This window comes from Streptomyces sp. DG2A-72 (assembly GCF_030499575.1).
In the GTDB taxonomy this organism is placed as follows: Bacteria; Actinomycetota; Actinomycetes; order Streptomycetales; family Streptomycetaceae; genus Streptomyces.
Genome location: NZ_JASTLC010000001.1, coordinates 6,559,121 through 6,672,677 on the forward strand (window position 1 = coordinate 6,559,121; position 113,557 = coordinate 6,672,677).

108 protein-coding genes and 1 pseudogene (2 of these 109 cut by a window edge) are annotated in these 113,557 nt (G+C 68.9%); 64 read left to right on the plus strand and 45 right to left on the minus strand.

Annotation, left to right across the window (positions count from 1 at the left end):
* Nucleotides 1-532, minus strand: the start of a protein-coding gene (locus QQY66_RS31240; protein WP_301983625.1) for a pyridoxal phosphate-dependent aminotransferase. Its footprint begins 680 nt before the window's first position; the window shows 532 of its 1,212 coding nt (coding positions 1-532); the start codon lies at nt 530-532; the stop codon falls past the left edge of the window.
* A 126-nt stretch (nt 533-658) separates the two neighbouring features.
* On the opposite strand from QQY66_RS31240, the gene QQY66_RS31245 reads away from it, so the two are divergent.
* The 6 genes from QQY66_RS31245 (at nt 659) to QQY66_RS31270 (ending at nt 16,247) form a co-directional block, all read left to right on the plus strand.
* On the plus strand, nt 659-1,309 hold the full coding sequence (locus QQY66_RS31245) for a hypothetical protein (RefSeq protein ID WP_301983626.1): 651 nt from the start codon (nt 659-661) through the stop codon (nt 1,307-1,309).
* 427 nt (nt 1,310-1,736) lie between these two features.
* Nucleotides 1,737-5,840 (plus strand): LamG-like jellyroll fold domain-containing protein, encoded by a 4,104-nt coding sequence (locus QQY66_RS31250; RefSeq protein WP_367667004.1) that lies wholly within the window; start codon nt 1,737-1,739, stop codon nt 5,838-5,840.
* 230 nt (nt 5,841-6,070) lie between these two features.
* Nucleotides 6,071-12,985, plus strand: a complete 6,915-nt coding sequence (locus QQY66_RS31255; protein ID WP_367667005.1) for a polymorphic toxin-type HINT domain-containing protein — start codon at nt 6,071-6,073, stop codon at nt 12,983-12,985.
* On the plus strand, nt 12,982-13,395 hold the full coding sequence (locus QQY66_RS31260; protein ID WP_301983632.1) for a hypothetical protein: 414 nt from the start codon (nt 12,982-12,984) through the stop codon (nt 13,393-13,395). Before QQY66_RS31255 ends, QQY66_RS31260 begins: the two co-directional genes overlap by 4 nt.
* Before the next feature lie 43 nt (nt 13,396-13,438).
* The gene (locus QQY66_RS31265; RefSeq protein ID WP_301983635.1) at nt 13,439-14,056 is read left to right on the plus strand and encodes a polymorphic toxin-type HINT domain-containing protein; all 618 of its coding nucleotides are present in this window, start codon (nt 13,439-13,441) and stop codon (nt 14,054-14,056) included.
* A 946-nt stretch (nt 14,057-15,002) separates the two neighbouring features.
* Entirely contained in the window at nt 15,003-16,247 is a 1,245-nt protein-coding gene (locus QQY66_RS31270; protein ID WP_301983637.1) for an exo-alpha-sialidase, read from the plus strand.
* 68 nt (nt 16,248-16,315) lie between these two features.
* Here the strand turns inward: QQY66_RS31270 and QQY66_RS31275 are convergent, their stop codons facing one another.
* On the minus strand, nt 16,316-16,561 hold the full coding sequence (locus QQY66_RS31275) for a DUF397 domain-containing protein (protein ID WP_301983639.1): 246 nt from the start codon (nt 16,559-16,561) through the stop codon (nt 16,316-16,318).
* Nucleotides 16,562-16,571: 10 nt separating this feature from the next.
* A complete protein-coding gene (locus tag QQY66_RS31280; RefSeq protein ID WP_301983641.1) occupies nt 16,572-17,426 on the minus strand; it encodes a helix-turn-helix transcriptional regulator in 855 nt (284 codons plus the stop codon).
* A 248-nt stretch (nt 17,427-17,674) separates the two neighbouring features.
* Here QQY66_RS31280 and QQY66_RS31285 point away from each other — a divergent pair, with 248 nt between their 5' ends.
* Both QQY66_RS31285 and QQY66_RS31290 read left to right on the plus strand, forming a co-directional pair.
* A complete protein-coding gene (locus tag QQY66_RS31285; RefSeq protein WP_301983643.1) occupies nt 17,675-18,169 on the plus strand; it encodes an ATP-binding protein in 495 nt (164 codons plus the stop codon).
* A 522-nt stretch (nt 18,170-18,691) separates the two neighbouring features.
* Nucleotides 18,692-19,618, plus strand: a complete 927-nt coding sequence (locus QQY66_RS31290; RefSeq protein ID WP_301983645.1) for a serine protease — start codon at nt 18,692-18,694, stop codon at nt 19,616-19,618.
* 29 nt (nt 19,619-19,647) lie between these two features.
* On the opposite strand, the gene QQY66_RS31295 is transcribed toward QQY66_RS31290, so the two are convergent.
* A complete protein-coding gene (locus QQY66_RS31295; protein ID WP_301983646.1) occupies nt 19,648-21,267 on the minus strand; it encodes an amidohydrolase family protein in 1,620 nt (539 codons plus the stop codon).
* 11 nt (nt 21,268-21,278) lie between these two features.
* Complete coding sequence (locus QQY66_RS31300; protein ID WP_301983648.1) at nt 21,279-22,544, minus strand: amino acid deaminase; 1,266 nt, start codon at nt 22,542-22,544, stop codon at nt 21,279-21,281.
* Between the two features lie 136 nt (nt 22,545-22,680).
* On the opposite strand from QQY66_RS31300, the gene QQY66_RS31305 reads away from it, so the two are divergent.
* The 4 genes from QQY66_RS31305 (at nt 22,681) to QQY66_RS31320 (ending at nt 25,746) form a co-directional block, all read left to right on the plus strand.
* Nucleotides 22,681-23,823: a sugar kinase gene (locus tag QQY66_RS31305; protein WP_301983650.1), complete on the plus strand. Its 1,143-nt coding sequence runs from the start codon at nt 22,681-22,683 to the stop codon at nt 23,821-23,823.
* Nucleotides 23,820-24,581 carry an IclR family transcriptional regulator gene (locus QQY66_RS31310; protein ID WP_301983651.1) on the plus strand — a complete coding sequence of 254 codons (762 nt, stop codon included), beginning with the start codon at nt 23,820-23,822 and terminating at the stop codon, nt 24,579-24,581. Before QQY66_RS31305 ends, QQY66_RS31310 begins: the two co-directional genes overlap by 4 nt.
* The gene (locus tag QQY66_RS31315; RefSeq protein ID WP_301983652.1) at nt 24,578-24,988 is read left to right on the plus strand and encodes a RidA family protein; all 411 of its coding nucleotides are present in this window, start codon (nt 24,578-24,580) and stop codon (nt 24,986-24,988) included. Before QQY66_RS31310 ends, QQY66_RS31315 begins: the two co-directional genes overlap by 4 nt.
* A gap of 242 nt (nt 24,989-25,230) precedes the next feature.
* Nucleotides 25,231-25,746, plus strand: a complete 516-nt coding sequence (locus tag QQY66_RS31320; protein WP_301983653.1) for a hypothetical protein — start codon at nt 25,231-25,233, stop codon at nt 25,744-25,746.
* Here QQY66_RS31320 and QQY66_RS31325 read toward each other — a convergent pair.
* Entirely contained in the window at nt 25,743-27,098 is a 1,356-nt protein-coding gene (locus QQY66_RS31325; RefSeq protein WP_301983655.1) for a M14 family metallopeptidase, read from the minus strand. The two genes, QQY66_RS31320 and QQY66_RS31325, sit on opposite strands and share 4 nt — an antisense overlap.
* Nucleotides 27,099-27,502: 404 nt before the next feature.
* Here QQY66_RS31325 and QQY66_RS31330 point away from each other — a divergent pair, with 404 nt between their 5' ends.
* The 5 genes from QQY66_RS31330 (at nt 27,503) to QQY66_RS31350 (ending at nt 33,300) form a co-directional block, all read left to right on the plus strand.
* The gene (locus tag QQY66_RS31330) at nt 27,503-29,908 is read left to right on the plus strand and encodes a LuxR C-terminal-related transcriptional regulator (RefSeq protein WP_301983656.1); all 2,406 of its coding nucleotides are present in this window, start codon (nt 27,503-27,505) and stop codon (nt 29,906-29,908) included.
* A 40-nt stretch (nt 29,909-29,948) separates the two neighbouring features.
* A complete protein-coding gene (locus tag QQY66_RS31335) occupies nt 29,949-30,857 on the plus strand; it encodes an MEDS domain-containing protein (protein WP_301983657.1) in 909 nt (302 codons plus the stop codon).
* A gap of 76 nt (nt 30,858-30,933) precedes the next feature.
* A complete protein-coding gene (locus QQY66_RS31340) occupies nt 30,934-31,419 on the plus strand; it encodes an ATP-binding protein (RefSeq protein WP_301983658.1) in 486 nt (161 codons plus the stop codon).
* 93 nt (nt 31,420-31,512) lie between these two features.
* Entirely contained in the window at nt 31,513-32,823 is a 1,311-nt protein-coding gene (locus tag QQY66_RS31345; RefSeq protein ID WP_301983659.1) for an Nramp family divalent metal transporter, read from the plus strand.
* Nucleotides 32,824-32,850: 27 nt separating this feature from the next.
* On the plus strand, nt 32,851-33,300 hold the full coding sequence (locus tag QQY66_RS31350; protein WP_301983660.1) for a hypothetical protein: 450 nt from the start codon (nt 32,851-32,853) through the stop codon (nt 33,298-33,300).
* Here QQY66_RS31350 and QQY66_RS31355 read toward each other — a convergent pair.
* The 3 genes from QQY66_RS31355 to QQY66_RS31365 form a co-directional block, all read right to left on the minus strand.
* Complete coding sequence (locus QQY66_RS31355) at nt 33,282-34,520, minus strand: hypothetical protein (protein WP_301983661.1); 1,239 nt, start codon at nt 34,518-34,520, stop codon at nt 33,282-33,284. The genes QQY66_RS31350 and QQY66_RS31355 overlap by 19 nt on opposite strands.
* A 47-nt stretch (nt 34,521-34,567) precedes the next feature.
* Nucleotides 34,568-35,086, minus strand: a complete 519-nt coding sequence (locus tag QQY66_RS31360; protein WP_301983663.1) for a SigE family RNA polymerase sigma factor — start codon at nt 35,084-35,086, stop codon at nt 34,568-34,570.
* An 82-nt stretch (nt 35,087-35,168) separates the two neighbouring features.
* Nucleotides 35,169-35,306: a hypothetical protein gene (locus tag QQY66_RS31365; RefSeq protein ID WP_301987786.1), complete on the minus strand. Its 138-nt coding sequence runs from the start codon at nt 35,304-35,306 to the stop codon at nt 35,169-35,171.
* A gap of 234 nt (nt 35,307-35,540) precedes the next feature.
* Between QQY66_RS31365 and QQY66_RS31370 the strand changes: the two genes are divergently transcribed.
* From QQY66_RS31370 to QQY66_RS31450, 17 genes are all read left to right on the plus strand, one after another.
* Nucleotides 35,541-36,443: a hypothetical protein gene (locus QQY66_RS31370; protein WP_301983664.1), complete on the plus strand. Its 903-nt coding sequence runs from the start codon at nt 35,541-35,543 to the stop codon at nt 36,441-36,443.
* 54 nt (nt 36,444-36,497) lie between these two features.
* Nucleotides 36,498-37,205 (plus strand): Flp pilus assembly protein CpaB, encoded by a 708-nt coding sequence (gene cpaB / locus QQY66_RS31375; protein WP_301983665.1) that lies wholly within the window; start codon nt 36,498-36,500, stop codon nt 37,203-37,205.
* A 9-nt stretch (nt 37,206-37,214) separates the two neighbouring features.
* Nucleotides 37,215-38,468, plus strand: a complete 1,254-nt coding sequence (locus QQY66_RS31380; RefSeq protein WP_301983666.1) for an AAA family ATPase — start codon at nt 37,215-37,217, stop codon at nt 38,466-38,468.
* Between the two features lie 5 nt (nt 38,469-38,473).
* Nucleotides 38,474-38,848 carry a TadE/TadG family type IV pilus assembly protein gene (locus tag QQY66_RS31385; protein ID WP_301983667.1) on the plus strand — a complete coding sequence of 125 codons (375 nt, stop codon included), beginning with the start codon at nt 38,474-38,476 and terminating at the stop codon, nt 38,846-38,848.
* A gap of 1 nt (nt 38,849) precedes the next feature.
* Nucleotides 38,850-39,215, plus strand: coding sequence for a TadE/TadG family type IV pilus assembly protein (locus tag QQY66_RS31390; protein WP_301983668.1), 366 nt, complete (start codon nt 38,850-38,852; stop codon nt 39,213-39,215).
* A 12-nt stretch (nt 39,216-39,227) separates the two neighbouring features.
* Nucleotides 39,228-40,565, plus strand: coding sequence for a CpaF family protein (locus QQY66_RS31395; RefSeq protein WP_301983669.1), 1,338 nt, complete (start codon nt 39,228-39,230; stop codon nt 40,563-40,565).
* 10 nt (nt 40,566-40,575) lie between these two features.
* On the plus strand, nt 40,576-41,517 hold the full coding sequence (locus QQY66_RS31400; protein WP_301983670.1) for a type II secretion system F family protein: 942 nt from the start codon (nt 40,576-40,578) through the stop codon (nt 41,515-41,517).
* 16 nt (nt 41,518-41,533) lie between these two features.
* Nucleotides 41,534-42,421, plus strand: coding sequence for a DUF5936 domain-containing protein (locus QQY66_RS31405; protein ID WP_301983671.1), 888 nt, complete (start codon nt 41,534-41,536; stop codon nt 42,419-42,421).
* Between the two features lie 16 nt (nt 42,422-42,437).
* A complete protein-coding gene (locus tag QQY66_RS31410) occupies nt 42,438-43,796 on the plus strand; it encodes a sensor histidine kinase (RefSeq protein ID WP_301983672.1) in 1,359 nt (452 codons plus the stop codon).
* Entirely contained in the window at nt 43,796-44,575 is a 780-nt protein-coding gene (locus QQY66_RS31415; protein ID WP_301983673.1) for a response regulator transcription factor, read from the plus strand. Before QQY66_RS31410 ends, QQY66_RS31415 begins: the two co-directional genes overlap by 1 nt.
* Nucleotides 44,576-44,687: 112 nt before the next feature.
* Entirely contained in the window at nt 44,688-44,876 is a 189-nt protein-coding gene (locus tag QQY66_RS31420) for a Flp family type IVb pilin (protein ID WP_210577255.1), read from the plus strand.
* Nucleotides 44,873-45,490: a pilus assembly protein TadG-related protein gene (locus QQY66_RS31425; RefSeq protein ID WP_301987560.1), complete on the plus strand. Its 618-nt coding sequence runs from the start codon at nt 44,873-44,875 to the stop codon at nt 45,488-45,490. Before QQY66_RS31420 ends, QQY66_RS31425 begins: the two co-directional genes overlap by 4 nt.
* Nucleotides 45,491-45,506: 16 nt before the next feature.
* Nucleotides 45,507-46,088, plus strand: coding sequence for a hypothetical protein (locus QQY66_RS31430; protein WP_301983674.1), 582 nt, complete (start codon nt 45,507-45,509; stop codon nt 46,086-46,088).
* Between the two features lie 8 nt (nt 46,089-46,096).
* On the plus strand, nt 46,097-46,744 hold the full coding sequence (locus tag QQY66_RS31435) for an OmpA family protein (protein ID WP_301983675.1): 648 nt from the start codon (nt 46,097-46,099) through the stop codon (nt 46,742-46,744).
* Between the two features lie 45 nt (nt 46,745-46,789).
* Nucleotides 46,790-47,071 carry an Arc family DNA-binding protein gene (locus QQY66_RS31440; RefSeq protein ID WP_301983676.1) on the plus strand — a complete coding sequence of 94 codons (282 nt, stop codon included), beginning with the start codon at nt 46,790-46,792 and terminating at the stop codon, nt 47,069-47,071.
* The gene (locus QQY66_RS31445) at nt 47,068-47,460 is read left to right on the plus strand and encodes a hypothetical protein (protein WP_301983677.1); all 393 of its coding nucleotides are present in this window, start codon (nt 47,068-47,070) and stop codon (nt 47,458-47,460) included. The genes QQY66_RS31440 and QQY66_RS31445 overlap by 4 nt, the downstream gene beginning before the upstream one ends.
* A gap of 30 nt (nt 47,461-47,490) precedes the next feature.
* The gene (locus QQY66_RS31450) at nt 47,491-47,649 is read left to right on the plus strand and encodes a hypothetical protein (protein ID WP_301983679.1); all 159 of its coding nucleotides are present in this window, start codon (nt 47,491-47,493) and stop codon (nt 47,647-47,649) included.
* A 43-nt stretch (nt 47,650-47,692) separates the two neighbouring features.
* Here QQY66_RS31450 and QQY66_RS31455 read toward each other — a convergent pair whose 3' ends face one another.
* Nucleotides 47,693-48,115 carry a helix-turn-helix domain-containing protein gene (locus QQY66_RS31455; protein WP_301983680.1) on the minus strand — a complete coding sequence of 141 codons (423 nt, stop codon included), beginning with the start codon at nt 48,113-48,115 and terminating at the stop codon, nt 47,693-47,695.
* A gap of 88 nt (nt 48,116-48,203) precedes the next feature.
* Here QQY66_RS31455 and QQY66_RS31460 point away from each other — a divergent pair, with 88 nt between their 5' ends.
* Nucleotides 48,204-49,025, plus strand: a complete 822-nt coding sequence (locus tag QQY66_RS31460; protein WP_301983681.1) for an NAD(P)H-binding protein — start codon at nt 48,204-48,206, stop codon at nt 49,023-49,025.
* A gap of 88 nt (nt 49,026-49,113) precedes the next feature.
* The gene (locus tag QQY66_RS31465) at nt 49,114-50,118 is read left to right on the plus strand and encodes an alpha/beta fold hydrolase (RefSeq protein ID WP_301983682.1); all 1,005 of its coding nucleotides are present in this window, start codon (nt 49,114-49,116) and stop codon (nt 50,116-50,118) included.
* A gap of 271 nt (nt 50,119-50,389) precedes the next feature.
* Here QQY66_RS31465 and QQY66_RS31470 read toward each other — a convergent pair whose 3' ends face one another.
* Nucleotides 50,390-50,764, minus strand: a complete 375-nt coding sequence (locus QQY66_RS31470; protein ID WP_301983683.1) for a DUF192 domain-containing protein — start codon at nt 50,762-50,764, stop codon at nt 50,390-50,392.
* A gap of 78 nt (nt 50,765-50,842) precedes the next feature.
* On the opposite strand from QQY66_RS31470, the gene QQY66_RS31475 reads away from it, so the two are divergent.
* Nucleotides 50,843-51,721, plus strand: coding sequence for an LLM class flavin-dependent oxidoreductase (locus QQY66_RS31475; RefSeq protein ID WP_301983684.1), 879 nt, complete (start codon nt 50,843-50,845; stop codon nt 51,719-51,721).
* Nucleotides 51,718-52,515: a class I SAM-dependent methyltransferase gene (locus tag QQY66_RS31480; protein WP_301983685.1), complete on the plus strand. Its 798-nt coding sequence runs from the start codon at nt 51,718-51,720 to the stop codon at nt 52,513-52,515. The genes QQY66_RS31475 and QQY66_RS31480 overlap by 4 nt, the downstream gene beginning before the upstream one ends.
* 4 nt (nt 52,516-52,519) lie before the next feature.
* On the opposite strand, the gene QQY66_RS31485 is transcribed toward QQY66_RS31480, so the two are convergent.
* Nucleotides 52,520-53,677, minus strand: coding sequence for a winged helix DNA-binding domain-containing protein (locus QQY66_RS31485; RefSeq protein WP_301983686.1), 1,158 nt, complete (start codon nt 53,675-53,677; stop codon nt 52,520-52,522).
* A gap of 684 nt (nt 53,678-54,361) precedes the next feature.
* On the opposite strand from QQY66_RS31485, the gene QQY66_RS31490 reads away from it, so the two are divergent.
* The 4 genes from QQY66_RS31490 (at nt 54,362) to QQY66_RS31505 (ending at nt 59,406) form a co-directional block, all read left to right on the plus strand.
* The gene (locus QQY66_RS31490) at nt 54,362-55,135 is read left to right on the plus strand and encodes an isoprenyl transferase (protein WP_301983687.1); all 774 of its coding nucleotides are present in this window, start codon (nt 54,362-54,364) and stop codon (nt 55,133-55,135) included.
* Nucleotides 55,136-55,461: 326 nt separating this feature from the next.
* Entirely contained in the window at nt 55,462-56,787 is a 1,326-nt protein-coding gene (locus tag QQY66_RS31495; RefSeq protein WP_301983688.1) for a PhoH family protein, read from the plus strand.
* 428 nt (nt 56,788-57,215) lie between these two features.
* Entirely contained in the window at nt 57,216-57,911 is a 696-nt protein-coding gene (locus QQY66_RS31500) for a transglycosylase SLT domain-containing protein (RefSeq protein WP_301983689.1), read from the plus strand.
* A 142-nt stretch (nt 57,912-58,053) separates the two neighbouring features.
* Nucleotides 58,054-59,406, plus strand: a complete 1,353-nt coding sequence (locus tag QQY66_RS31505; RefSeq protein WP_301983690.1) for an AI-2E family transporter — start codon at nt 58,054-58,056, stop codon at nt 59,404-59,406.
* 54 nt (nt 59,407-59,460) lie between these two features.
* Here the strand turns inward: QQY66_RS31505 and QQY66_RS31510 are convergent, their stop codons facing one another.
* Both QQY66_RS31510 and QQY66_RS31515 read right to left on the minus strand, forming a co-directional pair.
* On the minus strand, nt 59,461-59,994 hold the full coding sequence (locus tag QQY66_RS31510) for an alkyl hydroperoxide reductase (RefSeq protein ID WP_301983691.1): 534 nt from the start codon (nt 59,992-59,994) through the stop codon (nt 59,461-59,463).
* A gap of 5 nt (nt 59,995-59,999) precedes the next feature.
* A complete protein-coding gene (locus QQY66_RS31515) occupies nt 60,000-60,554 on the minus strand; it encodes a peroxiredoxin (protein WP_301983692.1) in 555 nt (184 codons plus the stop codon).
* 88 nt (nt 60,555-60,642) lie between these two features.
* On the opposite strand from QQY66_RS31515, the gene QQY66_RS31520 reads away from it, so the two are divergent.
* Nucleotides 60,643-61,635, plus strand: coding sequence for a LysR substrate-binding domain-containing protein (locus QQY66_RS31520; protein ID WP_301987561.1), 993 nt, complete (start codon nt 60,643-60,645; stop codon nt 61,633-61,635).
* A 585-nt stretch (nt 61,636-62,220) separates the two neighbouring features.
* Here QQY66_RS31520 and QQY66_RS31525 read toward each other — a convergent pair.
* The 5 genes from QQY66_RS31525 to QQY66_RS31545 form a co-directional block, all read right to left on the minus strand.
* Nucleotides 62,221-64,554 (minus strand): ABC transporter permease, encoded by a 2,334-nt coding sequence (locus QQY66_RS31525; protein ID WP_301983693.1) that lies wholly within the window; start codon nt 64,552-64,554, stop codon nt 62,221-62,223.
* Entirely contained in the window at nt 64,551-65,237 is a 687-nt protein-coding gene (locus tag QQY66_RS31530; protein WP_301983694.1) for an ABC transporter ATP-binding protein, read from the minus strand. The genes QQY66_RS31525 and QQY66_RS31530 overlap by 4 nt, the downstream gene beginning before the upstream one ends.
* A complete protein-coding gene (locus QQY66_RS31535) occupies nt 65,234-65,758 on the minus strand; it encodes a PadR family transcriptional regulator (RefSeq protein WP_301983695.1) in 525 nt (174 codons plus the stop codon). The genes QQY66_RS31530 and QQY66_RS31535 overlap by 4 nt, the downstream gene beginning before the upstream one ends.
* A gap of 105 nt (nt 65,759-65,863) precedes the next feature.
* Entirely contained in the window at nt 65,864-66,118 is a 255-nt protein-coding gene (locus tag QQY66_RS31540; RefSeq protein WP_301983696.1) for a hypothetical protein, read from the minus strand.
* Entirely contained in the window at nt 66,115-67,044 is a 930-nt protein-coding gene (locus QQY66_RS31545; protein ID WP_301983697.1) for an SPFH domain-containing protein, read from the minus strand. The genes QQY66_RS31540 and QQY66_RS31545 overlap by 4 nt, the downstream gene beginning before the upstream one ends.
* A 252-nt stretch (nt 67,045-67,296) precedes the next feature.
* Between QQY66_RS31545 and QQY66_RS31550 the strand changes: the two genes are divergently transcribed.
* Nucleotides 67,297-69,627: a transglycosylase domain-containing protein gene (locus QQY66_RS31550; protein ID WP_301983698.1), complete on the plus strand. Its 2,331-nt coding sequence runs from the start codon at nt 67,297-67,299 to the stop codon at nt 69,625-69,627.
* 118 nt (nt 69,628-69,745) lie between these two features.
* Here the strand turns inward: QQY66_RS31550 and QQY66_RS31555 are convergent, their stop codons facing one another.
* From QQY66_RS31555 to QQY66_RS31570, 4 genes are all read right to left on the minus strand, one after another.
* Nucleotides 69,746-71,209: a catalase gene (locus QQY66_RS31555; protein WP_301983699.1), complete on the minus strand. Its 1,464-nt coding sequence runs from the start codon at nt 71,207-71,209 to the stop codon at nt 69,746-69,748.
* A gap of 99 nt (nt 71,210-71,308) precedes the next feature.
* Nucleotides 71,309-73,327, minus strand: a complete 2,019-nt coding sequence (locus tag QQY66_RS31560) for a SpoIIE family protein phosphatase (protein WP_301983700.1) — start codon at nt 73,325-73,327, stop codon at nt 71,309-71,311.
* A 301-nt stretch (nt 73,328-73,628) separates the two neighbouring features.
* Nucleotides 73,629-74,321: a DUF402 domain-containing protein gene (locus QQY66_RS31565; RefSeq protein ID WP_301983701.1), complete on the minus strand. Its 693-nt coding sequence runs from the start codon at nt 74,319-74,321 to the stop codon at nt 73,629-73,631.
* Nucleotides 74,322-74,393: 72 nt separating this feature from the next.
* Nucleotides 74,394-75,779 carry an aspartate ammonia-lyase gene (locus QQY66_RS31570; RefSeq protein ID WP_301983702.1) on the minus strand — a complete coding sequence of 462 codons (1,386 nt, stop codon included), beginning with the start codon at nt 75,777-75,779 and terminating at the stop codon, nt 74,394-74,396.
* 152 nt (nt 75,780-75,931) lie between these two features.
* On the opposite strand from QQY66_RS31570, the gene QQY66_RS31575 reads away from it, so the two are divergent.
* Entirely contained in the window at nt 75,932-76,417 is a 486-nt protein-coding gene (locus QQY66_RS31575; RefSeq protein ID WP_301983703.1) for a hypothetical protein, read from the plus strand.
* A 26-nt stretch (nt 76,418-76,443) separates the two neighbouring features.
* Here QQY66_RS31575 and QQY66_RS31580 read toward each other — a convergent pair whose 3' ends face one another.
* Complete coding sequence (locus QQY66_RS31580) at nt 76,444-78,111, minus strand: fumarate hydratase (protein ID WP_301983704.1); 1,668 nt, start codon at nt 78,109-78,111, stop codon at nt 76,444-76,446.
* Nucleotides 78,112-78,257: 146 nt separating this feature from the next.
* On the opposite strand from QQY66_RS31580, the gene QQY66_RS31585 reads away from it, so the two are divergent.
* Together QQY66_RS31585 and QQY66_RS31590 are read left to right on the plus strand one after the other, a co-directional pair.
* Nucleotides 78,258-78,953, plus strand: coding sequence for a DUF1707 domain-containing protein (locus QQY66_RS31585; protein WP_301983705.1), 696 nt, complete (start codon nt 78,258-78,260; stop codon nt 78,951-78,953).
* A 174-nt stretch (nt 78,954-79,127) separates the two neighbouring features.
* Entirely contained in the window at nt 79,128-79,508 is a 381-nt protein-coding gene (locus QQY66_RS31590; protein WP_210577116.1) for a WhiB family transcriptional regulator, read from the plus strand.
* Between the two features lie 172 nt (nt 79,509-79,680).
* On the opposite strand, the gene glpX is transcribed toward QQY66_RS31590, so the two are convergent.
* A complete protein-coding gene (gene glpX, locus QQY66_RS31595; RefSeq protein WP_301983706.1) occupies nt 79,681-80,718 on the minus strand; it encodes a class II fructose-bisphosphatase in 1,038 nt (345 codons plus the stop codon).
* 128 nt (nt 80,719-80,846) lie between these two features.
* Between glpX and QQY66_RS31600 the strand changes: the two genes are divergently transcribed.
* A complete protein-coding gene (locus QQY66_RS31600) occupies nt 80,847-81,368 on the plus strand; it encodes a DUF4245 domain-containing protein (RefSeq protein ID WP_301983707.1) in 522 nt (173 codons plus the stop codon).
* 103 nt (nt 81,369-81,471) lie between these two features.
* On the opposite strand, the gene QQY66_RS31605 is transcribed toward QQY66_RS31600, so the two are convergent.
* The 3 genes from QQY66_RS31605 to xseA all read right to left on the minus strand — a co-directional run bounded on the left by QQY66_RS31605 (nt 81,472) and on the right by xseA (nt 83,665).
* On the minus strand, nt 81,472-82,062 hold the full coding sequence (locus QQY66_RS31605; protein ID WP_301983708.1) for a malonic semialdehyde reductase: 591 nt from the start codon (nt 82,060-82,062) through the stop codon (nt 81,472-81,474).
* A gap of 139 nt (nt 82,063-82,201) precedes the next feature.
* Nucleotides 82,202-82,435 carry an exodeoxyribonuclease VII small subunit gene (locus QQY66_RS31610; RefSeq protein WP_301983709.1) on the minus strand — a complete coding sequence of 78 codons (234 nt, stop codon included), beginning with the start codon at nt 82,433-82,435 and terminating at the stop codon, nt 82,202-82,204.
* A 9-nt stretch (nt 82,436-82,444) separates the two neighbouring features.
* Nucleotides 82,445-83,665, minus strand: coding sequence for an exodeoxyribonuclease VII large subunit (gene xseA, locus QQY66_RS31615; protein ID WP_301983710.1), 1,221 nt, complete (start codon nt 83,663-83,665; stop codon nt 82,445-82,447).
* A 238-nt stretch (nt 83,666-83,903) separates the two neighbouring features.
* On the opposite strand from xseA, the gene QQY66_RS31620 reads away from it, so the two are divergent.
* Nucleotides 83,904-84,950 (plus strand): 4-hydroxy-3-methylbut-2-enyl diphosphate reductase, encoded by a 1,047-nt coding sequence (locus QQY66_RS31620; protein ID WP_301983711.1) that lies wholly within the window; start codon nt 83,904-83,906, stop codon nt 84,948-84,950.
* Nucleotides 84,951-84,979: 29 nt separating this feature from the next.
* A complete protein-coding gene (gene ppgK, locus QQY66_RS31625; RefSeq protein WP_301983712.1) occupies nt 84,980-85,726 on the plus strand; it encodes a polyphosphate--glucose phosphotransferase in 747 nt (248 codons plus the stop codon).
* 15 nt (nt 85,727-85,741) lie between these two features.
* Here the strand turns inward: ppgK and QQY66_RS31630 are convergent, their stop codons facing one another.
* A complete protein-coding gene (locus QQY66_RS31630; protein WP_301983713.1) occupies nt 85,742-86,299 on the minus strand; it encodes a DUF6542 domain-containing protein in 558 nt (185 codons plus the stop codon).
* A 179-nt stretch (nt 86,300-86,478) separates the two neighbouring features.
* Here QQY66_RS31630 and ychF point away from each other — a divergent pair, with 179 nt between their 5' ends.
* Nucleotides 86,479-87,567 carry a redox-regulated ATPase YchF gene (ychF, locus tag QQY66_RS31635; protein WP_301983714.1) on the plus strand — a complete coding sequence of 363 codons (1,089 nt, stop codon included), beginning with the start codon at nt 86,479-86,481 and terminating at the stop codon, nt 87,565-87,567.
* 108 nt (nt 87,568-87,675) lie between these two features.
* Here ychF and QQY66_RS31640 read toward each other — a convergent pair whose 3' ends face one another.
* Both QQY66_RS31640 and QQY66_RS31645 read right to left on the minus strand, forming a co-directional pair.
* Nucleotides 87,676-88,794, minus strand: a complete 1,119-nt coding sequence (locus QQY66_RS31640; RefSeq protein ID WP_301983715.1) for a site-specific integrase — start codon at nt 88,792-88,794, stop codon at nt 87,676-87,678.
* Between the two features lie 24 nt (nt 88,795-88,818).
* Nucleotides 88,819-89,319, minus strand: a complete 501-nt coding sequence (locus QQY66_RS31645) for a helix-turn-helix transcriptional regulator (RefSeq protein ID WP_301983716.1) — start codon at nt 89,317-89,319, stop codon at nt 88,819-88,821.
* Nucleotides 89,320-89,440: 121 nt separating this feature from the next.
* Here QQY66_RS31645 and QQY66_RS31650 point away from each other — a divergent pair, with 121 nt between their 5' ends.
* The 4 genes and pseudogenes from QQY66_RS31650 (at nt 89,441) to QQY66_RS31665 (ending at nt 93,983) form a co-directional block, all read left to right on the plus strand.
* Nucleotides 89,441-89,635: an AlpA family transcriptional regulator gene (locus tag QQY66_RS31650; RefSeq protein WP_301983717.1), complete on the plus strand. Its 195-nt coding sequence runs from the start codon at nt 89,441-89,443 to the stop codon at nt 89,633-89,635.
* Nucleotides 89,636-90,082: 447 nt separating this feature from the next.
* Nucleotides 90,083-91,405: pseudogene (locus QQY66_RS31655) on the plus strand (DUF3631 domain-containing protein).
* A 315-nt stretch (nt 91,406-91,720) separates the two neighbouring features.
* The gene (locus QQY66_RS31660; protein WP_301987562.1) at nt 91,721-92,296 is read left to right on the plus strand and encodes a hypothetical protein; all 576 of its coding nucleotides are present in this window, start codon (nt 91,721-91,723) and stop codon (nt 92,294-92,296) included.
* Nucleotides 92,286-93,983, plus strand: coding sequence for a mobilization protein (locus QQY66_RS31665; RefSeq protein ID WP_301983718.1), 1,698 nt, complete (start codon nt 92,286-92,288; stop codon nt 93,981-93,983). Before QQY66_RS31660 ends, QQY66_RS31665 begins: the two co-directional genes overlap by 11 nt.
* A 51-nt stretch (nt 93,984-94,034) precedes the next feature.
* Here the strand turns inward: QQY66_RS31665 and QQY66_RS31670 are convergent, their stop codons facing one another.
* The 6 genes from QQY66_RS31670 to QQY66_RS31695 form a co-directional block, all read right to left on the minus strand.
* Nucleotides 94,035-94,256: a hypothetical protein gene (locus QQY66_RS31670; protein ID WP_301983719.1), complete on the minus strand. Its 222-nt coding sequence runs from the start codon at nt 94,254-94,256 to the stop codon at nt 94,035-94,037.
* Nucleotides 94,232-94,567: a hypothetical protein gene (locus QQY66_RS31675; RefSeq protein ID WP_301983720.1), complete on the minus strand. Its 336-nt coding sequence runs from the start codon at nt 94,565-94,567 to the stop codon at nt 94,232-94,234. The genes QQY66_RS31670 and QQY66_RS31675 overlap by 25 nt, the downstream gene beginning before the upstream one ends.
* A 151-nt stretch (nt 94,568-94,718) precedes the next feature.
* Nucleotides 94,719-95,240, minus strand: a complete 522-nt coding sequence (locus QQY66_RS31680; RefSeq protein WP_301983721.1) for an HAD domain-containing protein — start codon at nt 95,238-95,240, stop codon at nt 94,719-94,721.
* 35 nt (nt 95,241-95,275) lie between these two features.
* Nucleotides 95,276-95,968 (minus strand): bifunctional 2-polyprenyl-6-hydroxyphenol methylase/3-demethylubiquinol 3-O-methyltransferase UbiG, encoded by a 693-nt coding sequence (locus QQY66_RS31685; RefSeq protein WP_301983722.1) that lies wholly within the window; start codon nt 95,966-95,968, stop codon nt 95,276-95,278.
* A gap of 1 nt (nt 95,969) precedes the next feature.
* Nucleotides 95,970-96,881: a phosphotransferase family protein gene (locus tag QQY66_RS31690; RefSeq protein ID WP_301983723.1), complete on the minus strand. Its 912-nt coding sequence runs from the start codon at nt 96,879-96,881 to the stop codon at nt 95,970-95,972.
* 78 nt (nt 96,882-96,959) lie between these two features.
* On the minus strand, nt 96,960-97,709 hold the full coding sequence (locus tag QQY66_RS31695) for a hypothetical protein (protein ID WP_301983724.1): 750 nt from the start codon (nt 97,707-97,709) through the stop codon (nt 96,960-96,962).
* A gap of 223 nt (nt 97,710-97,932) precedes the next feature.
* Here QQY66_RS31695 and QQY66_RS31700 point away from each other — a divergent pair, with 223 nt between their 5' ends.
* Nucleotides 97,933-99,288, plus strand: a complete 1,356-nt coding sequence (locus tag QQY66_RS31700) for a tetratricopeptide repeat protein (RefSeq protein WP_301983725.1) — start codon at nt 97,933-97,935, stop codon at nt 99,286-99,288.
* 1 nt (nt 99,289) lies between these two features.
* The gene (locus QQY66_RS31705) at nt 99,290-99,820 is read left to right on the plus strand and encodes an NUDIX domain-containing protein (RefSeq protein WP_301983726.1); all 531 of its coding nucleotides are present in this window, start codon (nt 99,290-99,292) and stop codon (nt 99,818-99,820) included.
* Between the two features lie 68 nt (nt 99,821-99,888).
* Here QQY66_RS31705 and QQY66_RS31710 read toward each other — a convergent pair whose 3' ends face one another.
* Together QQY66_RS31710 and QQY66_RS31715 are read right to left on the minus strand one after the other, a co-directional pair.
* Nucleotides 99,889-100,827 carry a restriction endonuclease gene (locus QQY66_RS31710; RefSeq protein ID WP_301983727.1) on the minus strand — a complete coding sequence of 313 codons (939 nt, stop codon included), beginning with the start codon at nt 100,825-100,827 and terminating at the stop codon, nt 99,889-99,891.
* Between the two features lie 238 nt (nt 100,828-101,065).
* Nucleotides 101,066-101,305 (minus strand): hypothetical protein, encoded by a 240-nt coding sequence (locus QQY66_RS31715; protein WP_301983728.1) that lies wholly within the window; start codon nt 101,303-101,305, stop codon nt 101,066-101,068.
* 385 nt (nt 101,306-101,690) lie between these two features.
* On the opposite strand from QQY66_RS31715, the gene QQY66_RS31720 reads away from it, so the two are divergent.
* Nucleotides 101,691-103,862: a hypothetical protein gene (locus QQY66_RS31720; protein WP_301983729.1), complete on the plus strand. Its 2,172-nt coding sequence runs from the start codon at nt 101,691-101,693 to the stop codon at nt 103,860-103,862.
* Nucleotides 103,863-104,068: 206 nt separating this feature from the next.
* On the opposite strand, the gene QQY66_RS31725 is transcribed toward QQY66_RS31720, so the two are convergent.
* From QQY66_RS31725 to QQY66_RS31745, 5 genes are all read right to left on the minus strand, one after another.
* Nucleotides 104,069-104,458 (minus strand): CPCC family cysteine-rich protein, encoded by a 390-nt coding sequence (locus QQY66_RS31725; RefSeq protein WP_301983730.1) that lies wholly within the window; start codon nt 104,456-104,458, stop codon nt 104,069-104,071.
* Nucleotides 104,459-104,800: 342 nt separating this feature from the next.
* Nucleotides 104,801-105,064: a type II toxin-antitoxin system RelE/ParE family toxin gene (locus QQY66_RS31730; protein WP_301983731.1), complete on the minus strand. Its 264-nt coding sequence runs from the start codon at nt 105,062-105,064 to the stop codon at nt 104,801-104,803.
* Nucleotides 105,057-105,323: a type II toxin-antitoxin system Phd/YefM family antitoxin gene (locus QQY66_RS31735; RefSeq protein WP_301983732.1), complete on the minus strand. Its 267-nt coding sequence runs from the start codon at nt 105,321-105,323 to the stop codon at nt 105,057-105,059. The genes QQY66_RS31730 and QQY66_RS31735 overlap by 8 nt, the downstream gene beginning before the upstream one ends.
* Nucleotides 105,324-105,557: 234 nt before the next feature.
* Nucleotides 105,558-106,520 carry an LLM class F420-dependent oxidoreductase gene (locus QQY66_RS31740; RefSeq protein ID WP_301983733.1) on the minus strand — a complete coding sequence of 321 codons (963 nt, stop codon included), beginning with the start codon at nt 106,518-106,520 and terminating at the stop codon, nt 105,558-105,560.
* A complete protein-coding gene (locus tag QQY66_RS31745; protein WP_301983734.1) occupies nt 106,517-107,302 on the minus strand; it encodes an ABC transporter ATP-binding protein in 786 nt (261 codons plus the stop codon). The genes QQY66_RS31740 and QQY66_RS31745 overlap by 4 nt, the downstream gene beginning before the upstream one ends.
* A gap of 250 nt (nt 107,303-107,552) precedes the next feature.
* Between QQY66_RS31745 and QQY66_RS31750 the strand changes: the two genes are divergently transcribed.
* The 4 genes from QQY66_RS31750 to QQY66_RS31765 are packed head-to-tail and all read left to right on the plus strand — an operon-like array spanning nt 107,553 to nt 110,427.
* On the plus strand, nt 107,553-108,578 hold the full coding sequence (locus QQY66_RS31750) for an ABC transporter substrate-binding protein (RefSeq protein ID WP_301983735.1): 1,026 nt from the start codon (nt 107,553-107,555) through the stop codon (nt 108,576-108,578).
* A gap of 31 nt (nt 108,579-108,609) precedes the next feature.
* Nucleotides 108,610-109,359 (plus strand): ABC transporter permease, encoded by a 750-nt coding sequence (locus QQY66_RS31755; protein ID WP_301983736.1) that lies wholly within the window; start codon nt 108,610-108,612, stop codon nt 109,357-109,359.
* Between the two features lie 58 nt (nt 109,360-109,417).
* On the plus strand, nt 109,418-110,005 hold the full coding sequence (locus QQY66_RS31760) for an ArsR family transcriptional regulator (RefSeq protein WP_301983737.1): 588 nt from the start codon (nt 109,418-109,420) through the stop codon (nt 110,003-110,005).
* The gene (locus QQY66_RS31765; protein ID WP_301983738.1) at nt 110,005-110,427 is read left to right on the plus strand and encodes a hypothetical protein; all 423 of its coding nucleotides are present in this window, start codon (nt 110,005-110,007) and stop codon (nt 110,425-110,427) included. Before QQY66_RS31760 ends, QQY66_RS31765 begins: the two co-directional genes overlap by 1 nt.
* Before the next feature lie 89 nt (nt 110,428-110,516).
* Here the strand turns inward: QQY66_RS31765 and QQY66_RS31770 are convergent, their stop codons facing one another.
* The gene (locus tag QQY66_RS31770) at nt 110,517-111,422 is read right to left on the minus strand and encodes a LysR family transcriptional regulator (protein WP_301983739.1); all 906 of its coding nucleotides are present in this window, start codon (nt 111,420-111,422) and stop codon (nt 110,517-110,519) included.
* A gap of 119 nt (nt 111,423-111,541) precedes the next feature.
* On the opposite strand from QQY66_RS31770, the gene QQY66_RS31775 reads away from it, so the two are divergent.
* Nucleotides 111,542-112,372, plus strand: coding sequence for an oxidoreductase (locus QQY66_RS31775; RefSeq protein WP_301983740.1), 831 nt, complete (start codon nt 111,542-111,544; stop codon nt 112,370-112,372).
* Nucleotides 112,373-112,616: 244 nt separating this feature from the next.
* Nucleotides 112,617-113,557: the 5' portion of a S8 family peptidase gene (locus QQY66_RS31780; RefSeq protein ID WP_301983741.1), read on the plus strand. It continues 622 nt past the right edge of the window; the window shows 941 of its 1,563 coding nt (coding positions 1-941); the start codon lies at nt 112,617-112,619; its stop codon lies off the right edge, out of view.

Here is a 113,557-nt window from a genome sequence, read left to right on the forward strand (position 1 = left end):
GGTTGTTCGGGTTGATGATCACGATCGCCTTGGTGCGGTCGGTGACCTTCCGTTCGATGTCCGCGAGGTCGGGCATCCAGTCGGACTGCTCGTCGCAGCGGTAGTGGACGGCCGTACCGCCGGAGAGTGAGACGGCCGCCGTCCACAGCGGGTAGTCAGGAGCCGGGACCAGCACCTCGTCCCCGTCGTCCAGCAGCCCCTGCATCGCCATCACGATCAGCTCGGAGACGCCGTTGCCGATGAAGACGTGCTCGACGTCCGTCTCGATGCCGAGGGTCTGGTTGTGCATGACGACGGCCCGGCGTGCGGCCAGCAGGCCCTTCGCGTCGCCGTAGCCATGGGCCGACGACACGTTGCGGAGGATGTCCTCGAGGATCTCGGGCGGGCACTCGAAGCCGAACGCCGCCGGGTTGCCCGTGTTCAGCTTGAGGATCCGATGCCCGGCCGCCTCAAGCCGCATCGCCTCCTCGAGCACCGGGCCCCGGATCTCGTAACAGACGTTGGCGAGCTTGGTCGACTGGATCACCTGCATGTCAGGGAGCTTACGGCCCGGTAACGCGGTCGCGGCCGTGTTTTCCGCCACGTGAGACGAGCGGGTTTGGACTGTTATCGCCGGTAGCTGTCCCAGGAGTCACATGCGTCCCTAGAATCCACGGTCATGTCCAGGCCATCGGAACAGGGAAGCGCGCACCCGGAGGGCGGCGACGGCGACCCTCGAAGACCGCCGAACGTGTACCTCCCGCAGGCTCCGCAGTCCCTGGTCTACGACGCATACGCCGACCCGGCCGCCGCGCACGGCTGGCAGGACACCGCCTACGACGACACAGCCCAGTTGCCTCCGGTGGCGGCCGATGTGCCCGCACAGCGGTCGGGTCACCGCGGCCGCCACCGGCCGCTCGGCCTCCGCTCGCGCCGCGTGATGGTCGCTGCCGGTGCGGTGGGTGCGGTGTCGGTGGCCGCCGTGATCGCCGCTTTCTTCTTCTCCGGGGCGCCCTCGGGCGGGGCGCGGGGCGGGCCGGAGCGGGCCGGCGCCACGGCCGGTGACTCCGAGTCGCCAACGGGTGCGGAGTCCTCCCCGGGGACGCTCGCCGACCGGCCGGGGTCCTCCGGTGCGGCCTCCCCGCGTAAGAGCGCTTCGCCGAGCGCCACTTCGACCGCGGACGTCACCGGCAGCACGCGGGAGCCCTCGACCGCCACCACGAGTACGGCCCCACCGAGTTCCACCGCCACGAGCGCCTCGGCTGCCGCCCCCAGTTACTCCCGAGACCACCCGGGAAAGGGGCAGGGGAACACCAAGAAGCCAGATTGAGGGCACGGTGCATCAAGGGCCTGGATGGGAGTTCTCTCCTCCCCCGCCATTTGTTCATCGAGTCGCCATTTTGCAACCTACAACCGTGTCCTAGGTCACATCCGCCGTGTGTGACCTGTCCCGGATGCCCCATAACCCCTGCTGGATCTCCACATACTTCTCACTTAGCGTCCGATGTCGACCTCCCTGATTAAGGGATTTCTCATTCGGTCGTTGCTGTGGGGTGGGCATGCGGGGGCGTACGCGAACGCGTAGACGTGGTACAGCGCTGGCCTGGATGGTGGCGGTAGCGACCGTCGTGGGAGCGATCCCAGCGACAGCAGCCGCGGCTGCTCCGCCTCGGTCGATGCCGACGGGTGTCGAGGCGGGGGAGGAAACCGATCCCGCATTGGCGACGACAGAGGATGCTCTGGCCGAGGCGAAACGCTTGGGCAAGAGTGTCGAGGTCGGGTCGCTACGCGGAGAGAGCCGTGACGTCTATGCCACGCCCGACGGGAATCTGGAGGCGCGTGAGTACCTGCGTCCGGTGCGTGCGCGGGTCGAGGGCAAGTGGCAGCCGGTCGACACCGAGTTGGTGAAGACCTCGGAGGGGAGCGTGGCCCCGAAAGTGGCCACCGTCGGGCTGGAGTTCTCCGCGGGCGGGGACGCGCGTTTGGTGCGGATGACGAAGGCGGGGCGCGAACTGGCGCTGTCCTGGCCGGGCAAGCTGCCTGTCCCGGAACTGGACGGCTCGACGGCGACCTACCGGAACGTGCTCCCGGACGTCGACTTGCGCATGGGCGCGCAGGAGGACGGGTTCACCCAGCTTCTGGTGGTCAAGTCGGCCGAGGCGGCGGCCAGTGAGGAACTGGCCGAGCTGCGGTTGAAGCTGGGCACGGACGGCATGGAGGTTCGCGAGACGTTCGAAGGCGGGTTGGAAGCGATCGATCAGGGGGCCAAGGGTGCGGTGTTCGAGGCGCCCGAGCCGCTGATGTGGGACTCCAGCACGAGGGCCGAGCCGACGGCGGGCACCGCGGCGGCGAAGTCGCTCTCGGCCACCGCGGCGGATGCCGATGGCGAACCGGCGGCCGGCGAGTCGGGAAAGCTGGCGCCGGTCGGCGTGGACGTCGCGTCCAGCGGCGAGCTGGTCCTGACTCCGGATGCGGATGTGTTGCTGGGCGAGGACACCACGTATCCGGTGTTCATCGACCCGCAGTGGCACGCGCCGCGGGCGTCGGCGTGGACGATGGCGTCGAAGTACTGGGCGTCGTCGCCGCAGTGGAAGTTCAACGGTGAGTCCAACGCCGGTATGGGGTACTGCGGCTGGGCGTACTGCCAGCCGCACGACACCAAGCGGCTGTTCTACCGCATTCCGGTCTCGACGTTCGCGGGCAAGTCCATCCTGTCGGCCGAGTTCGTGGTGCGGAACGTGTGGTCCGCGTCCTGTAACGCGCGCGGGGTGCAGCTGTGGCGGACCAAGGACATCTCCACGTCGACGACATGGAACAGCCAGGACAACTCCGACTTCTGGATCGATCACCTGAAGACCCAGTCGTTCGCCTACGGCTATGACGGTTGCGCGGCCAAGGACGCCGAGTTCGACGTCAAAGCGGCGGTGCAGCAGGCGGCGAACGGCAAGTGGTCGACGATGACGTTCGGGATGCGGGCCGGCGACGAGGGTGACGCGTACGGATGGAAGCGCTTCTCGGACAAGGCGTTTCTGCGGGTGAAGTACAACCGCCCGCCGTCGCAGATCAGGACCTCACAGCTGGTGATGGACCCGGGCGGCACATGTGTGAAGGCCGACAAGATGCGGCGCGTTCGCACGCTGCCGACGCTGCGGGCACTCGGTGTGACCGATCCGGACGGTGATGACGTCTCGGTGCAGTTCAGGGCCTCGTGGGACGCGGGCGACGGCCGGAAGCCGCACTGGACACCAGGAAAGTCGACGTTCAAGAAGTCCGGCTCCGACTTCTCGCTCAAGCCGTCGAGGCTGCCGGCGAACAAGACCATCGTGTGGGAGGCGCGGTCCTACGACGGAGCGCAGTGGTCGCCGTGGAGTTCAGTGAACGCAAACGGTTGTTACGTCATGTATGACACGGGTGTGCCGGCAGGACCGTCGATCACCTCCACGCACTACCCGGCTTCCGATCCGGAAGACCCGGACGACCCCTGGTGGGATGGAGTCGGGCGCTACGGCGTGTTCACCATTGACTCCGCGTCCTCCGACGTCACCAAGTACTGGTTCGGTGTCAACGGGGACCCCACGAGCAAGCACACGCTGACGACATCGGGGGGCGGCGCCAAGACGATGAAGTTCATGCCCACCAAACCGGGGCCCAACTTCATCACCGCCCAAGCCTTCGACTCCGCAGGCAATGGCTCGGAGGTGCGCACCTATTACTTCCGGGTCCGTGCCGGGCAGCCTGACCGGCTCACGTGGGGCCTGGACGAGAGCCCTGGCGCGGACTCGTTCAGCGGCTCGGGCGGTGCCTGGCCCGCCGATTTGCACGGGGGAGCGACACCAGGAGGTGACGGAGTCACCGGCAACGGGCTGCACTTCGACGGCCTGGACGACCGGGCCGCCACCGTCTCCCCGGTGCTGAACACCCGCAAGAGCTTCTCGGTGTCCCTGCGGGCCAAGCTCGGCGAGCTCGACCCGTCGCACGGCGCGGTCGCCGTCGCACAGGCCGGCAGTACGAGGAGCGCGTTCGAGCTGTACTTCTCCCCGTCACGCAACGGATGGGTCTTCGCGCGGCACTCCGCCGATGCCGAGAACGCCACTGCGTCACGGGCGATGCAACCGGCCTGCGCCAGCGGTGACACGTCCTGCACGAGCAGCAGGCTGGGGAGGTGGACCCATGTCGTCGGAGTCTTCGACAACCCCAACAGCCAGGTGAAGCTGTACGTGGACGGCAAACTGGTCGGCACGGCGGCGTACAGCACGCTGTGGGACGCACGCGGCGGCACACTCCTCGGTGCCACCGAGACCGCCCGCACGCCGAACGGGTTCTTCTCCGGCGATCTGGACGAGGTGCAGATCTTCGACTACCAGCTCACCGGCGCCGATGTCACTCGGCTGCACAGCAAGCAGCCGGTGGACTCGGGCACCCGCCCGGCCAAGGTGGTCTGGCTGATGGAGGACGATCCGAACGCCACGGCGGTGACGGGCCGCGCCCAGAAGGTGACCGCCACTGTGCACGGCCGCCCGGCGTTCGGCGGCGCGGGCGTTGCCGGGACGTCCCTGCACCTGGACGGCTCGGACGACTACGCGACCACCGCGCAGCCGGTGCTGGATACCTACCAGAGCTTTTCGGTGTCCCTGTGGGCCAGGCTGCCCGCGGACAAGGAGAACCGGGCGATGACCGCCGTCAGCCAGGCCGGTTCCATCAACGCGGGATTCGATCTGTACCACTCGTCGGCCCTGGGCGGCTGGGTGTTCGCACGGGAAGAGTCCAACGAGAGCACATCCGCTGTGGTGCGCGCCGAGCAGAACGCCTGCCCCTCCAGCACCCCCAACTGCGCGGCGGCCCGGCTGGGTCAGTGGTCGCACGTGGTGGGTGTCTACGACTACGACGCCGGGCAGATCCGCCTCTACGTGGACGGCGTGCTGAAGAGTACGGAGGCGTTCACCACCCCCTGGCTGGCCACCGGCCCGGTCACCCTCGGTCACACTCTCACCCCCGGCGGGCCAGGGAGTCTCTTCAAGGGTGACCTGGACAAGGTACGCATGTACGACCGGACGATCTCCGATGACGAGGTGCGCCAGCTGTTCAGGCAGAACCCCGTGGTCAAGGGACGATGGAAGTTCGAGGACGCCTCTGACTCGACACCGCCGACCACGCCCGACGACTCCGCCGAGAAGAGAGCACTGACCCTGGGCGGCGGGGCGAAGACCGGACTCGGTTGGGTCGACGACGGTGCCCTGGAACTGGACGGCATCAACGACCATGCCGTGACTGCCACGTCCCCCATCGATACGGGTGCCAGCTTCACGGTCATGGGCTGGGCGCAGTCCGCCGGCGTACCGACCGACAGCGCAGCCGTTCTGAGTGCGCTGGGCGTCTCCAACAGTGCCTTCGCGATTCGGCACGTACCGGCGGCGGCAGGCGGGGCGGGTGCCGGGCACTGGCAGGTCTCGATGCCGAACTCTGATGCGGCGGACGCCACGGTAGTGCGCACTGAGAACCAGCAGTTCTACGACGCTCGAGATTGGAACCATCTGGCGCTCGTGTACGACGGCTTCGCCAGGGAGGCCCGGCTATATGTGAACGGGCAGGAGGAGATCGCCTGCGCGGACGCGGATGGTGACGGCGAGTCCGACGACGCCACCTGCGCCGATCGGTTCTCGTGGTCCGAGAACGTGCTGTCGTACAAGGCCACGGGCGGACTGCAGATCGGCCGGGCCAAGACGGCCGGAGCGTGGGGCGAGTACTGGCCCGGCGCCGTCGACGACGTATGGGTTTTCCAGGGGGCGCTCAGCGAATCGCAGGTCGCCCATCTGTCGCTGGGCATGCCGGGAGTCGCCACCGAAGTACCTGGCACGGACTGACCGGGAGCGGTGCTGCCCCGTTGCCATCGGCGCATGGGTCGGTATCGCTTTGCGGCCCGGCTCCGGCACGGGCCGCCCCGACTTCACGACGCTTGCACGCCCCCAGAGCCGCCCGGGCCGATCCCGCGTTGCGGTCGAGAGTGAATCCGAGGGGAACCATGAGGGATACGGCACACACCGCCCGAGCAGCCCGGTGGAGACGGAAGACCGCACTCGCTTCCGGAATCGTCATGATCGCCACGGTGCTCCAGGGAGTCACTGCCCCTGAGAATGCGGGAGCCGTGGCGGACGACGGGCGGGGCCGGCCTGCTCTGCCGAAAGCAGAGCAGGCTGTGGCAGGTTCCGCTGTGACGAAGCTGCAGCCCCGCACGGTGGAGGGCGGACCGCGCACCCCGCGCATCGCTCCCAAGGCCGAGTGGCCGGTGGCGGGTTCGGGCCGGGTGACGCTCACTGGAGCACCAGCGGGCGCGAAGGGGGCGAAGACCGCGACACCGGCCAAGGCCGGCGGACTGCCGGTCTCCGTCGGACAGCCCGCGGCCCTCTCCGCCCGCACGGCCAAGGGGCGCGAGGCCGCGGCCGGTCCCGTGACGGTCCAGCTGGCTGGACGCAAGCAGACACAACAGGCCGCGATCGACGGGCTGCTCGTGACACTCGTCCCCGAGCGGACGAACTTCACCGACGGCGCCGCCCAGGTGCGTGTCGACTACCGCGACGTCGCGCAGGCGTACGGCGGAGGTTACGGCGCCCGCCTCACTCTCTTGCAACTCCCCGCGTGCGTCCTGAAGACACCGGAGCAGGCCAAGTGCCGTACCCGGACGCCGGTCGAGACCGTGAACGACACGGAAGGCAGCACGCTCACCGCCCCGTTCGTGCGGCTCAGCGCCGCCCAGCCGACCGTGCTCGCCGCGGTGGCCGACGACAGCGCGGCCACCGGCGACTACAAGGCGACGACGCTCGCCCCGTCCTCTACCTGGCAGACCAACCTCAACACCGGTGACTTCGCCTGGTCCTACGGCATGGGCGTCCCCGAGGTGCCCGGCGGACTGAAGCCGAGCATCGGCCTCGGCTATTCCTCCGGATCGGTCGACGGTCGCACCAGCGAGACCAACAACCAGTCCTCTTGGATCGGCGGCGGCTTCGACCTGTGGCCGGGCTACATCGAGCGCCGCTACAAGCCCTGCGCGGACGACGGGGTCGAGAACAGCAACGGCATCAAGCCCGGCGACTTGTGCTGGGGCTACGACAACGCCTTCATCAGCTTCAATGGCAAGGGCGGCGAGCTCGTTCCCACCGGCACGGCCGGCGAGTTCAAGCTCCGTCAGGACGACGGCACTCGCATCGCGCGACTGACCTCCACCGGCCGAGGCAACAACGACGACAACGGCGAGTACTGGCGCCTTACCGACCCCGACGGCGTGCGCTACTACTTCGGCTACAACCGGCTGCCCGGCTGGGCCGACGGCAAGAAGACCACGGACTCGGCATGGACCACCCCTGTGTTCGGCGACGACACCGACGAGCCGTGCCACGCGACCGCCTTCGCTGACTCCTGGTGCCAGCAGGCGTGGCGCTGGAACCTCGACTACGTCGTCGACCCGCGCGGCAACGCGATCGCGTACTACTACACCCAGGAGAAGAACTCCTACGGCCGCAACCTGAAGGCCGCCGACGACACCCGCTACACCCGAGGTGGCCATCTCGACGAGATCCAGTACGGCCTCAAGTCGTCGTCGATGTACGGCACGAAGGCGCTCGCGAAGGTCACCTTCACGAACGATGAGCGCTGCCTGCCGAACAACCAGACCACCTGCTCGTCCATCACCTCGGACTCCGCGTACTGGTACGACACGCCCTGGGACCTCAACTGCGACGACGGCAAGGACTGCGACGAGGGCCGCCTCTCCCCCTCGTTCTGGACCCGCAAGCTCCTCACCGGTGTGACCACGCAGGTCCTCGGCGCCAGCGACACCTACCAGAAGGTCGACTCCTGGAAGCTGACCCACCGCTGGGGCATGGCCGATATCGACTACCAGTTGCTTCTCGACTCGATCCAGCACACGGGCCATACCGCCACGCCCGCGGTCACACTTCCGAAGACCACCTTCGCCTACGACGAGCTCGAGAACCGGCTCGACAAGACCGAAGACGGGTTCGCGCCGTTCATCAAGTCCCGGCTGTCGACGATCGCCGACGAGTACGGCGGCCAGATCGACGTCGACTACTCTGCGCCCGCCTGCGACTGGGCCGCGCTGCCCACGCCGCAGACCAACACCACCCGCTGCTTTCCGCAGTACATCGGCGGCAGCTCCACGGACGACCCTGAGCGTCAGTGGTTCAACAAGTACGTCGTCACGTCCGTCACCGCGACCGACCGCACAGGCGGTGCGCCCGACCAGGTCACCGCGTACGAGTACATGGGCCCGGCCGCCTGGCACTACGACGATGACGACGGTCTGACCAAGGAGAAGTTCAAGACCTGGTCCCAGTGGCGCGGTTACGGGCACGTGCGCGTCAAGACCGGCGGCCAGGGCGGCGACGTGGCCCTGAAGTCGCAGGCCAACACGTACTTCCTGCGCGGCATGGACGGCGACCGCGAATCCCCGACCGGCGGCAGCAAGAATGTCAGCGTCACCCTCGGCGAAGGCGAGGGCGACCCGATCACCGACCACGAGGCGTTCGCCGGCACCGTCTACAAGACCGTCACCTATTCCGGCAATGGCGGCAAGATCCTTGCTAAAACCGTGAACCGGCCCTGGCGCCACCAAACCGCGAAGAAGACCCGCGACTGGGGCACAGTCACCGCCAACTTCACCGGCATCGGCCGCGCCAAGTCGTGGACGTCCCTGGACGACGGGGCGGGAGTGTCCTGGCGGACCGCGTCCACGGCCACCACGCACGACACGGTGGCGGGCCGAGTCATCCAGGTCGACGACTTCGGAGACAACTCCACCGCGGCGGACAACCGCTGCACCCGCACCACCTACGCCACCAACAGCACCGGCAACATCCTCAATCTGCCCGCGCGGGTCGAGACGGTCGCGAAGACCTGCGACGACCCCGTCGACCGTTCCAAGGACGTCATCTCCGACGTCCGCTCGGCCTACGACGGCGGCGCCTACGGAGCGGCTCCGACCAAGGGCGACGTCACGGCCACAGCCCTGCTGAAGAAGCACGACGGCACCACGGCCACCTATGTGGAGTCCGGTGCCACGTTCGACGGCTACGGCAGGGTGCACACCAGCACCGACCTGACGGCGAACGTCACGGTGAAAGGCACGGCCGCGCCAGTGCGCACTGAGCGCAAAGACGGACGGACCACCGTAACGGACCGCACCCCGACCACCGGTTTCGTCACGAAGACGACGACGACCACACCGCCGGCCACGGAGGGTGACGCCAGCACCGGGCTGGTCAGCTTCGCCACTCACGATCCGCTGCGGGGAGTGCCACTGTCCTCGACCGATCCCAACGGCAATGTCACGACCTTCACCTATGACGCGCTCGGCCGGTCCTCGAAGGTCTGGCTTCCGAATCGGCGGACCACACTGTCGCCCAGTTACGAGTTCGACTATCTGGTCACGGACGGGCAGCCGGTCTCTGTCGCCACGAAGGCACTCGGCACCAACGGCAGCCAGGTCACCGCGTACAGCCTGTACGACGGGTTTCTGCGGCAGCGTCAGACGCAGAAGCCGGGCCCTGACGGCGGACGGCTGCTCTCGGACGTCTTCTACGACGAACGCGGTCTGACCGCCAAGACCTTCGAGACCTACTACGCCACTGGCGCGCCATCAAGGACGTTGTTCAAGCCTGAGGGCGCGCTCGCGGTCGAGACCCAGACCCGCGTCACGTATGACGGCATGGGCCGCCCGACCGTGAGCCAGCAGATCGCGGGCAACGGCGACGGCGGCCGGGTGCTCGGCACCACCCGCACCATCTACGGCGGAGATCGCACCACGGTCATCCCCCCGGAGGGCGGCACAGCAACCACCACAGTCACCGACGCCCGTGGCCGGACGACTGAACTGCGCCAGCACCACGCACGTGCCGCGGAAGCCGCATACGACACCACCCGCTACGCCTACACCCCACGCGGCGAACTGGAGAAGCTCACCGACCCGGTCGGCAACATCTGGCGCTACACCTACGACCTGCTCGGCAACCTCAAGACGGCCGTCGACCCGGACAAGGGAAACAACTCCACCACCTACGACGACCGTGGCCAGGTGTTGTCCGTCTCTGACGACGGGGACACCGACCTGTACTACGCCTACGACGGACTCGGTCGGCAGACCGAACTGCGTGAGAACAGCGCCACCGGCACCCTGCGCGCCAAGTGGGTCTACGACACCATCAGCGGTGCGAAGGGCCACCTGGCCGAAGCTGTCCGCTATGTCGGCGGCAACGCGTACACCAGCAAGGTCGTCGCTTACGACCGGCTGTACCGCGTGCAGCGCTCGACCATGACGATCCCCGCGAGCGAAGGCGCGCTGGCCGGAACGTATCTGTCGGCCACCGCCTACAACGAGGACGGCACGGTGCGCACGACAGGATTCCCGGCGGCCGGCGCGCTGCCCGCCACCACGGTGGCGTTCACGTACGAGGATCAAACGCTCCGGCCGATCGCGCTCAGCGGCAGCCAGGGCCTGGACGTCACCACAAGCTACAGCCTGACCGGGAAGCCGCTGCAGTACGAAATCTCCAACGACGGCGGCAAGAAGGCCTGGGCAACCAACAGATACGAATGGGGCACGCAGCGCTTGGCCACCTCGCGAGTGGACCGCGAGGACGTGCCAGGCGTCGACCGTCAGAACACTTACCGCTACGACCAGGCGGGCAACGTCCTCTCTGTCTCGGACGTATCCCGCTCCGGCACAGATACGCAGTGCTTCGATTACGACTATCTGCGCCGGATGACCGCGGCCTGGACCCAGTCCACCAGCACCTGTGCCGAGGCCCCCAACGGTCAGACGGTCGGTGGCCCCGCGCCGTACTGGCACTCCTACACCTACGACAAGGTCGGCAACCGGCGTACCGAGACCCTGCACGACATCACGGGTGACACGGCGAAGAACACCGTACGCACCTACGACTACCCCGATCCCGGTAATCCGCGTCCGCACGCGGTTGACACCGTGACCCAGACCGGGCCGGGCGGAACCGCGCAGGACTCCTACGGCTACGACGTGGTCGGCAACACCGAGACCCGCACCCTCGCGGGTACAACCCAGAAGCTCGACTGGGATGCCGAAGGACATCTGGCCAAGGTGACCAAGCCGGTCGAGGGAAAGCCGGACGAGGTCACCGAGTACATCTACGACACCGAAGGAAACCGCCTCATCGCCCGGACGCCAACGGAGTCCACGCTGTACCTGGGCGCCACGGAGATCACCGTGGCCAAGGGCAGCACCACTCAGAAGGCCACCCGCACCCTCGGCGCCGGCGACGGCCACCAGGCGGTCATCGACAACGACGGCTCGGTCACGTTCACCCTCGCCGACCACCAGGGCTCAGGGCAACTGGCGATCCAAGCCGCGGACCAGCAGTTGACCCAGCGCCGCACGCTGCCGTTCGGTGATATTCGTGGCACTCGGCCGAGCAGTTGGCCTGGAACCGCCGGATTCCTCGGCGGGACGGACGACTCCGAGTCGACCGGACTGCAACACCTCGGCGCACGTGAATACGACCCGGCGACCGGCCGGTTCATCTCCGTCGACCCGCTCCTCACCCCAAGCGACCCACAGGCGCTCAACGGCTACGCCTACAGCAACAACAACCCCCTCACCTTCAGCGACCCCGACGGCCTGCGCTGCATTCACGGCGCGCCCGGCGGCGGAGCGGACGGCATCTGCGCCGGCGTCCCGGGCGACACCGACGGCGTCATCAACGCCGACTCGAACAACTGCTCCCGGACGTCGTCCTGTTACGACACAGCCGTCGACATGATCAGGGCGTCCAAGCGGGACAGCACCTACGGCAAGAAGCCGATCGTCATCCAGCCCAAGGGCGACTCGGTCACCATCCAGGGCGTCTACATCCCGACGCAGGCCGAACTCGTCGAGATCTTCCCCTACTACCACGAGCGCCTGGACTACCAGCACAACCTGGAGAACTGGGCGAGAGCCCGGTGCACGATGACGAACGCCGCCGGCTCGGACTTCTGCACCGCGGTGGGCAAGCTTGGCTGGTTCGGCGACCAGAACGGTCCAGGGATCCTGGAGGTCCTGGGCATCGACGACTACGTCGGCTGCGCCCAGGGATCCGGCAGCGCCTGCAAGGCGGCCGCAGTGGACGCGGGCATAGCGGTGGGCACAGGGCTGCTCGGCAAGGGCGCCAAGGTCGTCTTCAAGGGGTTCAAGGCTGCCTTCAAGAAGGCAGACTCCGTACCCATCCAGTGCCTTGTCGGGGGTGGCCGGCACAGCTTCACTCCGGGAACGCTCGTCCTGATGTCCGACGGGTCCACCAAGCCCATCGAGGACGTCCGGATCGGCGACGAGATCGTGGTCACTGACCCGGAGAGCGGCCGGACCACGACGCGGACCGTCGTCGCCACCATCGTCACAGAGGACGACAAGCACTTCGTCGACCTCACGGTCTCCCGGAAGGGAGCCAGTGGCACCGATTCGCTGACCTCCACGACGACGCACCCCTTCTGGTCGCCGTCTGAGGGCGCCTGGGTGGATGCCGGTGATCTCAAGCCGGGCATGACACTGCGCGCCGTCGACGGCAGTACGGTCGAGGCCGAGAAGACCAGAGAGTTCCGCAAGCTGCAACGCACGCACGACCTCACCATCAACGACATCCACACGTACTATGTGCTGGCGGGTGAGACACCGGTACTCGTTCATAACAGCAACTGTAATGTTGCTGGTCGAGGGCTTTGGCAGCTAACCAAGGAAGGCTCGACGAAACTCCTAAAGGGAGGTCCGTTCAAGACCACCTTTTATAAGAGTGCCTCGGACGGTACCTGGTGGACTCCGGACGTGACCGGCCATGGTGAATCGGCGTTCAAGGTCTATCGGGAGACCAGTAAGGGCCTCGAATGGATCTCGGATGCCGATAAATACGGCGACTACATGCCGGACAAGTGGAAGGGCGATACGGGGAAATTTATACCGAACAGCAATTTGCGGGGCGTCAAGAGATGATCGAGACTGCCGACGAGTTCGTACGGCTGCGCAACAGCTCAGATCCACAGGAATGCCGCAGGGCGGCAGCTGAGGAGGCGCCCGCGCAGGTATGGATGGAGGTCGTCGATCGATATCCGGAAGAACGGGTGGCAGTTGTCCAGAACAAGACGGTGCCGTTGGCTGTTCTGGAAAGACTGATCGACGACCCTGATGCTCGCGTCCGTTTCATGGTGGCCATGAAGCGGAAACTTTCACCGGACCTTCTCGAGCGCCTCGCTCACGATGTGGACGAATCGATCAGAATGAGGGTCGCGCAGCACAGGAATACGTCGAGGAAGACATTGGAATCCCTTCGGCACGACCCCTGGAGTGAAGTTCGCGCGGCTGTGGACGACCGACTAGGCGGCACCGGCAGCGATCTCCTTTGAGGTGAGTCGATCGGCCTGAAGAGCCCCACCGAGTTGTGTTTCGGTGGGGCTCTTCAACGGTTTGACGGCAACGCTGACGGCAACGTCAGCGGACGACGGCTGTGGTGGATGGGTCGTCGGGGAGGTTGGCGACCCCGCCGAGTGCGACGTTGAGGGTGTCGATGGCCTGGCGTTGGAGACGGAGTCGGACGTGGGCGTAGACGCCGGCGGTGACGCCGATGTGGGCGTGGCCGACGGCACCACCAAGGACATCGAGGACATCAAGGCCGGCGACACAGTCCAGGCCACCGACCCCGAAACCGGCGAGACCAGCCCCCGGGAAGTCACCCGTCTGATCATCACCGAGGACGACAAGCACTTCAACAAGCTCTCCATCGCCACCGACGACGGCATCGAGACGCTCACCGCAACCTACGAACACCCCTTCTGGTCACCCTCCGAAGGCGACTGGGTCGAAGCCGGCGACCTCAAGCCGGACATGACCCTCCTCACCGACGACGGCGACACGGTCATCGTCACTGCCAATCGCCCCTACACACCCAGCACGCCACCACCTACAACCTCACCGTCGGCGACCTCCACACGTACTATGTGCTGGCGAATCTCGCGGATTCAAAGCCGAAAAGCCCACGATCGGGCGGTTCGGGGCAATCAAAGGTAAGCCAATTGGCATGCAAACAGTTGATGGCAAGACTGGCTTCAGGATCGAGTGCGATCAGCGAAGTGGTGCTCATATCAATGTGTGGTCCGGGAAAGAGAAGGGTCCGCACTTCAAGTTCAATGCCTCGGAGGCGACGGTAACGGAACTTCAAGGTCTGCACGGGTGCTCTTGATGGAGGATGGCTATGGCAGGTGATTATTGGGAAGAGGTGGTATATTCCGTGCCGCCGCTAAGCACTCTAGAGCGAACAAGTATGTCAGCCGCCTTCGATTGGATTGACCTCCATTTTCCGTTCGATGGGGGGAAGATTGATTGGCGCCTGGTGGGAGGGGGGCACGCCCACTGGAAGATCGATGATGGAGACATGCTGGCAGCGAGTGCATCCAGGGAGATTTGTGAACGAGTTGGGCCCGACTCTGCAGTCGAGCATGTAGGAGACGGGCTCTCGCCCTATGGCGTGCGCTTTACTGGGAATGATGCCGTATCGGTTACGGCTGCGCTCCTTGAGATACCAGAGCATCACTACTTCCTAGCAGAGGATCGGGCGTGGATCGTGGTGGTCTCCACTGAGGGCGACTTGGATGTTGTGGATCTACTCAACTCTTAGAGGGAGTCGCAACTCAATCGGGTGGCAGGATCGTCGGCAGAGAGGGTCGGCTGCTTCCAGCTGTAGTAAGAATTCAGGAATACCCAGCTTCCCTCGGGTAGTGCTGCCTCACCGGGGTAAACCTGCTCGGGCGATCTTGCCGAAGAGGAGGGGGCTGAGCGCAATCAGGACCTGGCGTTCGAAGACTCCGTACCCCGCTGCGAGACTGCCACTCGAGCGTCGTCTGTCCCTCAGTTTGCGATCTGCCCCAAAAGTGTTGCCGCGTCGCAGCAATACTCTAGGTTCACGCAACCCGCCCCCAGCGTCGATCTCCGAGAACCCGCCAACCTGAGGAGAACAATGAGCCGCCCTTTCCCGAGTCGCCGTTTATCCGTGCTCGGCGCTGTCGCGATCGCCGTCGCCGCGCTGGTGGTCGTCGCCCGGCCCAGGGCGGATCAGGCCGACAGTGCAGATGCAGAGACGGAGCGAAGATGCGCGTCCTCGGTGCCGTACACCTCGGGCACGGGAGGCTACGCCAGCTACCGCATACCCGCGGTCGTCCGAACCCGGGCCGGGACCTTGCTCGCCTTCGCTGAAGGGCGATTAGGTGGCAGGGAGGACCACGGCGACATCGATATCGTGCTCAGGCGGTCGAGCGACGGCGGGTGCACGTGGGGGCAACTGCAGATCGTCGCGACGGGCGACGGGGACACCCGGGGCAACCCGGCGCCGGTTGTCGATCCCCGGACCGGGAACATCGTGCTCGTCACCTCGTACCACAGCGGTGACGTCACCGAAGCGCAGATTCTGCGCGATGAGGCCACGGACGAGCAGGGCCGCCGGGTCTTCGTGCAGACGAGCAAGGACGACGGGCGGTCCTTCTCCGCGCCACGGGAGATCACGTCGGCGGTGAAGCGGCCCAGCTGGCGCTGGTACGCCACAGGGCCGGGCCACGCCGTCGCGCTGACACGGGGGGACCACGCGGGGCGCCTGATCGTGCCCGCCAACCACTCCTCCGCGCCGCCCGCGGGGTCCAGAGACACCGGGCAGGAGCCCAAGTACTACGGGGCACACACGATCTACAGCGATGACGGAGGGCAGTCCTGGCACCTCGGCTTCGTCGAGGACGCCTACGAGGGCGTGCACAACGCCAACGAGTCGACGGCGGCTCAGTTGCCGGACGGGCGGCTGTACTTCAATGCCCGGAACCAGAAGGGGACGAGCCCGGGGAACCGCCTGGACGCCTACTCCAGTGATGGGGGTGCGAGCCTTGACCGAGGGTATACGGAGCAGAGTTCGTTGAACGACGTGCCCTTGGTGGAGGGCAGCGTGCTGCAACTGGCCGGGGAAAGGGGGAACCTGCTGTTCTCGGGGCCCTCTGTGCCGACCGACCGTGCGGCGATGGCGCTGTGGAGCAGCACGGACGGGGGACGGTCCTTCGGCAAGGTGCTGACACTGTCCTCGCGGAAGGCCGCGTACTCGGACCTCGTGCAGGCCGATGCCGAGACCGTGGGGATCCTGTACGAAACGGGCATCGAGACGGCGTACGAAGTGATCGAGTTCCGGCGGGTCCCGTTGCGGGAGTTGCCGACGGACGGCGGGTAGAAGCGGGGTCTGACCCTGACACGGGTGCCTGTCCGCCATGACGGGGGTGCCTGTCGGCGGGACGTTCCCTAGGGTGTCTGTGTTCCTGTGGTCGAATGGGGTCCGCTCAGTCGTTCGGGCTGTTTTATCGTCGGTCCACGCCAGTGGCGCAGGGCTGATATCAGGTCGGCGAGTTGGCGTGGACCGGTGGTGAGGATGGTTTCCGGTTCGTCGCTTTCGTGGAGGAGGATCGTTCCGGTGGGGGTGGCGGCGAGGTGGACGCAGGCGGAGGCCTCCTGGCTGTACGTGGACTTCTGCCAGTGCAGTTCGCGCATGGGAGGCTCCTCAGCGGTCGTGGGCGAGTTGGGTGATGAAGTCGCGGGACTTGGTCGGGGGCAGCGCGGCGTCCAGTAGGCGGTTCACGATCAGCCGGTATCGCTCCAACTGTGCGGGTGATTCGATGAGTTCGGCGCCGTGATCTGTGTCGAGCTGGACGGTGTCCAGCTGGTGGACCGGTCCGTGGAAGTAGTCGATGCCCTGACCCGAGGTGGGGAACGGACCGTTGTCGAAGGGGATCACGGCGATGGTGACGTGATCCAGCTCGCTCATCTTGTTGATGTGGTGGAGCTGGGCTCGAACAGTGGCACGGTCGCCGAAGCGCATGCGGAGAGCGGCCTCGTGGATGATCGCCGTGTACGGCGGGGGCTGCTCGCGGTGGAGGATCTCCTGGCGTTTGATGCGGTGAGAGACGCGGTGCTCGATCTCGTGAGGTTTCAGTGGCGGCACCGCTTGGTGGAACAGCGCGCGGGCGTGGTCGGCGGTCTGCAGTAGGCCGGGGATGTTGATGATGTGAGCCACGCGCAGTGCGATGGCGTGGTGCTCCACCTCGGTGAGGTCAAGCATGCGGGGCGAGAGAATCTCGCGGTACTCCTCCCACCAGCCGTGTCGGCGCTCCCCTGGCATCGCCGCGAGGGCGTTGATCAACGGCTCGTCGGTGCAGTCGTAGTGGCGGGCGATGGTGCGTACACGGTCGGCGCTCACGCCGTAGCGCCCGGCCTCGATGTTGCTCACGCGTGACTGCGTGGCGCCGATGAGTGCGGCGGCCTGCGTGGCGGACAGGTCCGCGCGCTCGCGCAGCCTGCGCAGCTCGGCACCGAGGCGCCGGCGCCGGGCGGTGGGGAGGGGGTTTGGCTGCGGCATTGGATGCGTTTCCCGTTCGTACGTATGGCGTGCGGGTCACCCACACGAAGGTAATGGGGACTGTATTCCATCGCATTCATGGAATGTAGTCCATGAGGCGCTCTACGGTGAGACCCGAGCCGCTCAATCGGCCCCGTCGATAAGCCGGAAGCGCACCGCGCGCTGCGTCCTGTGCCATGCGTGCGGCACTGCCACCGCCCGACCGAGCCGTCGAGCGAATCCAAGTTCCCCCACCGCAGGAGGCGTTCATGGTCACCGTATCCCCGCCGTCCCCGTCGGAGTGTGAAGCGGAGTCAACTTGGGCGTACGCCCTCCAATTGCCCCACGATCCCCGTGCCGCCCGCATCGCTCGCGTCACCCTACGGGCCGTACTCGCCGGGCACGGCATGTCTCAACTCGCCGATGCGGCGGAACTGTTGGGATCCGAGCTCGTGACCAACGCCTATCGCCATTCCACTGGCCCCGTCGGCCTCCGTCTCCGCGGCCTCGGTGGCGGTCGGCTGCGGGTGAGCGTCTGGGATGCCAACCCGCACATCCCGCCCCCGTTCGACAGGTCGCCAGGGCGTCTGCGTCCCGTGCCGGCCGAAGCCGACGGTGGACGCGGTCTGTTCCTCGTCTGTCATTACGCGGATGCGTGGGGCGGATATCCGCTCGGAGATGATCTCTTCGGCCGGGGCGGGAAGCTGCTGTGGTGCGAGCTGGGGGCCTCGGCGGCCGATCATGCGACGAGGGTTGTCGCGTGATCGGGCTTCACACCCCTGCCTCCGTGCAATCGCGGCATGCTGCTGTCGTGGCGGAGTGCGCCGAGCATGCGCATGGAAGCACTCGAACTCCTTCAGACTCGTGTATGGCGCCGAGCGCCTGCCCGCCACCCTCGATGAGCTGGACGGGTCGGACGGCGGGCGCGTCGAGGTGTCGCTGCATCTGGCGTGGTCGGGGTTGCGCGTGTTCGACCTCGGTGACGAGAGGGACTTCGCCACCCGGCATCCCGCCTCGATGACGGATATCCGTCGCGGACGAGGGGGCTTCCCAGGACGCGTGAGCCCTGGGTGCGCCGGATGTGGTGACCTGATCGCCCTCCCGTGAACGTCCTGCGCTGCTCGCCCAACGCCCCCGCCCCGCCGTGATAGGGAAACCCCTACGGACTGAACTCGCCAGTAAGCAAGTTCTTGTCCGCACCCCCCTCGTGCGTGAGTATGTGCATGACAATAACGTGGGTGGCCGGAGATTCTTCGGTCACCTTCTCCGTATGAGGGGACCCCCACATGAGAAAACCTCTGGTCGTCGGGCTCTGCGCCCTGGCCCTCGCCGGGCTGGGCGCGACTCCCGCGGTCGCGGTCGAGCCCACCCCCACGGGCTCGGTCACGGGCGGGGAACCGGGCACGCTCTCGGGCGCGGTCCACGACGTGGTCACGTCCGCCACGGCGAGTGTTTCCCGGCTCACGGCGCCGAAGGCGCAGGCCGTCTCCTTCGCCGGTACCGTCGCGCTGAGCAACTGCTCCGGCTCGGTCGTCCGCTTCCCGGACTCGGAGGACAACGACCCGGCGCTCGTGATGTCCAACGGCCACTGCCTGGAGTCCGGCTTCCCCGAGCCCGGCAAGGTCATCGTGGACCAGGCCTCCAGCCGCACCTTCAGCCTGCTGAACTCCGCCGGTTCCCGCGTCGCGACTCTGCGGGCCAGCAAGATCGCGTACGCGACGATGACCGACACGGACGTCTCGATGTACCAGCTCACCACCACCTACGGTGCGATCAAGAGCTCGTACGGCATAGACCCGCTGACAATCAGCGAAGCGCGCCCCGCCGCCGGCACCGCCATCACCGTCGTCTCCGGCTACTGGAAGCGGACGTACGCCTGCGACATCGACGGCTTCGCCCACCGCCTCAAGGAGGGCGGCTGGACCTGGAAGGACTCGGTCCGTTACACCGACTCCTGCGACATCATCGGGGGCACCTCGGGCTCGCCGGTGGTCGACAACGCGACCGGTCAGGTCGTCGCCGTCAACAACACCCTCAACGAGGACGGCGCGCGCTGCACCGTGAACAACCCCTGCGAGGTCGCCGAGAACGGCACGGTGACCGTCCACACGGGCATCGGCTACGGCCAGCAGACCTACCAGATGGCGCCCTGCTTCGGCGTCGACAACAAGCTCGACCTGAGCGCGAGCGGCTGCACCCTGCCCAAGCCGTAGGTCGAGCGAAGTAACTCAAGCGACGTGACTCAAGCGAGGGCGGGCGGAGTTCCGCGGACCGCCCGCCCCGCGAGTACGTCCGTCCGCCGCCCGTCCTCGATCACGAACCGCCCGTCGATCAGGACGTGCGGAATGCCCGTCGGCAGCGCCCGCGGTCGCTCGAAGGTCGAACCCGCCGCCACCGTCGCCGGGTCGAACAGCACCAGGTCCGCCCGGTAGCCCTCGCGGACCAGGCCCCGGTCCGGAAGCCGCAGCCGCGCGGCCGGGCGCGAGGTGAGATGGGCGACGCATTCTTCCAGGGACAGCACGCCCAACTTCCGTACGTACCGGCCGAGATACTGCGGGAACGTCCCGTACGCGCGCGGATGCGGCTTCGTCCCCTGGAGGATGCCGTCCGAGCCGCCCGTGTGGACCGGGTGCCGCATGATCGCGCGGACGTTCTCCTCGTGGCCCACGTGCTGGAGGATCGTCGAACCGAGCCGGTCCTCCAGGAGCAGACGCCGGGCGGTCACCCAGGGAGCCTCTCCGCGCAGGTCCGCCGACTCCTGAACCGTACGGCCCACATAGTCGTCGAGGCCGGTCCCGCTCACGCCCGAGATCTCGATCGTGTCCCACTCGATGGGCACGCCATGGCATCCGTCGGCGCCCACGACCTCCATGTGATGGCGGATCCGCTCGGCCGTCTCCTCGTCCGCGAGCCGCTTGAGGATCGCCTCCGGACCGCCCTCGCTCGCCCAGCTCGGCAGCATGGCGACCAGCGTGGTGCAGCCGGGTGTGTAGGGGTACGTGTCGAGGCTGATGTCGGCTCCGGCGGCCAGCGCGTCGTCGAGCAGCGTCAGCAGCTCGGGCGCCCGCCCCTTGTTCACGCCGAAGTTCATGGTGGCGTGGGCGAGATGGAGCGCGCAGCCCGCCTCCCGGGTCAGGGCGACCATCTCCTCGTACGCCTGAAGCGCGCCCGCGCCGTACGAGCGGTGGTGCGGGCAGTAGTAGCCGCCGTACTCCGCCACCACCCGGCACAGCTCGGTGAGCTCGGCGTCCTTGGCGTACATGCCGGGGGCGTAGGTGAGCCCCGACGACATGCCGACCGCGCCCTGCCGCATCCCCTCCGCGACCAACTGCCGCATACGGTCCAGCTCTTCGGGCGTCGCCTCCCGGTCCTCCCAGCCGACGGCGAGCATACGGACCGTGCCCTGGGGGATGAGATACGCGGCGTTCACCGCGATCCCGCGATCCAGCCGGTCCAGATACTCGCCCACCGACCGCCAGTCGAAGTCGATGTCGTCACCGTTGCCGTTCCAGCCGGTGATCGCACGGCGCACCTCCGCGAGCGTGCGGTCGTCGACCGGCGCGTACGACAGCCCGTCCTGGCCGATGACTTCGAGGGTGACCCCCTGTGCGGCCTTGGCGCTGTGGTCGGGGTCGCGGAGCAGGGCGAGGTCGCTGTGGGCGTGCATGTCGATGAAGCCGGGGGAGAGGACGAGCCCTTCGGCATCCAGCTCTCTGGTCGCCTTGGGCCGTTGACAGCCCGCCGCCGCGGCCTCCTTCACGATCGACACGATCCTGCCGTCACCGACGACCACATCGGCGCGGTACGCGGGCGCACCCGAGCCGTCGACCACGTCCGCGTCACGGACGACGAGATCTGCCATGACCGGGCCTCCTAGAAGAACGTACGGATGTAGTCGACGACCGTCCCGTCCGCCTCCGCGACCGGGATCAGCTGCCACTTGTCGAAGGACGTGCACGGGTGCGACAGTCCCATGCCCAGCCAGTCGCCCACTTCGAGGTCGGCCTCCGGGGCCGTGCGGAGCCACGCGTGCTGGTCGGAGAGGCTTGTGACCTCGATGCCGGTCGCCGGGTGCTCGGTGCCGTCCCGCCGTACGACCTGTGCGAAGGGCAGATCCAGGTCGTACGCCGCGTCCCGCTTGCCCGCGTTGGCGAAGGCCTGCTCGGGCGAGGGGCGGGAGACGACCTGCGCCCACAGGCGGAACGCGGGCTCCAGCGCGCCCTCCTCGGGGACACGGGTGAAGGGCGTCAGCTTGCGGTAGTGGCCGTCGTCGTGCGAGACGTAGGCGCCCGAACGCAGCAACTTCAGTACGGGGCCGCCGAGTTCCGGGATCTCCGCGAAGACGTCGGCCACCGCGTCGAACCAGGCGCTGCCGCCGGCGCTGACGACGATCTCGTCCGGGCCCGTGAACCGCCCCGCCTTGTCGAAGTCGACGGCCAGCGCGACGAGCCGCCGCAGCCACGCGCGCACCCGCTCCGGATCGGCCCGCGGGACCTCGCCCTCGTACCCCGCGACACCGACGAGACGCAGGGTCCGCGTGGCCGCCACGGCGTCCGCGACCGCCGCGCACTCCGCGTCCGTGCGGGCTCCGGTACGGGTGCCCTCACCGGCGGCGAGCTCGACGACGACATCCAGCGGGCGTTCCGCACCCCGCAGCACGGCGTCCATCTGCTCGACGCCGCGCACGGAGTCGACGTAGCAGCTGAACCGGAAGTCCGGGTCCGAGGCCAGCTCGGCGGCGATCCACCGCAGAGCCGCCGGATCCACTACCTCATTGGCCAGGAAGATCCGCTGAATGCCGAAGGCCCGCGCCACCCGCACCTGGTGCGGCACGGCGAGGGTGATGCCCCAGGCGCCGTGCTCGATCTGGCGGTGGAAGAGCTGCGGGGCCATGGAGGTCTTGCCGTGCGGGGCGAAGGCGAGACCGTGGCGGATCGTGTACGACTCCATGAGCGCGAGATTGTGTTCCAGCCGCTCGGCGGAGAGGGCGAGCACCGGCGTGGCGAAACCGCCGGTGAAGAGATTGCGGCGCTGGGCCGTCAGCTCGGCGACGGTCAGGCCGTCGGCGTCCGGCGGGAGGCCCTTGAAGCGGTGGTCGACACGTTCCTCGGCCAGGCGGGCGAGCGCTTCAACGGCCATCGGACCTCCCGGATCAGGGGCGTTGCATTTACTGCAATGTTCATTGCGTATGTCGCTGACCGCTGTCTAACATCTCGGCCAACGCGGGGTCAACGGAGCAGCCGACAACCGCACCACCCGAGGAGCTACGACCATCGTGACCGTCACCGGACCCTGCAATGCCCCCGACGTCGTGGACGTCGTCGCGCTCGGCGAGTCCATGGTCACGTTCCTGCCCACCCGCCCGGGCCGCCTCGCCGACGTCCCGTCCTTCGACCGCGGAATCGGCGGCGCGGAATCCAACGTGGCGTGCGTGCTGGCCGCCGCCGGGCATTCGGCCCGGTGGGTGAGCCGGGTCGGCACGGACGGCTTCGGCGACCACCTGACCGAGGCGATCGGGGGGTACGGCGTCGACGTGTCGGCGGTGCGGAGGGATTCGGAGCGCCCGACGGGGGTGTACTTCCGCACGGCGGGGGACCGGGCGACCGATGCGCACGAGGTGGCGTACTACCGGGCGGGGTCGGCTGCGTCGGCCATGGCGGTGGAGAACGTGGACATGGGGGCGGTGCGGGCGGGGAGGGTGCTGCACCTGTCCGGGATCACGGCGGCGCTGTCCGAGGGGTGCTTGCAGTTGGTGCGGGAACTGACGTCCCTGTGTCGAGGGCGGCAGCTTGTCTCGTTCGACGTGAACTATCGGCCGGGGCTGTGGAGGGATGCCGACAGTGCGGGCGTGCTGCTGGAGTTGGCGCGTGACGCGGACATCGTGTTCGTAGGAGAAGACGAGGCGGAGGAGGCCTGGGGGGTCACAGGCGGGCCGGCGGCAATCAGGGAGCTACTGCCGGAGCCGGGGACAGTGGTGGTGAAGCAGGGGGCGCGCGGGGCGACGGCGTCCGTCAGGCTGCGGGCAGTCGTGCCGCCTGGGGCGGCACGGGTGGGCGCAGGCGGCACCCCGTCAGCGCCGGGCCGCGCGACCCACCCCCGGCCCACCGCAACGCCGGTCACCTTCGTCCCCGCCCTCAATGTCACCCCCGTAGCCGCGGTCGGCGCAGGCGACGCCTTCGCCGCCGGCTTCCTCTCCGGCGCCCTCCGCGAACTCCCCGTCCGCGACCGCCTCCGCCACGGCCACCTCATGGCCGCCGCCACCCTCACCGCCCCCGGCGACCTCGCACCCCCACCCCACCGCGCCCACGCCGACCGCCTCGCCGCCCTCGACGACAAGACGTGGGGGACACTTCGACTCGGCCCAGGCTGGACGAGCCAGACCGAACACCGGGCCGAGGAGGAGGTACGCACCCCATGAGCCAGACCGTCGACCGCGCACTGAGCATCCTGCCGCTGCTCGCCGAGGGCCCCGCCGACCTCGGTCAGGTCGCCGACCGCCTGGGCGTCCACAAGTCCACGGCGCTGCGCCTCCTCCGCACGCTCCACGAGCACGGCATGGTCTACCGCCAGTCCGACCAGCGCTACCGCCTCGGCGCCCGCCTCATCGCCCTCGCCCAGGAGGCGATGGAGAACCTCGACATCCGCGAGATCGCCCACCCCCACCTCGTACGCCTCAACGAGCAGTGCGGACACACCGTCCACCTCGCCGTGTACGAGGAGGACGAGGTCCTCTACATCGACAAGGTGGAGAGCCGCTACCCGGTGCGGATGTACTCGCGGATCGGGAAACCGGTGGCCATCACCGTCGCCGCCGTCGCCAAGCTGCTGCTCGCCGACCTCCCCGAGCACGAGCGCCGTGCCCTCGCGGAGAAGCTCGACTACCCCATGTACACGGCCCGTTCGACGCCCCATCCGGACGCCTTCCTCAGGGAACTGGCCAAAGTGCGCGAACAGGGCTGGGCCACCGATCTCGGCGGCCACGAGGAGTCCGTCAACTGCGTCGCCGCGCCCATCCGCGGCGCCGACGGCCGGGTCGCCGCCGCGATGTCGGTGTCCGCGCCCAACGTCGTCGTCACCGCCGACGAACTCCTCACCCTGCTCCCGCTGGTCCGCCGCACCGCGGACGCGATCAGCGGCGAGTACTCCGGCAGGACCTCGACGAAGGATGACGTATGACCGACAAGATCGCCCTCACCCCCAAGACCCACACCACGCCGCCCGCGAAGTTCTCGCACGGAGTGAAGAAGGGCAACATCCTCCAGGTTGCCGGCCAGGTCGGCTTCCTGCCCGCGGTCGAGGGACAGCCCCCGACGCCGGCCGGCCCGACCCTGCGGGAGCAGACCCTCCAGACCCTCGCCAACGTCAAGGCGATCCTGGAGGAGGGCGGGGCCTCCTGGGACGACGTGATGATGATCCGCGTCTATCTGACGGACGTCGCCCACTTCGCCGAGATGAACGAGATCTACGACCGGTATTTCGAGGAGCAGAGCCTTACCCAGGCAGCGGCTGCTCGGACCACGGTGTATGTGGGGCTGCCCAGGGGGCTGCTGGTTGAGATTGACGCCTTGGCTGTACTCGGCTGATTGGTCGAAGCTCCCACAAGAACTCCGACTCGACCAGCAGGCCCATGCCGCGAGGGCGTTGTGAAACCTGTTGCATGAGCTCTTCGCCGTCTCCGGGGCGCGCCTGGACCGTGCTGGAGACGCTGCTGTCGGTCGTGGGCTTCGTCGTGGCGGCCGTACTCAGTCTGTTCATGTAGTCGTCTGATAACGAAGTCGGGGGCGGGCTGTGTACGACACAGGATCGTCGACCATACTGCTGCGCTGTGGAGCAGCGCATAGGTTCGAGCAGCCAGCCCCTGGACGGCGCCGGGGTCGACCCGGCCTTCATCCCCGGGATCACCCCACCCGTGTCCGAAGAGCCGGAGGACGTGAAGCCTCAGGACACGGAGGCGGACGAGCCGGTCGAGGAGGAGACTCCCGAGGAGCCCGCCGCCTCCGAAGAGGAGGAGCGGGAGCCCGAAGAGGAGGCGGAGGAGGCCCCCGACGGGCCCGTCTTCGCGGCCTCCGACCGCCGCGCCAAGATAGTCGCCGACCACCGTGGCGTACGACTGTCCCTGGACGACCAGGAATGCGAGTTCCGCTGGGACGAGATCGGTGCGGTCGAGACGGAGTCCCCCCGCTTCGGCAAGCGTTTCACCATCACGGTGCACACCCCTGACCGCCGCTGGTACCCGATCGAGATCGAGGCGACGGCCAGGAGCAGCTTCAGTGAGTGGGAGTCACAGCTGGACGCGGTGCTGGACGCCTACTTCGAGGAGTCCGAAGAGGAGTCCGACTAACTGCAGTACTGGGCTTCCTTCCCGATCGACCGGTACATACAGTCCGCGTTCTCCAGCAACTGCAGTACCGCATCCCGGTTCCGGGACGTCTCCCGCTCGATCACCTCGTCGGGCGGGTAGAAGCCACCCCCGGAGCTCGACCGCGGATACATCTCGAAGGTGTACCCGAAGATCTTCTGGTTCCCCCACAGCCAGTCGTCGATCGACCCGTCGGTGATGTACAGGTCACTGGACTGCTCGGGCGTATAGCCGTTGCTGGCGGCCATCTTCCCGCCCACCGTGGCGAAGGCGTTGCGGTCGTCGGCCGTCATGCCGGTCGTCGTGTCGGCGGTGGTGTACCCGAAGGGCCACAGCACCAGCTCGCTGTACGTGTGGAAGTCGATCCCCGCCTTGATCTGCTGCACACCGCCGACGACCCGGCTGCGCACGAAGTTCGCGACCACCTTCACCTCGGTCGCGGATTCGGCGGCACTGCCCCGGTACGTGTCCGAGGACGTCGACCCCGACGACCCGCCGCAGCAGCCCCACCGGTAGTTCCAGTTCCGGTTGAGGTCGGTGCCGACGTACGACGAACCGGAGTTGGGCTGCCGGTTCTTCCGCCAGGAGCGGTAGGAGCCGCTCGCGATGTCGTACTCGCCACCGTCGGGGTTGAGGTCGGGGACGATCCAGATCTCGCGGTTGTTCACCATGCTGGTGACACGGGAGTCGGTGCCGTAGTCGGACGTCAACTCCCGCAGCAGATACAGCGCCATCTCGACGGTGAGGTGCTCACGCGCGTGCTGGTGGTGCGTGAACAGCACCTCCGGCTCGGACTCGTCGGTGCCGACGTTGTCGCTGATCTTGATGGCGACGATGTTCCGGCCCTGGTACGACGTGCCGATGGTCCGCTGGCTGGCGATGCTCGGGTTGGCCGAGACGAGGGAGTTGATCTCGCTCGTCATCTCGGCGTAGTTGTGGTACCTGGAGTCGGCCGACGGGAAGTCGAGCAGCCGTACGTCGTCCTCGCCCGCCGAGCGGTCCGGGACCGCGCCCAACGGCGTCACCTCGTAGCCGAGTTGACGCAGCTTCTTGATCTGGCCGGCGCGGCCCGAGACGACCAGGCCGTGGTCGTCGGCCTCGTCGACCGTCACGCCGGCCTGCTGGATCGCCGTACGGTCCTTGACCGTCGAGTGCATATGGACCTCGTACTGGCGGACGTCGTCCGCCGAGGCCGTGGGGCGGGCGCCGCCGTCCGCGGTGGCGGTCGGGGCCGTCGCGGCGAGGGGTGCCGCGAGCGCGAAGGCGGCGAGGGCGGCCAGCGCGGCGGTTCGTCTGCCGCCTCGCGCGCCTGAGCCGCGTATGCGAAGTCGCATGAAATCTCCTTGTTTCTCCAGTAGTTCCGGGGTCTCCGGAGTGGGGAGTGGAGCTGGGGGGTGTCTCTCTGCGACGTGCCTGGTGCGGGTGTGGCGCTCATGGTGGAGGTATGGCATGGCCCGGTCAAGAGTTGGCCAGGAGTCAGTGGCCGAAAATCGACCGCGCAGTGTACGCGCGCCCGTCCCGGCAGACCCGGACCCTGACGAAGTGCACCCGACGGTGTGACCGCGGCGTGCAAATATGCAATCCGCCGGGGGAGAGTGGGGAGTGCGCGTAAGGGGAGTCACACCCTCCGGCTCGGCGCAGGCCGCATGGAACCCACCCACGGATCCAAGCACGCCACCCCCCCCGGATCACACCCCCGGCTTTCCTCGGACCCCCACACCCCAAGGACTGGCTGATCATGGGCGGATCAGCGCCACGACGGGACCGTCACCTGCCGGCCGAGACGACCAGCTTCGTCGACCGCCGGGACGAACTGGCCGAAGGCCGCGAGCTGTTGGCCCGCGCCCGGCTGGTCACGCTCACCGGTCCCGGCGGCGTCGGCAAGACCCGGCTCGCCGCGCGCCTCGCGGCCCGGGTCGCCCGCGCCTTCCCGGACGGCGTCCGCTTCGTGCACCTGGCGGGCCTCCACGACCCGGCGCTCGTCCCGCTCGCCGCCGCCGACGCCCTCGGCCTGCACGACCACTCCACGCAGCCCCCGCTGGACGCGCTCGTGGAACAGGTACGGGACCGGCGGCTGCTCCTCGTCGTCGACAACTGCGAGCATCTGCTGACCACCTGCGCCGAACTCGCCGCCGCCCTGCTGCGCGGCACCACCGGCGTCCGCGTCCTCGCCACCAGCCGCCACCGCCTGGGCCTCACCGAGGAACACCTCCTGGACGTACGGCCGTTGCCGGTCCCCGACCCGGACGGCGACCTCTCCGCCGCCGACGGCTACCCCGCCCTCGCCCTCTTCGCCGACCGCGCCGCCGCCGTCGTCCCCGGCTTCCGCCTCACCGCCGCCAACCGGGCCGCCGTCGCCCGGCTGTGCCGACGGCTCGACGGCCTCCCGCTCGCCATCGAACTCGCCGCCGTCCGGATGCGCGTCCTCGGCGTCGAGCAGCTCCTCGACCGCCTCGACGACCGCTACCGCCTGCTGAACGCCGGCAGCCCGGCCGCCCTGCCCCGGCACCGGACCCTGTGCGCCGCCATCGACTGGAGCCACGAACTGTGCACCGAACGCGAACAGCTGGTGTGGGCGCGCGCCTGCGTGCTGGCCGGCAGCTTCGACCTGGACACGGCGGAGGCCGTGTGCGCGGACGGCGAGCGCAGCGAGATGGGGGTACCCCCGGCCGAAGGCTGGGGGAGAAGCGAGATGGGGGTCCCCCCGGCCGGAGGCTGGGGGAAGGTCGGCGCGCACGACGTCCTCGAAGCCGTCGCCGGACTTGTCGACAAGTCGGTGCTGTGCCGGGAGTCGGGCCCTGACGGGGTGCGCTACCGGCTGCTGTTCACCCTTCGCCACTACGGCCTGGAGCGGCTGCGCCGGCTGCCCGGCGAGGAGACCGCCGCCCGGCGCCGCCAGCGCGATTGGATGCTGGCGTGCGCAGCCGCCCGCGAACGCACCTGGTTCGGACCCGGACAGCGGGAGACCGTCACCCGGCTCCGAGCCGACCAGGACAACCTGCGCGCTGCCCTCGACTTCTGCCTCACCGCCCCGGGCGAACGCCTCGCCGGACTGCGGCTCGCGGGCACCCTCTGGTTCTACTGGCATGCCTGCGGCGCACCCCGCGAAGGCCGCTACTGGCTCGACCGCGCCCTTGACGCCAACCCCGAGCCGACCCCCGAACGCGCCCGTGGCCTGTGGGTCGCCGGCCTCCTCGCCGCCGCCACCCAGGACCTCACCCGAGGCCTGGGCCTCGCCAAGGACGCCCGCCGCCTCGCCCGTCACCTCGGCGACCCGGCCGAGACCGCCCACGCCGAGTACGTCATCGGCGTCCTCCAACTCTTCGGCAACGATCTCCAGATCGCCCTCGCCCACTTCGAGACCGCCGTCGCCCGCGGTCGCGCCCCCGGCCAGCACCTCAGCATGCACGGCCTCGACAAGGTCGAACTCGCCTGCGCCCTCGCCCTGCTGGGCCAGGCCGACCGTGCCGTCGCCGTCTGCGAGGCCGCGCTGCCCGAATGCGCCGAGCACGACGAGGACTGGGTGCGCTCCTACCTGCTGCGGATCCTCGCCCTCGCCCACACCGTCCGCCAGGACTGGCCACGCGCCGAACGGCACGCCCTCGACGCGCTGCGCCGCAAACTCGACGTCAACGACGCCATCGGCATCGGACTCACCCTCGACCTGCTCGCCGTGATCTCCGCCGAACGCGGCAGCCCGGAACGCGCCGCCGTCCTGCTCGGCGCCGCCGACCGCGTATGGGCGGACATCGACAAAGGCCGCTGGGGCTCGGACGCCCTCAACTCCGCACGGAGACAGTGCGAGAAACGGGCGCGCGAGACGCTGGACGGGCCCGCCTTCCAGCGGTCGTACGACCGCGGTGGTGCGTACGGCCTGACCGAGGCCGTCGCCTACGCGCTCAGCGACGAGCAGCCGCCCGAGGAGAACGACGAGAGCACCGAGCGGCCCTCCAACGGCGTCCGCCTCACCCGCCGTGAGACGGAGGTCGCCGCGCTCGTCGCCGAAGGGCTCGCCAACCAGCAGATCGCCGACCGACTGGTGATCGCCCGCCGAACCGCCGAAGGCCATGTGGAACGCATCCTCAGCAAGCTCGGCTTCAGCAACCGCAGCCAGATCGCCGCCTGGGTGGCGGCCCAGCGCTGAACCCGTCAGGCACCTCCCTCCCAGACCTCGAAGGGAACCCGTGACCATCCATCCCGCCCTCGCCCACGGGGCGTTCGACCACCGTATGGCCGTCTTCGGCACGGACGACGCATTCGTCGCCGCCGCCCTGCCGTTCCTCACCGAAGGCCTCGGCGCCCCCGGCGAACCCCCGCCCGTCGCCATCGCCGCCCCCGGCAAGCTGGACCTGCTGCGGGACGCCCTCGGCGGTGACGCCAAGAGCGTCGGCCTGATCCCGCAGACCGACTGGTACACCGGCAATGCCGCCAACGCCGTCGCCCAGGGCGCCGGTTACCTCGCCGCGCACGCCGGACCCGGCGGCCGTATCCACCTCCTCATGGAACCCGTCTGGGACGGCCGCGCCGGACGCTCACCCCGCGAGACCGCCGAGTGGATCCGCTACGAGGCCCTCGCCAACCTCCTCTTCGCGCCGCTCGCGACCACCGCGATGTGCGCGTACGACACCCGCACCGCCGGAGCCGCCATCGTCGCCGCCGCCCGCCGCGCCCACCCCGGCACGGGGGCCTACGTGGACCCGGTCACGCTCGCCGCCGAGCTGGACGCCGTACCGCTGCCGGAGCCTCCGGCGGACGCGCAGCTCCTCCACCACCCGGACCCGGACGCGCTGTGCGCCGGGGCGGTCGCCCGTGGACTGTCCGCCGCGGACGCCGAGTTGTTCGCCGGCTCCGTCCTCGCGGCGGCGGCCTCCCTCGGACCGGTCACCGGTGCGCTGCTGTGGGGCGCCGCGCCCGCCTGCGTCTGCGAGCTGCGCACCACGCGCCGCGTCGCCGACCCGCTCGCCGGGTTCGTCCCGCCGCCCGACGCCGAACTCGAGCCGGAGCAGGGGCTGTGGTTCGCCCGGCAGGTGTGCGCGTACGTCGATGTGCGCGACGACGCGGAGGGGGCGACCGTACGCCTGCAGTACGCGTAGCCGTACGTCGACGCAGGTACGGAAACAGGTAGTCCTCCCCGTGTGCGGTACCCGCGGGGAGGACACCGTAGGAACCATGCTGCAACTCTCCGGGGGACGCCTCCCGGAACCCGGTCCCAGGTACGGCGCCTACCCCCAACCGCCCTTGGGGGCGGGCCACTCGAGCGTCGAATACGAGCCGCGTGCGACTGCCGTCGGCGAGGCGCGCAGGGAGGTTCGCCGGCAGCTGGAGATATGGGGACTGGCCGAGCGGGACGACGTGGCCGACACGGCCGAGCTGCTCGTCAGCGAGCTGGCGACCAACGCGCTGCTGCACTCCGAGAGCAGGTTCACGCTCACCATGACCGCCGCGCACGGTGTTCTGCGGTGTGAGGTCGCTGACGCGGGTGACGGACAGCCGCGAGTTCTGGACGCGGGGACGTCGGAGAGCGGTCGGGGGATGTTTCTGGTCGACGCGCTGGCGCTCCGCTGGGGGTGGCAGGACGACGGGGCGGGGACGACTGTTTGGTTCGAACTCGGCACGTGTGGGTGTGCGTTGGGTGGTTCTTCGGGCTGCGGGTAGTGGGGGCTGGTCGCGCAGTTCCCCGCGCCCCTTTTGGGTTGGTCGGCGCGCGACCTCTTGTATGCGCAGCTCTTTTGCGCTTTCTTGATCGGCATGGCGGAGACGACGGGAAACCAGGCGACGGGGCAGGCCACCACCGCACCTCGCAAGTCCAGTTGGAAGTACATCGGGCCCGGCATCGTCGTCGCGGCGACCGGCGTGGGTGCCGGGGACCTGGTGGCGACGCTGATCGCGGGCAGCAACTTCGGGTACACGCTGCTGTGGGCCGCCGTCATCGGATGTGTGGTGAAGATCTCGTTGGCCGAGGCGGCGGGGCGCTGGCATCTGTCGACGGGGCGGACCCTGTTCGACGGGTGGGCGAGTCTGGGGCGTTGGACGACGTGGTTCTTCGTCGTCTACGTCGTGATCTGGGGCTTTGTCTATGGCGCGGCGGCGATGTCGTCCAGCGCGCTCCCGCTCCAGGCCCTGTTCCCGGACGTGATGGACCTCAAGTGGTGGGGCATCGCCTGCGGCCTGGTCGGCCTGGTCTTCGTCTGGTTCAACAAGTACGCGGTGTTCGAGAAGGTCATGACGGTGCTGGTCGGCGTCATGTTCGTGGTGACCGTCTATCTGGCGATCCGGGTCACGCCGAACCTCGGGGACGCCTTCGCCGGTCTGCTGCCGGTGCTGCCCGACGAGAAGGACTCGATCCTCAACACACTGGGCCTGATCGGTGGCGTCGGCGGCACCATCACGCTGGCCGCGTACGGGTACTGGGTCAACGCCAAGGGGTGGACGAACACCGGGTGGATGAAGGTGATGCGCCTGGACAACCGGGTCGCCTACGCCACGACCGGCGTCTTCGTCGTCGCCATGCTCTTCGTCGGCGCGGAGATGCTGCACTCCGCGAACATCGCCATCGCCAGCGGCGACAAGGGCCTCATCCAGCTGGGCGACATCCTGGAGGACGAGTACGGCTCGGTGACGGCCAAGTTCTTCCTGATCGGCTTCTTCGCCACCTCCTTCACCTCCCTCATCGGCGTCTGGCACGGCGTGAGCCTGATGTTCGCGGACTTCGTGGCCCGGCAGCAGAAGCGCGAGAAGGCGACGGGCGAGGAGGTGGCGTCCGGCGAGCGCGAGCGGTCCTGGCCGTTCCGCGCCTACCTGCTGTGGCTCACCTTCCCGCCCATGGTCCTGCTCTTCGAGGGCCAGCCCTTCCGCCTGGTCATCATCTACGGCGTCCTGGGCGCGGCCTTCCTCCCCTTCCTCGCCGGCACCCTGATCTGGCTCCTCAACACCTCACGCACCCCGCGCGAATGGCGCAGCGGTCCGCTGAGCAACGCGATGCTCGCGATCGCCGGGCTGCTGTTCCTGGTGCTGTGCGTGAAGCAGATCTGGGACCAGCCGTGGTCTGAGTTCTTCTAGCTCCTCGGGCCGCGTTACCGTGCGCTCATGCAGCAGCCCGATCCCGGCCCACCGCCGTCAACACCGCCCGGCTTCGGCCCGCCCCCGCAGCCGTACGTCCCCGCGCCCCCCGGCCCACCGCCGTATGCCCCGCCCCAGGCTCCGCCTGCCCAGCAGCCGTACGCACCCCACCCCGCGCCGATACCGCCCCACCCGGTCCCCGCGGGCCCGGAGTTCCTGGCCGTGGACCGGCGCAACGCCGTCGTCGTGGACGCCTCCGGGGTCTCCTTCGAGAACCACGGCATGAACCTCGACCTGACCTGGCCCGAGATCCGCAGCGTCCACTACAAGGCGAACGGCAACGTCCTCGTCGTCGGGGTCGTCCACGTCGACGGGCGGTTCTACGAGTGCGCGGTCGACGCCAGGCGCGGCGATCGGCTGCGGGAGTGGTTCGGTCAGCTGGCGGGCGTACTGGGGCACTACCGGCCCATGGGCTGAACCCACTTCGGGCTGAGGGCGATCTCCCGCAGCTCCTTCAAGGTCAGGGCCGGGGTCTCGCGGCTGGGGGCGCTGTGCTGGTCGGCGGCGTTGAAGGCGCTGACGACGACTCGCAGGCCGTCGGTCCGGAGGGTGTCGGCGGTCCACATGACGGTCCCGGAGACGCCCTTGTCGCCCGAGCTCTCACGGGTGACGACCTTCGTGCCGTCGTCCAGGGTCTCGGCGTCCGAGCCGAACAGCTCGTCTTCGACGTCCTTCATGCCGGGCTGCACATCGACCTGGACGTAGCTCTTGCCCTTGCCGTCGTCGATGACGAGGTACGTGTAGTCCGTGCCCCTGGTGACCACCTCGACGTCCTTCGGAAGAAGCCCGATGAGTGTCGTCAGGGTCGTGGTGATGTCGGGACCGTCGGGCGGCGTGCCCTTGAGTTCCTGAGGGATGACGGCGATGACCGGCCTCCACTGCGACGCGGTGACGAACGCCTTCAGCTCTGCCGTCGACAGCGGCGGTTCCGGCCGGCTGACCGGCTCGCCCTTCTGGGCGGGGGCGTTCCACTCGCTCAGGCCGATGTGCTGCCCGTGGGAGGTGACGAGCTCCGCGCGCCACAGCTTCGTCTCCTCGCGGCGGTCCGGATACTCGTACCCCTGGAAGAGCATCAGCGTCGAGCCGCCGACCAGCCTGGTCGTGGTGCAACTGTCGTACGGAGTCAGCGCCTTGTCCGGACAGGTGGTGAGGTCGCGGGCCTCCGCGCTCCCCGGCTCGACCCGGTTCAGGCTGAGTCCCATCGCCGCCGGACCCTGGCCGTCGTCGTAGACGAGGCTGGTGTACGACGGGTAGCTGTCGGTGCTGCTGGCCACCTCCTGGGAGAACTCCCCCTCGGGGAGCAGCGACTTGAACATCTTGAGCACCTCCTCGGCCGTGATGGCGTTGGGCTCGGGCGTGGCCGAAGAGGCGGGCGCGGTCGTCGTACGCCCGGATCCGACGGACTGCTGTCCGCCGCCGTCGCTCCAGGGCACGGCCAGCGCGCCGCCCAGGCCCACGAGGGCGATGGCCGCCGCGCTGCCGACGACCGCGGCCCGGCGGCGCAGCCGCAGCCGGTGGCCGCGGGCCTGACCGGCGGCGGCGAGGGCTGACCGGTCGGTGTCGAAGGTGTCGCCGGTGTCGCGCAGGGCGTTGCCGAGCTGGTGCTCGAAGAGGTCTTCCTGGTGTTCGGAGGGCATGACAAACCACCGTTTCTGCAGAGGTGTCGGTCTGGGCTCGATGGCGATCAGGAGGCGGCGTACTCGCCCATGTCCTCGCCGAGGAGTGCGCGCAGCCTGGCCAGCGCACGGGTGCACCGGGTGCGTACCGCGGCCGAGCTGGTGTTCATCGCGTCGGCGGTCTCCTCGATGGAGCGGTCCTCCCAGTAGCGCAGGACGACCACCGCCCGGTCCTTGGCGGGCAGCCGGGCGAGCGCCTCCAGCAGCGTCAGCCGCAGGGAGGTGTCGCCGCCGGCGGCGTACGGCAGCTCCGGCAGGACGTCCATGGCGCGCTCGGTGCTGCTGCGGCGCCGCTGATGGGCGAGGAAGGTGCGGGTGAGAACGGTCTGCGCGTACCCCGCCGGGTTGCCGACCCGGGAGACGCGTCCCCATCTGACGTACAGCCGCCCGAGGGTCTCCTGCACCAGATCCTCGGCCAGATGCGTGTCCCCCGCGGTCAGCAGGCAAGCGGACCGGTAGAGATGCCCGGCCCGTGCCGCCGCGAACGCGGCGTACTCTTCGTACCCGCCCGCGCGGACCTGTCTCATGTACGCCCCTATCGTCGGCCTTCACCTCATTGATGCGGTGGGCCCGGGGAAATGTTTCACACGAATCGACGGAGGGGGCAGGTCATCGCGCCCCGAAACCGGCGTTCTTGGCGTTGTTGACGTCGGCGGCGGACGCCTGGCTCGCACCGGTGAGGGAGAGGGCCAGAGCGGCGGTGACGGCGCCCGCCCAGAGTCGTATCGATCTCTTCTGTGGGGACATGACCAACACGTTGGTCCAGACCAATTCTGTTGTCAAGGGATGCTGCCGAGATGCTCAACCTGCCCCGTTTTGGCAGGCCTTGTGCAACACCGGATGCTTCGCAGCTACAGAAACGCTGTTCTCCGGTCATAGAGGCGTGGATACAGTGCTTTGGAAGTCACGCTGTGAAGTCGACTCGGTGCGTCGGGGTATCGCCGGCGGGCCGACAGGGGCGGGTGAACCGGGGAGCTGCACGTGCCAACTGCCATTGCCGTGACCAGTGCCGACCTGGCGCTGCCGCCGCACGACGAGCGCACCGTGCCCGCGGTGGTGCTCCAGGACCTGGACCGGCAGCCGCTCGACCAGTCGCTGGCTGCCGTGCAGGCGCTGATCGACCAGCACGGACATGTCATCGTCGTGTGCTCACAGGCGGTTCCCGCGGCCGTGACGCAGCGGCTGCACACCGTACGGTCCCTGCTGGAGAGCGACCGGATCGCCCTGTTCCGTCCTCCTCTGCCCCCGCTCGGACTCGCCGTCCTGGCCCGCCAGTTGAGACAGCTCGCCTCCTGCGACCTCAGCCCCGGCGTGCTGGCCTCCGCCGGCCGGCTGCTCACGCACTACATCCACGCCGGCGCGCTGCTCGGCTCGGTCGCCCGCCTCGACCGCGTCCCCGTCGGCCTGAGGTCGCACGCCAAGTCCTGGGTGCCCGGCACTCACTTCGGGGTCGTCGCACATCCCGAGCCGCAGCTGGTGAAGCTCCAGCCCGAAGCCTCGCTGACCGGCCCGGAGTTCGCGACCTGGATGCTGTTCGCCAAGGGCCAGCTGCAGTCGGACTGGGTCACGGAGTCCCTGGCCAAGTCCTGGCGGGTGCAGGGGCTGCGGGAGGCCGTACTGCCCGCCGAGTCCCCGCACTGGTGGGGGACCGGCAAGCTGATCGAGTTCTGTTCCTACCTGCCCGACCTGTCGGTCCTCTACCAGCTGGTCACCTCGGTGCGGCAGAACGTCTGCCACTGGTGCGGCATCGACGTCATCGGCGACCGCTGCGTCTTCTGCTCCGCCACCCCGCCCGTCCTCGAGGAACAGCACAAGAGCCTGCAAAAGCCTTGGCAGCAGAGGCAGATTCAGTACCAGAACCGGAAACAGATAACAGCCGGATGAGCCCGCACCACCCGACACCGCTCGACCCCCACCCCCAATGAGGTTCTACGGTTCATGAACTCCCGTCAGCGCCGCGGCGTGATACTCCTGCTCCTGTCGGTCCTGTGCGCCCTGGGCGCGTTCGCCGGCGTCCTCTCCGTCGTCAACGACGTGGAGTCCAAGGTCGGTCCCGAGGTGACCGCCTACCGGGTCAAGTCGAACGTGGAGCCCTACGAGACCCTCGGCGCGGGCCAGTTCGAGAAGGTCGAGATGCCGGAGCGCTGGCTGTCCGACACCGCCGTCACGGATCTGCGGCAGATCGAGGGCAAGATCGCCGTGACGAAACTGAAGAAGGGCTCCCTGCTGCAGAGCGACATGATCGTCGACCAGCCCGCCCTGCAGGCCGGGCAGCAAGAGGTCGCCATCATGATCGATGCGGCGACCGGTGTCGCCGGCAAGATCACGCCGGGTTCAAAGGTCAACGTGTACGCCACCTTCGAAGGGCAGCGGGAGGGTGATCCCGATCAGTCCAAGATCATCGTGACGAACGCCGTCGTTCTCGACATCGGCGACTTCACACCGCTCGAACCCGATGCCGACGACCGCAGCCGGGAGGCCACCAAGGCCGTCCCCATCACCTTCGCGCTGTCCGCGCTCGACGCCCAGCGCATCACGTACGCCGAGTCCTTCGCCCAGCGGGTCCGGCTCGCGCTGGTCGCGCCGGGGGAGACCGGCACCATTCCCGAGCAGGACCGGACGTACGAACTCGCCAAGGACAAGTGAGAGGCCCGCATGCCCACGAGGATCCTCCCGGCGGTCGGCGATCCGGACGCGGTCCGGTCCCTCACCACCCTGCTGAGCCAGCTCCCGGACGCCGAGCCGGTCGCCCCGGTGGTCGACTCCACCCAGCTCGTCGACACCCTCGCCCGGCTCGCCGCCGAGTCGGTCGACGAGCTGCCCGAGGTCGTCGTGGTCCACGAACGCATCGGCCCGGTCCCCGCCCTGGAGCTGATCCGCGACGTCGCCCTGCGCTTCCCGGCCGTCGGCGTCATCCTGGTCACCTCCGACGCCAGTCCCGGCCTCTTCCAGGCCGCCATGGACTACGGCGCCCGGGGCCTGGTGGCGCTGCCGGTGAACTACGAGGAACTGGCCAGCCGCGTCCAGGCGGTCGCCCAGTGGTCGACGGGCGTACGGCGTCATCTGGGCGGCGTGGTCGACGTGTTCACCGGCGTGGGCGGCACGGTGGTCACGGTGAGCGGCGCGAAGGGCGGGGTGGGCGTGACCCTGACGGCGATCCAACTCGCCCTCGCCGCCCAGGCGTCGGGCCGGTCGGCCGCCCTGGTGGACATGGACCTCCAGGCCGGGGACATCGCCTCTTACCTGGACATCCAGTTCCGCCGCTCGGTCGTCGACCTCGCCACCATCACCGACATATCCCCGCGCGTCCTGGCCAACGCGGTCTTCCGCCACGACAGCGGCGTCGCGCTGCTGCTCGCCCCCGGCGAGGGCGAACGCGGCGAGGAGGTCACCGACCGTGCGGCCCGGCAGATCGTCGGCGCCCTGCGCTCCCGCTACGAGGTCGTCGTCATCGACTGCGGCGCCCAGATGAGCGGCGCGAGCGCGGCGGCGGTCGAGATGGCGGACAGGGCCCTGCTGGTCACTACCCCGGACGTGGTCTCCGTCCGCGGCGCCAAGCGCACCGTCCGCATGTGGGACCGGCTCCAGATCCGCAAGGCCGAGGAGACCACGGTCGTCGTCAACCGTCACACCCGCGGCACGGAGATCCAGCCCCCGCTGATCCAGAAGATCACCGGCACGGCGGTGGCCGCGACGGCTGTCCCCGCCAACTTCAAGGAACTCCACGCCGCGGTCGACGCGGGCCGCGTCCACGAACTCGACGGCAGGAGCACGGTCAAGCAGGCATTGTGGGCGCTCGCGGGCGAACTCGGCCTTGTGAACGTCCCCGAAGGCGACCGGCGGGGCGGGCGGCTGAGGGGGGACCGGGGTGCGGTGAGCTTCCGGAGGCGGAGGGACGGAGGGGGGTGAGGGCGATGAGGGGCAGAGCGCGGGACGAAGGTCAGGTCACCATCGAGTTCCTCGGGATGACCCCGCTGATCATCCTCACGCTGGTGCTGGTGTGGCAGTTCGTGCTGCTGGGGTACACGTTCACGCTCGCGGGGAATGCTGCGGACGAGGCGGTGCGGGAATGGACGGCGTCGCGGGATCTGGGGGCCTGCCAGGAAGCGGGGCGCCGGAATCTGCCGAGTGCGTGGCAGGGGGGTGCCGTAGTGGATTGCGGCGGGGGCGGCGGCTATGTCACGGCCGATGTCCGGCTGGAGGTGCCCGTCCTCTTCCCCGGCTCCATCGGCTTCCCTTTCAGGGTCACGGGCCATGCGGGGGCCGTCGAGGAGGAGAAGGCGGACTGAGATGTCGTACTTACTCTTCTTCGGCCGTAAGCACCGCGACCGCGGTCAAGTCGCCATCGAGTACCTCGGGTTCATCCCCATCCTGCTCCTCGTCGCGATGGCGGGCGTACAGGTCGGGCTGATCGCCTACGCCGCCCAGCAGGCCGGTACGGCGGCGCGGGCCGGGGCGCGGGCGGCCTCGCTCGACTCCGGTGCCGCCCAGAGCGGCTGTGGGAACGCGATCAGCGACTGGTTGTCCGTCTCCTGTTCCGAAGCGCGTGGTGGCGACGAGGTCACCGTCACCGCCACCGTCCAGATCCCGTCGATCGTCCCCGGCTGGAACTTCGACCCGGCCACCAAGACCGCCACCATGCCGGTCGACCACTGAACGAGGTATCCCATGAGCCTGCGGTCCCGCATCAACACCCCGGAGGAGAACGGCAGCCGGGGCGAGGACGGGCACCTCGTCGCCTCGTACCGGGCCAAGCTCCTGGAGGAGATCGACCTCGCGGAGATGAGTTCGCTGGCGGCGGCCGAGCGCAGGGCCCGCCTTGAGCGCGTCCTCGGCCACATCATCAGCCGTGAGGGCCCGGTGCTGTCGACGGTCGAGCGCTCACAGCTGATCCGCCGGGTGGTCGACGAGGCGCTCGGGCTCGGCATCCTGGAGCCGCTGCTGGAGGACGCGTCGATCACCGAGATCATGGTGAACGGCCCGGACGCGATCTTCGTGGAACGCGGCGGCCGGGTCGAGCAGTTGCCGCTCCGCTTCCCCTCCCACGACCAGCTGATGCAGACGATCGAGCGGATCGTGTCCACGGTCAACCGGCGCGTCGACGAGTCGAACCCGATGGTCGACGCACGCCTGCCGTCCGGCGAGCGCGTCAACGTGATCATCCCGCCGCTGTCGCTGACCGGCGCCACGCTCACCATCCGCCGCTTCCCGCGCTCCTTCACGCTCCAGGAACTGGTCGGCTTCGGCTCGCTGGACGAGCACATGGTGTATCTGCTGGCGGGGCTCGTGCAGGCCCGGTGCAACATCATCGTGTCGGGGGCGACGGGCACCGGAAAGACGACGCTCCTGAACGCCCTGTCGGGGCTCATCCCCGAGAGCGAGCGCATCATCACCATCGAGGACTCGGCGGAACTCCAGCTCCAGCAGTCGCATGTGATCCGCCTGGAGTCCCGCCCACCGAACGTGGAGGGCCAGGGGCAGGTCACCATCCGCGATCTGGTGCGCAACTCCCTCCGGATGCGCCCGGACCGCATCGTCGTCGGTGAGGTCCGCGGCGGCGAGTCCCTGGACATGCTCCAGGCGATGTCGACGGGCCACGACGGCTCGCTCGCGACGGTCCACGCCAACAGCGCGGAGGACGCGCTGATGCGGCTGCAGACCCTCGCCTCCATGTCGGACGTGGAAGTCCCGTTCGTGGCACTGCACGACCAGATCAACAGCGCTGTCGACGTCATCATCCAGCTCACCCGCTTCGCGGACGGCGCCCGCCGCGTCACCGAGATCGCGATCCTCGACAGCCACGGGGGCGAGCCGTACCGCATCGCGACCGTGGCCCGCTTCGACGCCCAGCCGATGACCCACGACGGCCGGGTCCACGGCAGCTACGCCCACTTCCCGCTCCCGCGCCGCACCGCCGACCGCCTGTACATGGCGAGCCAGCCCATCCCGCAGGCCTACGGCGTCGCCCACACCCCAGCCCAGCTGTCCACCCGAGAAGCCAGGTAGGACCACTCCGATGGAACTCGACACCCTAGTCACGCTCACCACCGGCATCGCCCTGCTGACCTGCGTCCTCTTCGTGGTGGGCCTGCACTTCTACGCGGCGGGCAGGGCGCAGCGGGCGGCCCTCGTGGAGCGTCTGTCGGCCGCCGGCCAGGTCCCCGTCGGCCGCCGGCGCCGCTTCCGCAACCTGGACCGCCGGCTGCGCGGTACGAAGGTGGGCAAGGATCTGGAACTCCGGCTGGCGGCGACGGGCCTGGACGTCACCCCGGGCGAGTTCTTCGCCTACATGCTCGCGACGGTCGCGGGCCTGTGGCTGATCGGCCAGGCGACCCTGGCCCCCTTCTTCGGCCCGCTCGCCGGTGCGCTGGGCATCTGGGTGGCGATCCAGTTCCTCAACTGGCAGCGGCAGAAGCGGATCGAGAAGTTCATCAACCAGCTGCCCGAGCTGGCCCGCATCCTGGCGAACGCGACGCAGGCGGGGCTCGCACTGCGTACGGCGATCGGCATGGCGGCGGAGGAGCTGGAGGCACCTGCCGGGGAGGAACTGGCCAAGGTGGCGAACCAGTTGGCGGTGGGCGCGTCGATGGACGACGCGCTGGGAGAACTGGCGGACCGGTTGCCGTCGCGGGAGCTGGTGGTGCTGGTGACGACCCTGGTGCTGTCGAACCGGGCGGGCGGACAGGTGGTCACCGCGTTGCGGAATCTGACGGAGACGCTGGAGGAGCGCAAGGAGACCCGCCGCGAGATCCGCACCCAGCTGTCCCAGGTCACCATGACGTCGTACGCCGTCCCCGTCCTGGGCATCGGCTCGCTGCTCCTGATGAACGGGGTGAAAGAAGGCGCCCTGGAGCGCATGACGGGCTCACCGGCGGGACAAGGGGCGGTGATCCTCGCCTTCGCGCTGTACGCGATCGGCTTCATCATGATCCGCCGGTTGTCGCGGATCGACGTCTGAGGCGGGGGAGACGGACATGGCACTCCTACTGGCCCTGGTGATGGGCCTCAGCGTCTGGGGCATCTTCGCCGGCATCCGCATGTACCGCGCGGACGCCAAACTCCCCAGCGACCTGGTGCTGGCCCTGGAGGTCGGCGCGACCCGGACCGGCGCGGTCGACTCCCTGATCGACCGCATGGGCATGCGGTACGCGCCCGTGGTCCTCCGGCTGATGGGCCCGAAGCAGGTCGCCAAGTACCGCCGCAAGATCGACCTGGCGGGCAACCCGGGCGGCCTGACGATCGACCGCTACGCCGCGCGTCGGGCGGTGTACGGCGCGCTGGGCGGCGTGGGCTGCCTGGTGTTCGTGCTGCGCGGCCAGTACCTGGTGGCGCTGCTGCTGCTCGCCTTCGGGGCGTTCTGGACGGAGGTGGGCATCTGGTCGGCGATCCGCATCCGCAAGGACGTGATCGAGCGGACGCTGCCCGACTTCCTGGACGTACTGGCCGTGGTGGTCAGCGCGGGCCTGGGCTTCCGCCAGGCCTTGGACCGAGTGGCGTCGAAGTACGAGGGTCCCTGGGCCGACGAACTGCGCATCACCCTGCGCCAGATGGACCTCGGCATGAGCCGCCGACAGGCCTTCGCGGAACTGCGGCGGCGCAACGACTCCGAGCAGGTCGCCATGTTCGTGACGGCCTTGCAGCAGGGGGAGGAGCTGGGCGCGCCGATCGTGGACACGCTGGTGGCGCTGGCGAAGGACATGCGCCGCACGGACGCGCAGAACGCCCGCCGCAAGGCGGCCAGGGCCGTCCCCAAGGCCACCTTGACGATCACCACCTTCATGGTGCCGGCCACGATGATCCTGCTCGTCGCCGGGTTGCTGCTGGGGTCGGGGACGGACTTCGGGACCCTCACGGGGGAGTAGGGGGGAGGGAACACCGATGGCGATGATTAGGGCGGGCAGGCCGGGCCTGGCGTACAGGCTGCGGCGTCGTTCGGTTGGTGAAGTTGGTGACCTGCGTCCGCAGGGACGCCGACCCTCGGCCCCCGCACTCCCGCTCCAGGTGAACGCCCTTCAGGCCATGTGCCGCCAGGTCTTCGGCTTCCGCCTGGCCATGATCGCCCTGGCCGCCCCCTCAGCACTCCTCAACGCCAACCCGGGCTGGGGCACCCGCCTCGTCGGCATCGCCGTGGTCGTCACCTTCATGGTCTCGTACGTCCTCTTCCGGGACTGGGAACGCTTCGGCCCCCTCCTCCTGCGCCACCCCACCCTCCTGGCCCTGGACACCCTCTTCGGCTCGCTCCTCCTGATCTCCGCGGGCCCGGACACCACCCTCGCCTACGTCAGCGTCTGCACACCCCTCCTCGCGGGCATCGTCTACGGATGGCGCGGCGCCGCCGTGTTCGCCTCGCTCCAGTCCCTGATCCTCCTGCTGGCCCACGCGACGCTGCGGCAGGGCCACGCGGACCTCGCGGAGTCGCTGCTTCTGCCCGGTTTCTGCGTCATCAACGGTGCGCTCGGCTCGGCCCTGCGCAACCTGATGCTCCGCTTCGGCACCGCAACCCAGGCCCTGACCACGGTGAAGGCCCGCCTCGCCGTCACGGAGGCGGTCGACGCGGAACGCGCCCGGCTGGCACGGGAGATGCACGACTCGGTGGCCAAGACCCTGCACGGCGTGGCCCTGGCGGCGGACGGCCTGGCGAACTCGGCGAGCGCACGGGACACGGACCCCGCCCTGATCAAACAACAGGCGGAACTGATCGCCCGAGCGGCACGCAGGGCGGCGGCCGAGTCCCGCGAGCTCCTGGAGGACCTGCGCCAGGAATCCGACCCACGCCCCACGACCGACATCCTCACCGAACTGGCGGCCTACACCCGCGACTTCACGAGGCGTACGACTCTCCCGGCGACGTTCCGTCCGACGGCCGACGCCGGCGATCAGCTACTTCCACTTCCGCGCGCAGTGGCCCGCCAGCTCCTCACGATCGTCGGCGAGGCCATGGAGAACGCCCACCGCCACGCGTCCGCGACCCAGGTGAACGTACGCGCAGGCGTCCACGACGGAGTGCTGCGCATCAGCGTGTACGACGACGGACGCGGCCTGCCTCCCGGCTCCACCGTCGAACAGCTCCGCGGCTCCGGCCACTTCGGCCTGCTCGGCATGGTCGAGCGCGCGGAGTCGATGGGCGCGCGCCTCCATATCGGCCGAGGCGACCACGCACGAGGCACCGAGGTCCGCCTCGAACTCCCCTTGGCGGCCCTGACACCACGCAGCAGCACACGAAAGGAGGTGGCCTGATGCCACAAGACCTCCCGCAGGTACGGGTATTGGTCGCGGACGACAACCCAGTGGTCCGAGCAGGCCTCACCGCACTGCTGTCCGGCCGCGAGGACATCACCGTGGTGGCGCAGGCCGCCGACGGCCGCGAGGCCTGCGAGGCGGCGGACCAACACCGCCCCGACGTGGTCCTCCTGGACGTCCGCATGCCCGAACTGGACGGCATCTCGGCGCTGCCGCACCTGGCCTCCATCGCCCCGGTCATGATGCTGACGTACAGCACGGAACCGGCGACCGTCCGGGAGGCCCTGCGCCAAGGAGCGGCCGGCTATCTGGTCCACGGCGAGTTCACGGCGGACGAGCTGGTCACCGCGGTACGGGACATCCGGCAGGGCCGACCGCACTTCACGCGCACGGCGGCGAATGCGACTGCATACGGTGAGAGTTCACCTGCCCGTCGCCCGAAGCTACCGGAACAACTCGCTCCACCAGGCCAGTTCACTCCGTCCGCTGGGGCGCCCAGGCCCACTTTCGGGAAAGGGCTTTCGCAACTGCAATCGTATATGGGACAGTCGTTGGACCGGTCGCGGTTCCGACTGAGCATGAGGGAGGCGGAGATCATGGACCTCATCGCAACTGGCCTGAACAACCAGCAGATCGCCGCCGCCTGCTTCATCAGCGAGAAGACGGTCAAGAACCACATCAACCGCATTTTCGCCAAACTCCACAGCACCAGCCGCGCCGAAGCCGCCGCGAAGTGGCTGGGCACGGCGCCGAGTTCCGCGACAGGGCTGGGGTGACCTGCGGTGACGTCTGGGGGGAACGACAAGGCGAGCAGCCGGCTCCGCAGCCGGGTCCGGATTTGGGCCCTGGGACCCTCGGCAACACGGGGTGTTCCTGCATACACTCCGCGTGCCGAAGGCGACGACACCGGAGGGGTGCGGCATGCGGATGCGCGACAACGACAAGGGGCAGACTGCGGTCGAGTACCTGGGGATCATCGCGGTGGTTGTGGCGATTGTGTTGGCGATCACTGGGACGGACATCGGGCAGACGATCTACGACGCCATCACCACGCAAATCGCGAAGCTCACCGGCTGACATCGGCCCGTAGATTCGGCGACGCAGGGCAGGCTTTCCCCATCTACATCACGGTGGTCGGGGGCCTGCTCTTCCTTGCGTTCGTTTACCTGGCGGTAGGCCAGGCCGCCGCGAACCGGAACGGTGCTCAGACGGCAGCGGACGCGGCCGCGCTCGCGGCTGCCCTCGACACCCGCGACAAGCTCACGGACGAGTGGGTGGACAACCTACTCGACCCGACGAAGTGGCAGGACATCTTCGACGGTGTGGACGTGGGCCTCGATGGCTGCGGGCGTGCTCATCAACTGGCAGCGCAGAACGATGCAACGGCGGACTGCACGCCGTTGCCTGGGCTGCCCCCGGGCTACACGGTCGACGTGGAGACCACCGAGTCCGTCGGCGACTCCATCGTCCCCGGCACCGAGAACATGCACTCGAAGGCGACTGCCACTGCTGTGATCGAGCTGCGGTGCGATTTCGATCTCCCGGGTGAGGATGCCGGGGAGGACGTACTGCCGGAGCTGACCTGCGGTGACGACACCTGGGACCTGAACCCGGACGACCTCGACGATCTCCCGGGCCCCGAGGACCTCTTCGACGTCCACCTGGCCGACGCGCAAGCGAATGACGAGTGACGAAGGAAGCAGAGCGATGAGCATTCGGTTCACTGCGAAGGCCCGCAGGGGGATGGTCGCGTTGACGCTTACGGCCGGTCTGGCCGTCGGTGTGGCCGGTTGCGGTGGCGGTGGTGGTGGCGACGAGAAGCCGGAGGCGTCCGCATCGGCATCCAAGGACGGCGGATCCGACCCGAGTACTCAGGAGGGCCAGTCGGACACGCCAATGGCTGAGTTGAAGGGCTCGAACGGACTACTCCTCCAGATCGCGTCTGCTCAGCGTGACGCCGGCGGCTTCGTCACGGTGAACGCCGAACTGAAGAACGACGGTGCCGAGAGCGTCACGGTGCCCGCGGCACTGAGCGGAAACGAGACCGAGATCGTCAGAAACGGCAGGTCGCTCGGGGGCGCCACGCTGGTCGACTCGAAGAGCAAGAAGCGGTACTACGTACTGCGCGACACGGATGGCCGTCCGCTGACAACCACGGGCTTCTCGATCCTCAAGGCCGGCGACAGCCTCGCTGTGTTCATGCAGTTCCCGGCACCGCCCGCGGACACGACCGAAGTGGCGTTCCAGCTGCCGACGTTCGCCTCCGCCACCATCCAGATCTCCGGGTGAGGCCGACGATGACCGCCACCTCGACCTGGAGCGTGCCTCCCCGTCTCGCCCTGACCCTCGGTGCTACGTCCGTCATGGTCGCCGCCACCCTGCTGGCCCCGACCCATGCCCGTGCCGCCGACGGCCCCAGCGTGCCTCCAGGCACCGAACCCTCCGCTTCCGCCCCCGTCGAGGTCGACCCCAACGACCCCGACCTCAAGCTCCCCGAGGGGGCCACGCTCGCCGAACCCAAGGTGCTGGACATCAAGCAGGTCGTCGAGGACCAGAGCGGCGACGAACGCCGGGAGGACACCAACGCGGACGTGAAGTTCGCGCTCCAGGCGGAGGTCCTGTTCCCGAAGGACAGCGCGAGATTGACGGGCGAGGCAAGGTCGCGCCTCTCGGCCATCGCGGACGAGATCAAGACCCAGAACGCGACACGCATCCGCGTCTTCGGCTTCACGGACAACCTCGGCTCGTCCGCCCACGGCGACGTCCTCTCCAAACAGCGCGCCAACGCCGTACAGGAAGTCCTGGACGACGAACTGAACGACCCCAACATCACCTTCGAGGTCCGCGGCTACGGCGAGCAGTACCCGATCGCCTCGAACGCCACGGAGGAGAGCCGCAGGAAGAACCGAAGGGTGGAGGTGACCTTCCCGCGTTCCGAGAACTGACCGTGACGGGAAAAAGAGGCGTATACGTCACGTATACTTGCGCCCATGTCTGACGTCATGATCCGCGTGCCCGCCGAAGTCCGTGACCAACTCGCCGCAGTGGCCGAGGCGCGTGGGACCAGTCTCCGTGCCCTGATGCAGGAAATAGCGGCTCAGACTCTGACGCCCGAGCAGATCAAGGAGCGAGCCGATCGCACCCGTGCCCTGCTCGCCGAGCGGTTCGGCCACTACGTGACGGATGACGAATCCGCGGACATGCGGCGCAAGATGCGGGAAGCCACGGCCGCACACAGGGCTGCTCTCGCCGGGGCGGAGTCGTCTCGTTGAACGAGATCGAGCACTATGTCCTCGATAGTCCCACGCTGCTGGCGATGGGGGGCAACAAGCAGGTCTCCGGCCTCATCCATGCCGCGGCATCCAGCGATGATGTGCGCCTGTGGCTGCCCGTTCTGTGCCTTGTGGAGGCTGAGCGCGAGCGTGCGGGGATCGTGGCCCATGCGGGGGTACTGCGGGACGTGTTCCGCATTATCGACGACGACTACGCGATGGCCATGACCGTCGGGGAACTGCTGCGCGACGGTGTCGTCTTCGGTGTCGCCGCAGCCGTACATGTGGCGCGACCGAACCCGATGCTTCCCGACGGAGCACTGGTTGCCACGGTCGCACCTGAGGCCTACGCCGGGCTGGGAGTCGGGGTCATGGACCTGAACCGCTGATGGGCCGGCGGTTTGGGGGAGCGCCTGGGTGTGACCGCCGATGACGTGGAGGCCATCGAGCTGGGCGGAATGCTTCCCATCACCGCAGACCTGCTGGTCAGGCTGGCGGCAGCGCTGGAGGTCGCGGTGGACCTGCATGTCGTCGCCGACGGGCGTAACACCGTGGTGTTCGAAGAGCGCGCTGCGTAGCGGCACGGCCACACGCCACACCGGACTGCGTCAGCATCATCCGTTACCGAATGTCGTGCCCGGGGTGGGTCTGGTCGTACTCGCGACGGGCCTCGGCGATGACGGCCCGATGGCTGAGAGACCAGTCGGCGAGTGCCTTGACCAGGTGGGTCAGGCCGGCCCCGGTCTCGGTCAGGCGGTAGTCCACGTGGGCCGGGACGGTGGGGTAGACGGTGCGCAGGACGAGTCCGTCGCGTTCCAGCCTGCGCACGGTGAGGGTGAGCATGCGCTGGGAGATGCCGTCGATGGCCCGTTGCAGTTCCCGGAAGCGGCGCGGTCCGCCGGCGAGTTCGACGATCACGAGTACCGACCACTTGTCCCCGATCCGGTCCAGGACATCGCGGATCCCGCAGTCCGGGTGGTCTTCGCGCCCGCAGGGATCGAGGTCTGCGGGCGCGGCGGTTACCTCAGTGTGCGTGGGTGACATCAAACTGCCTTCTTGTGGCCGGTATGCGGGCGGTTCAGGATCAAGCGTAGTTACCGAAGAGAACCACCGACGGAAGACTACGACTGACATGATTCTGGTGACCGGAGCGAACGGGAGCCTCGGCTCTGCCACTCTCGCGGCGCTGCATGCCCGCGACGCGACAGCGACAGGCGGCAGCCGCACTCCGAACGGCGAGTTGCGGCGGCTCGATTTCGACGATCCCTCCGGCATGGACCTCGCCGGTGTGTCCACCCTGGTGCTGATTTCCGCCGGGTATGCCGAAGACGACCAGGTCATCGGGCGGCACACGGCCGTCCTTGACGCTGCCGTCCGAGACGGCGTCCGGCATGTCGTCTACACCAGCCTGACCGGTGCCGGTGAGCACCTCGGTTTCGCGCTGGCGCACCGCGCGACCGAACGGCTCATGCGCGTTTGCGGCTTGCCGTGGACGATCCTGCGCAACGGCCTCTACGCCGAACTCTTCGGCGGACTACTGATGTGGGCCGACGGCGGCGTGGAGTCCGCGTTCGGCGACGGCGCCCTGGCCGCGGTCGCCCGTGCCGACCTGGCCGAGGCCGCGGCGGTCATCGCGGCGGATCCGGCACCGCACAGCGGGCGTACCTACGACCTCGTCGGCACGCCCATCACGGCAGCGCACGTAGCCGGCCGGCTCGGCGTCCCGCACCGCACCATCGGTCTGGCCGAGTACCGGCGCAGGCTCCTCAACGAGGTGACGGGACTCCTGCCGTTCCAGCCACCCATGCTCGCCTCGATCGCGACCGGCGTCCGGCACGGCTTTCTGGACGGCACCGGCCCCGACCTCCCGGACATCCTCGGCCGCGAGGTTTCCGACCCACTGGCCACGGCTGTCGCAGCCGCGGCGGCCACGAGACCGTCGGCAGGTGGATGACGGCGGTGTGCGGGTGTCGGTAGGTGCACCGTCCGCCGGGTGGGCAGAGCCATGGTGAGGGACAAAGAGCGTTCATAGCCTCTTAGCCATGGCTGACAAAGAGAGCACTGAGAAGGCCGCGACCTCGCGGCGACAGGCATTGCGACGTCTCGCCGCAGGCGCCGGCGGGGCCGCGCTCGCCGTGGGCGTGGGTGCGGGAACCGCGCGCGCAACCGACGCCGACCGGGCCACGCCACGGACCCGCCACGGCATCCGTACGTATGTCCTGGTCCACGGCACCCATAGCGCGGGTGCCTTCTGGACGGCGATCGGCAGAGAACTGGCGCTGCGCGGGCACCGCGTCGTCACGGTGGACCAACCGCTGCACGGTACCGAGAAGTTCATCCCGAAGGCGTATCAGACGCAGGACTTGAGCGCCCTCGCGACGGAGCCCTCGCCGGTCGCCGCGCTCACCCTGGACGACTTCGAACGGCGGGTCACCGGCGTCGTACGACGCGCCGCGCGGCTCGGCGGTCCCGTGGTACTGGTCGGGCACAGCATGGGCGGGCTCTCGGTGAGCCGGGTGGCGAACGCCGTGCCTGAACTCCTGGCCCACATCTGCTACATGGCCGCGTTCTGCCCGAGCCGCAGCATGCCGTCCCTGAACGAGTGCGCGGGCTCGCCCGAAGGGCAACTCGCCATCAGCCCGCTGGAGCAGATCGTCGGCGACCCGGGGAAGCTGGGTGTGCTGCGCCTCAACTGGCGTACCTCCAGCAGCCGTGACCTCGCCGTCTTCAAGGAGATGACCTGCGCGGAGTACACGGATGCCGAGTTCCTGCGGGTGCTGGAGGGTTTGCAGGCGGACGAGTCGATGACGGCGTACGCGGGCCGGGCCGTCGGGCGCGCGGAGACGTGGGGGCGGATTCCGCGCACGTATCTGCGGTTCGGCAAGGACAGGACCGTCGCCACGGCACTCCAGGACCGCATGATCGCCGAAGCCGATGAACTCACCCCGTACAACCGCTTCAGGGTCCACAACTTCCCCGGCTCCGGCCACATGGGCCCCACGGACCCAACTCGCGTGACGGACCTCCTGCACGGGCTGCGGCTGTAACAGCTCACACCTGCCGAACAGACTGCCTGAGTACGGTGACGTCCGCTGATCCGGTTCGTGCAGGCCACGTGGCCTGCACCACACCGGGATTGCCCTGCCCACGGATCCGGGAAGAGATCACGGAGCTGTCTCCGTGAGACTCTGCGAAGGGAATCCGACCCGTGACCACCGCGATCGCGACGATCACCCGAGAGGTCCGCCTCGAAATCCCCCCGGGCCGGACGGTGCAGCCGGTGGCCCGGGCGACGGTACGGCGGCGGGAGCGTAGGGACTACCCGGCCCTCTCGATCCCCACCCGAACCCCGGCCCGCAACCCCCACCCCGTCATGGCCCCCGCCTCCGCCTCCAGTACATGCCGAGCACGAAGCCGGGGCATCCCGAGCCGCCCAGGCTTCATGGTCGTCACGGCGATGACATCGAGGTGGCGGTCGAGGTAGGCGACATCGATGGGGATCCGCATCCGAAAGGTGTGCACGCTGTTGGCGGGGGAGAGCAAGATCGCCCCGTCAACGGCGTCCCGCCCCAACAGCCCTTTGGTACGGGCGCGATACGAGGCGGCGATCTCCAGAGGGACGGAGACGACATCCCCACGGTCAGCCCCGTACACGACCAACTTCCCGCGTCCGTCTCGCCAGCTCCGCCGCATTCCAGCAGGGTGACACAAGGCCGTGTACGCGCGGAAAAGATGTTGTCCATTGCGTCGCGGCCCGGGTAGGAAGGCCGTATGACGACTGGACTCGGTGCCGTGTTCCGCCCTCAGCTGCCGCCCGAGCGACTGCGGGAGGTCGCCCGGCTCGCAGACGAGACGGGACTTGAAGAGCTCTGGCTGTGGGAGGACTGCTTCCGGGAGGGTGGGTTGTCGACCGCGGCCGCCGCTCTCGCCTGGACCGAGCGGGTGCGCATCGGGGTCGGGCTGCTGCCCGTGCCGCTGCGGAACGTGGCCATCACCGCGATGGAGGTCGCCTCGCTGCACCGGATGTTCCCCGGGCGCCCCATCGTCGGCGTCGGCCATGGCGTCCAGGACTGGATGGGGCAGGTGGGCGCCCGGGTCGAGTCACCCGTGACCCTGCTGCGCGAGCACCTTCTCGCCCTGCGCGCCCTGCTGCGCGGCGAGCGGATCACGACCGACGGGCGGTACGTCAAGCTCGACGACGTCGCGCTCGACTGGCCCCCCGCCGATCCCGCGCCGCCCGTCCTCGCCGGCGCCACCGGGCCCCGCTCGCTGCGGCTGGCCGGTGAAGCGGCCGACGGGACCATCCTCACCGCGAGTACGCCCCCCGAAGGCGTCCGGCGTGCCCGGCAACTCATCGACGAGGGACGGGAGTCGGCCGGTCGTACCGAACCGCACAAGGTCGTCGTCTATCTCCTCACCGCCACCGGTCCCGGCGCCGCCGCACGGCTCCGCGCCGAGCTCGACGCCGAAGGCGTGGCATCCGTCCCGGACCTCGGCGTCGCGGGAGACGCCGGAGCCGTCGCCAAGGCCGTCCAGCGCCTCGCCGACGCCGGCGCCGACACGGTCGTCCTGCAGCCGACCGGCGACGAACCCGACCCGGAGGGGTTCGTACGGTTCGCGGCGGAAGAAGTACGGCCCCTGGTCCCGTGAGCCGACCGGCGCCCGGTGCCTCCCGCACCTACGAAGACCTCGTCGAAGAAGCCGTGGCCCACCCCACCGACGGCTGGGACTTCTCCTGGTTCCAGGGCAGGGCCACGGAGGCCCGGCCCTCGTGGCGTTACGCGGAGTCCATGGCCGCCCGCCTCCGCGGCACGACCGCGGTGCTCGACATCCAGACCGGCGGGGGAGAGGTCCTCGACTTCGCCCTGGAGCGCGCCCAGCCGGATCCACCCCTCCTCACCGTCGCCACCGAAGGCTGGCCCCCCAACGTAGCCAAGGCCACCGCCCTCCTCCGCCCCCGCGGTGTCGCCGTCGTCGCCTCGCCCGAGGACGCCGCGTTCCCCTTCGCGGACGCGACGTTCGACCTCGTCGTCAGCCGGCACCCCGTACGCCCTCACTGGCCGGAGATCGCCCGCGTCCTCCGCCCCGGCGGCACCTACTTCGCCCAGCACGTCGGCCCCAGCAGCGTCTTCGAACTCGTCGAGTACTTCCTCGGCCCGTTGTCCGACGAGCAGCGCAACGGCCGCCACCCCGACCGCGAGCGCGCCGACGCCCAGGCCGCCGAGCTCGAAGTCGTCGACGTACGTGCGGAACGCCTCCGTGTGGAGTTCTACGACATCGGAGCCGTCGTCCACTTCCTGCGCAAGGTGATCTGGATGGTCCCCGGCTTCACCGCCGAGGCCTACGAACCCCGACTCCGTGCCCTGCACGCCGAGATCGAGGCACACGGCCCCTTCGTCGCCCACAGCGCCCGCCACCTCTTCGAGCTGCGCAGGCCCGGGTGACTCCCTACGCGTGCGGACCGGCCGTCACCGTCCCGATCACCAACTCCGGCCGCGCCTCCAGCACTTCCCCCACCCGCTCCACCTGCCGCCCCAACTCCCGTTCCTGCCGCGCCGTCAGCCGCCCCAGCGGCTCCACCGTGACCGTCGTACGACGTCCCTGGCGCCGTTGGTGCCACACGCCCGTCACCACGCCGTCGACCAGCAGCACCGGGTAGTTGCCGGCCTGACCACCCGCCAGCGCCCTCTCGTACGCCGGACCCGCGAACAGCCGCTCACGTGGCTGGGCGGCGATGCCGTACGCGTCGAAGTACGGCAGCAACCGGACGCTACCGGCCCGGCGGCCACCCGTCGGAAACTCGGTGTCCCCCGCCGCCACCCACGCCGGCACGCCCTCGAAGTCCACCTCCTCGATCTCCCCGGCCGCCGCGAGCGTGCCGAACAGCCCGCCCGCCCAACCGCCCGAAGCGGCAAGCCATTTCGCGAAGTGCCGGGGGGTCGCGGGACCGTACGCGCGCAGATACCGGCGTACGAGCATCCCCAGCGCCTGCTCCGGCGGCAGCGGATCGAAGGCCGGCGGGCGGGTGTACGTCACCTTGCGGCCGCGGTTCGGGCCGAAGCACAGGGCACCCGACTGCCCTGCCCGGTGCATCACCTGACGCCAGCGCGGCCACATGTCCTGGAACGCGGGCATCACCCGGTCCCCGGCCCAGGGCCCCGTGCGCGCCACGACCTCCTCGCTCAGCTCGTCCACCGTCAGGCATACGCCGTCCAGCGCGTTGCCGATCGCGGCCACCACCTGCGCCACCTGCTCGTCCGTCATACGGGCAGAGGGCGCGAAAGGGCTCGGGCCCGACGGGATCGCCGTCAACGCGGCGCTCCAGAGGGCGAGTTCGTCCGCCGGGAGCAGATGCACCGTTCCGCGCGGGCCGTGCGTCTTCACGAGCGAGCGGTCCTCCCAGAGCGCGGCCCGCACGTCCGTCCGGGTCACACCGACCGTCCGCACCCCCACCGACAGCTCCGCCGCGGACAGCACTTGTGCATGCGCGCCCAGCATGGCGGAGACCACGGCGGCCACGTTCCCGCCCGCCTTAGCAGGGTTGGCCAGGAATTGCCGTTCCAGCCGACGCGCGCTCGCCTCGTCCCAACTGATCCTCAGGGTCATGGGACGACGGTAGGGCCGAAGTAGGCCGGATGCTGTCCGCTATACCGAGGAAGCGGGGCGGTCAAGTACGTGCAAATCGGGCTATTGGCGCTTTGCTGGAGATTCACCCTTCGCATCCATGGATCATGCTCAGTTTTCACATTGTTATCGCAGGCGGCTCGCACCCGGCCAACGCTTCGCGTAAGTTCAGACCAAGGTAATTCGCGCCAGCAAAGCTGCGCGGCCGGTACCGCGCAGAGGAGGGGGCTGCGCGGTACCGTTCACCGTCAAGCGGACGTTCGCTGACGGGGTCGCCCGCCCGGGGGACGGGCGGCGAATCGCCGAGTCGTCCACATCGCTGCAATCCGGCCATGAGCCCGCCCGGAACGAGGCCATTTGCGGCCATCGTGCCGTCGTCACCCGACTCCGGAGAGTAGTTGTGGCACGCCGATGCACCCAGCATCACTTACAAAGGGTTATGGTGGAAACCCCCCCTCGGGCCGGTCCGTCTCCCCCCACGGACCGGCCCGTTTTTTATGTGTTGGGCGTGGCCTTCAAGACGGGCGTCCACTGAACGCGCCCCAAAGGGGCGCGGGGACTGCGCGACCAGCCACCCCCAACCCGCACCCGAAATACAGCCTCAACCCTCACGGCGGTACCCTCGCTCCGCGGGGACCGCATCCGCACGGAGGGGCTGACAATCACGTGAACCTGCGCGACAAGCTGCGCAGCCTGCTCGTCAGGCTGTACGCACGCCGGGTGGAAGGCCACCTGGACCACGCTCAGGTGCCCAAGCACATCGGCGTCATCATGGACGGCAACCGACGCTGGGCAAAGGCAGCGGGCTCCACCACCGTGCACGGTCACCGGGCCGGCGCGGAGAAGATCGAGGAATTCCTCGGCTGGTGCTCCGAGACGGATGTCGAGGTCGTCACCCTCTGGCTGCTGTCGACGGACAACTTCGACCGCCCGCAGGAGGAACTCGTCCCGCTCCTCGGCATCATCGAGGACGTGGTACGGACCCTCGGCACCGACGGCCGCTGGCGTGTCCACCACGTCGGCACGCTCGATCTGCTGCCGCAGCAGATGCAGACCACCCTCAAGGAAGCCGAGGAGACCACGGCCGGCGTCGACGGCATAGTCGTCAACGTCGCCATCGGCTACGGCGGCCGCCAGGAGATCGCCGACGCGGTGCGCTCGATGCTGCTGGAGGCCTCCGACAAGGGCATCTCGCTGGAGAAGCTGGCCGACACCGTCGACGTCGAGACCATCGGCCGGCATCTCTACACCGGCGACCAGCCCGACCCGGACCTCGTCATCCGCACCAGCGGCGAGCAGCGGCTGTCCGGATTCATGCTCTGGCAGACGGCCCACTCCGAGTACTACTTCTGTGAGGTCTTCTGGCCGGCCTTCCGCAAGGTCGACTTCCTGCGCGCCCTGCGCGACTACGCGGCGCGCCACCGCCGTTACGGTGGCTGAACCGCCGTACCCGCACGAGGTAAAAGTCACCCTCTCTGGGGCGGAAGTAACAAAGAGTTCACCAGCGCGCCGTCATATGCCGTGGCATGGCATCGCACGTTCGAGGGCATAAGACCAGACAGGTCGACACCCGAACCACGGGTGTCGGATCTCAGCGGACGGCACGGGGCCGTCCGCCCGGGAGGCCCTTTGCACCAGCCCGATCGTGCGTTCACCGCGCGGACGAAGCAGCGGAGGGCCGGTTCTCGGCCCGTGCAATGCGGCCGTCGACCGGTCCAGCTCCTCTCCGTCGCTCCCCGACCTCTTCCGAGGGGGTACGTCCTTCCGTGGTGACCAGCACAAAGCGCCGCAAGCCCGACCGGCGCACTTATGTTCTCGACACCAGCGTCCTGCTGGCCGACCCGAACGCCCTGAACCGCTTCGACGAGCACGAAGTCGTGCTGCCGATCGTCGTGGTGACGGAGTTGGAGGCCAAACGGCACCATCCCGAACTCGGGTACTTCGCCCGGCAGGCGCTGCGCCTGCTGGACGACTTCCGGGTGCGGTACGGCCGTCTTGATGCGCCCATCCCGATCGGGGACCTCGGCGGCACCGTCCGTGTCGAGCTCAACCACTCGGACCCCAGCGTTCTGCCGACCGGCTACCGCCTGGGGGACAACGACTCCCGCATCCTCGCGGTTGCCCGCAATCTGCAGGCCGAGGGGTTCGACGTCACCGTCGTGTCCAAGGACCTCCCGCTCAGGATCAAGGCGTCCTCGGTCGGTCTGCTCGCCGAGGAGTACCGCGCCGAACTCGCCATCACGGACGCCTCCGGCTGGACCGGAATGTCCGAACTGACCCTGCCCGGCGAGCAGGTGGACATCCTCTTCGAGGAGGGGACGGTCTATGTCCCCGAGGCGTCCGGCCTGCCCGTGCACACCGGTCTGACCATCCAGTCCGAGCGCGGCAATGCGCTGGGGCGGATGACGCCCGAGGGCAACGTCCGGCTGGTGCGCGGGGATCGTGAGGTGTTCGGCGTCAAGGGCAGGAGCGCGGAGCAGCGGATCGCGCTGGATCTGCTCCTCGACCCGGACGTCGGGATCGTCTCGATGGGCGGCCGGGCCGGCACCGGTAAGTCGGCGCTGGCGCTGTGCGCGGGTCTGGAAGCGGTCCTGGAGCGCCGTCAGCACGAGAAGATCATGGTCTTCCGTCCGCTGTACGCGGTGGGCGGGCAGGAGCTCGGCTATCTGCCGGGCTCCGAGGCCGAGAAGATGAGCCCCTGGGCTCAGGCGGTCTTCGACACGCTGTCCGCGGTCACCAGCCGCGAGGTCATAGAGGAGGTCAGTGCGCGCGGGATGCTGGAGGTCCTGCCGCTCACTCACATCCGCGGACGCTCGCTGCACGACGCGTTCGTGATCGTGGACGAGGCGCAGTCCCTCGAGCGGAACGTACTGCTGACCGTTCTGTCCCGAATCGGCGCCAATTCGCGGGTGGTTCTCACCCATGACGTGGCCCAGCGGGACAATCTGCGCGTCGGCCGGTACGACGGTGTCGTCGCCGTCGTCGAGAAGCTGAAGGGGCACCCGCTCTTCGCGCATGTCACGCTCACGCGGTCCGAGAGGTCCCAGATCGCTGCGCTTGTGACCGAAATGCTCGAAGACGGGGCGATCTGAGAGGTCTGCCGACCGATGCCCAATTAGGGCCGGTTACTTGGCAGTTGGCGCCGCCCAACAAAGGCTCAGAGCCTAGTTGGGCGGCGCCTTCGCGTGTTGCGGTTTCTCAGAATCCGCTGGGTCAAACGGGATGTGAGCTTTCACACGCAACTCGGAATTGCCACCCGGCGTCCGGTTGCGGCAGAGTCTCATTCCTGTCAGGCCCCGCATACGACACACCTGTACCCCCAGCGGTACGGCACCACAGCAACACCAGCCAACTCCATAGTCGACGTCGTATGCCGCCCGAGTACCACGCGGCGCTCCCCTCGCGGGAGTTGCCCACCGGGCCCGTGCCTCCCGTGACCCCGCAGTTGGGAGGCCAGTGTTCAGGGGCACGATTGCGTCCGCCAGGGTCACCGAAGCGGGCGATGCTGGAAGGAAACCGTGTGAGCCGGATTTCGGTCCGGGGATTCGCAGTGGCCTCGGCCACCGCGGTCACCGCTGTCGGAAGTGTCGTCGGCGTTGCCTCGGGCAGCACCGCACAGAACAACGACGCCGAAGCCGCGGCAGCCGACCTGACGCTGCTCGCGGACATACCCGCGGGCCAGCAGGCCCAGGTCCAGACCGCGTCCCTCACTCAGCAGGCCGAGACCCAGGCCATCGCCGCGGACGCGACCGCCAAGAAGGACGCCGAGGAGGCTGCCCGCAAGGCCGCCGCCCAGTCCGCGGTCGAGAAGAAGGAAGCCGCCGAGAAGGCGGCGCAGGAGGCCAAGGAGCGCGCAGAGGCGGAAGAGGCCGCGAGCCGCAGCGCCTCGCGTGACGCCTCCGACTTCCCCACCCAGAGCTCGTACTCCATCTCTGAGATCCAGTCGATGGCGCAGTCGATGGTGGCGAGCGACCAGTTCCAGTGCTTCAGCAACATCGTGGACCACGAGTCCAGCTGGAACTACCAGGCCGTCAACGCCTCCTCCGGTGCCTACGGCCTCTTCCAGGCGCTGCCCGGCTCCAAGATGTCGTCCGCCGGCTCCGACTGGCAGACCAACCCGGCCACGCAGATCAAGTGGGGCCTCAGCTACATGAACGACCGCTACGGCAGCCCGTGCGACGCGTGGGCTTTCTGGCAGGCCAACAACTGGTACTGAGCCCTTCTGTTCGCTCAACCTTTCCGAGCCCCTCACCGTCCTTCGGTGAGGGGCTTTCGGCTCTCGGCAGCCAGGCCATGTACGGTCGGACCGGACGACTCCGGGGGGAGTGGTGGGGACAGACGGGGGCAAGGGACGGATCATGTCGCGAGTACCAGGGTGGCTCAGTCGGCTGGGTGCCGGACTGACCGAAATGGGAGAGCGGTTGGACGAGCGCCGCGCCGAGGTGGAGCGGGCCGAAGTCGGGCCGGTGTCCGTGCCGGTCGCTGCCGACAAGCCGCCCAAGAAGACCCCGGAGAAGGTCCCGCCGCCGCCCGACTACCCCCCTGAGGTCGCCACCCGCCCCGACCGTCCCGATCCCGCGCTCGCCGTGCCCTGGGGGGTACGGGTCGCCGCCGAGGCCGGCTGGCGGCTGTTGGTCCTGGCGGGAACGCTCTGGGTGCTGATGCGGGTCATCAGCGCCGTCCAGCTCGTCGTGCTGTCCTTCGTGGCCGCGCTGCTGATCACCGCGCTGCTGGAGCCCGCGGTGACCCGGCTGCGGCGGTACGGCGTACCGCGCGGCATCGCCACCGCGCTCACCGCGATCCTCGGTTTCGTCGTGATGGGGCTCATCGGCTGGTTCGTGACCTGGCAGGTCATGGAGAACATCGACAACCTCTCCGACCAGGTCCAGGACGGCATCGACGAGCTGCGCAACTGGCTGCTCAACAGCCCGTTCCATGTCACCGACAAGCAGATCAACGACATCGCCGAGAACCTGCGCGAGGCGATCGGCGCCAACACCGACGAGATCACCTCCGCGGGCCTGGAGGGCGTGACGGTCATCGTCGAGGCGCTCACCGGCATACTGCTGGCGGCCTTCTCGACGCTGTTCCTCCTCTACGACGGCAAGCGCATCTGGGAGTGGTCGCTGAAGCTCGTTCCGGCTGCCGCCCGTCCCGGTGTCGCCGGGGCCGGCCCGCGCGCATGGCGGACGCTCACGGCGTACGTCCGCGGCACGGTGCTGGTGGCCCTGATCGACGCCGTCTTCATCGGCATCGGCATATATTTCCTGGACGTGCCGATGGCCGTCCCGCTGGCCGTCTTCATCTTCCTGTTCTCCTTCATCCCGCTGGTGGGCGCGGTGGCCTCGGGCGCCCTGGCGGTCGTGGTGGCGCTGGTGACCCAGGGCGTCTTCACCGCGGTGATGACACTGGTGGTCGTGCTCGCGGTCCAGCAGATCGAGGGTCACATCCTGCAGCCGTTCATCCTCGGGCGGGCGGTCCGGGTCCATCCGCTGGCCGTGGTGCTGTCGGTGGCGGCGGGCGGCCTGGTCGCAGGCATCGGTGGTGCGATCGTCGCGGTGCCGCTGGTGGCGGTGGCGAACACGGTCGGCAGCTATCTGAAGGCGTACTCCCAGGAGGCCGCTCTACGGCACTCTCCGCGTCCCCGGGGAGCCACCGCGGTGGATGTGGCGCCGGTGCAGCCCACGGACACGCCGCCGCAGCAGTCGTAGAACCGGAAGGGCCCCGCTCACCACTCAGGTGAACGGGGCCCCGACAGCCGGGTGTTACTCGGAGAGCACCGCTTCAGCGTCCAGCGTCACGCCGACCGCCTGGATCACCGAGGCGATCTTGAAGGCTTCCTGGATCACCTCGCGGTCCACGCCCGCTTTGCGCAGAACCTGCTCGTGGGAGTCGAGGCACATGCCGCAGCCGTTGATGGCGGAGACGGCGAAGGACCACAGCTCGAAGTCGGCCTTGTCGACACCGGGGTTGCCGATGACGTTCATCCGGAGGCCGGCGCGCAGGGTGCCGTACTCGTGGTCGGAGAGCAGATGGCGGGTGCGGTAGAAGACGTTGTTCATCGCCATGACCGCGGCGGCGGACTTGGCCGCCGTGTACGCCTCCGGCGAGAGGTTCGCCTTCGCCTCGGGCGCCAGCTCACGCAGGACGATCGGGGAGCGCGAGGCGATGGCCGTCGCCAGGACGGTGCCCCAGAGCTGCTGAGTGGGGAGGTCCGAATTGCCGATGACCGAGCCCAGGTTGAGCTTCAGGTCCTTGGCGTAGTCCGGTATGGCGGACTTGAGGGTGTCGAGGGACATGTCCGTCACTCTCCGGCCAGCAGCTCGACCGGGTCCAGCGTCTCGTCGCCCTTGCTCCAGTTGCACGGGCACAGCTCGTCGGTCTGCAGGGCGTCCAGGACCCGCAGGACCTCCTTGGGGTTACGGCCGACGGAGCCGGCGGTCACCATGGAGAACTGGATCTCGTTGTTCTGGTCGACGATGAAGACCGCGCGCTGGGCGAAGCCGTCCTCGCCCTTGATGCCGAGGTCGCGCATCAGCTCGTGCTTGGAGTCGGCCATCATCGGGAACGGCAGGTCACGCAGGTCGACGTGGTCCTTGCGCCAGGCGTGGTGGACGAACTCCGAGTCACCGGAGAAGCCGAGGACCTGCGCGTCGCGGTCGGCGAACTCCTCGTTCAGCTTGCCGAAGGCCGCGATCTCGGTCGGGCAGACGAAGGTGAAGTCCTTCGGCCAGGCGAACACGATCTTCCACTTGCCCTCGTAGGTCTTGTGGTTGATCGTCTCGAACTCCTTGCCCGTCTCCAGCGAGACACAGGCGGTCAGTTCGAACTCGGGGAACTTGTCACCGACAGTGAGCACTAGCTCTCCTTGCAGCGAGGAAACGCCCATTGTGTAGGCGTTTCCCATGGGTTGGGCGTGCTCGATGCTTACACATGCTGCATTGATTATGGAAATAGCTACACTGGGTCGAGTTGATCGGAGGCGGTTATCAGTGACCGTGAGTAAGAGGAGACAGCCCAGCCTCGCCCAGCTGCGCGCCTTCGCCGCCGTCGCCGACCACCTCCACTTCCGGGATGCCGCCGCCGCGATCGGCATGAGCCAGCCCGCCCTGTCCGGCGCGGTCTCCGCGCTGGAGGAGACCCTCGGCGTGACGCTGCTGGAGCGGACGACCCGCAAGGTGCTGCTGTCGCCCGCCGGCGAGCGTCTCGCCGTACGCGCGCGGGCGGTACTGGAGGAGGTGTCGGCGCTGCTGGAGGAGGCGGAGGCGGTCCGGGCCCCGTTCACCGGGGTGCTGCGCCTCGGCGTCATCCCGACCGTTGCGCCGTACGTCCTGCCGACCGTGCTGCGGCTGATCCACGATCGGTATCCGGACCTCGACCTCCAGGTGCACGAGGAGCAGACCGCGAACCTGATCGAGGGCCTCACCGGCGGACGGCTCGATCTGCTGCTGCTCGCCGTGCCCCTCGGGGTGCCGGGTGTCGCCGAACTCCCGCTGTTCGACGAGGACTTCGTGCTCGTCACGCCGCTCGATCACGCGCTCGGCGGCCGGGCGGGCATCTCGCGTGAGGTACTGCGCGAACTCAACCTCCTGCTGCTCGACGAGGGGCACTGTCTGCGCGACCAGGCGCTCGACATCTGCCGGGAAGCGGGGCGGGCGGACGCGCCGGTGACGACCACGGCCGCCGGGCTGTCCACGCTCGTGCAGCTCGTCGCGGGCGGGCTCGGTGTGACGCTGCTGCCGCGTACCGCCGTCAAGGTCGAGACGACCCGCAGCAACCAGCTCCTGACCGGCTACTTCGCCGAGCCCGCGCCGACCCGCCGGATCGCCCTCGCCATGCGCGCCGGCGCGGCGCGCGGGGCCGAATACGACGAGCTGGCCGCAGCGCTCCGTGAGGCGCTGCGGCCGCTTCCCGTTCGGGTGGTGGCGGGCGACGATTGAGGTCACTCGGTGTGTAGTCCTGTCCGGCTGCGTCAGCGATGGCCATGGTGGGGCGGGTGTGGCGCGAGGGGGTATGGGGATCGGCCGGAGCGCTCTGTGGGGCGGTGTGGCCGTTTCCCGTTCGGGTGGTGGCGGGCGACGATTGAGGTCACTCGGTGTGTAGTCCTGTCCGGCTGCGTCAGCGATGGCCATGGTGGGGCGGGTGTGGCGCGAGGGGGTATGGGGATCGGCCGGAGCGCTCTGTGGGGCGGTGTGGCCGTTTCCCGTTCGGGTGGTGGCGGGCGACGATTGAGGTCACTCGGTGTGTAGTCCTGTCCGGCTGCGTCAGCGATGGCCATGGTGGGGCGGGTGTGGCGCGAGGGGGTATGGGGATCGGCCGGAGCGCTCTGTGGGGCGGTGTGGCCGTTTCCCGTTCGGGTGGTGGCGGGCGACGATTGAGGTCACTCGGTGTGTAGTCCTGTCCGGCTGCGTCAGCGATGGCCATGGTGGGGCGGGTGTGGCGCGACGGGGTATGGGGATCGGCCGCAGCGTTCCGTGAGGCGCTGCGGCCGTTTCCCGTACGGGTGTTGAACCAGGGGGACTGAGCTACTCCGTGCGCAGCCCGTCCGGCCGCATCAGCCGCAGCAGTGGCGGCAGGCTGAGCAGGGTGACGGCGACGACGACCGCCGCGCCGGCGCCGGTCATCATCAGCACGCTCGCCCAGTCCACGGTGATCGCGGCGCTCGACATCTTGAGCAGCACCGCGCCCAGCGTGAGGCCGACCACCGAGGCCAGCAGCAGGCCGAGGGCGATCGGGATCGCCGTCTGCCACAGCACCGACAGGCTCAGCGTGCGCCGCCGGGTGCCGAAGGCGACCAGCGACGACAGCAGCTTCTTGCGCTCCCGCAACTGCTCCAGCTGCGACACCAGCAGGCTCGCGCCGATCAGCGCCAGGACACAGGCGGCGCCGACGAACAGGCCTGTGCGGATGGAGTCGTAGCGGTCGGAGCGCTCGGTGGAGAACCACATCATCGGCTCGTTGATCGGGTCGAACGTGGCCGCCGTGTTCCGGACCAGGTCATATACGTCCGGCACGGACTCGTCGAGGTTGAGGTAGATCTGGCCGTTCATGCCGGGCACGGCCCCCGCGGGCAGCGCCTTGGGGGTGACCATGAAGCCGCCTCGCTCCCAACCGGTCATGTCGACGCGCGCCTGAGCCTTCTTCATCGTCGACGGCAGGGTCCAGGGGAGCGGCGTGGCCTTGGGCCCGTCCGAGTACCCCGAGTCGAAGTACACCGTGCGGCCGGGCTTCGCCAGCGCCTCCGTGTTCGCGTCCTCCTCGGCGCCCTGTACGGCGAACACGTCTCCGTCACGGCACGAGGGCAGTCGCGTCACCTCGCGCAGCGCGGCGCAGTCGCCCACGGTCACCTGGGAGTTGAACGCGGCGTCCATGGGCTTCTCGCTGACGAATCCCTCGTCGTACGCGTAGACCTTGCGCACCCCGTCGGTGTCCCGGAACTTCGCCGCGGACTGCGCGAGGGGCACCCCGTCCGGCAGGTTCACCTGCATCTGCGCCCGGGTGACGTCCTTGCCCGTCGGCTCGGTGTAGTCGTCCTCGACGCCGGCGAACAGCATCTGCAGCGCAATCGCTCCGGCCACCGCGACCGCGATGCCGTTGACCATGCGGGCCGCCGTGCCGCTGCTCAACTGGAGCCTGCGCACGGCCAGTTGCCAGGCGATGCCGCCTGAGCCGAGCTTGCCGACGACCGTCTCGACGATCCACGGCAGCAGCGCGGTCACGCCGACGAGCAGCAGCATCACACCGCCGATGACGAGGTACTGGTTGAAGTCCCCGCCGTCGCGGCCCTGGCCGATCATCGGGTAGAGCATCGCCAGCCCGGCCAGCGGCAGCAGCAGCCGCCACCACAGCCGGCGCCGCGCGGGTTTCGCCGTACGGACGACACCCAGCGGCTCGATGACGACTCCCCGCAGCGCGAGCAGCGTGACCAGCACCGCTGCCGCCGGCACGAGGAGCGCGACCAGCAGGGCCAGCGCGGGCGAGGGGTTGAGGTAGCTCGGGAAGACGCTGACGCCGAACACTTCCATGCTGCCCGCGATCTCACGGCCGATCAGGAAAAAGCCCGTGCCGAGGACCAGCCCGAGGGCGGCCCCCGCGAGCGCCTCGCCCGCCGCCACCCGCTTGGTCATCCGGCTGTCGGAGCCGACCAGCCGCAGTGCGGCGAGCCGCCGGTCCCGCCGTTCGCCGCCGAACCGTACGGCCGCGGCGATGAACACCCCGACCGGCATCAGCAGCACCACGAAGACGACGAGGATCAGCAGGAGCAGGACGGGGTCCAGCGGCTCCGAGTCCGAGCTCTGCTGCCCGAACTTCTCGATCCGCACCGCCCCGCCGTTGGTCAGCTGTGCCGCGAGGTCCTCGCCGCCCCGGTAGAAGGCGAGTTCGGTGGGGCCGATCAGCCCGCTGTCCCCGATGGTTCCGACGATCTTCTGCGGCAACCGCTCCCGCAGCAGCTTCCCCTCGTCGGAGCCGAGCAGCTTCTTCAGCGCGGGGGAGACCACCATCTCGCCGACCGCCGGGAGCTTCTCGACGCCCGGCGGCAGCGGCGCCTTCGGACCCTCGGGCTGCACGTCCCGCCCGCGGACGCCCTTGTCGCGGAAGGTCGTACCGCTGGCCACGACCAGCAGGGTGTCGTCCGCCTTCGGTATTTCCGTCCTGCCGTAGTTGATGTCCGACCGGGCGGCCTCCCGGCCGTGCCGGGCGTCCAGCGCGCTCGGCAGCGCCGTCGTCAGCAGCAACAGCGCCACCCCGAGCCCGACACCGACGCCTGTCAGCAGGACCCGGACCCAGCCCTCGCGCCCCCCGGCGAACGCGAACCGGACCCCCATGCCCAGGTCCCTCGTCCACTGCCGCACGTTCATACGACGCGCTCCATGTCCCGGGACTTGCCGTCCCGTACGACGATCTCGCGGTCCGAGTACGCGGCCACCCGGGCCTCGTGCGTGACCAGCACGACGGCGGCGTTGGTGGACCGGGCGGCGTCCGTGAGCAGATCCATCACCCGCTCGCCGTTGAGCGAGTCCAGCGCGCCGGTCGGCTCGTCGGCGAACAGCACGCGCGGGTTGGTCACCAGCGCGCGGGCGACGGCGACCCGCTGCCCCTGACCGCCGGACACCTCGCCGGGGCGCTTCTTGCGCAGTTCGTCGACCTCCAGCCGCTCCATCCAGGACAGAGCGGCCTTCTCGGCCTCCTTGCGGCTCGTCCCGTTGAGCCGCAGCGGCAGGGCGACGTTCTCGACGCAGGTCAACTCCGGCACCAACTGGCCGAACTGGAACACGAACCCGAACTCGCTCCGCCGCAGCGCACTGCGCTCGGCGTCGCTCATGGTGGCCATCTCACGGCCGTTGTAGAGGATCGACCCGGCGTCGGGCGGCACGATGCCCGCGAGGCAGTGCAGCAGGGTCGACTTTCCGGAGCCCGAGGGGCCCATGACGGCGACGACCTCGCCGGGGTGGATGGAGAACTCGGCGCCGTCGAGCGCCGTGGTCGGACCGTACGCCTTGCGCAGATCGGTCGCGACGAGCAGGGAGCCTGCGGGGGTCATCGGGTCACCGCCTCGGCGAGCTTGTCCAGACGCGCGGCGGTCAGCTCCAGCCAGCGCAGATCGGCCTCGAGATGGAACAGGGCGTGGTCGCAGATCAGCTGGTCCGCGAGATCGCCCTTGCGCTTGCGATCGGTGAGGATCCGCATCATCCGCAGATGCTCGGAACGCTGGGTGTCGAGGATGTCGGCGGCGTTCCGGTGCGTCATCAGCGCGAGAACGACCTTGGTGTACAGGGTCGACTGCAGATACGGCTCCGGCTTCTCCGGCGTCGCCAGCCATTGCTGTACGTCGGTGATACCGGCCTCGGTGATCGCGTACCGCTTGCGTTCCGGACCGCCGCCGGGCTCGATCCCGTCGACTTCGACGAGCCCGTTCTTCAGCAGCCGGGACATCGTCGAGTAGACCTGGCCGTAGTGCAGCGGCCGGTCGTGACCGAACTTCTCGTCGAAGGCCCGCTTCAGGTCGTAACCGTGACGCGGACCGGACTCCAGGAGCCCCAGGAGGGTGTGACCGATGGACATGAGGAGGACTGTACACAGTGCGTATACCCCAGGTGTATACGTCGAGTGTGTAGGGCGGCGCGGGGCGTACGACGGTGCAGGTGAGACGCGATTGTCACGGTTCTGCTACTGCTGCGAGGGCGGACGTCCACGACGCGGAATCGGACGTGCCTCGCCCGGGAGCCGGCCCGTCTCCGCCAGCGCCTTCCGCAGCAGGAACTCGATCTGCGCATTGGCCGACCGCAGCTCGTCCCCGGCCCACCGCGCCAGCGCCTCGTACACCGACGGGTCCAGCCGCAGCAGCACCTGCTTGCGCTGCTGCGGCCGCCGCTTCTGTGAGGAAGCCTCTTGCCCCGAGGAGGCCTCAGAAGAATCCGTCACTGGTAAAGGGTCCCCGTGTTGAGTACCGGCTGCACCGAGCGGTCCCCGCACAGCACCACCATCAGGTTGGACACCATCGCCGCCTTCCGCTCCGAGTCCAGCTCCACGATGTCCTGCTCGGTGATCCGGGCGAGCGCCGCCTCGACCATCCCGACCGCCCCGTCCACGATCTGCCGCCGCGCGGCGACGACCGCGCCCGCCTGCTGCCGCTGGAGCATCGCCGAGGCGATCTCGGGCGCGTAGGCGAGGTGCGTGAAGCGGGACTCGATGATCTGGACGCCGGCCGCCTCCACGCGCGCGTGCAGCTCGACCGCGAGCTTCTCGGTGATCTCCTCGGCGTTGCCGCGCAGCGACAGCCCTTCCTCGTCATGGGCGTCGTAGGGGTACTCGATGGCGATGTGCCGGACGGCTGCCTCGGTCTGCGTGGAGACGAACTCGAGGAAGTCGTCGACCTCGAAGGTGGCCTGGGCGGTGTCCTGCACCTTCCATACGACGACCGCGGCGAGCTCGATCGGGTTGCCGTAGGCGTCGTTGACCTTCAGGACCGCGGTCTCGTGGTTGCGTACCCGGGTCGAGATCTTGGTGCGTGAGGTCAGCGGGTTCACCCAGCGCAGCCCGTCCTGCCGGATCGTCCCCCGGTACCGCCCGAAGAGCTGGACCACCCGGGCCTGGCCCGGCGCCACCATGTTCAGCCCGCACATCGCGAAGAACGCGGCGATGGCGACGAGGATGCCGCCGACGATCAGCGCGGCCTTGCCGCCGGTCCCGGAGACCGCCGTCGCGGCCGCGATCAGCCCGATCCCGCCCAGCAGCCCGACCAGACCGAGCAGCAGCGCGAGCCCGCCGCCGATGCTGTGCGCGGCGAATTCGCGAACGCGCGGTTCGGGCATCTCGGGGAGGTCGGGTGCGGTGTCGTGCGTGGTCATGGGTGTTCCCCCGGTTCTCGATGGAGCTGTTGCTTGCTTAGCTTCGTTCTAGCTAAGTGATATCACTTTACCCCATCGCGGCAACCCTAACCGCCTCTCAGCCGTCGGTTCTGTTGGGCAGGTGCTGATTGTCACGTCCGTAAAAGACCGGATCGCACGCCCTTTGTCACATAGGGCGGTGTTAGCTTTCTGAGCTGACCTGAGCGTGCAACCTGTGTGACGGCCGACGACGGAAGCGGAGCAGACGGAGCCATGGGACGAGCGGAAGAGAGACGAGCGCGGCAGCGCGGTGGCCACCGCGCCGCGCCCAGGCGCCGCTCGCGACGAGCGCCGGGGAAGAACGACGGCAAGAGCTTCATACGCCGGCTGTTCACGTGGAAGAAGATCCTCGGCACGTTCCTCGGCGCCTGCCTGCTCGGCATCGGCGGCTTCATCGTGCTGTACCTGGTCGTCGACGTCCCCGACGGCAACGCGGCGGCGCAGGCCGCGAAGATGCAGAGCAACATCTACAAGTACAGCAACGGCGATGTCCTGGCCCGCGACGGCAAGGTCAACCGCGAGATCGTGGACCTGTCCAAGGTGCCCAAGGAGGTCCGGAACACCTTCGTCGCCGCCGAGAACAAGACCTTCTACAAGGACGCCGGCATCGACCTCAAGGGCACGGCCCGCGGTGTGTTCAACACGCTGTCCGGCAAGGGCGCCCAGGGCGGTTCGACGATCACCCAGCAGTACGTCAAGAACTACTACCTCAGCCAGGAACAGACGGTCTCCCGCAAGCTGAAGGAGATCGTCATCTCCTTGAAGGTGGACCGCCAGCTGTCCAAGGACGACATCCTCGCGGGCTACCTCAACACCAGCTACTTCGGCCGCAACGCCTACGGCATCCAGGCCGCCGCGCAGGCCTACTACCGCGTCGACGCCGAGGACCTCTCGGTCGAGCAAGGCGCGTACCTCGCCGCCCTTCTCCAGGCCCCGAGCACCTACGACTGGGCCGTCGCCTCCGAAACCGGTAAGGAACTGGCGAAGGCGCGCTGGAACTATGTCCTGGACAACATGGTCGAGATGGGCTGGCTGGACTCCGGCAAGCGCCAGGCCATGAAGTTCCCGGTGCCCGAGGAGCCGAAGGCCTCTGCCGGTCTCGAGGGGCAGAAGGGGTATCTGGTCGAGCTCGCCAACACACAGCTCGAGAACCAGCTGATGAAGCAGGAAGGTCTCTCCCGCTCCGAGGCCGAGTCCCAGGTCAAGGGTCAGGGCTGGACCATCACCCTGAACATCGACAAGAAGAAGCAGGCCCAGCTGGAGAAGGCGGCCAAGACCCAGCTGACCAGCAAGCTGGACCCCGAAAAGCGGCCCGTCGACGGGGACATCCAGGCGGGCGCCGTCTCCGTCGACCCCAAGACGGGCAAGATCGTCGCCCTGTACGGCGGCCAGGACTACTTCAAGCACTACAGCTCCAACGCGACCAGAACGGACTACCAGCCCGCGTCGACGTTCAAACCGGTGATCCTCGCCGCCGCCCTGGAGAACAAGGCCAAGACGCAGGACGGCACGACGATCGGCGCGCGCACCGTCTACGACGGGACGAGCAAGCGGCCCGTCGTGGACGACGGCAAGAAGATCGGTTTCGCCCCGCCGAACGAGGACGACGAGGACTACGGCGACGTCACCGTTCAGACGGCGACGAACAAGTCCATCAACTCGGTGTTCGCGCAGATGGGCATCGACGTCGGCTTGGACAAGATGATGGAGACGGCCACCAAGCTCGGCATGGACACCGCGGATCTGACGCCGCGGGCCGCACACACCCTTGGCACCATGGGCGCCAGCCCGCTGCAGATGGCCGGGGTCTACGCCACCCTCGACAACCACGGCAGGAAGGTCACCCCGACCCTCGTCGCATCGGCCGAGCAGAATGACCGGACGATCAAGATGCCGGACCCGATCGGCGAGCAGGTGATCAGCCGTGAGGCGGCGGACACGGTGACGTCGGTGCTGACGGGCGTGGTCGACGACGGTACGGCCCGCACGTCGGTGCGCGGCAACCCGGCCCGCGACGGGCAGGAGGTCGCCGGCAAGACCGGTACCTCCGACTTCGGCAGGTCGGCCTGGTTCACCGGCTACACGCCGGACCTGGTGACCTCGGTCGGCATGTTCGGCGAGGCTGGCAAGACCCGCGACAAGGTCAAGAAGGGCGACCAGGTCGACATGAAGGGCGCGACCGGCACCCTGCCGGGCAAGGGCAGGGTCAACGGCGGCGGGATCCCGGCCCAGATCTGGGCGGCGTACATGTTCGGCGTGACGAAGACGGACGCCAAGTTCGACCTGGACACCACCCAGGGCGCGGGCGTCGAGCCGACCTGGACACCGACGCCCACCCAGCAGCCCACCGAGACGCCGAGCGACGAGCCGACGTCCGAGGAGCCGACCAGCCAGACCCCGACGTCATCATCGCAGCCGCCGAGCCAGACGCCCACACAGACCCCGACGCAGACGCCCACGCAGACGCCGACCCAGACGCCCACGACGTCACCACCGGCGGACGGCAATCCGGAGGACCCGATCGATCCGGATCCGGGGCTATAGGAAAGGGGCGCCCGGCAAACACCGGGCGCCCTGGCCTACCCAGGGGCGCGGGGAACTGCGCGACCAGCCCTCACCGCCCCGCAGCCGCGCAACGACACTGCGCCCCCGAACGAAGCGCCTAGCTTCCGTCCACCTCGTGGGCGATCCGGTCCCCGATCTCCTTGTCGATATTGCGCCAGTACTGCAGCGCCCGCTCCACCACCGGCCGCGTAACCCCCTGCTTCAGATGCCCGCTGACATTGGAGACCAGCCGCCCGCGGGCGGCGTCATCAAGGACCTGCCGCACCATCGTGCCCGGCTGGCCGAAGTCGTCGTCCTCGCGGTGCAGCTTGTACGCCTCGCGCACCATCTCACCCGCCGCCTGCCACCCGGCGACATCGCCGAACTGCTGGACGGCCGCGGCCGGACCGCCGTACGAGTTGGGCGCGTACGGGGCACCGGTGTTGGCGGGCTCGTAGCGCATCGGGCCGTCCTTGGCGTACGAGTTGACCGCCGAGCGGGGTCGGTTCGGCGGCAGCTGCGCGTAGTTGGGGCCGATGCGATAGCGGTGCGTGTCCGGGTACGAGAAGAGCCGGCCGAGCAGCATCTTGTCCGGGGACGGACCGATGCCCGGCACCAGGTTGGACGGCTCGAACGCGGCCTGCTCGATGTGGACGAAGTAGTCCTCGGGGTTCTGGTCGAGGGTCATCCGGCCGACCTCGATCAGCGGGTAGTCGCCGTGCGGCCACACCTTGGTCAGGTCGAACGGGTTGAACCGGTAGTCGGGGGCGTCCTCGAACGGCATCACCTGCACATGGACCGTCCAGGACGGGTGGTCGCCGCGCTGGATCGCCTGGAACAGATCGCGGCGGTGGCAGTCGGCGTCCTCGCCCGCGAGCCGGTCGGCGTCCTCCTGGGTGAGGAAGTCGATGCCCTGGTCGGTCTTGATGTGGTACTTGACCCAGAACTTCTCGCCGCCGCCGTTGACCCACATATAGGTGTGGGAGGAGTACCCGTTCATGTTGCGGTACGTCTTCGGGATGCCCCGGTCGCCCATCAGCCACGTCACCATGTGCGCGCTTTCGGGGGAGAGGGTCCAGAAGTCCCACTGCATGTTGTTGTCGCGCAGCCCGTTGTCCGGGCGGCGCTTCTGGGAGCGGATGAAGTCCTGGAACTTCTGTGGATCACGGACGAAGAAGATCGGCGTGTTGTTGCCGACCAGGTCGTAGTTGCCGTGCTCCGTGTAGAACTTCAGCGCGAAGCCGCGGGGGTCGCGCCAGGTGTCGGGGGAGCCGAGCTCACCCGCGACGGTCGAGAAGCGCGCCAGCATGTCGGTGCGCTTGCCGGGCTGGAACAGGTCGGCCTTGGTGAACTGGCTGACGTCGTTGGTTACTTCGAAGGTGCCGTATGCGCCACTGCCCTTGGCGTGCACCACACGCTCCGGGACCCGCTCCCGGTTGAACTGGGCCATCTTCTCGATGAGGTAGTGGTCCTGGAGCAGGATGGGGCCGTTGGACCCGATGGTCAGCGAGTGCTCGTCGCTCTCCACCGGGATCCCGTGGTTGTTCGTGGTGTACGGAACCTGCTGGGGTGTCTGCGTCACGAGCGTCCTCCCGTCTTGCATGGGGGATCAGTCAGGTCGCTTCGCTCACCCCAGCCAGTCAACTCCGCCGTCGGGACATCGGCAACACTTGGATCCGGTCTAAGTCCGGTTCAGCTCGAACCAGACCACCTTCCCCGTGCTCAGCCGCGTCGCTCCCCAGCGCCGGGCCAGCCGGTTCACCAGATACAGCCCGCGTCCGCCCTCGTCCGTGGCCCGCGCCTGCCGCAGCCGCGGCAGTTGCGGCACATCGTCACCGACCTCGCAGCGCAGTACGTCGGTGCGCAGCAGCCGGAGCGTGATCGGCCGGGTCGCATAGCGCACGGCATTGGTGACGACCTCGCTGACCAGCAGCTCCACCGAGTCGGTCAGCTCCTCCATGTCCCAGCGGGCGAGCGCACGCCGGGCCAGCCGCCGGGCCTTGCCGGGCGCCATCTCCTCCGGCTCCAGGAACCAGTACGCCACATCGCTGGGCGCGATCCCGTCGAAGCGGGCGGCGAGCAGCGCGATGTCGTCGTCCCGGTCGCCGGGGCCGAGCATGTCGAGCACCTCGTCGCAGAGCGCCTCCAGCGGCGGCGGATGGTCGGGCCCGGTCAGCTGAGCGGTCGCGGCGAGCTTCTCGCGCAGCTGCTCTATGCCGGTCCACACGTCCCGCAGCCGGGACTCGACCAGCCCGTCCGTATAGAGGAGCAGGGTCCCTCCGGCGGGCGCGTCCAGCTCTACGGCTTCGAAGTCCACGCCGCCGACACCGATGGGCGCGCCCGGGGGTACCCGCAGTACCTCCGCCCGCCCGCCGAGATGCAGTAGCACGGGCGGCGGATGGCCGGCGTTGGCGATGGTGATGCGGTGCGACACCGGGTCGTAGACGGCGTACAGGCAGGTCGCCATGCGGTCGGTGCCCAGGCGCTGGGCCTGTTCGTCGAGGTGGTGCAGGACCTCCTGCGGCGGCAGGTCGAGCCCGGCGAGGGTCTGTGCCGTGGTGCGCAGCTGGCCCATGATCGCGGCGGAGGTCATGGAGTGCCCCATGACATCACCCACCACCAGTGCCACCCGGCTGCCCGGCAGCGGGATGGCGTCGTACCAGTCGCCGCCGACGCGTGCGGTCTCGGCGGCCGGGAGGTAGCGGGACGCCAGCCGTACGCCGGTGGCCCTGGGCAGGTTTTCGGGCAGCATGGTGCGCTGCAGCTCGTCGGCGATGTACGCCTCACGGCCGTACAGCACCGCCTTGTCGATGCCGAGCGCGCTGTGCGTGGCGAGCTGGGCGGCGACGAGGAGGTCGTCGGGCTCGAAGGCCATGCGTTCCGGGCGGCGCAGGAAGAGCGCGGCGCCGATGACCCGGCGCCGGCCGCGCAGCGGGGCGAGGATGGCGCGCTGTCCGCCGGGTACGGCCACGTCGTCGCCGAGGAGTTCGGGCAGCGCGGCGCGGGCCGCGGGGGCGTCGGCGAAGACGGGGCGCACTCCGCGCAGCACCTCGTTCAGCGCGCCGCCGGGCCGTACCTCGCACAGCTCCGCGCTGGCCGGCGTCAGATCCGTCGGCTCGGACTGCGGCACGGGCGTGAAACCGCCGTCGGTGTCCCGCTCCTCCGGGATCCGGTCGGTACGGCGCAGCCGCAGCACCACCGGGCCGGTGGGCCGCTCGTCGCCGACCGGCAGCGGGTCGCGCAGATAGACCAGGATCGCGTCCGAGAACGTCGGTACGGTCGCCCGGCACAGCCCCATCACGATCTCGTCGAGGTCGATGCCACGGGCGATCCGCCGGGTCGCGGCGCCGACGAAGCGCAGCCGGTCCCCGTCCCGTCGCATCGGCGTGGGCCGGCCGGGCGCCACCCCTTGGCCGGTACGGCGGTCCTCGCGGGACTTGTCGTCTTCGGTGCCCTGCTGAACAGCGACCCCCTCGGGAACGGGCCGCGGACGGTGGTGGTCCGGCTCGACGGCGGTGGGCTGGGAGTGCTCCGTGTCACCGACAGGCGTGCCCGCGGGCGGCGTCTCGCCGGTGCGGGCCTGTGCCGGTAAGGCAGAGGCGCGCGCCCCCACGCCGGGGGTACGCAGGAGCGCCCCGCGGGGGTCCGTGGGGCCGGCGCCGGTCTCAGGGCGCTCGAAGGAGGTCGGCTGCTCCGTCACGCGTGTCGAATCCGTCCGTCCGGGGCCATGACTGCGCGCCGGGCGCGCAATTCGTCCCACCGAAATGCCGATACCCGGAATACGTGCCCCAGGAACGGAATTCCCGCGTGGTGAAAGGCTGTTCCTGTGCCACCGGCGAACGGACCGTGGTCCGTACCGGTGTTGCCCTCGTACCCCTCGCTCACGTCCTGCCGCCCCTCGGTGACGTATGGTCAGGCCCGGCTCATGTGCCGGGAGTTACTGCTGCAATCACTTGTGGAGGACGATCCTACGGTTGTGGCCCGGGGGCGCATCAAGGGTCTCATGTGGACACGTGCGCGGGCGTGCAGTGCCAGTCCTCCGGCAGTGACGGTACAGCCCAGGACGGATCCGGGCGCCAGTGCTGCCAGCCGTCCGAGAACGGTGGCCCCCAGGCGCGGATCACCTCCACCGCAGACCGGCCCGCCGCCCGTACCCGCTCGGCGATTTCGGCGTCCATCAGTCCGTCCCGCTGGGCCTGCGCGAACTCGTCCTCGTCGCGCCAGTGCCAACTGCGGTCCGGGTGGACGGAGATGTCCAGAAAGTGGTCCTCGGAGTCCACCCCGCCGTCCCAACGCACCAGTGGCTCTTCGAGGTTGACGTACCAGTTCTTGAACTGCCAGCCCGGCTCCCAGAACAGCCACACCGACCAGGGCTCGCCCGGCCGCGCCAGCTTCAGCACACCGGTGCCGAACCAGCGGTCGCGCTGCACGGTCCGCGGCTTGGTGTAGCGCGACCGCAGCGGCTCCCCGTGGACGGGAGTCCCGTCGGCGAGCACCGGCCTGACGCACTCGGTGCCGGGCGCCAGCCAGACGGCGAGGATGTCCGCGTCGTCCCGCACGACGGTCACGGGGCGGGCGATGTGGAAGCGGTCGCCGGCATTCTCCCGGTAGCGCCACAGGATCCGGCTCCCGGGCGCCCAGAAGGCCGTCGTACCGTCCGCTTCCACTCGTCTCACCGCTCCGTCGTCTGGCATGCACAGATATTAGGTGTCACAGGCATACGACGCTGCGGCGCCCGTCACGGTTCACGCGGGCGGAACCTTTGGTTACGGGTGTGTCATGCGCAGCACGTCCAGCGCCTCGTCGAGCTGTTCCACGGTCAGGTCGCCCCGCTCCACATACCCGCTCTCCAGCACGACTTGACGGATCGTCTTCCGCTCCGCGAGCGCCTTCTTGGCGACCTTGGCGGCCTCCTCGTACCCGATGTACTTGTTCAGCGGGGTGACCACGGAGGGTGACGACTCGGCGTACTCGCGCGCCCGCTCCCGATGCGCGACGATCCCGTCCACGGTCCGGTCGGCGAGCAGCCGGGAGGCGTTGGCGAGCAGCCGGATCGACTCCAGCACGTTCTTGGCGATGACCGGCAGCATGACGTTCAGCTCGAAGTTCCCGGCGGCCCCGGCGGTGGCGACGGTGGCGTCATTGCCGATGACCTGGGCGCTGACCATGAGGACGGCTTCCGGAATGACCGGGTTGACCTTGCCCGGCATGATCGAGGACCCGGGCTGAAGGTCGGGCAGGCTGATCTCCGCGAGCCCGGTCCGGGGCCCGGAGGCCATCCACCGCAGATCGTTGGCGATCTTGGTCAGCCCGACGGCGATGGTCCGCAGCTGCCCGCTCGTCTCCACGATCCCGTCCCGCGCGCCCTGCGCCTCGAAGTGGTCGCGGGCCTCGGTGAGCGGAAGCCCGGTCGCCCTCGCCACTTCCTCGATGACGGCGGCGGAGAAACCGGGCGGGGTGTTGATGCCGGTGCCGACGGCGGTGCCGCCGAGGGGCAGTTCGGCGAGGCGGGGGAGGGAGGCGTACAGCCGCTCCACGCCGTACCGGATCTGGGCGGCGTACCCGCCGAACTCCTGCCCCAGTGTCACGGGCGTGGCATCCATGAGATGCGTCCGCCCCGACTTCACGACATCGGCGAACTCCTCCGACTTGCGGGTGAGGGAGGCCGCGAGGTGTTCGAGGGCGGGGATGAGGTCGCGGGTGACGGCGGCGGTGGCGGCGATGTGGATGGAGGACGGGAAGACGTCGTTGGAGGACTGGGAGGCGTTGACGTGGTCGTTGGGATGCACGGCCTTGCCCAGCCGCTCACTCGCCAACGTGGCGATGACCTCGTTGGTGTTCATGTTGGACGAGGTCCCCGAGCCGGTCTGGAACACGTCGACCGGGAAGTGCTCGTCCCACCGCCCCTCGGCGACCTCACGGGCCGCCTCCTGGACCGCCTCGGCGACGTCCTTGTCGAGCACCCCCAGCCGTGCGTTGACCTTCGCCGCGGCCCCCTTGATCTGCGCGAGCGCCTCGATGTGCGCGCGCTCGATGCGCTGCCCGGAGATGGGGAAGTTCTCGACGGCGCGCTGGGTCTGGGCCCGCCACTTGGCGTCCGCCGGGACGCGGACCTCTCCCATGGAGTCGTGCTCGATGCGGTAGTCGCTCATACCGGCTACAGCGATCGAGAGCGCCGCGATGTTCCGGGACTTGGGCCGAACGGAGACTCGGCTCACCGGGCGGGCACGGGGTGATGGTCGGACAATGAAAGGCGGACGCATCTCGTCGAGGGGGAGATCCACCACCCCACAGGAGGCAGGACATGCGCCCCAACTTCAGGCGACTCGCCACGCTCGGGACCTGCCTGGTCGCAGCCGTCGCTCTCGGTGCCTCACACCCCGTCTCCGCCACCGACGGTGACGAGGACTTCACGCTCTACTCCAGGGAGGTCCGCGGCGACGAGGAAGGAGAGGGCAGACCGCCCGCTCTCGGAGACGCCTTCTCCTTCGCCGACGACCTCTATCGCACCAAGGGCGGCGAGAGGGTCGGCCGGGACGGCGTGACCTGCACCGTCGTACGCGTCGGCAACCCCGGCGACCTGCAGTGCATCGGCACCTTCGCGCTGTCCGGCGGGTACATCACCGGTCAGACCCTCATGCGGTTCGACCCGGCGGACGAGTCGGCGGAACTGCCCCCGTTCGACATCGCCATCACCGGCGGAACCGGCGACTACGAAGAGGCGCGCGGTTCCATCCGCTCGACCGACGACGGGGACTACTCGAAGCTGGAGTTCCACGTCAGCCGCTGAACCGGAGTGCAGCGGGGGCGAAGGCGCTACGCCAGCCCCGGCCCCCGCACGGGAATCGACGTGAACGTGGGCGCCGGCGCCGGGTCCTGGAAGAAGTCGTTGCCCTTGTCGTCGACGACGATGAACGCCGGGAAGTCCTCGACCTCGATCTTCCAGACGGCCTCCATGCCGAGTTCCTCGTACTCGACGACCTCGACCTTCTTGATGCAGTCCTGGGCGAGCCGCGCCGCGGGCCCGCCGATCGACCCCAGGTAGAACCCGCCGTGGGTGCCGCAGGCGTCCGTGACCTGCTTGCTCCGGTTGCCCTTCGCCAGCATCACCTTGGAGCCGCCCGCCGCCTGGAACTGCTCGACGTAGGAGTCCATGCGCCCGGCGGTCGTAGGCCCGAAGGACCCGGACGCGTACCCCTCGGGCGTCTTCGCCGGCCCCGCGTAGTACACCGGGTGGTCCTTGAGGTACTGCGGCATCTCCTCGCCCGCGTCGAGCCGCTCCTTGATCTTGGCGTGCGCGATGTCGCGGGCGACGACCAGCGGTCCGGTGAGCGAAAGCCGGGTCTTCACCGGGTACTTGGTCAGCTCGGCGAGGATGTCGTCCATCGGCTGGTTGAGGTCGATGCGCACCACGTCGGAGGACTCGTCGAGGTGATCGTCCGTCGTCTCCGGCAGGAACCGCGCCGGATCCGTCTCCAGCTGCTCCAGGAAGACGCCCTCCGCGGTGATCTTCGCGAGGGCCTGCCGGTCGGCCGAGCAGGACACGGCGATGGCGACCGGGCAGGACGCACCGTGCCGCGGCAGCCGCACCACGCGAACGTCATGGCAGAAGTACTTGCCCCCGAACTGCGCCCCGATCCCGATCTTCTGCGTCAGCTCGAAGACCTTCTCCTCCAGCTCCTTGTCCCGGAACCCGTGCCCGAGCGGCGAGCCCTCGGCCGGGATCTCGTCCAGGTAGTGCGCGGAGGCGTACTTCGCGGTCTTCAGCGCGTACTCGGCGGACGTACCGCCGACGACGATCGCCAGGTGGTACGGCGGACAGGCGGCCGTACCCAGCGAACGGATCTTCTCCTCCAGGAACTTCATCATGGAGGCCTCGTTCAGGACGGCCTTCGTCTCCTGGTAGAGGAACGACTTGTTGGCGGAGCCGCCGCCCTTCGCCATGAACAGGAACTTGTAGGCGCCGCCGTCGGTGGCGTACAGCTCGATCTGGGCGGGGAGGTTGGAGCCGGTGTTCTTCTCGTCCCACATGGTGAGCGGGGCCATCTGCGAGTACCGCAGGTTGAGGTTCAGGTACGCGTCATAGATGCCCCGGCTCAGCGCCTCCTCGTCCCCGCCCTCGGTCAGCACGTTCTGCCCGCGCTTGCCCATGACGATCGCCGTACCGGTGTCCTGGCACATCGGCAGCACACCCGCCGCCGCGATGTTCGCGTTCTTCAGCAGGTCCAGGGCCACGAACTTGTCGTTGCCCGACGCCTCGGGGTCGTCGATGATGCGCCGCAGCTGAGTGAGGTGCGCGGGCCGCAGATAGTGCTGGATGTCGTGGATGGCCTCCTCGGCGAGCTTGCGCAGCGCCTCCGGCTCGACCTTGAGGAAGGTGCGCCCGTCGGCCTCGAAGGTGGAGACACCCTCGGAGGTCACCAGCCGGTACGGGGTGGTGTCCTCTCCCATGGGGAGCAGATCGGTGTACGCGAACTCAGGCATGTCGCCCATTCCTCACTCGACAGATGCGGCGGCTGACCTCCATTGGGCAGCGTCCACCAGCGTAGAACCTGTGTCGGAGGCGGAGCCTGTGAGGTAATCCTCAGTTGGGGTAGTCGCGATCTATCGCGTTTGGGTACGCTGCTGTCGTGGACCTTCAGAAGCACACCGCGCCCGCGCGGACCGCGCCCGCCGCCACCGAGCTCCGTGCCTCCGACGCCGACCGCGACCGTGTCGCGGACATCCTGCGCGAGGCACTTGCCGAGGGCCGCCTCACCGCCGACGAGCACGCCGAGCGGGTCGAGGGCGTGCTGGCCGCCAAGACCGTGGGCGAGCTGGATGTCTTCATCCAGGACCTGCCCGCCGCCCACCAGCGCCGGGTGACTCCGGCCGCCGCCCCCAACCGCCCCACCGCCGGCGCCATCCCGGTCGACCCCGATGACAACGTGGTCGCGGTGTTCAGCAGCGCCGTCCGCAAGGGCCGCTGGCGCGCGGGCCGCCGTATCCATGCGTACGCGATCTTCGGCAGCGTGGAGATAGACCTCAGCGAGGCCCTCTTCGAGTACCAGCAGGTCGTGATCAAGGCCATCTCGGTCTTCGGCAACGTCGAGGTCCGCGTCCCGGAGAACGTGTCGCTGCGTGGCACCGGCGGCGGTGTCCTCGGCAACTTCGAGGTGGACACGCTGGATTCGACACAATCGCATGCGCCGGTCGTCTACGTCGACGGCTGGGCCGTCCTCGGCAACATCGAGGCAAGGCCCAAGCGGGGCAAGCTGGTTGCCGACATCCTCGATCGGGTCCAGCGCAAGGTCGACAAGAGTTTGCGTAAACATCTGGATCATTGACGGTTGTGAACCGGGGCCTGATCCAAGGGGGTTCGATCGGTCTCCGGCGCCGCACGGCACCGCGCACGAAGCGCCGTATTCCAGCGGTTCGGAACACAGTGCATAGGCGTGCGCACAGCGGGTATCCCTTGCTGCATCGTCTCTCGCTCGCGAAGCCGTCGTCAGGAGTAGACCGTGCTGCAACCGCCGCATTCGTCCCTGCAGGTAGCTGCCGCTCCGGCCCCGCGGGTGCCAGTGCGAGACAGGGACCAAGACGCCCCTTGGCACACCGAGGCGGTGTGCCGGCGCGACGAGGCCGGCCTGTTCTTCGCACCCTCCAAGGAGCCCACCGCCGCCCGCCTCTCCCGCGAGGAGGCCGCCAAGCGCGTCTGCGCCCGCTGCCCCGTCATGGTCGAGTGCCGCGAGCACGCACTCCTGCAACCCGAGCCCTACGGCGTCTGGGGCGGCCTCACCGCCGCCGAACGCCGCGTGGTCCTCGCCAGGCGCCGCCGCCGCGACATGGAACTCAAAAAGGCAGCAAGGACGACGACGGACCGCATAGCCCAGGCAGGCTGAGCAACAAAAAGAGGGGCGCCCCCACCGCACCGAGGGCGCCCTCTTGCTGCCGGTTTGGCCGACCGACCTAAGGGGCGCGGGGCTGTATCGATATACGGCTCCGCCGCGTGGGCGCGACCAGCCACAACGCACCCGCAGCCGCCAACGATCCACAGCCCCGTGCTACTAGGCGCTACTTAGCCCGATCAAAGTCAATCGCGCTATAAGCCCGCAGCTTGCTCAACCGATGCTCAGAGTCGATCCTCCGCACCGTCCCCGACTTCGACCGCATCACGATGGAGTCGGTCGTTGCGTTCTCCGACCGATACCGCACGCCCCGCAGCAGCTCCCCGTCGGTGATCCCCGTCGCGACAAAGAACACGTTCTCCCCGGACACCAGGTCGTCGGTCATCAGCACCCGGTCCAGGTCATGCCCCGCATCCACCGCCCGTTGCCGCTCCTCGTCATCCTTGGGCCACAACTTGCCCTGAATGGTCCCCCCGAGGCACTTCACCGCACAGGCCGAGATGATCCCCTCCGGCGTACCGCCGATACCGAGCAGCATGTCGACCCCGGTGCCCTCGCGCAGCGCGTAGATCGACCCCGCGACATCCCCGTCCGAGATCAGCTTGATCCGCGCACCGGCGTCCCGGATCTCCTTGATGATCCCCTCGTGCCGCGGCCGGTCCAGGATGACCACGGTCACATCCTCCGGCGTGGACCGCTTCGCCTTGGCAACCCGGCGGATGTTCACCGAGACGGGCGCGTCGATGTCCACGAAGTCGGCCGCCTCGGGCCCGGTGACCAGCTTGTCCATGTAGAAGACGGCGGACGGGTCGAACATCGACCCGCGATCCGCGGCGGCGAGCACGGCGATCGCGTTCGGCATGCCCTTGGCGGTCAGCGTGGTCCCGTCGATCGGGTCGACGGCGATGTCGCACTCGGGTCCGGTCCCGTCGCCGACGCGCTCCCCGTTGAAGAGCATCGGGGCCTCGTCCTTCTCACCCTCGCCGATGACGACGACGCCGTTCATCGACACGGTGGAGACGAGGGCCCGCATGGCGCGCACGGCCGCACCGTCGGCGCCGTTCTTGTCGCCGCGCCCGACCCAGCGGCCGGCGGCCATCGCCGCGGCTTCGGTGACCCTGACCAGCTCCAGGGCGAGGTTGCGGTCGGGGGCTTCGGAGGGGACTTCGAGTTCGGACGGCAGATGATGATGATTCTCGGTCATCGAGACGCACCTTTCTGATACGACGACGGCCGGATGAGGGTGATGGCGACGACTCTATCGCCAGACCGACAGAATGAGCATGGGACCCCACGGATGAGCAGGCCAGGGCACCTGCGACGATAGAGGGCGTGGCAGGTTCGAATGGCAAGCAGAAGACGGTCCGGGACATGGTTCTCTCCCTGGGCCTGATCGGGATCATGGCAGGGGTCATCTACCTCTTCATCCCGCACGACGACTCGGAGCCCGACCTCAAGCGGGTGGACTACCGCGTCGAGCTGCTCACGGCACGCCGTGCGGCGCCCTACCCGGTGGTCGCGCCGGAGGGCCTGTCGAAGACTTGGAAGGCGACCTCCGTCCGCTTCCAGGGGGACGAGTTCGACACCTGGCATCTCGGCTTCCACACCCCCGACGGCGAGTACGTGCAGATCGAGCAGTCGACTCAGAAGCCGTCGACGTTCATCGACGAGGCCACGCAGGGCTCGGAGGCCGCGAACCAGAAGCAGGAGATCGACGGCCGGACCTGGACGCGGTACACCGGCGGCCGGTACGACGCGCTTGTGCACCAGGCCGACGGAGCGACGACCGTGGTGGCGGGCACGGGTTCGTTCGAGCTGCTGACGGAGATGGCGCAGGCGCTCAAGACGAAGTGAACGTACGCAGGCCCTCGGCCTGAACGCGCGAAGGCCCCCGGCGGTGATGCCGGGGGCCTTCGTCGTGTCCGGGATGGCTGCGGGATGTCCGCCGTGCCGTCCGTCAGACGGTGGTGACGACCTGCTCGTACGCCAGACGCGGGGAGCGCGGGAACCAGGCGTCGTCGCCCGGCCTGCCGATGTTGACGACCATCAGCGGGGTGTGGTCGTCGTCCAGGAACTCCTTGCGGACGCCCTCGAAGTCCAGGCCGGTCATGGGGCCTGCGGCCAGACCGGCGGCGCGGACGCCGATGATGAAGTACGCGGCCTGGAGGGCGGCGTTGAGACCGGCGGCACCCTCGCGGGCGGTGCGCTCGGCGAAGAAGACGTCCTTGGCCTGCGGGAAGTGCGGGAAGAGCTCCGGCAGCTCCTCGTGGAACTCGTTGTCCGCGGACAGGATCGCGACCAGCGGGGCGGTGGCCGTCTTCGGCTGGTTGCCCTCGGCCATGTGCTGCACCAGGCGCTCGCGGGCCTCGGCGGAGCGGACCAGGGTGACACGCAGCGGGCTCTGGTTGAAGGCGGTCGGGCCGTACTTGACCAGGTCGTAGATCGCCTGGACCTGCTCGTCGGTCACCGGCTCGTCGGTGAAGGTGTTGGCGGTGCGGGCCTCGCGGAACAGCAGGTCCTGGGCGGCGCGGTCAAGGACGAGAGACATGCGTGAACCTTCTCGGTGTGTGCGTCGGCCCCGGAAGCGGACCGTGGACCGGTTGACGTCCCCGACGGTACGCGAGTGAAGTTCAACGTTCAACAAAAAGCGGGGCGTAGTGATCCGCTTCACAGTTCACCCGGGCTCTTTACTCGGAGTCGCCCTCGGTCTCGGCCGCTTCCTCCTCGGCCAGCGCCGCGTCCAGCCGGGCCCGCGCACCGTCCAGCCAGCGCCGGCAGACCTTCGCCAGCTCCTCGCCCCGCTCCCAGAGCGCGAGGGACTCCTCCAGCGTCGTACCGCCCGCCTCCAGCCGTCGTACGACCTCGATCAGCTCGTCCCGAGCCTGCTCGTACCCGAGGGCCTCTTCCACCTTGCTGGTCATGCGCCCACCCTATGCATCGCTTCGTGCGTCGACTCGTACGGAGAACTCACCCTCGGCGACCCGCGCGCGCAGTGCCTCGTCCGCCGTCACCTCACCGGGATCCCGGACCACATGCCCGTCGGCCTTCTGCAGCACCGCATAGCCCCGCTTCAGGGTCGCCGCGGGGGAGAGGCCCACCACGCGCGCGTGGGTGTGCGTCAGCTCCGAGTCGGCGCGGTCGAGGAGGTGGCCGAGGGTGCGCCGGCCACGGTCGATCAGGGACGCCACATGGTCGGCCCGCTCGTCGATCATGCGGTGCGGATCCTCTATCGACGGCCGGGCCAGCGCATGCGCGAGCCCCCGCTCCTCCCGCTCGATGAACGCCGCGACACACCGCCGAGCACGATCACGCAGCAGCCGCACCCGCTCATATTCCTCCCCCACATCCGGTACGACCTTCTTGGCGGCGTCGGTGGGAGTGGAGGCGCGCACATCGGCGACGTGGTCGAGCAGCGGGTTGTCGGGCTCGTGCCCGATGGCGGACACCACGGGCGTACGACACGCCGCGACCGCCCGTACGAGCTGCTCGTCGGAGAACGGCAGCAGATCCTCCACGCTGCCGCCGCCCCGCGCGACGATGATCACGTCCACGTCGTCGATCGCGTCCAGGTCCTTCACCGCCTGCACGACCTGCGGCACGGCGTGCACGCCCTGCACGGCGACGTTGCGCACCTCGAAGCGGACGGCCGGCCAGCGGTGCCGGGCGTTCTCCAGCACATCCCGTTCCGCCGCGGAGGCCCGCCCGCAGACCAGCCCGATGAGCTGCGGCAGAAAGGGCAACGGCTTCTTCCGCTCAACAGCGAACAACCCTTCCGCTGCGAGCGCCTTCTTCAACTGCTCCAGCCGCGCGAGCAGTTCCCCCACCCCCACGGGCCTTATCTCAGCGGCCCGCAGCGACAACTGCCCCCGCGGCGCGTACCACTCCGGTTTCGCCAGTACGACGACCCGGGCGCCCTCACTCACCACATCGGTGACGGCATCGAACACCTGCCGATAACAAGTGACGCTCACGGAGATGTCGTACGACGGATCCCGCAACGTCAAAAACACGACCCCCGCCCCCGGCCGCCGCGACAACTGCGTGATCTGCCCCTCGACCCACACCGCCCCGAGCCGATCGATCCAACCCCCGATGAGCCGCGACACCTCACCGACAGGCAGCGGCGTTTCCGCGGACGTGTTCAAGGCCATGCCGCGAGCGTAACGGCCACCGCCGACATCACAGCCGACGGCACCATTCCCTCCGGACCGGGCGCATTGCGGCCCGCACCATCTGTGCGTAGCCGGACGCGGTGAACGCCGTCGCGAGGGGCGATGAAAAGCAGCCCGTAGACATCACACCTCGCCAGTCGTGTGCTTCCCCACCCCTCCCAGTCCACGATCGGTCCCCCAAGGAGGCGCTCTTTGACCCGCCGAGCGCGGCCTTACGATGGGACGCATGACTGCTTCGCCTGGCCGCCGTGTCCTGCTCGCCGCCCCCCGTGGCTACTGCGCGGGTGTGGACCGCGCCGTGATCGCCGTCGAGAAAGCCCTGGAGCAGTACGGGGCTCCCGTCTATGTCCGGCACGAGATCGTCCACAACAAGTACGTCGTGCAGACCCTGGAGAAGAAGGGCGCCATCTTCGTCGAACGGACGGAAGAGGTCCCCCCGGGGAACATCGTGATGTTCTCCGCGCACGGCGTCGCCCCCGTCGTCCACGAAGAGGCGGCGCGCGGCCGGCTCGCCACCATCGACGCCACCTGCCCGCTCGTCACCAAGGTCCACAAGGAAGCCGTCCGGTTCGCAGGCGAGGACTACGACATCCTCCTGATCGGGCACGAGGGCCACGAAGAGGTCATCGGCACGTCCGGCGAGGCCCCCGAGCACATCCAGCTGGTCGACGGCCCCGAGGACGTCGCCAAGGTCGAGGTCCGCGACGAGTCGAAGGTCGTCTGGCTCTCCCAGACCACGCTCTCCGTCGACGAGACGATGGAGACCGTCGACGCCCTCAAGGAGAAGTTCCCGCAGCTCATCTCCCCGCCCAGCGACGACATCTGCTACGCCACGCAGAACCGTCAGCTCGCCGTGAAGGAGATGGGTGCGCAGGCCGAGCTGGTCATCGTGGTCGGCTCCCGGAACTCCTCCAACTCCAAGCGGCTCGTCGAGGTCGCCAAGCTCGCCGGCTCCCGCGAGGCCTACCTCGTGGACTTCGCCGACGAGATCGACGAGGCATGGCTCGAGGGCGTGTCCACGGTGGGCGTCACCTCCGGCGCCTCGGTGCCCGAGATCCTCGTCGAGCAGGTGCTGGAATGGCTGTCCCAGCGTGGCTTCGAGGACGTCGAGCTGGTGAAGGCGGCCGAGGAGTCCATCACCTTCTCGCTGCCGAAGGAACTCCGCCGTGACCTGCGTGAGGAGGCGGCGACGTTGGTCGCCGAGCGCGGCGGGGCGGGCACGGAAACGGGTACCGGCACCGGTTCCGGTACCTCCGGGGAGTGACTGTCAGTCCACCGTCGTAACGTAGGGCCATGCAGATCTTCGGCGTGGACATCGGTGGATCCGGGATCAAGGGCGCCCCTGTGGACCTGGACAGGGGCGACCTCGCCCAGGAGCGCCTCAAAGTGCTCACTCCCCATCCGGCGACGCCCGACACGGTGGCCGACGGTGTGAAGGAGGTCGTCGACCACTTCGGCTGGACGGGCCCGGTCGGCATCACCTTCCCGGGCGTCGTCACCGGCGGGGCGACGATCCGCACCGCGGCCAACGTGGACAAGAGCTGGATCGACACCGACGCGCGCGCATTGCTGGGCGAGCGGCTCGGCGGCCTCCCGGTGACCGTGATCAACGACGCGGACGCGGCGGGCGTCGCCGAGATGCAGTTCGGCGCCGGCCGAGACCGCCGGGGCACGGTGATCATGCTCACCTTCGGCACCGGCATCGGCAGCGCCCTCTTCATCGACGGCGTCCTCGTCCCGAACACCGAACTCGGCCACCTGGAGCTGCACGGGCACGACGCGGAGAAGCGCGCCTCCAGCAAGGCCAAGGAAGACCACGACCTGTCCTGGGAGCACTGGGCCCACCGCGTCCAGGCGTATCTCGCCCATGTGGAGATGCTGTTCTCGCCGGAGCTGTTCATCATCGGCGGCGGTGTCAGCCGTAAGGCGGGCAAGTTCCTGCACTTCATCGAGGGCATCAAGGCCGAGATGGTCCCGGCGCAGCTGCAGAACAACGCGGGGATCGTGGGAGCGGCGATGCGGGCGGCGAAGGAGGGCTAGGTCAGCGGGCGGGGGCTACACCCGTCGGCGGCGGCGCACCATGCGAACCCTCCGCACCGTCACGATCACACCGGCGATCAGCGTCCCCCCGTACAGCCACCCCGCCTCCGTGGCGAGCGCCGTGACGAACCCCATCAGCCGCCCGTCGGCGCCGTTGCTCCCGCCGGCGACGGGCAGCAGCCCCACGGCGAAGGCGATCGGCACCACGACCGGCGCCGTCACCAGGTCGGCCTTGCGGATCCACACCGCCGTCAGCACGCACACCGGCAGGAACAGCACGCCGTACACCGTCGTCGACGACCCGAACAGCAACGAGTCGAGACAGCCCGACGCGAGCATCAGCACCCCGCAGAACAGCCCGCCGCCGAGCGCGGTGAGCCGGGGGTTCGGCATCCGGCGCACGGCCCGGGCGATCCGCCGCACGGCCAGCACCACCGGCGGAGCCGGCCGCCGTACGCCCGCCCCCGGCGGCCGCCCCTGTGGCCGGCCACCCGCGCCCCGGCCCTGCGGGGGCAGCCGGGGTGTGCCGCGTGGCGTTCCGTACTGGGGGGACCGCGTCCTGTGTTGCTCCACCGGACCAACCTAGGTCGGTTTATGTGCCGAATAGCCCGTCAGACACGCCGTTGGACAGACGTTGGCCAAGCGTTCGATACGCCGCCGATGCGGGGTTCGGCAGCCCGTAGACTGGTGGATCGGCCCAGGTCCCCACTCCTCAGTCCCCTCAGGTCCTCTCACGTACGGGAAGTCGCAACGTGTCGCTCACGATCGGAATCGTCGGTCTGCCGAATGTCGGCAAGTCGACCCTGTTCAACGCCCTGACCAAGAACGACGTGCTGGCGGCCAACTACCCGTTCGCCACGATCGAGCCGAATGTGGGCGTGGTCGGCGTCCCCGACGCCCGGCTCACCAAGTTGGCCGAGATCTTCTCCTCGCAGCGGATCCTCCCGGCGACCGTCGACTTCGTCGACATCGCGGGCATCGTGCGCGGCGCGAGCGAGGGCGAGGGCCTGGGCAACAAGTTCCTCGCGAACATCCGTGAGTCGGACGCGATCTGCCAGGTCATCCGCGCCTTCAAGGACGAGAACGTCGTCCACGTCGACGGCAAGGTCTCGCCCAAGGACGACATCGAGACGATCAACACCGAGCTGATCCTGGCGGACCTCCAGACCATCGAGAAGGTCCTTCCCCGGCTCCAGAAGGAGTCGCGGATCAAGAAGGACGTAGCGCCGAAGGTCGCCGCGATCGAGGCCGCCAAGGAGATCCTGGACAAGGGCGACACCCTCTTCTCCCAGGGCATCGTCCAGGGCAGTGAGCGCGCCGAGCTCCTGCACGACCTGCACCTCCTGACCACCAAGCCCTTCCTCTACGTCTTCAACGTCGACGAGGACGAGCTGACGGACGACGACTTCAAGAACGAGCAGCGCGCCCTGGTCGCCCCCGCCGAGGCGATCTTCCTCAACGCCAAGCTGGAGTCGGACCTCGCCGAGCTGGACGAAGAGGACGCCCTCGAACTCCTCCAGTCGGTGGGCGCCGACGAACCCGGCCTCGCCACCCTCGCCCGCGTCGGCTTCAACACCCTCGGCCTGCAGACCTACCTCACGGCCGGCCCCAAGGAATCCCGCGCCTGGACCATCAAGAAGGGCGCCACCGCCCCCGAGGCCGCCGGCGTCATCCACACCGACTTCCAGAAGGGCTTCATCAAGGCCGAGGTCATCTCCTTCGTCGATCTGGTGGAGACGGGTTCGGTCGCGGAGGCCCGCGCGAAGGGGAAGGCGCGGATGGAGGGCAAGGACTACGTCATGCAGGACGGGGACGTGGTGGAGTTCCGCTTCAACGTCTAATACGTTCGGCGAAAGGCCGTCTGACCTGCGACGGAGTGGGCTGGGCGGCCGTTGCGGTCCGCACGGAGGCCGCAGCGTGCTGGATGAGTCCGGCACGCGGGGGAGCGGCTACGCCGCTTCGTCGACCTGTGGCTGGGCCTCGGCGGACTGGTCCGCGTACGCCTTGTCGACGGCGGCCCGGGTCCGCTCCTCGGAGTCGGGCCACAGGTGGGTGTAGATGTTCAGCGTCATGGCCGCGTTGGTGTGGCCGAGGCGCTCGGAGACCGTCTTCACGGACTCGCCGTGCTTGATCAGCAGGCTGGCGTAGCGGTGCCGGAGGGCGTGGGGTCCGGTGCCCTTCGGTATGCCGACCTTCGCACAGGCGGGCCGCCAGGACCCGTCCATGAAGTGCGTGTAGACCACGGGCCCGCCTTGCGGCGCCGTGAAGATCCAGCTCTCGGGCCCATCGGCGGGGAAGTCCCGCAGGTGGGCCTTCATCGCATCCACCGCTATGCGGGGGAGCGGGACCGTGCGATGCGATCGAGCGGTCTTGGGTGGGCAGACGTACACGCCGTGCTTGGCGGTCTGCTGGATCTGCTGCTCGACCGAGACGGTGGCGTGCAGCAGGTCCACGTGCCGAAGCTGGAGGCCGAAGAGCTCGCCAGGGCGAAGCCCTGTGCAAGCGCCCAGCAGGACCAGGCCCCTGTAGCGGCCGGGTATCTCCTCGGCCAGCGTCCGCACCTGCTCGACGGCCAGGAGTACGACCTTTTTCCTCGGAACTGAGGGCAGCTTCGCGTCGGTGCAGGGGTTGTGCGGAATCATGCGGTCGCGGACCGCTGCCCGGAAGACGGCGTTGACCGTGTTGAAGACGGTGCGGGAGGTGCTCGCGGCGAGCTTGTGGGTGGTCGTCAGGTTGGTGATCCAGCTCTGCACGTCACCGGGCTTGATCGCGCCGAGTGGCCGCTTCTCCCAGACGGGGTAGGCGTAGCAACGCAGGTGCTGGGCTACGGCCTTGGCCGTCGACGGCCGGTGCGGCTGGCTGGCCCGCCACTCCTCCGCGTACTCCTTGAAGGGCTTCTTCGCCGAGCGCGGGTCGACGTACTGACCGGTGACCAGGATGGCCGTGACCTCGTCGATCCACCGTTGGGCGTCGATCTTGCGGTCGAAGTGGCGGGCGTGCTCTTTGCCGTCGAGGTCGCGGTAGCGAGCACGCCATTTACCGTTGGGGCGCTTCTGGATGTTGGCCAAGTGGCCTCTCCTTCGTGTCGGTTGTCAGTAGTGGCCGCCGTCCTCGATGTCGCTGCTGAGGGTGCGAGCGTCCCGCTCGTCGCCCATGAGGAGGAGGCACTGCTCGTGGATCGCCCGTGAGCTGTCGGGATGGGCCTTGATGTGGTCGGCGATGGCGACCACAGCGTGGTGGAGACGGTCGCGCGCGTCTCGGGCCTCGTAGAACGCTTCGACGGCTTCCTGGACGAGCCGTCGGCTGTCGATGTCGAGCCCCTCCAGGGGCGGGGACATCAGCTCTTCGAGAGGGAGCTCGAAGACGCGGGAGAAGGCGAGGGCCTCGTCGAGGTTGATGCGCCGGCGGGGGGTGCCGTTCTCGATGCGCCAGACCGCCGTCTGGTTCATCTTGATGCCGGCTCTGGTCACCCGCTCTGCCAGCTCGGTCGTGCTCCATCCTCTGACTTCGCGCTCCAGGGCCACGCGCGCGGCCACGTTCCCTTCGCTGTAGAGCAGCAGCACCTCGCCGCCCTCGGGCCTGTCGCCTGCCATCGGACCTCCATCGCCACCGTCACTATCCCAATTGAAACATGAGCTTCCCTATTTGGCTAACCGCAGATCGTGAGGTACAACTCTATGCAGATCGAATCACTACCTAGTCGAATGGGAATGCGTGCGATACCTGACCACCGCCGAGGTCGCCGAGCGCTACCGCACAGCCGAAAGCACCGTCCGCTACTGGCGCCACATCAAGAAGGGGCCGCGCGGCATCAAGGTCGGCAAGCGGGTGCTGTACCCCGAGACCGAGCTGCTGCGTTACGAGCGCACCCTGATCGACGGCCGAGACGAGTGGGGCCTGGCCTCATGAGCCGCCGGCAGCCCCGGACACAGCAACGGCCCCCGGCGCGCCAACGCCGAGGGCCGGAGATTCCCCTGCACGTCGCCCATCCCTGAACGAACGAACCGGTGAAGGACGGGACCTTGCCCGTCCCGTCCCTCACCTGGGAGGAACGTCTATGGAGGACTCTACGTCCCCCGCCATCTCGAACGCATCCGAGGTTGTCTGGCCCACGACTGCGGTCCTCGGCCAGGGCATCCCCTGGCGCAATGGGGACCGAAGCGGGGACCAAACGGAGTCACGGTCCCCGGCTGCACTCGCCAGCGGCGATGCTTCGACGGGTGTTTCGGTCGGGGACCGAAACACCCCCAACGCGACACCTGTACAGGTCAGTGCCCTGGGGACCGGTCCCGCCGGAGCGGAAGCCGGGGACCGGGCGGAGACTTCGGCCGGCTGGTCCCCGAACCCGATCCCCGAATCCCGGACGAGCGCGGCGCGCCCCGAGCCCATGGTGAGGGCCACGGTCCCCACGCATCTGCGGGGACCCCGGTCCCCGACGGCGGATCGGGGACCGGGGACCGCGTCGGTACGGGCGGCGAGACGGCTGATGAAGGAGCCGCGCTGCTGGATGACCTGCGTGCGGCTATCGGCCGGTACGTGGTGCTGCCGAGCGACGAGGCTCTGACGGCGGTCACGTTGTGGGTGGCGGCCTCCCACATCCAGCCAGCCCTCCAGCACGCGCCACGGCTGGCGGTGGTGGGGCCGACCAAGGGGTGCGGCAAGTCCCGCGTCCTGGACGTGCTCCATGAGACCGTGCACAAGCCGATGATGACGGTGAACACCTCGCCTGCGGTGGTCTTCCGCGTCATCGGCAAGAACCCGCCGACGCTGCTGGTGGACGAGGCCAACACAATCTTCGGCCCCAAGGCCGGCGACAAGGAGGACCTGCGCGGCCTGCTGAACGCGGGGCACCAGCGCAACCGGCCCGCCTGGCGGATCTCCGGGCCGGAGCACAAGCCGACGGCGTTTCCCACCTTCGCCATGGCCGCGCTCGCCGGGATCGGCGACCCGCCGGACACGATCTTGGACCGGGCGGTCGTGCTCCGCATGCAGAAGCGCAAGCCGGGCGAGCGCATCGCCCCGTTCCGCTCGCGGTACTCCGTTCCGGAACTGAACGCGCTGCGCGACCGGCTGACCGCCTGGCTGGCCCCGCTGCGGAGCACCGCAGAGGGCTTGGTGCCGCACATGCCGGTCGAGGACCGCGCCGCCGACACGTGGGAGCCGCTGGTGATCGTCGCCGACCTGGCCGGCGGGCACTGGCCCTCGCGGGCCCGTGCCGCCTGCCTGGCGATGACGCGCAACGAGGTGGTCCAGGATGAGTAGACGACGCTGAAGACGCGGCTGCTGCGCGACGTCCGCCGCGTGTTCGAGCAGGAGGGCCACAAGGAGGCTCTGCGCAGCCAGGACCTGCTGGCCGCCCTCATCCAGGACGCCGAGGCACCTTGGGCCGAGTACGGCACCAAAGGCCTGAACGCCTACCACCTGGCCAACCTGCTGCGCGACTTCGGCATCAGCCCGGCCAACCACCGCTTCGAGAACGGCAGGCAGACCAAGGCGTACGCCCGCAACCAGTTCCTCGACGCCTGGGCCCGCTACTGCCCCGACCCTGCCCAGCCGGCCCCCGCAGCCAGCGAGGCCGTGGTCGCACGTCGAGCTCAGGGCAAGCCACCGGCCCCTCCGTCGGGGACGCTGCCCATCGGCCCGCCCGGCGGGCCTGCCAGCCCCAAGCCCACTCGCTGACACCAGCTCCGTATCAATCCGTCGCATCCGTCCCCGCGCAGGTCAGCGCGGGGACGGAGTTCCTTACCGATACGGATCACTCCGTACCTGCGACCGGCTCCGTACCTGTCCTGACCAGCTACGGGACGGATGCAACGGACGTGACGAAGCCCCACCGCACACGACCACCGGAGCACCACGATGCCCGAAACGAGCACCGACAACTTCCCCACCCGCCGCCGCAAGCGAATCTTCGGCCTGACCCGCCGATCAGCAGCAAGCTGGAGCGAACGAGCCTCTAACGAGGCTTCGTCCGCGCTTGCCCCCGCCCCAGAGGTGGCGGAGGAGAAGGCCGGGCGCCAAGGGGCGCCCGAGCCGGAGGAGGGTGTAGCCGAGACCGGCTGCCCGCCTGCAGCAGACTCCGTCGCCCCGAGCACTCAGCCGCTGGCCAATGTCCAACCGCCCGCCGAGCTGCCCTCCTGGCGGGGTCCCGAGGCCTCCGTCCTGCCCGCGCCGATGAACCGCAAGCGCACGGTGGAGAAGCGCGACCAGGAGAAGACCATCCGCTTCACGCGGACCGCGGTCCGCGTGATCAGCGCCGCCGCTCACCAGCGCGGTCAGAAGTTTGCCGGATTCGTCGGGGACGCCGCCCTCGCCGTCGCCCTGGGCAAGGCAGGGCTGGTCGGCAGCCCGGAGGACGATCCTCTCCGCCCACTGATCGAGGCCGTCGAGGCACACACGGTCGCGCTGAACCGCATCGGCGGCAACCTCAACCAGATCACCGCAGCCATCCACCGAGGAACGGTGCACGAGCGTGCCGAGGCGGTACTGGCCCGTGTCGAGCAAGCAGCCGAGAGCAGCTACCGACTGATCGACCAGCTCCTGACGGAAGGCACCGCGCATGGTTCCTGACGTCTCCACCGGCTCCGACACCCGCGGGCTGATCGTCTACCTCTTCGGCCCCGGCCGCCGTGACGAACACACCGACCCTCATATCGTCGCCGCCTGGGACATGGCCGGCGCCCCCGACCCCGGCCGCGACCCGGCAGCCACCTACTCCCAGCTCGCCAAGCGCCTCGACACCCACGTCGACCTGCGCACCCGCGAGCTGGGCGGCAAGAAACCACCTCAGCACGTCTGGCACTGCCCGGTCCGTACCGCGCCCGGCGACCGCTACCTCACCGACACCGATTGGGCCGAGGTCGCCCGCCGCATCGTTCACGCCGCCGGCATCGCCCCCGAAGGCGACGAGAAGGCATGCCGGTGGATCGCTGTGCGCCACGCCGACGACCACATCCACATCATGGCCATCACCGTCCGCGCCGACGGACGCCGCCCCCGCACCCACCGCGACGGCCAGCGGGCCCAAGCCGAGTGCCGCAAGATCGAGGCCGAGTTCGGCCTGCGCCGCCTGAAGTCCGGTGACCTCACCGCGCCCCGCACCCCCACAGGCGCCGAACGCGCCAAGGCCGAGCGCCAGGGCCAGACGGTCACGGCACGGCAGCGGCTGCGCGAGCAGGCGTACGCGGTCGCCGCCACCGTACGCAACGAGGCCGACTACTTCACCGTGCTGCAGTCCCTCGGCATCAAGGTCAAGACGCGCCTCGGCCCTGAGACCGGTGACGTGATCGGCTACAGCCTCGCCGCGCCTGGCGACACCAACGCGGCTGGCGAACCCGTCTGGTACGGCGGCTCGAAGCTCGCCCCCGATCTCTCCATCAACCGCCTACGCGAACGCCTTCCCGACCAGGAGGTGGCCGACCGCCCCCGGTATGTGGCGGACCCCTCCGAGCCATGGCGTCACACCACCACCGAAGTACAAACGGCACGCACCGTCCTCGACTCTGGTGACGATGCCGCCGCCCAGGGCTACCTGGCCGCCTTCGGCGATGCCCTGTACAACATCGCCAGCGCCACGACCAGCCCACACCGGGCGGAACTGTGGGCGGCGGCGATGGCGTTCAACCGCGCCCGCCGCTCCGCCACCCGCGCCGACCACGAGGCTGCCACCGCCCTACGCAAGGCCGCCAAGGAACTCGCCTACGCCTCCAGCGAGCCGGGTGGGCTCGCCATCGCCCTGCTCTTCGCCACAGTGCATCTGGCCCGGGCCGCCGCCAAGTGGCACGAGCAGCGCGGCCACGAACAGCAGGCCGCTGCGGCCAAAGAAGCCTTCCGCCACCTTCAGGCGGGCTACCAGCGAGCCGCCGCACCCGTCTTGGCGGACCTGGCCCGCCGCGCACCGCGAGCTGCGACCGCCCGCCGCTTCGAGCAGGACGTACGTGCGGCCCTCCCCGACCATGCCGACCGGATCCTCGCCGACCCTGCTTGGGCCGCCCTGACCACAACCCTCGCCCACGCCGAGACTGCCGGCCACAAACCCCGACGTCTCTTGGCCGAGGTGGGCGCCCAGCGGGAGCTCGACAGCGCCGAGCACCCCGCCGAGGTCCTCAACTGGCGCATCACCGCTCAGCCGAACCGGCGGACGCAAGCGGCTCGCAGGCGAAGCACCATCAGCGGAACGTCGTCCATGTCCGCCACGCCACACCCTCCGGCCACATCAGTGGCTACGAGGCCCGAAGAGCGCAGTCGGCACCGCTGACCCCGGTCAGATGCCCTCGCCACACGTCGTGGCGGGGGCATCGGGTCGGGTTCAACGGCAAAGCTTCATGATGGTGTCATCGAAGTCGGGAAACTCTCGTGTGGCCTGCGCGATGATCGCCGCTGCCGACGCGCGGCGGTCCGGAGCGAATTGCTCCGCGATAGCCGCCAGGTCGCGATTGACCTGGGGAGCCCAATCGGGCTCGGGCTCGTACGAGGTGGCTGCTTCCCACGGGCCGAAGCCGTCAGCTAGAAGCCACAGGAAGGCACCCATGTCGCGAGCGACGACGCCTGTCTCTCCTTCGGAGCCCAGAAAGACAACGGCTGCTCTACCAGTTCCCGCCCTGGACGAACCAGCCACAACGCCGCGTTCCCGCCGGTGCCGTCCTGGCCGAATACGCGGAAGTCGTCGCCGTTCAGCTCGCCGTTGCCTGTCCACGCGCGGAACCACTCGGTGGTCTCATCGGCAGTCAGGAAGGACTCGTAGGGTTCGCAGTCCACACCGTCCTCGCCAATGCACTCCAGCCGGACCGCCATGGCAGCGGCAAGCGCGGCGGGGAACTGGCGATCTCCGTTCGCGGTCATGCGAAGAGAGTAGCGATCGGTTTGGGCTCGGCGGCACCGCCTCGATCCACCCCTGCCGACACAGCGACACAGCACCCTCAGCGCATCCCGATGCCCACGCTGCTCGCGGCAGCGAGGGCGTCAGTCGTCAGGCGGCGCGGGCTGTGGGCAACTACGAGGCCCACGTCGTGACCTCGGTCAGGTGCTCGGGCTGCAGCCCGAGGTGTGGGTCAGGCTGAATGAGGAGGGTCGCCGTTCCCTTGGCCGTGCGCTCCGCCGCCCAGGCGTGGTCGAGACCGGTGAAGTCGTCGTCGATCCAGACGGCGGGGGCGTCTGCCAGCCAGGCGTCGACGTGGTCGCGCTTCCAGAGGTAGCCGTTGGGGTGGCTGGTGGTGATCTGAGGGCGCGGCAGGTCGACGTACGGCAGGTCTGAGAGGCTCAGGAGGGGGCCGATGAGGGTGGCGGCGTCCTGGCGCCAGCTGGTGCACCAGACCGGCGTGACGAGACCCGTACTGGTCACGTCCATGAGCATGGGGCCGTGGGCGGGGTCGAGCCAGACGGTGACGGGGTTGTCGGCGCTCCGGCCGGTGGGGATGACGTCGTGGCGGGCGTGGGTGGCCGGGGTCGAGCCGTCCGCATCGGGGAAGGGTATGAGTACGCCGTCGATGTCGAGGAGCAGGAAGGGCGGGCGCATCGGTTTCTCCAGGGGAAGCCGGGACGAATGGCTGGTCAGAGCCTGCGAGCGCGGATCAGCAAGGTGGTGGGCCAGTGGCCCATGCGGGGGTCGTGGAACTCCTGTGCCGAGGTGAGCCAGAAACCCGCCCGGCCAAGGTGCTTCTCCCACCGGTCCGTGCAGAACTCCCAGCGGGCGATGGGGAGCCGGGTGCGGTCGGGGAGGGTGACGTAATCGCGGCGGGGCCGGTCGTCACCGGACGGGCTGCGGCCGCCACGCTGCGGGTGAGGGACGGAGAAGGCGAGCACCCGGCCGGGCGTGAGATGTTGGGCGATGGCCGGCAGCAGGAGCTCAGGAGCGACGAGCCCTACGGCACCGAAGACGGAGTAGATCGCGTCGAACTGCTCGTCGGAGGCGTGCAAGTAGTGCAGGGCGTGCCCGGCAACGAAGGTGAGGTTGTTCAGCCGTCCGTAGTGGGAGCGGGCGCGGCAGACCTGGAGGCCGACCAAGTCGTCGCCGGTGACGTGAGCGCCGTGGCGGGTGGCGAGGTGGGCGGCGTTGTGGCCGGGGCCGCATCCGAGTTCCAGGAGTCGCTTGCCGCGCAGGTCGGAACCGAGGATCTCGGAGCTGGGCCCTTGGCCGGGTTTCGTGGTCCATTCCATCCGGGCGGGAACGGAGAGGGGTTCGGCGAGTCCGGCGGCGGTGCGCTGGAGGGCGTGGGCGTGCCATGGGGATGCCTGGGCGAGCACGTCAGATCCCCAGGAGGTGGAGGACGTCAGTGAGGTGGCGGCGTACGGCCTTGATGTAGGCGGGGTCGGTGGCCGGGTCATTGATCCAGCGGGTGGACTGTTCCATGAACCACTCGACGGCCCACATGCGGTGCCAGCCCAGGGCCCAGTTCTCGGCGGTGAGCCCGCCGCGCGGGGCGAGGGCGTCAGGGGTGCCGCCAGCGGTGACGTACTGCTCCAGGAAGACACGCAGGCGCACAGGGTGCGGGGGCTCGATGGTGCCGTGCCAGCTGGCGAGGTCGAGCAGGCCGGGGCCGGTGAAGGCGCGGGCGAAGTCGAGCAGCCGCCAGCCGCGCTCCCCGATGTGGAGGCTGGTGGGGTGGAACTCGGAGTGCACCCATCCGAACGGTGCCAGCGTTGCTCCGGCCGAGCGGGCCTCGGCGGCCTGGGCGATACGGTCGAGCGCGTCCTCGACGTCGTCGGCGTCCTGCCACCGGTCAGCCTTGCGCAGCCGTTCCAAATGCTCCAGCGCCCGGGCGGGCAGCGTGCGCAGCCGCTCCTGGTCGAGGACGGTCAAGGGCGGAGCCGTGCGGGTGCCGTGCAGGACCACGGCCGCGGCGACGCCGTCGAGGTCGTCGGCCTCGCGGGCGGACGGTCCGAGGTCCTCCATGAGCATGCCGAGCCAGCCGTCCAGGACGGCGGAGGCGTGGACTTGGGGGACGGGCACGCCGAGGGTGTGGGCCAGGCGTAGGGCCTGGTCCTCGCTGTCGAAGGGCTTCTTGGCGTACTTGAAGATGGCCGTGGAGCCGTCGGCGAAGGTCACGCGCTCGACGCCGGACATGGACCACACGCGCACCTCCTCCCGTACGGCGGTGGTCAGGCCAGCCACGGTGAGCAGGTTGTCGAGGAGTTCGGCGCTGGGGTTCGTGGTCACGTGTGGGCTCCGGAGGGTGAGGGTGGCGTCCGGGGCGGGCGGGAGGTGCCGGCCCGACCCGGAGCCTGATCGTGTGGGTTACGCGGCGGGGTTCACGCGGTGGGCGTAGACCTGCTCGATCCAGCCCGCCTTGAAGGCTGCGAGGTCGTCACGGAAGTTGGCCATCGAGGCACCGTAGGGCGCGACCACGCCGCCGGACTGGTCCGGCACGGACTGGCAGCCGTGCACGAGCCGGCCGCCGAGCGCGGCGTGGGCCTTGATGGACTCGATCCGGCGGTGCTCGTTGAACCAGCCGCCGTGGTAGACCTCGTCGAGCATGCCGCCCGTCTCGTCGTCCAGGTCGAAGACGACGGAGGTGGCGGCGGGGAAGAACCAGCACGGGCCGACGTTGGAGATGTGCCCGTCCAACTCGACCTTGTTGAGCGCCATGAGCGTGGCTGCCTCCCGCAGCATCCTCAGGTGCTCGGCGGTGATCTGCGGCAGGCCGAGACCGGCCAGGTGCTCGTCGCGGAACAGGTACGCGTACACCTCATACGCGGTGGCCAGAACGCGGGTCGCGTCGGAGGTGGACTCACCGTGGTTCTTGATGAAGTCGAGCGCGAGCTGCTCGACCGCGCTCTCGGTCGTCTCGTCCACGCCCAGGAGCTGGGACTTGACCAGCTTCCAGTTGGCGACGAGCCAGGTGCTGGACTCGAAGCGGAAGAAGTACTCGGCCGGGTCGATGGTGATGCGCTGGCCGTCGACCTGGATGCCAGGCAGGCGGTTCCAGCGCGGGTCGAATGCCTCGGGCAGCTCGACCGTGATGGCCGTGGTGTCGATGGTGGTCACCGTGTCTCCGTCTCTGATTGGCCGGGTTCGGGCACAGGAATGCCCGAGCCCGGTGTGGGCGTACGGAACTTCGGGGTGCCGCCCGGACCAAGGGGGAGCCTGGATCACGGTCGCGCCGTTCCGGGCGGCTGCTGATAAGTGAACCGGTGGTCACGCTCAGTGGGTACGGTGGAGGGCAGTTGAAGCGGTATACGCGGTTTACAGCTCCGGAGTGGAGGCGATCGTGGCGGCGCAGAGAGACCCCAACTCCCGTCTGCGCGACGTCATCGACGCGATCGGCTGCACCTACGATGCCCTCGCCAGGGACGTGCGGCGTATCGCCGCCGAGAACGGCGAGATCCTCCAGACCAACAAGTCGGCCATCTCGCACTGGGTGAACGGCACCCGCGCCCCTTCGGACCGGGTAGATCAGTACCTGGCCGAGGCACTATCCCGCCGAGCGGGACGCGTGATCACCCTGACCGAGATCGGTTTCTACGTCGGTGATGCCGATGCACCGGCGGAATCCGACCCCGTCCTCGCCGTCACCGACCTGGGCCGCGCCGACGTCGAGCGCCGCCGCTTCCTCGCCATCGCGGCCTTCACCACCGCCGGCGTCGCCATGCCACTCGGCTACGACCACGAAGCCACCGCCCGCATGCTCCGCGCACGCACCGGCACGTCCCTGGTCGGTGGAGAGGACGTGGACGTCGTACGCCAGATCACCAGGGCCTTCAGCGCCGCCGACGAGCGCCTCGGCGGCGGGCACGGCCTGACCACCGTCACCGCGTACCTCGCCGACACAGCCGCCCCCATGCTGCGCGGACGCTTCCCCAGCGAAGCCTTACGACGGGCCGCCTTCGGCGCCGTCGCCGAACTCGCCTACCTCGCAGGGTGGAAGCACCACGATCTCGGCCAGGAAGGCGCCGCCCAGCGCTACTACCAGGTCGGCTACCAGCTCGCCTGTGAAGGCGACCCCCACGGCCACGCCGCCTGGATGATGCGCGCCCTCGCCCACCAGGCCCTGAGTCTCAAGCAGCCCCACCACTGCGTCGACCTCGTCGAAAGCGCCCTGCAACGAGGTCTCGGCCACGTCGACGGCCAGACCGAGGCTCTCCTCCACATCACCCACGCCCGCGCCTACGCCGCTGTGAACGAGAACTCCCTGGCTGCGCGCGCCCTGCTCGCTGCCGAAGACGCCCTCCTCCGCGACGACGGCCCCCAGCCCAGCTACTCCCGCGTCAGCGGCCCCGCCGCCGGCACCGTGGCCAGCCACACCGCCCGCACCTTGACCGACCTCGCCGACCACATCGGCACCGAACAGCAGCACCGAGACGCCCTCACCCGCTGGGACCCCGAAAAGTACAAGCGCGTCCATGCCCTCACCCACGCCGACCTAGGCGACAGCCTCGCCGCCCAGGCCCGCGCCGACGAAGCCGTCGCCGCCTGGACCCAGGCCCTCGTCCTCATGGAGGGCATGACCTCCGACCGGACCCGGAAGGCGATCACCTCGATCCGCTCCACCCTCGCGGTCTACCAGCGCCGCCGTGTCCCCGGGGCCGCCGATCTCGCCCGCCGCGCCCGCGAAGCCCTCGCCTAACATGCCGAACAACCCGCCCGACGAAGGGAACACCGTGGCCCAGCAGACCGACGACCGCTCCCAAGCCCTCAAGCCGGCGCTCGAATCGATGACCCTGCTGGTCGCGGCCGTCATCGTCCACGACAAGGCCACCAACCGTGTCGTCCTCCTCCAGCGCAGCGAAAACGCCAAGTTCGCCCAGGGCCTGTGGGACCTCCCCGTCGGCAAGAGCGAACCGGGCGAACCCATCACCGAGACCGCCGTACGCGAGCTCTACGAGGAGACCGGCCTCACGGTGAAGCCCGAGTCCCTCAAGGTCGCCCACATCATCCACGGCGCCTGGGGCGTCGAAGCCCCCAACGGCTTCCTCACGGTCGTCTTTGCCACCCACGAATGGACCGGCGAACCCGAAAACCGCGAACCCCGCAAGCACTCCCGGGTCTGCTGGGTTGATGCCAACGCCATCCCTGACGCCTTTGTCGACACGACTGCCAGTGCTCTCCATCAGTACCTGCGCGGCAGCTCTCAGGTGTCACTTAACGGGTGGCGTTAGTTGCGCGTCCTGAGTGTGGGTGCAGCGCCTTCCGCCGACTCCGGCTTGATGGCGACGGGCTGGTTAGGTTACTCACCCGGGAACATCGTGGCTGGAAAGTAGCAGCTTCCGGTCTCATTTGCATGACGCTTCTTGCGTCGCAAAAGTTCGTCGAGCGTGAGGCGCCCGTCGAGGATATAGAAGAAATCGAGGCCCTCCATCGTTAGGAACGGCGTACTCTCCCTGTATGCTTCTCGGGCTCCGCTAGTGAATCCATTTACGCTTATAAAGATTCCAAGCGAATTTTTTCCCTTCCGTCTCACCTTCTCATTGAAGCTGTAGAGGTGGTGGGGCTGGATCGCCTCCTGCCACCACTTGGCCTCAACGATGTAGTCATCCGTGTCGAAAGTAAGCGAGCCGTCGATTTGCTCGTACTCCAGGCTGTATGACAGGCGAGGTTCCATGTCGAACAGTCTGAAAATGTCATTCAGGAATGGCTCGAAAAGCCTGCCAGCCTTCTGGCGATTATCCATACGCTCCAGTTCGAGGAAGCGTTCCTTAAGGGCGGCAAGCTTAGCTTCAAAGCTATGCTGGGCCTCTACCACGGCGCGGTACGTGAGAAGTTCGTCATCGAACTTCGACTGTTGCTCGTGGGCAACGCGCTGGCGGTCCACCAGCCCCCTGAGATGGTCGACTGCTTCCTTTGCTTCGGCGATCAGGGATTCGGCATTCTCGTGCCGTTTCAGTGCAGGGAAGCTCGTCAGCTGAGAAACTTCCGCCATCATCCGAAGCGAAAGGTCGCGGTATTGGCGCTCATTTGCCATCAATCGGTCCACGAACTCATCTGTGGTGGCCCACTTGTAGCCGCTGAAGTCCATGTGGGCCAGCAGTGAAGGGTGGTCTGTGGCCCACAAGCGGATGAATCGTTCGAGGTCGCGCTTGTACCAGAAGATCGACTTAAGCGCGCCGGCCAGGGCTCCGTAGGCGGCTGGACTGATCGGCTGCGCTGGTTTCGGCGTGCTCGTCATCCTTCGTCCGACCTCCCAGTCTCTGTGCGGGGCTGCTAACGCCTGGTCAGATGATGCTACAGAGGGGAGTCGGGTGCTTACCTGCCTTCGCGTTGGATTGCCCGTCTCGTGCGGCGCCGCAGGTCAGGGTTGGTTCGCAGACATTCTGCTTCCGTGTCTGACGTTCCGCCAGGAACGCTGCTCAGCAGTCGAGCAGCGTTCTGGTTGGTGCCGGTCGGTCGGCTTTGAACGCCTCGTTCTACTGGCGGCGCCGCAGCTGCTGGATGGTCGGCACGATGGCCAGACAGAGCAGAGCGGTCCCGCCGAAGGCGGCGCCGCCTGCGAGCAGGGCGTCCACCGGCGTGCTCCCACCGAGGCGCTTGAGGAACCCGGTGCACGCCGCGACCAGTAGCGAGAACAGCAGCATGACCAGCAGCCAGGGGAACCACGTGCCGCCTGTGGTGTCGGTGGATCGGGGCGGGCTCGGAGGGGGAGTCACGGCGGAGTTCCTTGTCGGATCGACTACTTGGCGCATTGAAATCGCGTTGGGATTTCTAAGTTCTAGCGCAAGAGTGCAGTGTTACGCATCCAAGTCCACGTATATCATTGAAGTTGGGCAGATTCTCGCATTAGACGCTCAACGTTCAACGACAACCGGTCACCTTCGTTCATTTCATGGCATCGGCTTCGTATTTCCAATGTAACGCGTAAGCATGGATTCGACGGACTGGCCTGGTGGGATGAATCGGCTTGGAAAAGAGAAGCCTCAAGGGTGTGGTCGATCTCGTCCGGCAGCGGTCTCGGTGAACCCGATGATGTGATGGGGAGAAACGGTGGTTGAGAACGCTCAGGCGGGGCCATTTCCTCGCCCTGCGTCTTTGGAAGTGCAGCGCAAGTGGGTGGAAGCGGGCCTGAACACGCCAGGGGTGAACGTTCCGCGTGAGGCGCTGCTCAATTTCGCCCCGTTCGTGGTCGATCCGGAGTCCATGGTGACCGAACAAGATCAGGTCGGGACACGAATGTGGCGACCGGATGCCCTGCGGCAGCTCCAAACCGATGCGGGGGACATGCTGATCGCGGCGGTACGGATGCATGGCGCTGGGGGAAGCGTCTGGGAACACAACGAGCGGATCAGCTCGTTGTGGCACTCGCCCGCCAATCCGGCACCGGTGCGGGAGGATGAGAGCTCGCTGTCCGCAGTGCGTCCCTTCGTCCAGCAGATGGCTGGCGGCTCGACTCAGGAGTTTGCGGCCGTGGAGAGCGTGGCCGCGAACCGCGAGTCACTGGTCGCGAATCTGGAGAAGGCGGCGTCGGGGCTGCGTGAACGGGAAGGCCACCGTTCCTACGATCTCAGGCAGGACCTGATCCTTAACGGGCAATTGGAGCCGGGCCTCTACGTCGCGCAGCACATCCTCATCAAGGAAGCACCGCTACAGGCTCGGGACGGACGTCCGCTGCATCCGGGCGAACACTGGCAGTGGATGGCGGTCCGGGGTAACAACCGGACGCAGCGGCGCCACGACATTTTCCGGATCTCGTCCGCCGATGTGGTCGCGGGTGTCCCGGTCAAGAAGATCGGAGGGAGCGGGGAAGACGTCGTTTTTGATCCGAACGACTGGCTCACGCGTCTCTCCGACCTGCTGAACGAGGAGTACGCATCGCTCTCCGCCGCCACGAGCCCTGCCGATCCTGACGACGACTCCCGCGCCGTGCAGGCTGCCAGGCTCGCGGTGGTGGAGTCCCACCTGGTCGTGGGCACCTCGGCACCACGCAGGCTCTACCGCATCGCACAGATGAGTAATCGGCGTGACCACGTTCATATGCCGCTGGAGTTCACCCCGAACGACCGAGGGCGGGCGCTCGGTCGCAGCGTGCTCGGAATGTACGCAGCGGAGGGAGTGCTCGACGAAAGGGTCGCGGAGGTTCTGTCAGGAGGCGTGCCTATTGCGGGGTTGCCAGGGCTGCCGGCGGATGCAGCGGTATCGGAGCTGCGGGACATCCGTTCGATGATGCTTATCCGGGAGCTGTTTCCGACGGAGCGGCGCAAGCGGTTGCTGATCCGACGGGCACTCAGCGAGGCGCCGCCGTCCCAACTGAGCGCGCCGGAGGCCAACCGGCGGGCACGGGTCTGGTCGGCCATGACCTCGGAGAGCTTTCCAAGCCCGTGGAACCCGCGGATCGCGGAGGTTTTCCAGCTCGGCGATGTCCGGGACGGCCTCAATCCCTCGGACCGGCGGTTGCCCGAGCTGCTTGCCCAGGCGGACACTGATGATGAGGCATTCGAGGAACTCATCTCCTTCCGGGCGGCACATTGGCTCGCGGCCTTCGACATCATCGACGCGGACCGGGGATCGCTGACCGGCCAGAAGACCGACGACGACGGAGCCAAGGCGGACCGCGTCCGACGGACAGTCAAGAACAACCTGATGGCCATGCGGAACAACCGCCGCAAGGCGGTGGGTGTCCTGCGGGAACTGGCAGCCGCGATGGACGAGGGGGACCGCCGCCCGCGGAAGGTCTCGGCGACTGGCGAACCCTTGCTGGAACCGATGACCCGGGCTTGGTTCAACCGGGAGTTCCCCAAAGAGGCGGGAATCCGTGGGCGTGGGGTGCCGAAACCACGGGGCAACTCCGCTGCACCGCGGTCAACCGCGCAGTCCGTTCGGCTGGCGGTCGGCAACGGTGCTATGGCGGTGCCCGGCGAGGGACGGACGGCACCTGCAGCGAAGAGCGGGCCTGTTCAGTCTCCGGAAATCGTACCGACCCGTCCGGCGCCGGATGAGGTTCAGCCGCCGAGCCTCGAAAGTGCCCCTGCGACCGACCCGGCGCTCGATTTGGCAGTGAACCTGGAGCAGCAGGTGGGGGCGCTTGTCCACGACGTCGGGAGATGCCAAGAGCTTGCCGCGTCTCTGGCCGTGCTTGCGAAGCCTGGAGGCCGCTCACTGACTCGGGACCAGGCGGACAGCATGACACTGGGCTTGATGACGGCTGAGGTGGAGATCCGCCGGTTGCGGGCGAAGCTGGAAGGACTTGCCGAGCCGCTCGCAGGTCCGTGAGACGCTACTGGGTTCGTTCGGGCCGTGCCTGCAGTTACGGCCGAGAGTCGAGAGGCAGCTTCTTCCTCGGAGGCGGGGTCGAGCCCGAGGGTGTGCAGGAGGTGGTCGCGCTCGGTGTTGAAGGGCCATCGCCGCCCATTCCCGGCGGCGTACGAGGCGTCGTTATCGCCGTCGAGCTGTTGAACCGAGGGCCTCGATGGGGGACGTCATGATGCAGCCGAGTGGCCGCGACGCCAGAAGGTGGGCAGCCACCAGCAGAGCACCGAGCGGTCGTCGGGCCACGGGGCCCGGTCCTCGGCGTCCCAGTCCTCGAAGGAGTCCCGTGTCAGATCGATGGGGCGCCAGGCGGGGTCGAGCGGCTCGTCCTCGGCCGGCGGGCGGACGTACCGCCGGCCGTGCTCGTCGCAGGCGCCGAAGTCCTGGTAGTTCCGCTGGGCCTCGATCAGGGAGACCTTGTTCGCCCCGCTTGCCATGGTCGGCCAGCGGAACTGGACCCCGTCGTCCTCCCAGAAGCAGACGGGGCAGATCTCGTACGAGCCGGGCATCGTGTCCAGCACGCGGTGCCCGCAGCACGGGCAGGGGTAGGAGTCGCTCACCTGCGAAGTCTCCTTGCAGGCCCCGCCGGTGTGCCAGGGGTTTCGCCGCCTCGGATCCCCCGGCCAGTCCGCAGCCAGTCCGCAGGAAACCCGTAAACGGCCGTCGGGAGCCAACGCATGCCAACGAAGAACCCCCAGGTCAGGGCCCTGCGCGGGGCTCCGCCGCAGGTCAGGATCGAGGCTCAGACATTCCGCTTCAACGTCTGAGATCGGATGAGATAACACCACGTCGCTGGTCTGGCAAACATGCAGATCAGTAAGGGCCGGGCTGTCATGAGCCCGGCCCTGCGTCGATCCCGTGCTGGATCGGTGCTGGATTTCCTGACCCGGTGTCAGGGTTTATCAGCTGTCGTAGACCGTGGATCGATGCCCGACATGGACCACCCACACCACCAGTTCGCCGTTGTCGACGGTGTAGATCACTCGGTAGTCGCCGAACCGGAGGCGACGCCTGTCGGGCTGGGATACGAGTGCGGTGGTATTGAAGCCGAAGGGATCCGTTTCAAGCTCGGTCAGCTTGGCCAGGATGCGCAGCGCCGTGTCACGGGGAATCTTTCGGAGCTCAGCCTGAGCCTCGGGCCGGAAGACGGTGCGGTACTCACTCACTGCGTGCCAGCGTCTCCCTCATGACGTCCTCAATGGGGACGCCGGCAGCTCTGTTCGCCATGCGCTCGTCGATGATTCGGTTGATCTCGCGCTCTTCCCACTCCTGGTACTTGCGCAGCGTCTCGATCGACACGACGGCGGCGACCTGCTTGCCGCGGCGGGTGATCACGGTGGGCACGTCATCGCGGTCGGCCCGCTCGACCACCTCGGCCAGATGTGCGCGGACGTCGCGGATGGACTCTATGGGCATCTGCGTCATGCACCAAGGGTACACACCGTCCCATGTGTACACAATGGGCGGGGCTCTGCATGTGTGGGGTCGCCTGGGCTTTCAGGCTGCGCTTACCCGAGAAGCTCACATCGCGCCCGAATCGGCGCGCACCACGTTGCCCGGCCAGGCGAAGCAGCACCAGCACCACCACAGAAGTGCCAGTACGACCACTCCGCCGAGCAAGCACAGCGCGCCCTTCGCCCGCTGCCCCCATGCGGAGCCCTATACACGGGGCATGGGGTCCAGCTGCGGGAGCACCTCACCCGCGATGAGTTCCAGGTGGTCGAGGTCGCTGAAGTCGGTCAGACGCAGATGGATCCGGCCCGTGCCGATCGCGGAGAACTCGCCGAGCCGCTCCACGAGTTGGGCCGGAGATCCGATCACCGGGTCCTCCGGTGGCAGCGCGCTCTTGACGTGCAGCGGGGCGGCCCGCCGCTGTGCCTCCGCGTCGTTACGGCCGATCGCGGCCACGACCCCGGCCGAGAGCACCAGCGGTGGCCGGCCGGCATGGCCCCGGCCGGTCCGTTCGCAGGCCTCGGCGACCCGCCGGTACGCCCGCGCCGTCTCGGCCACCGACTTGAAGGGCATGTTGAACTCGTCGGCGTACCGGGCGGCCAGCTCCGGGGTGCGCTTGGGGCCGCGGCCCCCGACGATGATCGGCGGGGCCGGCGTCTGCACGGGCTTCGGCAAGGCGGGCGCGTCGAGTAGTCGGTAGTAGTTGCCGCGGTAGTTGAAGCTCTCGCCAACCGGCGTCCGCCACAGTCCCGTGATCACCGCCAGCTGCTCCTTGAGCCGGTCGAAGCGCTCCCGGACGGGCGGGAAGGGAATGCCGTACGAGGTGTGCTCCCGTTCGTACCACCCGGCGCCGAGGCCGAGTTCGACCCGCCCGCCGCTCATGTGGTCGACCTGCGCCACCATCACGGCGAGCGGGCCGGGCAGCCGGAAGGTGGCCGAGGTGACCAGGGTGCCGAGCCGGATCCGGGAGGTCTCCCGGGCGAGCGCGGCCAGCGTGAGCCAGGCGTCGGTGGGGCCGGGCAGCCCGGGATCGGCGCCCATCGCCTGGTAGTGGTCGGCCCGGAAGAAGCCCTCGAACCCGCCGGCTTCGACGAGCCGTACGAAGCGCAGCTGGTCGTCGTAGTCGGCGCCGCGGTGCGGCTCGGTGAAGACGCAGATCCGCAGGGTCATCGCCCCTCCGTTTCGGCCGGCGTGGGCACGTCCCGCTCCATCAGCAGCTCATGCAGACCGGCGGTGCACCGGGCCGCTTCGTCGAGATACGCGGTACGGCCCAGCGTCCTCGGCCGGGGGATGCCGATGTCGACGATCTTGCGGATCCGGCCCGGACGCGGGGTGAGCACCACCACCCGGTCGGCGAGCAGCACGGCCTCGTCTATCGAGTGGGTGACGAAGACGACGGTGGCGGAGCTCTCGATGTGGACGCGTTGCAGCTCCACCGCGAGTTCCGCGCGGGTCAGCGCGTCGAGTGCGGAGAACGGCTCGTCCATGAGCAGCACCCGGGGCTCGCCCATCAACGACCGGCACAGTGAGACACGTTGCTGCATCCCGCCGGAGAGCTCGTGCGGCCGGTGCTTCTCGAAGCCGCTCAGCCCGGCCGTCTCCAGCAGCCGATACGCCCGGTCGCGGTGTTCGGCCTTGTTCCAGCCGAAGATCTCCACGGGCAGCAGGACGTTGTCGAGGGCGGACCGCCACGGCAGCAGGGCCGGCCGCTGGAACAGCATGGCGACATCCCGCCGGGCTCCGGTGACCCGCTCCCCGCCGATGGTGATCTCGCCCTCGGTGACCGGCAGCAGCCCGGCGATCAGCCGCAGCAGGGTGGACTTGCCGCACCCGGACCGCCCCACCACCGCCACGAACTCACCCTCGGCGATGTGCAGGTCGATGCCCTGGAGCGCCACCGTCGAACCGGACCGGCTGGTGAAGCTCCGGGACACACCGGTGAGTCTGATCATCCGGCGGTCTCCCCATCCCCGGCGATCGCACTATGCCTGGCGATCGCAATGCCGGCCGGTTCGTGACGCCTGGTCAGGCTACCGGGGACAGGCCGCTCGGCGGTACCTGTCGTTCTGCCGGTGAATCCGGTGAATCCGGTGAATCCGGTGAATCCCGCACGCCCGGTCCCACAATTGCCCAGCTCTCGTACGCTGTTGCCCGCACGAAGTGTCATGCCCTCCAGCGGTCGGAAAGGACCTCACTGTGCGCATGAACAGCTTCGCTCGTACGACCGCCGCGGTGGCCCTGGCCACGGTGCTGGCCCTGGTGTCAGGGTGCGGCGGCTCGGACTCCGACGACGGTGATGACGCGGACGCCAAGGCACCGCGGAAGGTGACCTACCTGACCTCGTTCGGCAACTTCGGCCGGGACGCGTACGCCTGGGTCGCCAAGGACAAGGGGTACTTCGAAGAGGCCGGCTTCGACGTGCAGATCAAGCCGGGCCAGGGCACCGGCGGCGTGATCCCGGCCGTCGTGAGCGGTCAGGCGCAGTTCGGCCCGATCGACCTGACGGGCGGTCTGCTGAACCTGGGCAGCGGCCAGGCGAAGGACTTCGTCGCGGTGGCCGCCATCCAGCAGCGCACCATGGCCGCGATCGCCTCCACCGAGGGCAACGGCATCACCGCGCCCAAGGACCTGGAGGGCAAGCGGCTGGCCGACACGCCCGGCTCGGTCGTGCGCAACCTCTTCCCTACGTACGCCCGGCTGGCCGGAGTGGACGCGGCCAAGGTGACCTGGGTCAACGGCGACGCACAGACCCTGATGGGCACGCTCGCCAGCGGCGCGGTGGACGGCATCGGCCAGTTCGTGGTGGGTGAGCCGACCATCGAGGCGGTGACCAAGAAGAAGCCTGTCCTGCTCCCGTACAGCGATGTGATCCCCGATCTCTACGGAAACGTGCTGATCACGTCCAAGAAGCTCGCCGAGCGGGAGCCGGAGATGGTGAAGAGGTTCACGGCCGCGCTGCTCAAGGGCCTGGAGTACAGCCTGGCGAACTCGAAGGAGGCCGCCGAGATCCTGAAACGGAACGTGGACGCCACGAATCCGGCCGCCGCGGCAGCCGAGTTGGAGCTGATGGCCGCGTACGTCAGGCCGGAGGGTTCCGGCACGACGCCTGGGACGGTGGACTCCGGGCGGGTCGCGAAGAGCATCGCGCTCCTGGAGGACGCGGATGCGCTGCCGGAAGGGATGACCCCTGAACAGATCATCGACTTCGACCTCGTTCCGAAAGCCTGATCGCACCGGCCAGGGGACGAGCGCCGGCGCCGTGCTGCTCCCCTTCGCCGGGCTGCTGGTCGCGCTCGGCGCGTGGTGGCTGCTCACGTCGGTGCTGGAGGTGATCCACCCGGCCGTGCTGCCTCCGCCCGGTGCCGTGCTCTCGGCGTTCGCCGCGGCCCCGGCCCGGTTCCTGGACCACACCGGCGACACCATGCTGGAGACGGTGGTCGGGTTCGTGCTCTCCAGTGTCTGCGCGGTGGTCATCGGACTGTCGCTGGCCGCCTCGCGGGTCCTGGAGCGGATGTTCACGCCGCTCCTGGTCGCCGTCAACGCGGTGCCGAAGATCGCGCTCGGGCCGCTGCTGGTGGGGGCGCTCGGCTGGGGGCAGAAGCCGGTCCTCACCATGGTCTTCCTGCTCTGCTTCTTCCCGATCGTGCTGTCCACCGCGACCGGCCTCACCTCGACCCCGGCGGACCTGGCCGAGCTGGCGCGCTCGCTGGACGCCTCGCGCTGGCAGGCGTTCCGCAAGGTACGGCTGCCCGCGGCGCTGCCGCAGATCTTCGTCGGGCTGAAGGTCGCCATGCCGCTCGCCGCGATCGGCGCGGTCATCGGTGAGTTCCAGGCCGGTGAGACCGGCCTTGGCTATCTGATCGTGCAGGCCGGAGGAGTGGGCGACACGGCCACCGCCTGGGCGGCGATCATCCTGATCGGGCTGATGAGCATCCTGCTCTACTTCGCCCTGGTGCTGCTGGAACGGTTCGCGCTGCCCTGGGTCAGGGAAACCACCTCGCGCAGCTGATGGAGCTCAACCCGTGACCGACTGTTACTTTCATTGGGCGCACGATATCCTGCGCCCAATGAAAGTATCGCCGAGTCTGCTCCCCATCCTCCGCTCCCGGACGCAGGGCGAACTGCTCGCGCTCGTGCTGCTGCACCCGGAACGCGAGTACAGCATCACCGAGCTGGCCGCCGACGTCGGAGTGACGCCCACCGCTGTCCTGCGCGAGGTCGACCGGCTGACCGGCGGCGGGATCCTCGCCGAGCGGAAAGTGGGGCGCAGCCGCCTCGTCAGGGCCCGTACGGACACCCCGCTGTACGGTCCGCTGAGCGACCTGATGTCCGTCTCGTTCGGCCCCCTGCCCCTGCTCACCGAAGCGCTGGCGGGACTCGAAGGAGTCCGGCGGGCCTATATCTACGGTTCCTGGGCCGCCCGGTACAACGGCGAGCCGGGGCCGCCGCCCGCCGATGTGGATGTGCTGGCGGTGGGCGACCCCGACCCCGACGCCCTCTTCGATCTCGCCGAGGACGTCTCCCGTAGGCTCCGCCGCGAGGTCAACGTCCATCGGGTCTCCGCCGAGGCGTGGCAAGCGCCCACGGACGATCCGTTCCTCACCAGCGTCCGCGAACGCCCGCTGGTCGAGCTGAACCTCGACGTGGAGGCGTAGTGGCGAGCTGGAATCAAGGGCGGTCGACGATCGACGCGCTCCTCGGCAGCGGGCGGCTCGAGCGCGTCCCCGCGTCCCGGCAGGCCGCCGAAGCGGAACTGGTCCGCGCCCGTGTCCATGTCGGCTCTGCACGGCAGCTGGCGGCCAGGGACCCGGAGGGCGCGTACACCCTCGCCTATGACGCGGCTCGCAGAGCGCTGGCGGCGGTACTGCAGAACCAGGGGCTGCGTGCCACCAGCCGGGGCGGCCACCTCGTCATCTACGAGGCCCTGCGAGCGCAGCTCGGCCCGCCGCTCGGAGCCACCCTGCGCCCCTTCAACCGCATGCGGGCCCGGTGCAACGAAGTCGAATACCGGTCCACGCAGGCTCCGACCGTGACCTCGGAGGAAGTCGATGCCGACCTGACGAAGGCGCTCCGCTGATAGTGCCGCGATGTGCCGTCGGTCGGCTGCGGCGCCGTCGTGGCTGGTCGCGCAGTTCCCCGCGCCCCTTAGGGCGCTGCCGAACCGCCTCAGGTCATCCCCCGGCACGCCCGCGCATACCCCCGCACCAACGGCAGCTCCTCGTCCTCCCGTCGCCACGCCAGGGCGTAGCGGCTGGGGGACAGTCCCCGCACCGGCCGGGTGATGACGCCGCCCAGGGTGATCAGAGGGGCGTTCCCCTCGGCGATCAGGCAGATGCCGAGGCCCGCGACCAGGGCCTCGTACGTCTCCTCGGTGCCGGCGATCTCCGCGCCGATGCGGGGTGGGCGGCCGGCGCGGGCGTCGAGGGCGAGCCAGTGGTCGCGCAGGACGCCGGCGCTGCGGGGGAGGGCGAGGAAGGGCTCGTCGAGGAGGTCGGTGAAGGTGAGGCCGGTGCGGGCGGCGAGCGGGTGGGTGTCGGGGAGGGCGACCAGGCGGGGCTCCTCCGCGAGCACCGTCCACCCGTAGCGCTCGGCGTCGGGCAGTGGCAGCCAGACGAAGGCGACGTCCACCGAGCCGTCCGCGAGGCCCGCCGTGGGGTCCTCCCAGCTGACCTGCCGCACCCGCAGGGCCGTCTCCGGGTGGGCGGCCGTGAAGCGGGAGCGGATCGCCGGGAGCAGACCGCCGCGGCCCGGGCTGGTGCTCATCCCCACGGTCAGCGTGGAGCGGTGGACCGCCCTGGCCCGCTCCACCGCCGCCGCGGCCTCCTCCCACGCCGCGAGCACCCGCCGGGCCGGTGCCAGCAGCGCCTCGCCCGCCGCGGTCAGCGCCACGCCCTGCCGGTCCCGGCGCAGCAGCTCCACCCCCAACTGCCGTTCCAGCGCCCGGATCTGCTTGCTCAGCGCGGGCTGGGAGACGTACAGCCGCTCGGCGGCGCGCGTGAAGTGCAGTTCGTCGGCCACCGTCACGAAGTAGCGCAAGTCGCGGCCGTGTACGTCCAAAGTCGCCATAACCATCGGCTATCACGAAGGGTCTTGGACGCGCCACTGGGAAAGCGCACAAGCTTGAAGCAGAACGACGGATGCAGTGACGGATCCGGTAAGGCTCAGCTCATGCTCATGAACCAGGAGGGGCCATGAACAAGGTGTGGCTGGTGACCGGCGCGACCAGTGGGTTCGGACGGGCGATCGCCGAGGCGGCGGTGGCCGCGGGGGACGTGGTCGTGGGCGTGGCCCGGCGCCCCGAGGGCCTGGCCGACCTCGTCGCCGCGCACCCCGACCAGGTGGAGGCGCTCCGGCTCGACGTCGCCGACACGGGCGCCGCGGAAGCCGCCGTACAGGATGTGCTGGCGCGCCACGGGCGGATCGACGTCCTGGTCAACAACGCGGGGCGGACGCATGTCGGTGCCTTCGAGGAGACCACCGAGGACGAGCTGCGCGACCTGTTCGAGGTGCATGTCTTCGGGCCCGTCGCCCTCACGCGCGCGGTGCTGCCGGGTATGCGCGAGCGGCGCTCCGGTGCGATCGTGCAGATGAGCAGCATGGGCGGGCAGATGTCCTTCGCGGGCTTCTCGGCGTACAGCGGAACGAAGTTCGCGCTGGAAGGGCTGTCCGAAGGGCTCGCGGACGAGGTCGCGGAGTACGGCATCAAGGTGCTGATCGTCGAGCCCGGCTCCTTCCGCACCGCGCTGTTCGACCCCAGCCGGGCCGGGGTCAGCTCGGACACCGGCCTGTACTCCAAGGTGGAGCAGACCCGCGGTTTCGTCGCCGGCGGTGACGGCACCCAGGCCGGCGACCCGGCGAAGGCGGCGGCCCTCATCCGCGCCGCCCTGGACGCCGAGCACACCCCGCTGCGGCTCCCCCTCGGCGAAGACGGCGTCAGCGCGGTCCTGGACCACCTCGACCAGGTCCGGCAGGACGTCGCCGCGTGGGAGAAGCAGACCCGGGCCACGGCGTTCGACGACTGACGGGGACCGTCAAGGGCCGGCGGTGGGGGCCAGGTCCGGGCGGCACGGAGAGCCACGCTTCGTGTATGGCAGGTCTGTTACGTCCGTGCACAGGGCTTGTGCAATTCCTGTGGAAGCCGCAATCTTTCGGCTGACGCACAGGCGCGGCATTGGAATTGACATGATCATGTCCACGCGCCTCGGCTTCGTGCACACCCGCACCACCCCCCCACCAACGCACCACCGATTGAGGAGGATCCCTCAGATGGCAGTGATGCGTCAGACCCGGCGAAGACTTGCCGCGATCAGCCTGGCAGCCACCGCGGCACTCGCCGCCGGCCTCGTCTCCGCCCTCCCCGCCGCGGCCGCTCCCGAAGGCCGTATCCAGTACGAAGGCGCCGCGGGCGCCGTCGCCGACAGCTACATCGTGACGCTGAAGGCCGACACCCGGGCGGGCTCCGCCCAGGGCAAGGCGCTCGCCCAGGAGTACGGCGCCGACATCGAGCGCACGTACACCAAGGCCCTGAACGGCTATGCGATCGAGGCCTCCGAGACCGAGGCGAAACGTCTCGCCGCCGACCCGGCCGTCGCCTCCGTCGTCCAGAACCGCACCTTCAGCATCGAGGCGACCCAGCCCAACCCGCCCTCCTGGGGCCTGGACCGCATCGACCAGAAGACGCTCCCGCTGGGCAGCAGCTACACCTACCCGGATTCGGCCGGGACCGGCGTGACGGCGTACGTCATCGACACCGGCGTGCGCATCAGCCACAGCGACTTCGGCGGTCGCGCCGCCAACGGCTACGACGCCATAGACAACGACAACGTCGCCCAGGACGGCCACGGCCACGGCACCCACGTCGCCGGCACGGTCGCGGGGAGCGCCTACGGCGTCGCCAAGAAGGCGAACGTCGTCGGCGTCCGCGTGCTGAACAACTCCGGTCAGGGCACCACCGCCCAGGTCGTCGCCGGTATCGACTGGGTCGCCCGCAACGCCGTCAAGCCGGCCGTCGCCAACATGTCCCTCGGCGGCCCCGTCGACACCGCTCTCGACACCGCCGTACGCAATGCCGTCGCCTCCGGCATCACCTTCGCCGTCGCGGCAGGCAACGAGTCCGTCAACGCCTCCACCAGGTCCCCCGCGCGCGTGACGGAGGCGATCACCGTCGGCGCCACGACCTCGTCCGACGCCAAGGCGAGCTATTCCAA

Excerpts from the sequence above, each read along its gene's own strand:
- QQY66_RS31460 (WP_301983681.1), top strand. The coding sequence starts at position 48,204 with ATGATTCTGGTGACCGGAGCGAACGGGAGCCTCGGCTCTGCCACTCTC.
- QQY66_RS31340 (WP_301983658.1), top strand. The coding sequence starts at position 30,934 with ATGCTGCAACTCTCCGGGGGACGCCTCCCGGAACCCGGTCCCAGGTAC.
- QQY66_RS31510 (WP_301983691.1), bottom strand. The coding sequence starts at position 59,994 with ATGTCCCTCGACACCCTCAAGTCCGCCATACCGGACTACGCCAAGGAC.
- QQY66_RS31750 (WP_301983735.1), top strand. The coding sequence starts at position 107,553 with ATGAACAGCTTCGCTCGTACGACCGCCGCGGTGGCCCTGGCCACGGTG.
- QQY66_RS31380 (WP_301983666.1), top strand. The coding sequence starts at position 37,215 with ATGCCCACGAGGATCCTCCCGGCGGTCGGCGATCCGGACGCGGTCCGG.
- QQY66_RS31275 (WP_301983639.1), bottom strand. The coding sequence starts at position 16,561 with ATGCGCGAACTGCACTGGCAGAAGTCCACGTACAGCCAGGAGGCCTCC.
- QQY66_RS31350 (WP_301983660.1), top strand. The coding sequence starts at position 32,851 with ATGCAGCAGCCCGATCCCGGCCCACCGCCGTCAACACCGCCCGGCTTC.
- xseA (WP_301983710.1), bottom strand. The coding sequence starts at position 83,665 with ATGGCCTTGAACACGTCCGCGGAAACGCCGCTGCCTGTCGGTGAGGTG.
- QQY66_RS31775 (WP_301983740.1), top strand. The coding sequence starts at position 111,542 with ATGAACAAGGTGTGGCTGGTGACCGGCGCGACCAGTGGGTTCGGACGG.
- QQY66_RS31435 (WP_301983675.1), top strand. The coding sequence starts at position 46,097 with ATGACCGCCACCTCGACCTGGAGCGTGCCTCCCCGTCTCGCCCTGACC.
- QQY66_RS31470 (WP_301983683.1), bottom strand. The coding sequence starts at position 50,764 with ATGCGGCGGAGCTGGCGAGACGGACGCGGGAAGTTGGTCGTGTACGGG.
- QQY66_RS31410 (WP_301983672.1), top strand. The coding sequence starts at position 42,438 with ATGGCGATGATTAGGGCGGGCAGGCCGGGCCTGGCGTACAGGCTGCGG.
- QQY66_RS31550 (WP_301983698.1), top strand. The coding sequence starts at position 67,297 with ATGGGACGAGCGGAAGAGAGACGAGCGCGGCAGCGCGGTGGCCACCGC.
- QQY66_RS31580 (WP_301983704.1), bottom strand. The coding sequence starts at position 78,111 with ATGCCTGAGTTCGCGTACACCGATCTGCTCCCCATGGGAGAGGACACC.
- QQY66_RS31505 (WP_301983690.1), top strand. The coding sequence starts at position 58,054 with ATGTCGCGAGTACCAGGGTGGCTCAGTCGGCTGGGTGCCGGACTGACC.
- QQY66_RS31735 (WP_301983732.1), bottom strand. The coding sequence starts at position 105,323 with ATGACGCAGATGCCCATAGAGTCCATCCGCGACGTCCGCGCACATCTG.
- QQY66_RS31645 (WP_301983716.1), bottom strand. The coding sequence starts at position 89,319 with ATGGCAGGCGACAGGCCCGAGGGCGGCGAGGTGCTGCTGCTCTACAGC.
- QQY66_RS31525 (WP_301983693.1), bottom strand. The coding sequence starts at position 64,554 with ATGAACGTGCGGCAGTGGACGAGGGACCTGGGCATGGGGGTCCGGTTC.
- QQY66_RS31545 (WP_301983697.1), bottom strand. The coding sequence starts at position 67,044 with ATGACCACGCACGACACCGCACCCGACCTCCCCGAGATGCCCGAACCG.
- QQY66_RS31290 (WP_301983645.1), top strand. The coding sequence starts at position 18,692 with ATGAGAAAACCTCTGGTCGTCGGGCTCTGCGCCCTGGCCCTCGCCGGG.
- QQY66_RS31455 (WP_301983680.1), bottom strand. The coding sequence starts at position 48,115 with ATGTCACCCACGCACACTGAGGTAACCGCCGCGCCCGCAGACCTCGAT.
- QQY66_RS31255 (WP_367667005.1), top strand. The coding sequence starts at position 6,071 with ATGATCGCCACGGTGCTCCAGGGAGTCACTGCCCCTGAGAATGCGGGA.
- QQY66_RS31465 (WP_301983682.1), top strand. The coding sequence starts at position 49,114 with ATGGCTGACAAAGAGAGCACTGAGAAGGCCGCGACCTCGCGGCGACAG.
- QQY66_RS31745 (WP_301983734.1), bottom strand. The coding sequence starts at position 107,302 with ATGATCAGACTCACCGGTGTGTCCCGGAGCTTCACCAGCCGGTCCGGT.
- QQY66_RS31285 (WP_301983643.1), top strand. The coding sequence starts at position 17,675 with ATGGTCACCGTATCCCCGCCGTCCCCGTCGGAGTGTGAAGCGGAGTCA.
- QQY66_RS31310 (WP_301983651.1), top strand. The coding sequence starts at position 23,820 with ATGAGCCAGACCGTCGACCGCGCACTGAGCATCCTGCCGCTGCTCGCC.
- cpaB (WP_301983665.1), top strand. The coding sequence starts at position 36,498 with ATGAACTCCCGTCAGCGCCGCGGCGTGATACTCCTGCTCCTGTCGGTC.
- QQY66_RS31535 (WP_301983695.1), bottom strand. The coding sequence starts at position 65,758 with ATGTCCATCGGTCACACCCTCCTGGGGCTCCTGGAGTCCGGTCCGCGT.
- QQY66_RS31485 (WP_301983686.1), bottom strand. The coding sequence starts at position 53,677 with ATGACCCTGAGGATCAGTTGGGACGAGGCGAGCGCGCGTCGGCTGGAA.
- QQY66_RS31390 (WP_301983668.1), top strand. The coding sequence starts at position 38,850 with ATGTCGTACTTACTCTTCTTCGGCCGTAAGCACCGCGACCGCGGTCAA.
- QQY66_RS31705 (WP_301983726.1), top strand. The coding sequence starts at position 99,290 with ATGCCGAACAACCCGCCCGACGAAGGGAACACCGTGGCCCAGCAGACC.
- QQY66_RS31365 (WP_301987786.1), bottom strand. The coding sequence starts at position 35,306 with ATGTCCCCACAGAAGAGATCGATACGACTCTGGGCGGGCGCCGTCACC.
- QQY66_RS31530 (WP_301983694.1), bottom strand. The coding sequence starts at position 65,237 with ATGACCCCCGCAGGCTCCCTGCTCGTCGCGACCGATCTGCGCAAGGCG.
- QQY66_RS31670 (WP_301983719.1), bottom strand. The coding sequence starts at position 94,256 with ATGGGTGCCTTCCTGTGGCTTCTAGCTGACGGCTTCGGCCCGTGGGAA.
- QQY66_RS31260 (WP_301983632.1), top strand. The coding sequence starts at position 12,982 with ATGATCGAGACTGCCGACGAGTTCGTACGGCTGCGCAACAGCTCAGAT.
- QQY66_RS31330 (WP_301983656.1), top strand. The coding sequence starts at position 27,503 with ATGGGCGGATCAGCGCCACGACGGGACCGTCACCTGCCGGCCGAGACG.
- QQY66_RS31415 (WP_301983673.1), top strand. The coding sequence starts at position 43,796 with ATGCCACAAGACCTCCCGCAGGTACGGGTATTGGTCGCGGACGACAAC.
- QQY66_RS31405 (WP_301983671.1), top strand. The coding sequence starts at position 41,534 with ATGGCACTCCTACTGGCCCTGGTGATGGGCCTCAGCGTCTGGGGCATC.
- QQY66_RS31740 (WP_301983733.1), bottom strand. The coding sequence starts at position 106,520 with ATGACCCTGCGGATCTGCGTCTTCACCGAGCCGCACCGCGGCGCCGAC.
- QQY66_RS31345 (WP_301983659.1), top strand. The coding sequence starts at position 31,513 with ATGGCGGAGACGACGGGAAACCAGGCGACGGGGCAGGCCACCACCGCA.
- QQY66_RS31440 (WP_301983676.1), top strand. The coding sequence starts at position 46,790 with ATGTCTGACGTCATGATCCGCGTGCCCGCCGAAGTCCGTGACCAACTC.
- QQY66_RS31610 (WP_301983709.1), bottom strand. The coding sequence starts at position 82,435 with ATGACCAGCAAGGTGGAAGAGGCCCTCGGGTACGAGCAGGCTCGGGAC.
- QQY66_RS31575 (WP_301983703.1), top strand. The coding sequence starts at position 75,932 with ATGCGCCCCAACTTCAGGCGACTCGCCACGCTCGGGACCTGCCTGGTC.
- QQY66_RS31360 (WP_301983663.1), bottom strand. The coding sequence starts at position 35,086 with ATGAGACAGGTCCGCGCGGGCGGGTACGAAGAGTACGCCGCGTTCGCG.
- QQY66_RS31430 (WP_301983674.1), top strand. The coding sequence starts at position 45,507 with ATGAGCATTCGGTTCACTGCGAAGGCCCGCAGGGGGATGGTCGCGTTG.
- QQY66_RS31675 (WP_301983720.1), bottom strand. The coding sequence starts at position 94,567 with ATGACCGCGAACGGAGATCGCCAGTTCCCCGCCGCGCTTGCCGCTGCC.
- QQY66_RS31770 (WP_301983739.1), bottom strand. The coding sequence starts at position 111,422 with ATGGTTATGGCGACTTTGGACGTACACGGCCGCGACTTGCGCTACTTC.
- QQY66_RS31605 (WP_301983708.1), bottom strand. The coding sequence starts at position 82,062 with ATGTCTCTCGTCCTTGACCGCGCCGCCCAGGACCTGCTGTTCCGCGAG.
- QQY66_RS31620 (WP_301983711.1), top strand. The coding sequence starts at position 83,904 with ATGGGACGCATGACTGCTTCGCCTGGCCGCCGTGTCCTGCTCGCCGCC.
- QQY66_RS31355 (WP_301983661.1), bottom strand. The coding sequence starts at position 34,520 with ATGCCCTCCGAACACCAGGAAGACCTCTTCGAGCACCAGCTCGGCAAC.
- QQY66_RS31295 (WP_301983646.1), bottom strand. The coding sequence starts at position 21,267 with ATGGCAGATCTCGTCGTCCGTGACGCGGACGTGGTCGACGGCTCGGGT.
- glpX (WP_301983706.1), bottom strand. The coding sequence starts at position 80,718 with ATGACCGAGAATCATCATCATCTGCCGTCCGAACTCGAAGTCCCCTCC.
- QQY66_RS31520 (WP_301987561.1), top strand. The coding sequence starts at position 60,643 with ATGGAAATAGCTACACTGGGTCGAGTTGATCGGAGGCGGTTATCAGTG.
- QQY66_RS31280 (WP_301983641.1), bottom strand. The coding sequence starts at position 17,426 with ATGCCGCAGCCAAACCCCCTCCCCACCGCCCGGCGCCGGCGCCTCGGT.
- QQY66_RS31300 (WP_301983648.1), bottom strand. The coding sequence starts at position 22,544 with ATGGCCGTTGAAGCGCTCGCCCGCCTGGCCGAGGAACGTGTCGACCAC.
- QQY66_RS31665 (WP_301983718.1), top strand. The coding sequence starts at position 92,286 with ATGGTTCCTGACGTCTCCACCGGCTCCGACACCCGCGGGCTGATCGTC.
- QQY66_RS31760 (WP_301983737.1), top strand. The coding sequence starts at position 109,418 with ATGAAAGTATCGCCGAGTCTGCTCCCCATCCTCCGCTCCCGGACGCAG.
- QQY66_RS31270 (WP_301983637.1), top strand. The coding sequence starts at position 15,003 with ATGAGCCGCCCTTTCCCGAGTCGCCGTTTATCCGTGCTCGGCGCTGTC.
- QQY66_RS31395 (WP_301983669.1), top strand. The coding sequence starts at position 39,228 with ATGAGCCTGCGGTCCCGCATCAACACCCCGGAGGAGAACGGCAGCCGG.
- QQY66_RS31710 (WP_301983727.1), bottom strand. The coding sequence starts at position 100,827 with ATGACGAGCACGCCGAAACCAGCGCAGCCGATCAGTCCAGCCGCCTAC.
- QQY66_RS31325 (WP_301983655.1), bottom strand. The coding sequence starts at position 27,098 with ATGCGACTTCGCATACGCGGCTCAGGCGCGCGAGGCGGCAGACGAACC.
- QQY66_RS31570 (WP_301983702.1), bottom strand. The coding sequence starts at position 75,779 with ATGAGCGACTACCGCATCGAGCACGACTCCATGGGAGAGGTCCGCGTC.
- QQY66_RS31385 (WP_301983667.1), top strand. The coding sequence starts at position 38,474 with ATGAGGGGCAGAGCGCGGGACGAAGGTCAGGTCACCATCGAGTTCCTC.
- QQY66_RS31400 (WP_301983670.1), top strand. The coding sequence starts at position 40,576 with ATGGAACTCGACACCCTAGTCACGCTCACCACCGGCATCGCCCTGCTG.
- QQY66_RS31680 (WP_301983721.1), bottom strand. The coding sequence starts at position 95,240 with ATGCGCCCGCCCTTCCTGCTCCTCGACATCGACGGCGTACTCATACCC.
- QQY66_RS31315 (WP_301983652.1), top strand. The coding sequence starts at position 24,578 with ATGACCGACAAGATCGCCCTCACCCCCAAGACCCACACCACGCCGCCC.
- QQY66_RS31245 (WP_301983626.1), top strand. The coding sequence starts at position 659 with ATGTCCAGGCCATCGGAACAGGGAAGCGCGCACCCGGAGGGCGGCGAC.
- ppgK (WP_301983712.1), top strand. The coding sequence starts at position 84,980 with ATGCAGATCTTCGGCGTGGACATCGGTGGATCCGGGATCAAGGGCGCC.
- QQY66_RS31565 (WP_301983701.1), bottom strand. The coding sequence starts at position 74,321 with ATGCCAGACGACGGAGCGGTGAGACGAGTGGAAGCGGACGGTACGACG.
- QQY66_RS31475 (WP_301983684.1), top strand. The coding sequence starts at position 50,843 with ATGACGACTGGACTCGGTGCCGTGTTCCGCCCTCAGCTGCCGCCCGAG.